Source organism: Colwellia sp. MB02u-10 (assembly GCF_014077185.1).
Taxonomy (GTDB): Bacteria; Pseudomonadota; Gammaproteobacteria; order Enterobacterales; family Alteromonadaceae; genus Cognaticolwellia.
On sequence record NZ_JACGVK010000074.1, the window covers coordinates 1 to 115343 of the forward strand.

Sequence of the window (115343 nt, forward strand, 5' to 3'; positions counted from 1 at the left end):
ATATTTATTCAAATTAATATACATAACTTAATATTAACATTCAACACGTTAATTTTACTTTTTGAATATAGCGATGTAGAAAGACAGATTAAATCCCGCTTTATACATAAAAGCGGGATATGAAGCTAAGCTGTATTTATATAACGGATACTGTAAGGGCTAAGGCACCAAAAATAGTGTCAACGGTATTATCTAATGAAGAGGCAATAGCAATTATTAGTGAATTAAAACACCCACATCACTTTATCTTTAGTTTGCTATATGGAAGCGGGTTAAGAAAACAGAGCTATTAAGATTACGGGTCAAGGATATTGATTTTTCTGGAAACTCTATTTATGTTTTTCGTGGTAAAGGTTCGAAAGATAGAATGACACTTTTACCCAGCTCACTTATCGAACCATTAAAGGATTAAATGAGTAGAGTCCAGCATATTCACTTGAAAGACTCGGCCGAGGGGCAAGGGAAAACAAGTCTACCTGCGGGGCTAGCCCGTAAATACCTTTATACGATTACAGAGTTTATATGGCAATATATATTTCCCTCTACTATTAGATGCCAACAGCCAACTGACGGTTATTTTTGTAGGCACCATTTACACTGGACAGCGTTAAGTAAGGCTTTAAGGCGTGCAGTTAAAAAAACGAAAGTCCATAAGCATGTTACTGCACATACTTTTAGGCATAGCTTTGCTACTTAACTCTTATTAAATGGTGCGGACATTCGAACTGTACAGAAATTGTTAGGCCATAATGATGTTAAAATAACTCAAATTTACATACATGTTATAGGTCAGCATTCTTCAGGGATTTTAAGTCCGATAGATAGAAATAAACATTAGAAAATGTATGGCAATATTTTTAGCTGGAATGTCAGTAATGCGCAGAAAGTGATCGTTAAAAATGCAAAAGTGTATGACATTGATGGGCGGCTAAGCGGAATATATATTGTGATAAATCTTAGTTAGCTGACCTAAGAAACTAGCGATAGCTAGCTTACGTTTAACGCATGAAATTGTGAGTTTACAGCTTTAGTTGATTTTGCCTATTTGGTGTTTCCATCTTTCTTTAGATAGTGCTAACTTTACTCAGCTTCCACACCTAGCTTCATATCTTGCTTTGTTTATTTGTTTTCAACGGTGAAAAAGTACTGCGGTGTAACTGCCAGCACAGTAGATAAATCAAACTATAAAGCACCATTCCTCCAGTAAGTACGCCATGCCATGTGCCATACTGCCAGCAGGCAATTAAGTAAAATCCCCCTAGGCTACCGCCAACATAATAGTGTACAAGGTATAACGCAGTGGCAGTGGCTTTCGCGACACTCGCTTTTTGACTTACCCATGCATAAGCAAGTGAATGTGTGAAAAAAGCGCCAGAACTAATAAGCAATAAACCCATAAGCATTGCGGGTAATGAGTCATAAGCTGCAACCCACATGCCTATCGCACTGATTGTTGTTCCTAATACTATGCCACTAATCGGGCTGTAAATTTGGCTCCAACGGCCACTTAACTTTGCGGTAATTGTACCGGTGAGATAACACAAGAAAATCATCGAGGTTAAGCTGATTGACAGTGAATAGGGTGGTGCGACAAGACGAAATCCCATTACCGTGTAAAGGTTAACAAACAATGAGAAATTTAGTCCACCAATCATCATGGCCAACCATAATTTACGCTCTTTCAAGTGACCAATAACATGACGACTATGAACGCGAAACTGCCCCTTTGTTGGGATGAAATTTTGCTGCTCGGGTAACAGTCGGTTAACGAGTAACGCACCGAATAAACTGAAAATAGCCATACCTATTACCGCGAGTTCCCATCCCCAATATTCAGTGATAAACCCACCATATAAACGCCCAAAAATGCCCCCTAATGAATTAGCACTAATATAGCCACCGATCGCAAGTATTAAGGCTGTTGGGGTAAATTCTTCAGCCATATATGCCACGGCAACTGCTATAAAACCAGCAAGAGAGATGCCCATCACCGCGCGTGTTAGCGTTAACGTTAGCAGTGAATCCGCTAGCAACATGGCTATACCCGTAAATGGTAATAAAAAAAGACTCAGTATCATTACCTTACGATGGCCAATCATTTCTGAACCGATGGCCCATGGCACAAGCGTAAGCGCTAACGTTAACGTACATGCCGCCAGTAACCAGTTAATTTCAATTGCACTGGCGCTAAAGGTTTTAGCCATCAAGGGCAACATAGGTTGGAACATATACAAGTTGCAAAATACGATGAAAGACCCTAATGCTAACGCAAAGCTTGCTCGGCGGTAAGCGGGTGTTTTTATTTCAATCATGGTGATTAGACCCAGACAGTGATATTTAATAATGATCACTATTAAAAAAATAATTAAACATTAGTAATATTGTAAAGATAATAAATGTGTATTGATAACAATAACTTTTATAACCAAGCTTATCGTTATCAAAATTAACAAGCTCTCTTCAGGGTTAGCACATCAGTCAAGGTCGAGGCGGACTCTTAATAATTACCGCTAGAGGGCGCCTGGTTAGATTTATGATGCACTAAAGGTGATTTTCACCTGGTCTTCGCTGCCGCTTTCTTTGCGGTGAAAGCCAACTTAATCGCAAAAATTGTGAACGCCGAGGTGATGGGTGAGAAGATGAAATGCTGACTTCAGGCCTAGTGTTTGTTTTGATGTTCGCGCTTACAGCAACTACTGTTGCAAATTATTACTCACTATATAGGCGTTATGTATGCAGAAGTACATGATATTTCGAGGGATTTGAGCAATAATATATTTGTGGTGATGTTATCGTTGGCATTAATTTTTAGGATGTATTATTTGTCTTAATAATGCCATGTGCTCAATAAAAAATAAATAACGGCTATTATGTTAAGTTTTCTCTAACCCCTTATCGGCTAATACTTGCTGCAACCGATTATTGGCTTCTTCAGTGAAAAGTAAGGAGGTTGACACTTCTTTAATATATTCATCATCAATGGCGCTATGCGCGAGTCTTAGCTCAAGTTGGCTAATAATTTTTGCTTCATAAACATAACAGGCTAGGGGCATTTTATGATGCAATGTTGGTAATAATGCTGCGCGTTTAACTTTTGCTTGTAAGGCTAATGCGTCTAATATTGAATCAGGGAAATTCCAATGTTTAGCAATAAAATAAGTCAGTTTCTTTGATTCTTTAGCCATCAAGTTTTTAAATAAAGTAGAGTTTGGCTGACAATCTGGATGAACAATAGCAAACGCATCGGTGAGCAACTGATAAATGACAAGGTCGCCTAAATTACAAATTAAACCGATAAAGTAAGCTTGAGCTGCACTAGCTTTTATGGACGATTTAGCCACCAGTGCTTTTGCTGTTATGCCGGTAGATAAGCTATGTTGCCATATTTTCTGACCATATTGTCTAAAGTAGATAGTTGAATTTGGTACTAGTTTATTAACAAAGCCGTTAATAACGCCTTCTGATAAACCATTGGCGCCTAACAGCAAAAAAGCAGATTTAAGATCCGTGATCTCTTTATTGTTACGATTATAATAAACTGAATTAGCTAGCTCGATAACCTTTGCGGCAATGGCAGGCTCTTGCTGAATTAATTGGATTAAAGCTTCAGTATCAAATTCTTGGTTATTTATCTGCTCAATAATTTTTGTTAAAGATAAGGGTAATATAGGTAAAACATCTAAAATCAATTTTGGATTTTTCAATAAACTTTGTATTTTTGATGATATAAGTTGCGATAGTTCATGGTCATTTGGTGACTCTACCCGGTTAGATTCGCCTAATAGATAATCATAAAAATTTTGTTGATATTCATCTTCAAATGAGTAAAACATGAGTCCATCGTGGTTTGTATTATTGTTTATATTAGGGTTTATATTACGGTTTGTATCAGCCTGTTGATTTTCAACTTCTTTTTCTGAATCAACACCTTGCCTGCTTTCTTCGAAATAATATATATTAGGGGTGCTACTTTCAGGTTTTTGAAATAATTGACTTAATAGTTTGTTGAACATAGCTATAAAAAACACTTAAAGGGTTAAAAGGATGTCAGTATTGAAAAAGGCCACTAAGATAACATCCAAGTTTTGACCAAGATTTTTTATTATTGTAATTTTATTTCTCTTGATAATAACTTAATTTTGTATACAAAATTAGTTTTATTTACGCTTTAATAAACAAATGTTTGAGTCAGATAAATATAAAATTTAGCATAAGTTGATGCGGTAATTAATAGCTGACTTAATAAGTGAATTAAGCTGATTAAAAATTAGCCATTATAGAAGTTGAAATATCAACTCAAAGCGGGCTTTAATCATATCATCACCAATGACAAAAATTTGCTTGGCCCAGCTGTTTTTTTTGCGCTAGTGCTCAATGTTAATGTTGGTAAAGCCACTGAGCCGACGCTATTGTTTAGTGGCAGCGTGTGCGAGTGATTATTAGTGCCGTTATTAGTGCTGCTAATATTAACGTGACCAGTGTTATTTTTAGCAGGTTAGTTAACCGGCGAAAATATTAACTTTAGCCCGAGGTTAGCCGCAAATTATTATTTTAATTACTCTGAGCAAGCTATAACAATATTATTGCTACTATCTTGGACATTATCGGGGTATTTTTCTTGTCGCTTATTTTTACCTGTGTAAAATACCGCTATTATTTCTTTCTTGTTTATTGTGTAAAACTTATCTATGTTCGAATTAAAATATCAAACACCTAAAGCTTGGGCCGATGCAGTGCTGAATGACTTCGACACCTTTTTAACTGATCATGCCGCAGCAGAAAAAAAAGCCTCAGGTATGGCCATGTCGATGATCTCTCATTATCCAGATCGAAAATCAGTAGTGAAAGCGATGGCGGACTTAGCTATTGAAGAACTTATTCACTTTAAACAGGTACTAAAATTAATTTATGCCCGTGGCGGACAATTAGGTGCGGATGAAAAAGACCCTTACATTAACCAAATTAGAAAGGTTTTTCGTAACGGCAGCGATGTATTTTTTATGGACCGATTAATAGTGGGCGGCGTAATTGAAGCCCGTGGTCATGAACGATTTTTTTTGATTGCACAAGCGCTACCAGAAGGCAAAGACAAAGAGTTTTATCAAACTATCGCTAAATCAGAAGAAAAGCATAAAAATTTATTTATTGAATTAGCTTACGAATATTTTCCTAAAGCAGACGTTGATCAGCGTTTAGCCGAAGTTTTAGACATTGAAGCTGACATTTGTGCGGCGCTACCTTTTCGTGCAGCCTTGCATTAATGTGCAATGTGCAATGTGTATTTAGGTCATAGCCTTGAAACTTATTTTTTTCTTCAAGTACAAAAGTACAAAAGTACAAAAGCACGTAAGCTTTTAAGGTAATAAGCACCATGACTAACAACAGCGCTGCGCAACAACAGCATAAAACATGCGCTAAATATTTAGCCCATTATGCTGAGCCAGAAGCACTATTGCTGGCGTCGTTTCCAGAACAGGGCAACTATCAGCACGTGCTTGTTATTCCAGCGTTTGAAGAGTCTGCGCAATTTATTGACCGATTTATTGCCTCGACACTGGTTGAGCAACAGTGTTTGTTAATCGTCGTGATTAATCAGCCCGACAGCGATTTTGGCCGTCAGCACCAACAAGCGCAAAGTGACTTAGCGCAAAGTATTACTGAACGGGGTGAACTGATTTGGCAGCAAGGTAATTTAAGTTTAATTGACCTGTGCCATTCGAGTCGCCATCAAAAGGTTAATGCGTCAATCTTAATGGTTAATCGTTACAGCCAACCCATTCCTGGGGATCAAGGTGTAGGGTTAGCAAGAAAAATTGGCGCAGACTTAGCGATAAAATTATTCACTCAAGGTCATATTAATGCTTCTTGGGTACATTCAACAGACGCTGACGCCTATCTGCCTGATAATTACTTTACCGCTCATGCTGCTAATAATGTAGCGCTTAAGCATGCCGTTGCTACTTGTTGTAATTTTTATCATCACAGTGAACACCAAGCCATTCATCAAGCCAATTTACGCTACGAAAACGCTTTACGCTATTACGTTGCTGGTTTGCACTATGCGCAATCACCTTATGCTTATTTTACTATTGGCAGTATTTTATCTTTTGATATGCTGGCCTACTGTCAGGCGCGAGGGTTTCCTAAACGCAATGCCGGTGAAGACTTTTATCTGTTAAACAAGTTGGCTAAATTGGGTGAGGTGGCTTACTTAGCTGAAGTAACGATAAAATTAGAAGCTAGGCCTTCACAGCGTGTGCCTTTTGGTACTGGGCCAGCAGTGCAAAATATCATGCAACTTGTTGAACAAGGGCAAGATTATCAATACTATAATCCAGCCGTTTTTGTGCATTTAAAAGCCTGTTTACAGGCATTTGAATGCCTATGGCAATATCGACAACAACCTGAGCTATGGCTAGCTTTTTCACCTGAAAAGAGCCAGCAGGCTTTAACCAACATAGGTTTACTGAATTTTGTGGCTAAGCAACAAGAGAACAAGCAAGCACAATTTAACAAACAACTGACGGTATGGTTTGATAGTTTTAAAACCTTGAAGTTTATTCACGCGCTACGCGATTTAGGTTTAGAGAATATAGCCCTAGAACAAGCAATAGCTGATGCACCATTTAGTATTAGTTAGTTACCTCAGCTTTTTTACTATAAATGGGGTCAAAATATAAATGGTCTATCAATGGGGTAAGTATCAATCGGGTCAGAGTCGTTAATATGTTCAATTTAAAAAAATAAGCAAGTGTAAGCTAATATTTATTCCCTTGAGTTAAATGAAATCAGTGTTGCCGCGAAAAAATAAAGCGCTTCAAAAAAGATAAAGCTCAGCATTAACGGCTTTATAGCGCAGCATGAAGCCAGCGTAAACTGACTTTTTATCGCGTTAATCAAACTGATAGTTATTTGAGTGTTATTTGATAGTTATTGGCTAGTGATTATTGCCTTATTTTTAGTAAAGCTAGCTATGAAAGATAATTATTGACGCTATTAACGACATAAAATAGGCAATCAGAACGTGCAATATGGCTTTGATTTGACGCCATGAACATTTTAAAACTGGTTGCACAGAGCAATTTATTATCAACCATTTTAAAGTACTGCTCGATCACGTTTACGCCTTGGTCGTTTAACATTTCAAGGTTTTCTAAACCCTGATCATCAAGCCAGCCTAATAGCAGTCCTTCACAGCATCCACCGTAGTTAAATTGTTCAATATTTTGTCGCAAGGTTACGCCACTATAGCCTTCGTCACGTTTGCTAAAGGATAGTTTTCGCTCTGCTTTAATGACTAAGCGCAAAGGTTTGTAAAGAATTTGCACGGCCTTATCTTGTGGTAAAGTACAATGACCATCGCTAAGGGTAAATTTTTTGATACCATTATAAGCAACATCATGTGCTTGGTCATCACCGCCACCACCACACTCAATCGTAACTACCGGGCAGGAAAAATTCAGCTCCATCATAGCGCCAATGCTAATATCAGATAAAATTAAGGTATCGCAAAAATAAGAGGTAATTGATAACACATTGGGATTAATCAACGTACTGACCGCAAAGGCAGGGCCATTACCTGAAGTATTATGTAAATCAATAATGGCTGTAGGGTTAACCTCGCGTATGGCATTTTCTATTAATGTCGCTCGTTGAATATAGCCGTCAATATTTTTATTTTTTCCATCAATACCGCCTCGAATGCTTTTTTCGTTAAAACAGCGATTTAAATCAATGCCTTCGGGCAGGTATCTGTGATGAAATAAATGCTGATAAGTAGCGGCTTCAACAGATGAAATAATGATGCGAATATTCGTTTTAGGTCGAGGTAATCTATTTCCTTTGGTAAGCCATCTATGTATGGCAATAAGGCCTGAGGGTTCATTACCCTGTAATAATGTTGAAATAACTCGCCATTCATTATTGTTTTCGCCATGGATATCTATAACGGTAAGACCAATTAACGATAACAAAAACTGCTGATGATCGGCATGTAATGTAAGACTAGATGGGTTAACTAAATAGCTTATTTCGTTAAAATCGACATCCATAAATCATCTCCGAAATGCGACCTATAATCGCGCATGTTTGTTGAGTCAGTTGCTGTTAATGATAAAGGTAAACTCGACTATTATTTGGCCACTACTTGACCTTTGTTCGAGAGTGAAAGCACAACTGAGCTAAAAAATAGTGATATATCAAAAGCAAATTTATGCTTATTTGCTGTCTCTATTTACACATTTGGCTAGCATGCCACAAGGCCATATTGTCGTTTGTTGACTAAGGTCAAATAAGCGGCTTTTTTTTGCTCTATTCTTTGCCCAATGACAGTTTTTTTGATTTCAATACTATTTTTCAGGGTTTTACTACTGCACTTACTACTGCACTTACTACGGCATCTACTGCTGCATTTAGTGTCCACATAATTTAATGAGAGTTTATTTTACTTGGTATTCGTTAAATAATTAATTATGCTAATGTTTCAATAAGAAGGAACGACAAGTATGCAAACTGTGGTTGCCAATGTTTTGGCTCAAATTGAATCTGTCGTTATTGGCAAGCCTCATCAAGTGAAATTAGCCTTGGCGTGTTTGTTTGCTAAAGGCCATATTTTAATTGAAGACTTACCCGGTATGGGCAAAACTACCTTAGCTAACACCTTAGCCTTAACTTTAGGTCTGTCATATCAACGTATTCAATTTACGTCAGATTTGATGCCAGCCGACGTTATTGGTATTGCTATTTTTGATGAAGCGACAAAGTTATTTCAATTACATCCGGGCGCGATATTTAATCAAGTGGTTTTAGCTGACGAAGTGAACCGCGCCAGTCCTAAAACCCAAAGCGCTTTGCTAGAGGCTATGGAGGAAGGGCGAGTGAGTGTTGATGGTGTAACCCATTTATTACCTGAGCCATTTTTTGTTATAGCGACACAAAACCCCATGTCACATGCCGGCACTTATCCGTTGCCAGAGTCGCAATTAGACCGTTTTATGATGCGAATTTCTTTAGGATTTCCTAATATAGATGCCGAACGTAAAATTTTACAATCACTAACATCACACCGCGATATTATAGCTATTAAGCCTTTTCTTGGTGTTGAGCAATTACGAGAAATACAACAGCATATTGCGACTATTTGTGTTGCACCTGCTATTGTAGATTATGTGATTGCACTATGTAGAGTGAGCCGACAAAGTGAGTCGCAAGCTAAGGCGTTATCGCCGCGTGCAGGAAAATCATTGCTGGCAGCCGCAAAGTCATGGGCTTTTATTCAAAATCGTGATTATGTTATACCTGAAGATATTCAAGCGGTATTCTCCCCAGTATGTGAACATAGACTAGCGCCACAACAACATCATATGTTTGAGCAAGCGGATGAGATTTCTCAGCAAATATTGTCGCAGGTTGATCCGACGAATCCGTTGCTTTAAGACTGTATTTTAAATTACAGCGTTTAATAATACAGTTAAGTTATGAGGTTAAGTCATAACTTAAGTGACGAAGTTAAGTGACGAAGTTAAGTGATTGCCATCGAGTGAAAAGGAGCTTTAGTTGTTTAGCAAAGGAAAAAACACCGTGTTCTCTTCGATAAGCTCAGGGTCGATAATCGCCAGCTTGAAAAGCCTACTGCATAAGTACTTTAATGCTTGGCTAATTCGTCGAATTCCGCAAGCCAGTCGACAACAAATCAATCATCGTAATATTTTTATTATTCCCACACGTTTTGGTGCGGGTTTGTTAATGTTTATGCTGTTGCTGTTTTTACTGGGCACCAATTATCAGAATAATGTCATTATATTGATCAGCTATTTATTAGTCAGTTTTTTCATTGTGGTTTTGCACCATAGTTTTTTTAATCTTTCTGGCTTACAGTTTCAAGCGACAAATTCATTACAAGGTTTTGTTGATTCAACGCTGTATTTTCCACTGGTGATCACCAGTAAAAAAGTGCGCTTTACTATTAGCTTTTCTTTTGATCAAGCAAAGGTAAAGACCGAACAAGTAGTTAATCACAGCGTGGAGGAAAATAAACCAAGCAAGCGTAAACCAAGCAATAGTGCGCTTAGCAAAACAACATTGGCACAACTCGAGATAGGTGAAAACAACATTCGGATACCTTATCGGGTTTGTCAACGAGGTCAATACCCACTAGGTCGCGTGTTAATTATCAGCGAATTTGGCTTTGGGTTATTTAAAACTTGGACCCGATTAGACTTTGCTCAGCAAGTTACCGCTTATCCAAAGCCTGTCGCCAATGCTTGGACCGATAAGCAACAAAATCGGGCGATTGAAGTGGCAGAAAATAACCTTGAAAGTTACCAAGACAGTTTTCAACCGGGCCAAGATGAATTTCACCAATTGCAACATTATCAACTGGGTGAACCCCTGAGTCGTGTGGCATGGAAGCATGTGGCACAAGGACAAGGTTGGTTAACAAAACAATATCAACAAGCCTTATCTGGCAAGTTGCAGTTAGACTTTGCTCGCCTGCCAAACGGCACACTTGAACAGCGTTTAAGTTGGTTAAGTTATGCGATTAAAGACTGTAGTACTAAGCAAATTGCCTTTTCATTGAAACTCCCCAACCAAGTGGTTGAGTATGACCATAGTGCACAACATACCTTAAAATGCTTAACCGCATTGGCACGTTATTGAGTGCATGATGACAAAAATAATTAAACCCAGAGTTGAACAAGGGCCTAAGCACAGTCTTAAACAAAAGCTTACACCTAGCAAAACTAAAAATTCTAGCGAAAATAGTGCTCTACAGCTTACGAGTCAAATGTATTTTTGTTTATTAATTTTTCAGCTGCTTAACCTTGCAACCTTAGTTATACAGTTGCACTTGCTATATTTGTTGTTTGCCACTTTTGCCTTGGCGCTGCAGTTTATTGTGCATTTAAATATTGCCCGCAAAGGCGCTCTGGCACCAAAGCTGAGCCCATCGATAAAAAGCTATATAACACCTAAAATATTACCGTCTTGGTTGATTTTACTATTAGCTATTTCAGGTAGTGTGGCTATCGCGGTTGCGGGGCAAACATTAGGGCTTTTGCTGAGCATGATGCATTTATTATGCTTCGCTTATAGTTTAAAGATGTTTGAAATACCGAGGCGAAAAGATTTATATCAACTGGTGGTATTAGGCATTTTTGTTGCCACCTCTTCATTAATTTTTATTCAATCTATCTATTTTTCATTGGCTGTCATTGTTTTGGTTTTTGGCAATTTAATGATTTTACTTAACTTATTTGCACCAACAATGGCGGTATTGGCACAAGCTAAATTAGTCGCTAAACTCGGCTTATATTCAGTGCCTTTAGCGGTGGCGTTATTTGTCGGGTTTCCCAAGTTAAGTCCGTTTTGGCAAGTGCCAAGTGTTGAATCAGCAAAAGTTGGGCTGTCTGATAGCGTAAAAATTGGCGATATTGCGCAATTAGCTTTGTCGGATGAATTGGCGTTTCGGGTCAGTTTTCAAAACAGTAACCCTAAACATGCTCAGCTGTATTGGCGGGCGATGGTATTAGATGATTTTGACGGAATAACTTGGCGACAAATCCGTCGAGACGAAACTCAAAATAGTCAAAGTAGTCAAAGTGCTCAAAGTAGTTATGGTTCAGCTACCTTGGAGCATGCAAACAGTTCAGCCGATATTGAATTACGTGGTACAGGATTAAGCTATCAGGTGATTGCTGAGCCTAGCTTTCAATCTTGGTTATTTGCACTCGACTTCGCCACTAGTGAGCAAGGCAATATTGGCCAGCGTGATGACTTTGCCTTGTTTTATCGCGGTATTATTAGCCAAACATTAAGTTATCAAGTCACCAGTTATCCAGAGGCCAAAATGTCAGCGACATTGTCTGATGCTAGCCGTGCTTTAAATTTGCTATTAAGCACTGACAATAACCCTAAATTGCTCGCTAAAGGCCAACAATTGCGTCAGCAGTATCCTGATGACCGCCAGTTAATTAATCAGGTGTTAACTGAGTTTAATGAAGAAAACTATTATTACACCTTGCAGCCGCCTCGGCTGAATAACCATAGTTTAGACCAGTTTTATTTCGACACTCGGGCGGGATTTTGTGAGCATTATGCCAGTAGCTTTACTTATTTAATGCGTGCTGCCGGTATACCTGCTCGCATGGTGGTTGGTTACTTAGGCGGCGAGTTCAATCTCAGTGGAAATTATTTAAGTGTTTATCAGCGCAATGCCCATGCTTGGTCTGAGGTCTGGTTACCCAGCAGCGGTTGGCAGCGCATTGACCCAACGGCAGCGGTTGATCCAGAACGTGTTGAAAGGGGATTTTCGACTAGCTTAATGCAGGAGTATGATGATTTATCTTCCGAACTTTTTTCGCTGCAAGCGTTACGTGCCATGTGGTGGTATAAGCAAGTTAAAATGCAAATTGACGCCATTGACTACCAATGGACACGTTGGGTTATTGGTTATACGGGCCAAAAGCAATCGCGTGTTATGGCGCAGCTGTTAGCGAGTTTAAAGCAGGGTAAAAATATTTTATATTTTTTGCTGATATTAGCTGGCGCCGCCTTGCTGTTTTATGGCTATAAAGTTGTCAAGGGCAAGGCGAAAGGGAAAGCTGAGGATAAAATTAAAGCCCTGTATTTAAAAACCCTAAAATTAATGGCGCAGCATCAATTGGTAAAAGCAAGGTCGATGACCGCGCAACAGTTTGCTGATGTTATTGCGACAGCTCGACCTGAGTTGTCAGCGAACTTTTGTGCTATATCAAACGGCTTTGCACAACTAAGCTATCAAAATTTTGCTGATGATATTAACCAACAAGAGCGTGATAAGCAGTTAATAAAACTACAACTTAGCTATCGGCAACTGCGTTGGCAATTATGGCTAGCCAAGCTGAGCATTGGCTAGTATTCATCGGCTAATGTTAACGGCTAATGTTAGGGGTAATCTTAAAAGGCAATAGCTAATTTTAATGCTGTTTTGATTTTAACCAAACCACTATGCCAACAATAACAAAGAAAAATAGGCTGAAAAATAATATCACCATGACCTGACGTTTTTGTCTACTGGTTAAATCTAAGCGTTCAACCTTTATAACCTTCGCACTTAAAAAAGTTTGATAATCTGTCTCAGCTAACCAGTTAACAATATTTAGCCCCATTTGGGCATTACTGTATTGATTAATATAAACATTGGTTAAAAAGTCTGCATCGGTAAAAACAATCATTCGGGTATCAGAACGAGGCGCTTGCACTTTATTTGGGCTAGCAGTTATCTCTTTATGCTCTTCAAGTACCACATAAGAAATGGGCACTGGACCAGGAGTGTCTATGCCTTGATCATATTGAATCGCTAAATTTCTGTCAGTTTCTGCCCAACTTTTTTCTGTTGATGCCGTTGCGGCAATAACCGCTAACTTAATGCTTGGGCGACGTTGGGCTAACATCTCAATGGAGCGTGGCCTAACATAAAAGGTATAATCTAAACCTTGGGTAATGGCTTTATGCTTTTGGTAGTTTTTGGTGGCAGGACTGCCGACATCGTCACCGACATGGTTGGTTAAATCAACCACAATGTCGGATTTAACCTTAAGTCCCCACTGATTAATAATGCTATTTAATGACGGATTTTGCTGTAGTTGTTCAGCGGTTAGTGGCTTATCAGGCGTGGTAACTATGGTATGTTCAACCAGAAATAAGGCATCACCACCCGCGGTTAAATAATCAATGATTAACTTATCTTCCTGTGTTGTAAGTTCAGTGCGAGCACCGGCAATAACCAGTACATCGCAATCAGCAGGGATCGACTGAGTTATACCTAACATCAGTGGTTTACTGTTAATATTGTTATCAGCCAATAACTGTTTAAAGGTCGATAAACCGACATTGTCGGTGTTTGCCAGTGAATATTCACCGTGACCAGTGAGAAAGTAAACCTGTCTTGGCGGGCTACTAGCGCGAGCAATGGCATTAGTGAGTTTTTCTTCTGTCAGTACGTCATCGCTAAAATCAACATCTTTTCGGCCATTAATTGACTGCACAATAACTTTACGTTCGGCGCCACTGACTACATTGCCAAACTTAGCGGCGAATGAAATATTCTCTATCGGGTCAATTATTTGCGTGCTGATCAGGCCAGCAGAAAGCCTTTCATACTCCTTAAATAAATCTTGTAAATATTTTGGTGGCAAACCGACATAAAACGCGGTTAATTCAACTTTTTCTTTCAGTGTGCTAATAAACTCGATAGTGTTTTTAGTTAAGGTGTGTTGTTGACTTGCCGTGACATCCCATCGCGTGGTTATGCTATTGGCCGCATAATGACTGGTAGCCAAAAAACCTATACTCACGATGATCATAGTAAAAATAAGGCAGACTTTTTTTCCTTGTGGGCCAATAAAACGGGGCTTAGTTTTGCCTTGATGAGTGGCAGCTGAATTAGTGACATTGAATGCCGCCTTTATCGCCTTAGCGTCAGTCTGATTAAGCTGACTGTTAAGCTTGAGCAAAACTAAAAATGCTATGCCGCCGCCTAATGTAAGGCCACTAGCAAGGCTTAATGACAGCAAAGAAAATTGCGCATCGATATAAAATAACGCTAAACCTAATATAAATAGCAAGAGCGCTGCGCCAATTAAAGCAGGTAATAACTTTTTAAGCAGTAAAGTTTTATTGTTTTTAATCATCATTTATTGCCACAACCTATGGTTGATGCTCAAGCCAGTTAATACCAAGCAGAGCACAATACCGGCTAAGTAATAGATAACATCGCTGGCTGTGATAATACCCATAGCGAAATTTTCAAGATGGCTACGCGTGCTGAGTTGGATCAGAAAGCTTTCTGCAAAGCCGGTGAAATACTTGGTAAAGCTGATTGAAAAATACAGTGAGAATAGGATCAGGTATGAGGTCATCGCGGCAATAATTTGATTTCGTGTCCACGACGAAGTCAGTAAACCTATGGCGATGAAAAGTGCGCCTTCTAACCAAATACCGACATAACCCGATAAAATACTGTAAGGGTCGGGATTGCCATAATACTCAACAATAAAATAATAAATGCTAGTGATGCTAATTAACAGTGAGTAAAAAATTAGCATACTAAAGTATTTACCTAACACTATCATACTCGGTGTTAAGGGGGCGGTGAGCAAAAACTCCATGGTGCCATTAGCTTTTTCTTCAGCAAATAACTTCATGGTTAATAAAGGGATGATGAAAATAAACATAAACTCCATCACTTGAAAGATATCTCGTAATGACACTTCTCTATTTTGCTCTATCAGCATAAAAAAAAGTACATTAAATAACAACAAACAAGCAATGAGAATAATGTAGGCCACAGGGCTGCTGAAGTAGCTATGTAGCTCTTTTTTGGTCAGTGCGATAATTTTATTCATCAGTAATTACTTACATTTTGGTTTGGTGTTTGTACGGGTGTTTGGATGGTTTTTTTTGATGATACAGGTGCTGACTCTTGGTGATGGTTAAAAAATATTTGCTCTAAGGTTAATGCTTGAACTTGGCTATTTTCATCTTTGGCGCTGTCGATGTTAGCTTGCTGATTTGTGCCTTTTAGCAAGGTTTGTAATGACTGATCAATAATAAGTTGCCCAGATTTAATCATTAAAATACGTTGGGCTATTTTTTCAATTTCAGGCAAGGTATGTGTGCTCAGTAACACGGTTCTTTGTTCTTTTTGGTTGTTAATAAGTGCTAACACTTGTTGAACTTGCATAGGGTCAAGGCCACTGGTGGGTTCATCTAAAATAAGTAACTTAGGCTCATGAATAATCGCTTGAGCAATACCCACTCTTTGTTTATAGCCTTTAGATAAGGTTGAAATAGTTTTGTGTTTAACCTGCTCTAATTGGCAGTCTTCTAATACTTTAGCGAGCTGAACGGCTTGTTTTTTCGCGGCAACGCCTTTTATGTCGGCCGCAAACTTTACATACTGCAACACGGTCATATTGGTATACAAAGGGGGATTTTCGGGTAGGTAACCAATTTTTTGCCGGATAGTTAAGGAGTGTTTAGTAATGTCGTCGCCATCAATGAAAATTCTGCCAGAAGAAGGTGCAAGAAAAGCGGTTATCATGCGCATTAAGGTCGTTTTACCCGCGCCATTTTTACCTAAAAATCCAACAATATCGCCTTGGTTAATTTCAAAGCTAACATTATCTACCGCCTGCAGTGCGCCAAAGTTTTTACTGATATGCTCAACTGTTAAAATACTCACTCAATAGCCTTATATAATTACGCTTAATAAATCTGACTTCATTATTATTGAATCATAAATATTATTGTCAACACAAATTATCTATGACATTGTTCATGTCTGCTAGTTTTTATGCTTAGGTCAATATAAGCGGCAGCCGCTAGTTTGAAGCTATTTTATAACTGAGCGTTTTTTACAAAATTATAGTGATGTAAAACAGCAAGAATACTCATCGTTAGACTTAGCCACTAGTAAAATAGCATTAATATAGCCCTGTCAAAAAACGCGATTAACCAATAAAAAACACTAAAGCAGTGTAGCACGAACAAATTGTTTTAGTGTTTTATAAACAACACCTTGCTACTATTTACTAGATATAAGTATCAAGATGTTTTTACATGATTTTGGCGGTACATTTACTTGGCAATATTATCCATAAAAAATGATTTTTTCATATTATCCAATTTTAGTCATTGTTGTTATAGACAGTTAACTATTATTTCTTTTTGGGGTGCTAAATAAGGAAAATAGCTAGTTTTAGCTGCAAGCGAGCATTGGTAATAGTGGCAAATTTTTGTTATTAATATATAAAATAAATCAGAGGAAAGTTTCCCCTGATTAAATGCTTAGGTGAATTTAATTATGAAGATAGTATATTCCAACGAAAGCCTTTTACTGGTTAGCAATGTTAAAAACCTTATTGAAGCACAAGGAATAAGTACCTTTATTAAAAATGAATTTTCTCAGGGCGCTATAGGAGAAATATCCGTTTTCGACTCTTGGCCTGAAGTTTGGGTTACAGATGATGCCGACTTGGAACGTGCGACAGAAATATTAGTCTCATCACAGAGTGACATGGATGGCGAAGACTGGACCTGCACAAACTGCTCAGAGAAAAATGCCCCGTCTTTTGAAATATGTTGGAATTGCGCGTCTGAAAACTCATAACTACACGCTATGAGATAGATCACACATCTAGAGTTCAACTTATAGCAAAGGTTAATTACCAAGAACTAATAGACATTCTTTTAATAAACCCCGTTGCAATAAGTGTTGCATTTACCGCTAGCACAGTGAGTCAAACTCGTTTGATAAAGGTCACAAAAATCGTAGTGCAAAGCATTAGCTTTATATTATTAACTTATTTTTTATTTTTCAGTAGATGAATCTATATAGTGCTATGTGGCAAGCAAATAAACTAAAGGTCGTTGTTTAATGTTTAAAAAAGTGTTGTTATTATTTATAGTCATTAGTTTAACCAGTTGTAAGAGCATACCCAACCTCAGTTCAATTCGTAGTGCTGAAAGCTTAATTAAACAAATAAATGCTAACGATACTGATCTTATTACCATTGCTCATCAAGCGGTTGAAACTAATCGACTTATTCAGCAAGATGTCAATAATATCAAAGTGTTACTTAAAGAGTTAAGTCAGCATGTAGGTGATTTGTGGGGCGAAGCTAAACCTCAAATACCGAGCAATAAAAAACTGGTTAAATATACTAACGACTACCAAGCGCGTGCCATTGTTGACTTTGAAAAAGGCAGTATTTTAATTGAAACTTTAGCGGCTCAGTCTCAGGCTAAAACCTTGCACAATTTACAGCGTGCCATTGTGACTACTTTATTAGCCACATCAGATCCTCGAAAAACTGATATATTTTCAAGCGAAGCACCACAACTCTCTGGCAGACCTTATTTGTACCAACAGGTGGTTGATCGCGACAATAAGCCTATTCAATATCAATGGCGTGCTAATCGATTTTCTAAGTATTTAACAGAATTTAATTTACAAAAATACAACAAAAATCAAAAACAAATTTATGCTGTTAGCATTAAAATGGTTGAAAAACATCAACACTTACGTGAACAAAAATACAGTAAGTATGTACTGGCGGCGGCTAATCGTTATCAAATATCACCAGAGTTGATCTACGGCATCATTGAAACCGAAAGTAGTTTTAACCCATTTGCTGTAAGTACCGCTAATGCCTATGGTTTGATGCAAGTTGTGCCTAGTACCGCTGGCGCCGATGTTTTTCAACGTATTAAAAAGAAAAAGGGTATGCCAAGCAAGCAGCAACTCTTTGATCCTGCTTTTAATATTGATATTGGCTCAGCCTATTTACATATTCTTAATAACAATTATTTAAAAGATGTTAGTAATGACACCAGTCGTCATTACGCCATTATTTCAGCTTACAATGGCGGCAGCGGCAATGTATTAAAAACCTTTCATGGTAATCGTAAAACCGCGATGAAAGTACTCAATAATAAATCGCCTAAAGTTGTTTATTATCTGCTCACTAAAAAGCACCCCAAGGTAGAGTCTCGTCGTTATTTAGAGAAGGTAACTAAAGCTGAAAAAACGTATTTGTAAATAGCGCTGTTGTACAACACGGTTATTAGCTGATGAAAGTTACTGTTTAGAGGGTTAGAGAGAAAATGGTATGTTAGCCAAAAATTATTTTACGGGTAATAATTTAGCGTTAGGTGTTTTTTTGTAGGTCGGACTTTAGTCCGTCAACCGTAAAGCGAGCGATTACTGTCATGGGCTAAAAAAATTTACAGCTGTATATTACTTTTGTCACTCGGTATTTATGCTGATAACCGTTAAATTTCATTTAACTTGATGGACTGAAGTCCAACCTACATGGTGCCTGCAAGTGACTATGTAGCGTTAAGCGTTTTTTGTAGGTCGGACTTTAGTCCGTCAACCGTAAAGCGAGCGATTACTGTCATCGGCCAAAAGATTTACAGCGGTATATGACTTTTGTTGCTCGGTATTTGTGCTGATAACCGTTAAATTTCATTTAACTTGATGGACTGAAGTCCAACCTACATAGTGCCTGCAAGTGACTATGTAGCGTTAGGCGTTTTTTGTAGATCGGACTTTAGTCCGTCAACCGTAAAGCGAGCGATTACTGTCATGGGCTAAAAAAATTTACAGCTGTGTATTACTTTTGTTGCTCGGTATTTGTGCTGATAACCGTTAAATTTCATTTAACTTGATGGACTGAAGTCCAACCTACATAGTGCCTGCAAGTGACTATGTAGCGTTAGGCGTTTTTTTGTAGATCGGTCTTTAGTCCGTCAACCGTAAAGCGAGCGATTACTGTCATCGGCCAAAAAAATTTACAGCTGTGTATTACTTTTGTTGCTCGGTATTTGTGCTGATAACCGTTAAATTTCATTTAACTTGATGAACTGAAGTCCAACCTACATAGTGCCTGCGAGTGACTATATAGTGTTAGGTTTTTTTTGTAGGTCGGACTTTAGTCCGTCAACCGTAAAGCGAGCGATTACTGTCATGGGCTAAAAAAATTTACAGCGGTATATTACTTTTGTTGCTCGGTATCTGTGCTGATAACCGTTAAATTTCATTTAACTTGATGGACTGAGGTCTAACCTACATGGTGCCTGCGAGTGACTATATAGCGTTAGGCTTTTTTTGTAGGTCGGACTTTAGTCCGTCAACTGTAAAGCCAGTGATTACTGCCATTGGCCAAATATGAAATAGCCAAATATTTATCACCGGTTATTATTACCAGTTTAGTAAGACGTATGTGAACAGGATATATTTTGGCAGGGGATTTTTATAGGGAACTTTGTTTCTGTGTGGATATCAGTATTAACACAAGCTATGGTTCGTTATAATGCTAGCTCAATAAGTTAGAGTCCCCACATCCTTTTATTTCAGTAATTTTAGGTGGGAATCAAGACTAAAAAACACATACGGGCAGGGCATAGAATTGACAATTAACTGGCATGATTTAATCGAAAAAGCATGGAATGATCGAAAAGTTTTACATGAATCGGATGAATTTGATTGTTGGCGTGTTTTTCATGGTTACGCTGAAGGCGCAAAAGGTGTTGTTATTGAAAAATTCGGTACTATGGCTGTGGTTGAATATAAAGAGGATATTCGTGACGATCTTGATGCGATTAAAGATGCACTGCTACAGCACTTCCCCTTCACGCTAATTCTTGCCAAAGGTGATCAATTACTTGGATTACGGTTGAAGGAAAGAATGTTTGCGCTGCATGGTGATTTTTCCGACGCTCCAGAATTTGTTAAAGAATATGGTGTTTATTACAGTTTACTTCCGGATGCGATGCATAACTGCGGTTTGTATCTTGACGCGCGTCCAGTGCGCAAATGGTTAGCTGATCATAGTGAAGGTCGTCGTGTTCTCAACTTATTTTCATTTACTGGTAGTCTCGGTATTGCTGCTTTAAAAGGTGGTGCAAAAGCCGCTATTCATTTGGATAAATCGAAAGACTTGTTACCCCGTATCGAAAAAAGCTACGAAAAAAATGGCCTTGACCTTGGCACGCGCAGCTTTATACAAGGTGATATCTATAAGCATTTACCTAAAGCAATAAAGCGTGGCCAGACCTTCGACGGTATTATTTTAGATCCGCCACCAAAAGTGTATAAGTCACCTCATTCAGAGCATCAACCTAAAGGGCAAGACTTTGCAAGATTGGTCAGTCTATGCTCAAAGCTTTTAAACCCAGGAGGTTGGTTGATTTGTATGTTTCATCGCTTTGATGCAACGTGGGATCAGTCAGATGCCGAAATTATTACCGCATCGACTCATACCTTGAAAATGATTGATCGGTTTACCAGTGAGTGTGACTTTCCTGATGAGAATGTCGATCGAAAGCTCAGAGTGACAGTATTTGAAAAGATTTAAGTTATGTCTCGCTAGCGCATAGATCAAGAAATTGTGGCCAAATAAACGATTTTATTTTTTAGCTACACTGCAAAAATAGATTATAACGGCTGTTGATAAATTATGTGTATAACAAGGAAAATCAGTTTAATGGGTTTTCCGCTTATTTTATTATGAATCATCAATGGGATGGTGGTACTAAGGCGTTTCTCTTGAGTTTGGCAAAAAATTGTAGAATCATGTCGCTATAAAGCTAGCCCAATAATATTTCAAGCCCGCGGTATATATCATCTCCGGAAAAATTAATGAGATCATCTATCAATTAACTAATACATATAGTTAATCGAAAAACCTCAAGCCCTCTACTAAAATTAATATACCAATTGAGAGCACCTCGTTGGCAGCGTTGTAACTGATAATTGCTATGTAAACGCTATAATTTAATGTCATTTATAAAGGCTGCGTAGTGCAAAGTCAGATAGCCTGTTTAACCGTACATCTAACATTTCATTTTCAACTTTCTTATTAGGTTTTTCAGCTTTTGACTCAAGCTTATTTAACGTTTCATCCCCTGGTGGTTTTAGCCGCCCAAAGATAATGCTTATAGTTGAAGTGACAGACCAGCAGGTTGTGATTAATCGCTGCTAACAAACCAAGTAATTTTTTTAATTTTTGGCTAGCTCATGTCTACATTCTAGCCAACTATGACAAGCCTGTATTTAGGTATTATATTGTTATAAGAGCAGATTGAAGTATTACTTCGTATAACATAATTATTATTTTTACGTGAGTTAACGACATGATGAGAAAAATAAACGACATATACGCTTTAAAAAATCATTGATGATATAGCTCTTCATACACAGGGAAAATGGCCAAATATAAGGCATTTATTTAATAACTAGTTGTTCTAATTATTAAATAAATAACGCAGTAGTTGGTTGTCTTAACCAGTAAAAATGATCAGACAATTAATGAGATTGGTATTATTAGTTGTGTTGTGGCTAATTTTTTCTGCGGGATAGCTGCATTTTCTACCGCTGGAATTGCTGATGCACCAATATCTGGTAAGGCTCAGTTAGTTGGAGGCCTATAGATAGTTATTGGTTCGATGTTGTTTTTTGGCGCCATAGTAGCAACGGTTACTAGCTATTTTATGAGACCAATGCAGCGGCCCTATAAACAGATAATTAATAGCATAGAATACAACCTCGAACAGTTAAATGACTTGACGTTTGACGAGCTCGATTTATTAAAAGATACAGTCGACACACTCATTGTTCATGTTAAACAGCTAAAGGAAAAACAGTCAAAAAATTAATCAACATCTAATGTAACACTTCAGTCGAGATCCTATGTCGGCTGATAATTTTTAATGTTATATTTTTACATCGCTCTTACCCTAGCAGGAAATATTATCCAAATACTTAATAATAAAGCTAATTTCAATCCTAAACATGAGACGCACAAAGAAATTTTACTTAAATTTTTAGCGCTGGTGTTAATTCTTTTAACCTATTTTTCATATATGAGTTGGAAGTACGATGCTGCTACTGGCTTTGGTGTTTCAGTGCTGACTTGGAGTTTTTTCGTCTTATGCACACCTATTGCTGATGGTGGCTTTATTTTAGCTTTTCCTATTCGATTATTATTTAACATTAAGATGGCTTATACACAAATAGTGCTTTGGTTTGTTGCTGTAGGCATCAATGTTTACATGTTTTTTCAGCACTCAAATATTTATGATTTGGCATTTGTTACTAAATTATTAAAACATATTTTATCTGAGCCTTATCCATATTGGAGTATTTTACTCATTAGTGCTTTAGGCACATTTTTATCAATATTTTTTGGTGATGAAATGATGGATGTCGCTGCACATAAAGACAGATCCATAGCGCACAGTTATGGCTTTAAATATCGAACATTGATGGTGTTAGGCTTATGTATTTTAACCGTGACTGCTTATTATTACTTACTCAATAGTTTAAATGTGGTTTCACCTTAATGAAATCAAACTAGAACATTTATTAGCTGAATTAGGCAGAACTTGAGCTTACAAATTTAATAATGAATTATTACTAAAACTGAGAACTGAGAACTGAGTGCGTCGTAAAGAGGTTAAGGATTGAAAATCTTAATGTATTCTTAGGGTTGAACAGCCGAAGTACGGATGCGAAGAGAACAAGGTGGATTTAAATAGCGTATTAAATTTAGTACTAAGCATACTGAAATGGTTAGTTGCTATATTGCTTATTATAGTTATTGGCTTTGCCGTTTTTATTTGGCTGAGTGACATGGTCTAATCCATTAGACCATGTCATCTGATGGCGTCGCAGCATTCACCTTAAGCTGCGGGAAATAAGCGTCAGTACAGCAGATAGCTGAAAGGGGTGGCTAGCTTTAATCTATCACCTGCTCATATCGAAGCGTGTTGGTATATTAAGGTTTGTTTACTAGGTCAATAAGAGTGATTTTATTTATCTGATGAAAAGCTTTATGTTAGCTTTTCTCACATACTGTTACAAAAATACATGTCTTTATTACATGTTGTTACAAAGTGCTATGGGTATTTTTTATCCCGTGGTAATCTCGCCATATTATTTTTTGTTATGCCCCGTGCGTGATCTCACATCAGTAGTGATGATGTAGCGCGCAATAACTTAATCAACAGGACTTCGACAATGCGTTTTAGCTCAAAGCTATCAACCACGATTATCATTTTATTAAGCACCTTGCTCTTGGCCTGTTCTGATGGCGCTGACAATGGAGAGCCGTCAATACCTACGCCAGTACCAACGACGCCCGTATCAACAACACAAACACTATCAGGGGGGGCAGTTAAAGGGCCACTGGCGAATGCGATTGTCACAGTTTATGCCTTTGATAGCGCGCAGGCCGGTTTTAAAGGGGCAGTCATCGCGAGCGGCACAACAGATGCCAGTGCCGCTATTACCGGGCTGGCTTTGCCGACGCCATTAACGCCACCGTATATCATGGAATTTACTAGTACGGCGGGTATCACCATCGACATCACTACGGGTGTTTTCCCCTTTATAAATACGCTCAGCTCTGTTATCACCCAGGGCTTACTCGACTCGGGTGAGCCCGTCTATGCGACACCGCTAACCACCCTTGCCCTGAGTGTTGCAATTAATCAGTCGACGAATGAGGCAACGGCGGCAGAGTTTTTGGTGACACTATTAGCCGCCGCAGAGCAGGTGGCTAAGACCTTTGGTTTTGGTATGCCGCAGCGTGTTGATATTTTTGTGACTCCCCCTTTAGTGAATAACGCAAGCGATACCCTCGAAGCGCTAAGCGACACCCTTGCTTATCGCACCGCCATCGAAGCTTTTGCGGCCGTCACCTTTGAGATGGAGCAAGATGTCAGCACGACAAGTGATGTCAGCGACATTATCACTGAACTGGCAAAAGACTTAAGTGACGGGGTGATAGACGCCCGTGTCAACGGTGTCTCTTCTGAGGTGTATAACACCGCCACTTTGACCCAGTTAAGCCAGGACCCAACGGGTTTAACCATACCTAATACGACGCTTACTGTGGCCGAGGTGGCCAGCATGTTAGTCGATGAAACCAACATAACGGGCACAACGACTTCAACCGCTGAGCTAAGTAATGGCGCTATTACGGTCACCATCGAACCGGTCACCAGCATTATTGCACGCTGGGGTGAGTTCAATTGGAATGACGGCAGTACCTGGCAATAAGACATAAAAAATAAACAAGACCTACGTATCTAACAAACAGGCACATAGAGAGCAGAAAACACCATGAATAACAAAATAATAAAAATAAAAACCAAGACGAGCCTTTACTTGATGCCCATTATGCCAGCGCTTGCACTGATAACGGTATTGGCTAGCCCGGCGCACGCAGCCGACCCCGTGCCAAACACATTGAGTGCCGGTAGCCCAGCGGTGGCGGAAGAGCTGAATGCTAATTTTGAGCATGTGATTGAGTCAATCAACGGTATGGCATTAACACCTGGGCCACAAGGAAATACCGGTGCACAAGGTGCTCAGGGAACAAACGGTAATACCGGTGCACAAGGTGCTCAGGGAACAAACGGTAATACCGGTGTCCAGGGAGGCCAAGGTATTCAGGGGGCTATAGGGAATACTGGCGCACAAGGCGCAAAAGGCAGTAATGGCGCGACCGGACAGAACGGTGCAGATGGAGCCGGTTTGAAGCCAGGAACAGAACCCGGTCAAATGCAATATTGGAATGGCAATACATGGAGCATAATAGATGCACCGAATGCGGATATAACGGGTGCGCAAATGCTGACCAATACTGATGGTGTATTTAGCTGGAAAGCCATCGAATCCACCATAACCTACGCCATCGGCGACGTGGGGCCAGCAGGAGGATGGGTATTGAGCATTACAGACCAAGGTTTACACGGAATAGAGATATCGCCAGTCGATCTGAACGACCAGGAATTGGTATCATGGGGTTGCCGCACCGATAGTTCGGTTCATCATTACGGGGGTAATAGTATGGACGGCCAGCAAGCTACTGCACAGCTACTCGCCCACAGATGTTCAGATGGATATGAGGCTAGTAGTTCATTATTTATCCCCGCACTATTGGCAGACAACTACGCGCTAAATGGTTTTAACGACTGGTATTTACCCTCACGCGATGAATTAGCTATATTAACTGACAACTATGACGTGGATTTGATAGCAAAATACGACATGCCCGGGGAAGCACAATATTGGACCTCGAATACGTCTGGCCCCACTTCAGCTTGGAATTTATCCATGAACGCCACCCCCGATGGGGCACCTGGTATCCAATCCCTTGACAAAACTGTGCCATCCAGAGTACGTGCTATTCGAAAGTTTTAGCGAAATAAATATGAAATGTTATTTCGTGTTCAATGTATAGAGCATGCTCTATAAACATCAATTGTAATCCAACGGCAGACCATCGCTGCCAACGTTTTACATAGCGTCCCAAAGAACAAGCCACCTTACTTAAGCTGGCTTTTTTCACACTTAGTTGCTCATAAAACTGCCGGTAATGCAAAGCGTGTTTTTCTAGTGTTTTTGCTGTCACGGTTAAGTGTTTACCAGTAAAATAATAACCGATAAAATCCCAGCCCTGACTGATTTTTCCCATAAAAGTTTTATACAATGCTTGCGCGATTTTTAATTGATTAAAGTGCTGATTGACTCTTCTCACCGGCTGGCGTAAATGCCAATGAGTTGTGGCTAACACTATGATGTCATCCATAAATCGGTGATAAAAATAACGGCTATCACCTGCCATTTGACTAATAAAAACATCGCTAGGAAAGTTAATTAAAAAGACAATTGCACTGGCAGGCTTTGCTAAGTAATCTAGAGGTTTCTAGGATTACTTAGCTAAAAAATGTTTATATCAGCACTTAATAAGTTGCTTAAAAGACAGAGAATAGTTGGCCTTTGCTCTTTTTTCGCTCATTCTTCGTTAATTTTAGTGAACTTTATTGTTGTTTAATAAAACCTTAGTTTTCAATAAATTCATCTGGTCATAAAAATAGGTTATTTTTACATGATAAAAGTTGGTGTAATAGGATACGGATATTCAGCTAAAACATTTCATATTCCCCTGATAGAAACATCTGAATATATGGAGTTAGTCGCGATAAATAGTTCTCAAAAAGAATTAGTAAGGGAGCAACATCCTAATATTGCCATTTTTGATACGGCACAAGCGTTAATAACGAGTGGAAACCTTGAATTAATTGTCATCACAGCGCCAAATAATGTGCATTATTCATTGGCAAAATTGTGCTTAGAACATGGCATTAATGTCGTTATAGAAAAACCTATGGTTACCACCAGTGTAGAAGCGCAGGAGCTAGTAGACTTAGCTAAAGAGCAGGGGTTATTACTGTCTGTTTTTCATAACAGGCGGTGGGATGGGGATTTTTTAACGGTTAAAAAGCTTTTAAAAAACAACCAACTTGGATATGTTCGATACTTTGAATCTCATTATGATCGTTTTCGACCAATCGTTAGGCAAAGGTGGAGAGAACAAGCAGGAAAGGGCTCTGGAATATGGTTTGATCTAGGCTCGCATTTAGTGGATCAAGCAATCAATATTTTTGGTCTGCCTGAGGCATTAACGGCAAGATGTTTACCATTAAGAGCAAACTCTCAAACTACGGACTATTTTCACGTGCAACTTCATTATGAAAATATTGAGGTTGTTCTCCATGCAAGTTCATTTTCAGCGGCTCCCAATATGCGCTTTCGTATTGAAGGAACAAAAGGAAGTTTCATTAAATATGGTTTTGACCCGCAAGAAGAGCAACTAAAAAAGGGTATAAGCCCAAAAAATTCCTTGTATGGTGTCGAAAATGAGGAAAATTATGGTCGTTTATACTCTGAGTTTTCGAGTACAGCGATAGAAACTGAGCAGGGCTGCTACAAGCAATACTACTTAGAAATTGCTCAAGCTATAAAGTTAGGTGGTTGTAATCCAGTTAATCCAGCTGATGCAGTAGAGGTTTTAAAGATACTTGAATTAGCGGAAATAAGCAGTGAGAGTGGTAAAAAAATGATGTTATCTACAGGTAAAAACTATGATCGACTGAAATAGGACAAATAAAATTTGTTTTTTGCGGCTGTGTCGCTTATTTTAGCCAACTATATTTTCCCGCTGAAATAGCTGTAAGGTTTAAAATGAATATTCTTTGTCCAAATTGTCAAAATGCACTTATTTCAAAAAGTGATGTAAACAAGTTATTACCCCTTAAACGGTTTGGACTCTCTGAGGTAAAGTGTAAAAGCTGCGGTAGCCTTTGTGTTTCAACAGGAAAATCCAAAAGCATCTGGTTTGCTATTTTTTTAGCGACATTAATATTTTTAATGCTTACGGGTAAGCAACTGGTAGAATTTAGCGGCTATGACTCAGACGTTCGTATTGTTGTACTGCTTGTGGTTTATTTCTTCGTAAATTGGCTTTTTTCTTATATCTGGCCAAAAGTTATCTCTGTAGAGTTAAAAAACGGGCACTGAGTAACACTAAGCTTACTAAGTTTTTGTTCCATGTAGGTTGGACTTCAGTCCATCAGGTTTTAAAAAAACAGCGCTCAGTTTTAAGTTTTGAGCTGTCAGATTTAAAGAAAAATAGCTTTCAGTTTATTTTTCTATTTGGCTTTATCCGACTACGTTTTGTATTCGCGGTAAGCTTGACGGACTAAAGTCCGACCTACAAAAAAATCACTAAACGTTTGTCCCATGTAGGTTGGACTTCAGTCCATCAGATTTTAAAAAAAACAGCGCTCAGTTTGAAGTTTTGAGCTGTCAGATTTAAAGAAAAATAGCTTTCAGTTTATTTTTCTGTTTGGCTTTATCCCACTACGTTTTGTATTCGCGGTAAGCTTGACGGACTAAAGTCCGACCTACAAAAAAATCACTAAACGTTTGTCCCATGTAGGTTGGACTTCAGTCCATCAGGTTAAATGAAATTTAACGGTTATTGGCATAAATGCTGATAAAAAAATATGTCGCTGCAGATGTCGGTTGACCTATTATGTTAATTGGCTGCTAAACGTTTGTCGCATGTAGGTTGGACTTCAGTCCATCAGGTTAAATGAAATTTAACGGTTATTGGTATAAATGCTGATAAAAAATATGCCGCTGCAGATGTCGGTTGACCTATTATGTTCATTGGCTGCTAAACGTTTGTCGGACTGAAGTCCGACCTACAAAACCGATAAAAGATCTACAAAAAAATGATAAAAAAATGCTTAAAGGCAAAATTATCACCGGTAAAAGCAATCTTGGTTCAATACTCATTTTTCTAACCTTTTGTAATTAGACTTCATAACCTAATAATCGTTGTTGTTAAAGTAGGTTATTCGCCGATCTGCATATATACCCGTTCCACCTTAAGAAGCAGGTTTGTGCAAGTCGACAAAGGTTTAGCCAGAAGACGTGGATTACTTCAGGAAATCATGATTTTTGCCTATAGACTAGCCAAAACTGTTCAAAACCTCCCCGATATTTTTGTTAAGAGAATAACCACTATTATTTTATCGCGCCTTGATCTTATTTCCTCGCTTAACGCTGCAACTACACCTTAAAATGGCCTGGGTATCACACTGATCTTAAATAATATCTTTGCTTTAACTTCAAATGAAGCGAAAGATGTTTAGTTTATCTAATATGCTTTTTATTCAATGATTTTCAATACCTATGAGACAACAACCGCTAGTGTTATCGTGCGTGATGTGGTTAAATTTAACTATAAAAACCCTGGCTAAAAAGGCGCGCACTTGTTCTATCTTTATCCCGCTAACAAAATGGAAAATTTGTTAGTGCTGCTTGATAAAATTCAGCAACTCTCCCCACTTCCTGTTTTCGCTCAAGACACTGTTATTGTGCAAAATGCCGGTATGCAACATTGGCTGAATATGTCACTGGCCGAGCAGCGAGGCATTAGCATGAATATGCGTTATGCCTTACCATCACAATTTTTGTGGAATTTAATTAGAAATTTAGCCAGCGATGAAGACGTGCCTGAGCAATCGCCTTATTCACGAGAAGTACTTGCTTGGCGCATCGATACTTTATTAGCCTCAAATGAAGTCATTGATGATGTCTCGTTTCAAATAGCCAGTGATTATTGGCAGGCTAAAGCCAATAACTCTGAAAATGTTAACAATACGGTTAATCGCTCTATTGCTAATAATAGTGCGGCTAATAAAAACGCCGCTGGTCAAAGTTACAGTGATGCTGAGCAGTTAAAACGTTATCAGTTGGCTTGTCAGTTAGCTGATTTATATGAGCAATATTTAATATTTCGTCCTGAATGGATCCACGCTTGGCACCAAGGTGAATTTAACGCTTTTGATCAACAAGCGAGTGAGCATTCAACAATATCAGATGATAATCAACAAGATATTGAAAGTAATGCTATTTGGCAAGGCAAGCTTTGGCATTTATTGGTGCGCGAACAACCTTATAATCCTCGTGAACTGGTCGCACTGGCGATAAAAAACTTAAATAACCTTGACCGATTAACAGCACAAGCGTTACCGCATCGCTTATCATTTTTTGGCATTAATGCCATGGCGCCACTTTGGCTTGAGTTTATTAATGCCTTAAGTGAAAAAATTGATGTGCATTTTTTCCATTTAAACCCTTGTTATGCTTATTGGGGCGATGTGGTGACAGAAAAAAATGCCATTGAAGCTTGGCTCAAAGGCACAGACTTTTCGGCGGAACAAGTCAATGAGGTGAGTGATGAAAGTATCGATAAGCAAAGTCTTAATGCTGATTTAGCCGATATAAACCAGCCAGTAGGTAATCCTCTCTTAGCCAACTTGGGCCAGCAAGGCCGAGAATTTATGGCGCTTTTATATCAGTACAGCACAATCAATATTGAGGTTTTTGAATCAGCCGTTGCAGACTTAAATAGCGCTGAGCAAGCCAACCCCAGCCCTGAAGCCATTGCACAAATTATGTCACAAGCCAATGTTTTAGCGAGTGTTCAGCAAGACATTTTATCTTTGTCAGATGCTCGCCATCAAGAGCCGCAAAGCCCTGAACAAGCGCCAAAAGTTGATGGCTCAATTTTGATCACCAGTGCTCACAGTGCTTTGCGTGAAGTGCAGGGTCTACATGACTGGTTATTACATCAATTTAATCAAGACAAAAGCTTAACGCCAAAAGACGTATTAGTAATGTGCCCACAAGTTGAGCAATATGCGCCTTATGTTAATGCCGTTTTTACGCGAGGTTGGCAAGATGTTGCTGACGAAGTGCCACCGCTACCTTGTTCGATTGCTGATCGCATTAGTAAAGACGCCGAGCCGTTAGTAGCCGCGTTTGCCCAGTTATTAACCTTGCCCGATAGCCGCTTTCAAGTGTCAAGTTTAATTGCTTTATTACGCTTGCCGGCGATGCAATCTCGTTTTGGCATTAACCTTGACGACATCGAAAAAATTACCCATTGGCTTGAACTTTCTTGTGTGCATTGGGGTTTAGATAAAGCCCATAAACAACAAGTGTTAACGCAAAGCCAAGCGGGTGACGTGAGGGAAGAGCATCATAAGCAAGAAAATGAACCAGTGGCTTCAGATCTCAACAGCGCCAGTAACAGTTTTACTTGGCAACAAGGTTTAAGCCGTTTAATGCGCGGTTTTGCTTTTGCAGATCATAGTGTGATTTACCAAAATCAGCTGCTATTGCCCACCATCGAAGGCAGCGACAGTGAGCTACTGGGCAAACTCATGTTGATTATTGAGCAATTACAACTAACCGCTATTAGCATGTCAAAAGCACGCACAGCCGTGCAATGGCAGCAATTTTTGTTTGATCTATTGCAACAACTTTTTGATGACGAAAGCGATAATGGTTTGAATATTATTCGCACCGCTATTGAGTCGTTAGTGGAATATTGTCAGCATGGCGCTTACGACAGCGCAATTAGTTTGGCGGTTATTCGTGACTTTTTAAATAGCCACTTCAGTCAGCCCGATCCGGGTCGACAGTTTATGATTGGGCAAGTTACCTTTTGTTCTATGCTGCCTATGCGCAGTATTCCCTTTAAAATCATTGCGGTATTAGGCTTGAACGATGGCGAATTTCCACGTCAACGCCAACCACTCAGTTTTGATTTAATGACCACCACACCCGCGCAACTGGGTGACAGATCGCGCCGTGGTGACGACCGATATTTATTTTTAGAGGCGATAATTTCTGCCCGCCAAGCTTTGTATTTAAGCTATCAAGGTAAAAATATTAAGAACAATAAAGACCGTCAACCGTCGTTGGTATTAAAAGAGCTGATGGAATATCTTGCTCGCGGTTATGGTTGGCAGTTACTCGGTTTAAACGCCGAAGCGGCAACTAATGTAGAGGGCCAAGTTAGACAATTACCTATGCAGGCGTTTAGCGAGAAAAATTACCTAGGTGCATTTGCCAGCTTTGATGCCAACTGGTTACACTTGCGCCAAGCAAAAGTTGAACTTGGCAATGGAACTACCCATGCATCAGAACATAGTGTTGAAGATATTTCGACAAATGTTTCAGCAAATGTTTCGACAAATAGCACAGAGCATAACCTAGAAGGAAGCGTAGAAAATAACACCACAACAGCTGTTGATACCAACACAGCCGGCAATCCTGAAAATTTATCAGCTAATGATGTTATTCGCTTTTATCAGCATCCTGGGCGTTATTACGCTCAACGAGCACTTTATTTGTATTTAGACAACACCAATACATTGATTAATGACGTAGAGCCTTTTGTACCTAACCGACTCGATAGCTACTTGCTAAGACAAGACTTGCTGAGCTATTACCTAGCACCAGCGCAAAGTAAACAAAGCTGTGATGAAATATTACTTAGCGCTAAGCTGTCAGGAAACTTGCCCGACTTACCCAGTACTGATGAGCTAATACAAGGTTGGCAAAAAGACAGCGAAGATTTCAGCCAATTCATTATCACTGAATTAGCGAAAAATGAAGGCTTAACCCTTGAGCCCATAGATTGTAGCGTCACGCTGAATTTAGCTGATGCTTTAAGCAATAAAGTACTTTTTGATGACAGCCTATATTCAAGCAATGAACTAGCTAGCTTAAAAACTGTGTTACCTAAAAGCTTAACCCTTGATAGTAAATTGACTATTGTTGATAACAAGGCGGTGTTTTATCGCAGCAGTAGTGCAAAAGCGAAAGACTTATTCACCTTGTATTTACAACAACTTATTGTTCAAGTTGCACAAGTTGAGGCTTTACAAAGCAAGTCAGCACCAGCGAAACCCCCATTATATGCCAATGTGGCCGCTACACATGGTTATTATTTTGACACCAAAAGCCAAAAGCCAAGCCAATTCTACTTTAGTGATATTAACGATGCCAAAGGGCAATTATTATGCTTAATCGTAACGTTTTATTTAGGCCAGCAGCAACCACTATTACTTAATGGTGATATTGCAGAGAAAATACGCAAGAGCAAAGTCTTTGAACAAACACAGTTTGAGCAGTTTTGGTCTGACAGTAATAGCTTTCAAGCCTTTGGTGATGATGCCTATGTACAATATTTTTGGCCACAATGTCCTGATTATCAAAAAATTTCACCCAGATTACTTGCTTTGTATCAGCCAATGTTCGATGCCCTGCAGTCAGTAAAGGTAGCAGCAAAAGGGCAGGGAGCTAAAAAATGAAAAATTTAAACGCCAATACTATTGAGCTGCAAGGCAAACATTTAATTGAAGCCAGTGCCGGTACAGGTAAAACGCATAATATCACCCGAATATTTTTACGCTTATTGTTAGAGCGAGAATTACCGATTGAACAGATTTTGGTGATGACTTTCACCAAAGACGCGACAGAAGAAATTCGTGGTCGTATTGATGATTTTATTCGAGAAAGCCTACACAGCTGGGATAGGTTAATTGTTCAGGATGCTTACTTTAAAACCTTGAACCAAAATCTGGTCAATAAAAATATTGGTAGTCGAGAAGTCAAAGCGCGCTTAAGCCAGGCCTTATTGTATATCGACGAAGCCGCTATTTTTACCATTCATGGTTTTTGTAAGCGTGTGCTGAACCAATATGCTTTTGCCAGCGGTATTAGCTTTAATGCCCAAATGGAAACTAACACCCAAGATATTACCTTAGAAGCCTGCCAAGACTGGTATCGCGTATTGGCATTAGGGGCCGAAAATAACGGCCAAGCCTTTAAGTTGGTCAGCGAATTTTGGCCAGAGCCAGCTACTTTTATTAATCAGTTTTCTAAAGCGTTAGCGACACAAAACGTATTGAACGTGCAAGACCCAGAAAATATTAGCGTTGAATTTAAAGGCTTAGTTGAGCAAGCCATTGCTAGTTTAGATGCCAATATAACCATGTTAACCACCTCGCTAATTGAGGTTAAAAAGGGCGTAGAACAAGAAAAACGCCAACAAGAGTTAACGCTATTACTCAATTGGTTAGCAGAGCTATCGGCTGATGTAGCAGGTAAGCATGGTAAAATGCCTGATGCTTTTATTGATGGTCGACGTTACGGCCGCTCGAAAGTGAAAAGCGAATTAATGGAAATTTTTACCGCGGTCAATAGGGTTAAAAAACAACATCCTGATTTAGCAAAACAGATTAGTCGCGCACAAGCCTTGTTGGTGGTGAGAAAGGGCATTTATCATATCCGGGCAGAAATCACCCGAAAAAAACTGCAAGCGAATGTGATGGGCTTTGACGATTTAATTAGCACCTTAAATGATTGTTTGACGGATAAATCAGGGCAAGCGCCTGACCAGCTGCTAGCCAATAGTATATTTGCTCAATTTCCTGTCGCGCTTGTTGATGAGTTTCAAGATACCGACCCGCAACAGTTCTCGATATTAAAAGCGATTTATTATCATCAGCCCAGTGCGGCACTTTACATGATAGGCGATCCAAAACAAGCCATTTATGGTTTTCGTGGTGGCGATATTTTTGCCTACCTTTCAGCGCGAAACGACTGCGACCATCAATGGTTAATGGATACCAATTGGCGCTCAAGTGCTGCCATGATCACCGGCTATAATCGTTTGTTTTACGGTAATAAATTATCTGATGATGCGGTTGATGTTTTTGGTTATCAAATTCCTTATTTACCGGTTAAAGCCTCAGCCAAAGCGCACGAAAAAGTGTTTCCAGATAGCGAATTTAATGCCCTACAGTTTATTCACTTTAATGTTGAAGCTGATATTAAAAGCAAAGACGGTAAAGAAAAAGCCGTTAAACAAGGCTATCGCACGCAAATGTCGGCTTGGTGTGCCAATGAAATTGTCAGGCTCTTAGCTTGCCCTGAACTTAACATGGCGAGTGGCGATGTTGCTTTATTGGTCCGCGATGGTGCTGAAGCGGCTGATATCAAATTTGCCTTAAACCAATGTGGTTTAGCTAGCGTGTTTATGAGTAATCGCGCCAACTTATTGCAAAGTGATGAAACCAAACATTTACTGCAATTATTAAAAGGTATTTTGTTTTTAGAGAATGACCGTTTATATACCGCCGCATTAGCCAGCCCATTAATGGGCTTTAATCGTGAAAAGTTATTGCAACTACAGCACGACGAACAACAATGGCAAGCATTAAAAATTAGCTTTGAAAAACTGCGTAATGAATGGCAGTTTAAAGGCTTTATCAGTATGGCATTGCAGTTAATGCATCAACATTTTCATATTGAGATTAGTGCTGCAGACAACAGCGCTGACGATAAGCATAATGCGGATAGAATATTAACCAATTTATTGCACTTGTTTGAATTGTTACAAGGGGCAAGTCAACGACATCGTCAACCGCAAGAGCTGTTATTTTGGTTTGAACAACAAAGTCAGATAGACAACCCAGAAGTTGAAGCTGAGCTACGTTTAGAAAGTGACGAAAACCTGATCCGTATTATTACGCAACATGGCTCTAAGGGTATGGAATATCCGGTGGTATTTGTGCCGTTTGCCACACGTCATAAAGACCCGCTTAAGTTCGGTAATCGTCAGGTCAGTTTTATTGAATTTCATGATGAAAACGGCGTGTTACAACAGAGCCTAGACGGTAACGACGATGCGAAAACCCGCATGGCGTCAGAAGCTTATGCTGAAGCTATTCGGCTGTTATATGTAGCGGTTACTCGCGCGGAAAAACGCTGTTATATTCTCAGCACGGCTTTCGACCATTATGAAAATTCTCCCTTAGGTAAAACATTAAAATGGTCGGCAGATACTGATATGGCAACCAGCTTGCAGCAATTAGCGCAAGATAATCCTGATGAAATAGCACTTGCAGTCTTAGACAACTATTTAGCCGAAGACAGCTTATCACAAGAAACCTTATCAAAAGAAACGCTATCAAATGAAACCTTAGCTAAGCAAATTTCAGTCACTGGCAATACCAATATCAATACCCAAAGCACTAATGATGAAATCAATGCCAAGGTTATCGTTGAAAACCAAGCTCAAGTAGCGCGTTTTAATGGCAAAATTGAGCGTGATTGGTGGTTAAGTTCATTCTCCGCTTTGAGTAAAAATTTACGCCATAATGGTGTTTCTTCGCCTGATCGAGATAATCAAGAAACCGAACTTGCTGATCAAGGCGATAATACCTACAACGCACTATCAAGTGATATTAACGAGTTACGTTTTACCTTAACCAAAGGTGCACAAACCGGTAATCTACTGCATGATATTTTAGAACAAACCGACTTTTCAGCCCCTGATTGGCAAAAAAGCTGCCATTGGCCACTGGTAAAATATGGCGCTATGGATGGTGTAATAGAAAATGCTTCAGATAGCACTTTAAATAGTTCAGGAGAGAGTTCAACCGAGAGTGCCGAAAATACACCGCAAAGCCATGGCCAAACACAGTTAATAAAATGGTTAGAAGAGGTATTAAACACGCCACTTAACGTTAATAACTCTTGCTCTTTAGCTCAGCTTGAGTGGCAAGATACCTTACGAGAAACCGAGTTTTATTACCCCATGCGCTCGGCAAGTAGTAGCTTATTAACAAAACTGCTGACCGAGCATAGAAATAGTAATGCCAGTAGCAAAATAGCTAAAAATCATCGAGTGCATCTGCCTTCTTATCATCAACTTAAAGGTATGATGCATGGTTTTATCGATTTGATTTTTCAGGCCGATGGTAAATATTATGTCTGTGATTATAAGTCTAGCCATTTAGGCGATCACTATAGTGATTATAACGATCTGGCTATGCGTCATAATATCGAAAAAAATCATTACGACTTACAATATCTTATTTATGCTTTGGCATTACACCGTCATCTAAAATATGCCTTGGCTGATTATGATCCCGAACAGCATTTTGGCGGTATTTATTATTTGTATTTACGTGGTATGAGCAACCAAACTCAGCATCAAGATTGTGGTGTTTATTATCGCCAAATTACCCTCGCAGAATTAGATCAACTTGATGATATTTTTGCTGGAGAAACCACTAATGCCTGAAGTCATGATTAACCATAAAGCAAAAAGTGAAAATATTTATGCATCGTTTCAACATGCGTCAAGTCAACTTGATGGTTTGGTTGCCGTGGATTATTTTTTCGCTAAAGAAATCAGCCAGTGTCTGGGTTTTTACCTGACTAATAACTTAGCGGATAAACCGACTAACGACATGCCAAGTGATGAACAACTGTTATCAAATCAACAACAATGGTTTCATTTGTTAATCGTTTTAAGCGCGAGTCTGCGAGACGGTCATAGTTGTTTACCCTTAGCACAAGTCGCAGGTAAACGACTCTTTAGTGATGGCACAAGTCAAAGTGCTGGTGTGAACGAAAACCCGATAAACAACTTAGTGGTTACAACAGATACTAAGGGCTTTATATTTGCAGACCTTAAAACCCTAACGGCGCTAATGGAAAAACTGCCTTTAGCAAACTTGGAGCAAAAAATAGAAGCTGAGCAGCAACCGATAGTGTTAAGTCATGAACGACTTTATTTACGGCGCTATTATCAATTTGAGCAAGAGCTAAAACAGCTAGTGCGAGAGCGACGAAACAGTAGAGAGAGGCAAGTTGAATCAGCGGAGAATGCCCATCAAGCAAAATGTGAACTTGATACCATCAAAAGCATTGTCAGCACTTTGTTTCCTGACTTGGCCGCACAGAATGAGTTACCAAGTAGCGCAATTGACTGGCAAGGTGTTGCCGTAGCCAATGCAATGAATAAAGACTTTGCCATTATTGCCGGTGGTCCGGGTACAGGCAAAACTTATACCGTGACTAAACTGCTTGCTGCCTTGGTAATGTTAGCCATAGCGGATAGCGAAGCCTCAAGTCAAGGTAGCCAAAACTTAACGGATGAAAGCTCAAATAATGAAAGCTCAAGCGAAATAAGCGCAAATAGCGCAAGTTTTACGGCCCCACGAATCGCCTTAGTAGCGCCAACCGGTAAAGCAGCACAACGCTTGTCAGAATCAATCACCAATGCGGTTCAAGGCTTTCGTGGTAGTATTGATGACAAAGTATTAGACCTTATTCCAGAGCAAGCACAGACCCTACATAGATTATTAGGCGTTATTCCTGATCAGGTCAATTTTCGCCATCATCAAGAAAATAAACTCGCGATAGATATTTTACTGATTGATGAAGTCTCTATGGTCGATTTACCTATGATGACGCGAATTTTTCGCGCCTTACCCGCCACAACTAAAGTCATTTTATTGGGTGATGCTGATCAATTACCTTCAGTGGCGGTTGGCAGTGTTTTAGCTGATTTTGCAGCGCGTCCACACTTAGGTTACAGCGCTTTAAATCATCAATATTTAGCCCAAGTAACCGGTTATCAAACGCTGACAAAAGACAGCAGCGCATTAGCGGCAGATGAGCAATATAGCGCCGGAGATTGCGTCACCTTTTTAATGAAAAGTCGTCGCTTTGATGGCGAAGGTGGCATAGGTAAAATCGCCAATTATGTTATTAAAGGCCAATATCAAGAAAGTTGGCAGTTATTGCAACCCAGCGAGCCACTGAGTAACGACAAGCAACTCACCTTATTATCGGGCACTATTGAAACTTGGCTGACACCCTTGGTTGAGCAGTATTACCTAGGCCTTTGTCAATGCGATAAAGTTGAAGAGGCCTTTGCTTTATTGGCCAAATTTAGAATTTTATCGTCAACTCGTAAGGGCCCACAAGGGGTCGAAAGCCTAAATGCTTTAGTAATTGATATATTGCGTAATAAAGGGGTAATTCCTTTTAATCGCTTTGAATCAAGTAATACCTTATACGCCAGCCAACCGATAATGATCAGTGAAAATGACTATCGCTTGGGTGTATACAATGGCGATATTGGCTTGCTATGGCGTAATAGCCAGGGACATTTAATGGCCGTATTTGAGAATACACAGGGTGGTTATGACTGGATAATGCCGTCGCGTTTGCCTAAATTTGAAACGGTTTATGCGATGACTATCCATAAAACTCAAGGTAGTGAGTTTGAACATGTCGCTATGGTGCTGCCCGAGCAAAAAGACAATAGATTATTGTCGCGTGAATTATTATATACTGGCATTACTCGAGCTAAGCTGCAGTTAAGTATTGCTAGCAGTCAGAGCGTTTGGCAAAGTGGCGTAAGTCAGCAAGTTAAACGCCATTCTGGCTTGGCAATAAACTAGCTTTATCACCCTAGTTGTTCATCTTTATTGAAATTATAGAAGTAAGTTAAGAAATGAAATTAAAAGACATTGAAAAACCTGTTTACCGTAAACACCTCAATATTATTATTGTCAGCTTTATTGCCAGTTTGCTTATTTTAGCTTTGGCTTATGGACAAGCTTTGATCATGCTATTTGCTGATGTTGGCAATATAAGCCCAGAGCCCGCAGTTAAAGCGGCAGGTGAGTTGACAAAGGATGGCGTCGCATCAGAAAGTAATTTTAGGTATAATTTTATTGGGGTATTATTCGCATTATTAACCTGTGTTTTTGCTTTGCATCGTCTACGAGCTAGTGCATTTTTTAGTGAAGTGTATTATGTTTGGCAAATTAAGCAGCAACAAAACGCGATATATCGTAAACTGAAAAAAATAAAAGCCGCCGCTGCCAATGACAATGTTAATGCACTGATTATTTTAAATTTTTATTATGCCAGTTTAAAGCAAGTTTATTTATTAGATGACAATACCTTAACCATGTCTAAACTTGATAAAGATATTAGTGAATTGAATACGCGAATAGAAAATAAAAATTTAACACTCTCTACCGATCAGTTTAATAAATCACTGTTGGCAGATTATTAAAATACCCATGTGAGTGATATGTCATGAGAGGTTAGCTTATAGCTTAGGTCGCAATATCCTAGTCCAAGCTGTAGTCTTTTACCTAAATAAGGTCGTAGCATAATTTATAGTAAGGGTTTTAATGTCAGTGCGGTAAATTGTACGAACTAATTAAATGATCACGCACTATGACACTCAATATGAACAAGGCTCATTTTTGATCTTAAGGTTACACCTGAGCTTGTTATTGAATAAAAACACAGGAAAATATACCCCGAATGAAGAAGTTAAAAAATGAAGCTGAATTATTGAAAAAAGCCATTGTTATTGGTGAAGGTTATGCGAAAAATCGTGGCTATAAAGGCTTTTCAACCACTAACGCCGCAAAGGACAAAATTGAAAGCTTATATCGATTATTGGTCAATGATAAACTTATTCAACCTCTGCCAAAAGATGCTGAAGACTTGGCCAGCATGAAACATAAGTTATCGTTATGGATTGCCAAACAGTTACCCGCAGATCATCCGTTACTGAAATAACAAAGTATTTGCCTCTGGCGCTAACTTAGCTGGCATCATATTTAGGTTAGATTAGTAGCTTTGATATGAATGCAGTGTTCATTTCAGAGTTTTATAGTACATTTTTTAGAGTACTTTTTAGAGTACTTTTTAGAGTACTTTTTAGAGTACATCCTTGATAGTCATAGAGAAGCAAACAAGTTATATGAATCGTAAAAAGAAAATTAACCAAGCCTTAAAATCAAAAGTTAAGAAAATGAATGCTAAGCTGCAAAACTCAAGCAAGCCTAAGTATGTTTCTAAGGCCGACCGTGTCGCTGTTGCAGAAAAAGAAGCTGAAACTCATTTAGCTGATTGCACAGAAAACTCGCCTGAAAGTGTTGGTGATAGTGCTGCTAATAGTGTTACTGATAGTGGCTCGTAATAAGCTGTAAATTATTAACATGTGCACAAAATTAGCAAGGTTAAACCGACTAAATACCGACTTACAAAAATCACCCAAGGCGATACCATCACCCGTAGGTACTATGTAGGTTGGACTTTAGTCCATCAAGTTAAATGAAATTTAACCGTATTGGCATAGATACCGAGCGATAAAACAATACACAACTGTAGATTTTTGCTGGTACATCAGATTCATCACTCGCTTAACGATTGACGGACTAAAGTCCGACCTACAAAAAATCACCCAACGCTAAATGATCACTAAACGTGACATTATCACCCGTAGGCCTTATGTAGGTTGGACTTTAGTCCATCAAGTTAAATGAAATTTAACCGTATTGGCATAGATACCAAGCGATAAAACAATACACGGCTGCAAATTTTTTTGGTCCATCAGATTAATCACTCGCTTAACGATTGACGGACTAAAGTCCGACCTACAAAAAATTACCCAACGCTAAATGATCACTAAACGTGACATTATCACCCGTAGGCCTTATGTAGGTTGGACTTTAGTCCATCAAGTTAAATGAGATTTAACCCTGTTGACATAGATACCAAGCGATAAAACAATACACGGCTGCAAATTTTTTTGGTCCATCAGATTAATCACTCGCTTAACGATTGACGGACTGAAGTCCGACCTACAAAAAATTACCCAACGCTAAATGATTACTAAACGTGACATTATCACCCGTAGGCCTTATGTAGGTTGGACTTTAGTCCATCAAGTTAAATGAAATTTAACCCTGTTGGCATAGATACCAAGCGATAAAACAATACACAACTGTAGATTTTTGTTGGTCCATCAGATTAACCACTCGCTTAACGATTGACGGACTGAAGTCCGACCTACAAAAAATCACCCAACGCTAAATGATCACTAAACGTGACATTATCACCCGTAGGCCTTATGTAGGTTGGACTTTAGTCCATCAAGTTAAATGAGATTTAACCCTGTTGACATAGATACCGAGCGATAAAACAATACACCGCTGCAGAATTTTTTTGGTCCATCAGATTAATCACTCGCTTAACGATTGACGGACTAAAGTCCTACCTACAAAAAATTACCCAACGCTAAATGATCACTAAACGTGACATTATCACCCGTAGGCCTTATGTAGGCTGGACTTTAGTCCATCAAGTTAAATGAAATTTAACCGTATTGGCATAGATACCAAGCGATAAAACAATACACGGCTGCAAATTTTTTTGGTCCATCAGATTAATCACTCGTTTAACAGTTAACGGACTGAAATCCAATCGACAAAAAATTAGCCAGCACTTTACCACTTTTTACGTGCTACAAATGGCTTGTGCTGTTCAGCTTTATGGGTTTGATTATAAATTTTTCGATGAACATTTTTACCCATTAAAATTCTAATTTGATAATAAGATTCACGAAATAATGCCCAACCTTTGCTACCTTGCCAACTCTTGTTATAAAGCTTTTTATTGGCTGCGATCGCGTCAGGTGACTGTTGCATTAAAGCAAGGGCGAAGGCTTGTGCATCGTCTAGAGGGGTTGCTGTGATTTCAGTAACTAAATTTAAGGCCAGCGCCTGTTGGCCGGTAAACGCTTCTGCCGTCATAGCGAGCTTTTTTGCTTGATCAATCGCGAGGAGGTCGCGCAATGCTATTGTGCCGCCCATATCAGGTATTAAGCCCCATTTACCTTCTAGGATCGATAATGAGCTGTCTGGTGTCGCAAACCTAAAATCTGCTCCTAAGGCTATTTGTAAGCCGCCGCCCCAGCATCGGCCATGAATAGCGCAAATAACGGGTACGGGAATTTTCTGCCAACCGGTAGACACCACTTGCGCTAAGTTAGCCTGCCAAGGTAAGACCTTAAATAGCAGTTTGATCATGCTCATTGGCGATTTCATAATAGATTTAACATCTAAGCCAGAGCAAAAGTCGTCGCCATTACCAGATAAAATAACCACACGAATGTCACGGTTTTTACCCAGTGTTTTGATGGTCTGTCGAATGGCGATAAACATTGGCATATCTAAAGCATTAAGCTTATCCGCACGATTAAGTTTAACGTGGGCAATATTATGGGTGATCTCTACACTTACGCGTTGCTCAGTCATGGCTGTCCTAGCTCAATAGCCTATTAGGCTATAAATATTATGCTAACGTTATTTGATGGTATGACCAGTACCATAGCGAAAGCGTTTATTAATGTCTACATTGAGTTAGCTTTGTCTAGGCTGAAAACTTGTAAAAGTAGAGAATTTATCGCACATTGTTAGCTGGGATGGTTAGCTGAGATGGCTAGCCGATAGGGTTAGCATATATTTTTAGCAACTAATTGTTGTGGCAATATTATACAAAGCGTTGCAGCGATATGACATTAAACATTACGGCGAAATCACATGAAAAATAAATTATTGTTATCAACTGTTTTAACCTTAGCAAGCGTGCCGCTATTTATGCATGGTGCTGCGCAAGCTCACCAAGAGCCGGTTTTTGCTATCGCTATACACGGCGGCGCAGGCACAATAAATAAAAGTAAAATGACCACAGAAAAGCGTAACGCCTATGAAACTAAGTTAAAACAAGCGCGTGATGCCGGTTATGCTCTGTTAGCCGATGGAGAGTCTAGTCAAGCGGCTGTTATTGCCGCTATTCAAATATTAGAAAATTCGCCATTGTTTAATGCCGGTAAGGGCGCAGTTTACACTTTTGATGGCGAGCATGAACTTGATGCCTCGATAATGAACGGTAAAACCTTAAATGCCGGCGCTGTATCAGGAGTGAAAACCATCAAAAGCCCAATAGCGTTAGCTGAAGCCGTGATGGAAAAGTCGGTTCATGTCATGCTCAGTGGCGAAGGGGCGGAAGTTTTTGCGAAACAACAAGGCTTAGCAAGTGTTGAAAATAGCTATTTTGATACCGAGGCAAGATACCAGTCGTTATTAAAAGCTAAAAAGCAGTTAGTAGAGCAAGAAAAAGCGCTGAAAAACTTTCAAGCTGCTCATCAAACACTGGGTAATGAATATAAATTTGGCACAGTTGGCGCGGTTGCACTGGATAAATCAGGTACATTAACAGCAGGGACTAGCACAGGCGGCATGACCGCGAAACGTTTTGGCCGTATTGGTGACGCACCCATTATTGGTGCGGGTACATACGCGAATAATGACAGCTGTGCTGTTTCAGCAACAGGTCACGGTGAATATTTTATTCGCTATCATGTCGCCGCAGATATCTGTGCGCGTATGCAGTATCAGGGCATTAGTCTTGAGAAAGCCGCTGACGTAGTGATAAATGATATTTTAGTTAAAGCGGGCGGCTCAGGTGGTATTATCGCGATTGATACGGCGGGTAATATTACCATGCCATTTAATAGCACAGGTATGTATCGCGCGAGTAAATCGTCAAATGGTGCAGAATTTATTGGGATATTTAAAGATGATTAAAAAATTGATGACTTTGAATACGAGACTTATTTTAAAAATCAGATTGGTTTCAAAAAATAGATTGGTTTCAAAAAAAATGTTCGTTGCAAAAAATAGCGTGACTTCGACAGCTTCAATTACCTCAAGGCGTTTTATTAATTGGCCTCACATAAGCCACTTGAAAACCTTGCTAGGCTTATCGATTGCTATGGTACTTGTTGGCTGTTCAGATGACGTGGGTAAAGTTAGCTTGGGATTATTTACCACAAAAGACGTGGTTATCAACGCTAAGCAAGACCCGATTGTCACTGGGGTAACCTGTCATATTAGTCATGTTGAAGCTGATTTAGATTTTTCTGATCCATCAGATATGAGTATTGCTTGTCGACAAACGGGTGAAATATCCGCGAAAGCTTTAGCAAAAATTGATCGCTCAAAAAATGGGGAAGTAGTCTTTAAAGAGTCAAAAAGTATTTTATTTAAAAGCTTAAAAGTCAGACGTATTTATGATGCTGAAAATAAAACTCTTATTTACCTGTCTTATTCAACGAAAGAGTCGTCTGGTAGTCATCACCATTCATTATCAACCGTGCCTTTATACAATACTAAAGCTTGGCAATGGGCCTTGGCTCAAGAGCTGAATAATTAGGTGTTTAAGGCCTTTAACTGATGAAAGTGAAGCATTAACCTGTGGGCTATAACCCATGTTAACTTTTGATTTTATTTGTAGTGTTGTTAACTTGATAACCGATAAAATCAAAGAGTAAAGATTTAAAAAGTAGTATAAATTATGTTAGCAAAATTGTTTAGTCCGAAAGAAATTATTGATGAAAATACCCAGAATTGGATATTTGATACCTTTGCATGGGCCATTGAAAATTTTGAAATTAATGTGCTTAAAAATGATAGTCGTTTAATACTACCGACCAATGAGTTTTATCCTGGCACAGTTAGCAGTATTGATGAAATGGCTCAAGCTATGTTTATCAACACCAAAAACTATGCGGGCATGCAAAAGTGGCCGATACAACTTTCATCAGCCATACCAGCATCAAATACCGCTATTGAAGATTTGAGTTTAGGGCCAATTATTCGAGGCGATCATGCTGAGGTTGCCATAAGCAATGGTAATGGAGCCTTAATACTGGGATTTACGCCAAACCAAGTGAATCAACCACAAGACTTAATTGCCGCTATTAGCCAAACACTGGCCAGTATTTTGGTGATTTCAAACAAGGTTATGCCGCCAGGAGGTAAAGAATATTTACCACAAGCGACAGATCTTGTCGCTTGTTTTATGGGCTTTGGTGTTATTTTTGCCAATACAGCCTATCAATTTAAAGGTGGTTGTGGCGCTTGTAATAATGCCAGTTTAAACCGTCAAGCGGCATTAACCGAACCTGAAACTTTATATGCATTAGCCCTTTTCTGCGTCTTAAAAAAAGAGCCAATGAAAAATGTTAAAGGCCATCTAAAGTCACATTTGAAAAAAGATTTTGTTAACGCTTATAAAAGCATTGAACAATCACTTTTAAGCACGACACAACCGGCCTTATTAGCTTTTGTAAGTGAATAATTTACAAAAGCTAAAAAGCTAAAAAACTAAAAAGGTGAAAAGTTTTGACTCTATAGCACGACCGGGCTGTTAGGTTATGAAGTCAACGGTTTAGGGGGAGAGAGAAAGTTAGTACTTTAGTCAAAATTGCTTTTATGGGTGTTTATCTAACGTATAGCTATTTTTTACCTTTTGTAGGTCGGACTTTAGTCCGTCAACAGTTAAGCCGGCAATTAACGCGATAGGTTAACAAACCTCTGCAACTAGGTGTGATTTTTGTTGTTTAGAATTTTGCCAAAGATAGTTAAATTTCATTTAACTTGATGGGCTGAAGTCCAACCTACATAGAGCCTACGGGTGATTATATAGCGTTGGTAATTGTTTTGTAGGTCGGACTTTAGTCCGTCAACGGTTAAGCCGGCAATTAACTCGATGGGTTAACAAATATCTGCAACTAGGTGTGATTTGTGTCGTTTAGTATTTTGCCAAAGATAGTTAAATTTCATTTAACTTGATGGGCTGAAGTCCAACCTACAAAGGCCCAGATAAAACTTACGGGTAATTGCGTAGCGTTTGGTGATTTTTTGTAGGTCGGACTTTAGTCCGTCAACGGTTAAGCCGGCAATTAACGCGATGGGTTAACAAACCTCTGCAACTAGGTGTGACTTTTGTTGTTTAGAATTTTGCCAAAGATAGTTTAATTGCATTTAACTTGATGGACTAAAGTCCAACCTACAAAGGCCCAGATAAAACTTACGGGTAATTGCGTAGCGTTTGGCGGTTATTTTGTAGGTCGGACTTTAGTCCGTCAAGCGTTTAGCCAGCGGTTAATCTGATAGGTTAACTCAGATCTGCCGCGGGTATTTTTATTTGGCTATGTGTTAAGCACAGTTTGCTAAGCACAGTTAAATTTCATTTAACTTGATAGACTGAAGTCCAACCTACATCGAGCCTACGGGTGATCAGATAACGTTGGGCAATTGTTTTGTAGGTCCAACTTCACTCCGCCAACCGTTAAGCGGGAAATTTTCAAGTAGAGCGGGTATATACTTATTCATTTGCCATTGCTTACCTGTTAATATAGCTTTTTTGTTATCTGTTTTGAGTCTGTCTTGTCTACTGCAATCACCGCAACTTCCACTGCTACTAAAAAAGCTAATAAAAACGTTACCGTAAAATCCCTTTTCAACCTTTTAGAACAGGTTAAATTATCTGATAAAACGCGCATTAAAAAGCGCTTATTGGGTGTTAAAAGTATTACTGACCAGAGTAAGCAAGAAAAAAGCTTACAGCAAATAGCGGCATTGATTGAACAATCGATAGAAAATAAACAACTTCGTCTCGCTAACGTACCTAAATTTAGTTACCCGGAAGCTTTACCGGTTTCACAAAATGTTGATGTTATTGCTAAAGCTATTGATGAAAATCAAGTGGTTATTATTGCGGGCGAAACTGGCTCAGGTAAAACCACCCAAATTCCTAAGATATGTTTGCAGCTTGGCCGTGGTATTGACGGTATTATTGGTCATACTCAACCCCGACGTATCGCTGCTAGAACGGTAGCAAACCGTATTGCAGAAGAACTCAACACCAAATTAGGTGACGCCGTTGGCTATAAAGTACGCTTTAATGACCAAGTGGGCAAGCAAAGCTATATCAAGTTAATGACCGACGGTATTTTGTTGGCAGAGATGCAAAAAGACCGTTTGTTACGCCAATACGACACCTTGATCATTGATGAAGCGCATGAACGTAGTTTAAACATTGATTTTATTCTGGGTTATTTACGCCAAATTCTCCCTAAACGTCCTGATCTAAAAATCATCATTACTTCGGCAACCATTGACCCTGAAAAGTTTGCCCAACATTTTGCCAGTGCTACTGGTGTTCCTGCCCCCATTATTGAAGTATCGGGTCGAACTTTTCCGGTTGAAATGCGTTATCGGCCACTGAACGAGGCAAGTGATGAAAGCAATGATGATGGCGATGTTATTTCAGGCATTCTTAATGCGGTTGATGAGTTAGGCGCCGATGACAGTGGCGATATATTAGTATTTCTCAATGGTGAACGAGAAATTCGAGATACCGCACGCTCATTAGAAAAAGCAAACTTACGCCACACTAATGTGCTGCCGTTATATTCTCGTTTAACCGTTGCCGAACAAAATTTAATATTTAAACCCCATACTGGCCGTAATATAGTGTTAGCCACCAACGTTGCTGAAACCAGTTTAACTGTGCCGGGTATTAAATATGTTATTGATCCAGGCACCGCAAGAATTTCTCGTTATAGTTACCGCACCAAAGTGCAACGCTTGCCGATAGAGGCTATTTCTCAAGCCAGTGCTAACCAGCGTGCTGGTCGTTGTGGCCGTGTATCGTCAGGGGTCTGTATTCGTCTTTATTCAGAAGAAGACTTTTTAAACCGCCCTGAATTTACCGACCCTGAAATACTTCGCACTAATTTAGCGACCGTTATATTGCAAATGTTGTCCTTAGATCTAGGCGAAATTGCTGACTTTCCATTTGTTCAACCACCAGATAATCGCAATATTACTGATGGGGTGAAGTTATTAGAAGAGCTGGCCGCGATAGACGCGAAGTCAAATAAAGTGACCTTAACGCCAATAGGGCGCTCGTTAGCAAAATTTCCTATTGATCCACGTTTAGCTAAAATGATTTTAACCGCGGCAGACTTAGGCTGTATTGAACAAATATTTATTATTGTCAGTGCCTTAAGTATTCAAGACCCGCGTGAACGTCCACACGAAAAGCAACAAGCAGCAGATGAAAAACATAGCCGTTTTAAGAACAAAGAATCTGATTTTGTTGGTTTATTAAAACTGTGGAGTTATGTTGAAGAACAACAAAAGCAACTAACCAACAATCAATTTCGTCGCATGTGTCAAAAAGAATTCTTGTCCTATGTGCGTATTCGAGAGTGGCAAGACATCTACAGTCAGCTAACGCATTCGTTACGCGAGTTAAAAATTCCGATGAGCCGCATCGAAGTAGACTTATCGGAAGAAGCTGAAAAAAGCGCTACTAATCCAAATGTAGATATTGTGCATCAAGCGATATTGTCAGGCTTACTCAGTCATTTAGGTCAACAAGATGAAAACCGAGAATATAAAGGCGCACGTGGTAGTACCTTCTTTATTTTCCCAGGCTCTGCCTTAGCTAAAAAATCGCCCAAATGGTTAATGGCGGCAGAGCTAGTTGAAACCAGCCGTTTATTTGCCCGTATGGCCGCAAAAATTGACCCTTTGTGGATTGAACCCCTTGCTCAACATTTAGTTAAACGTAGCTACAGTGAACCTCATTGGGAGAAAAAACAGGGCGCTGTGATGGGCTTTGAGCAAGTATCACTCTACGGCCTAATTATTGTTGCTAAGCGTAGTGTGCACTTTAATCAAATTGAACCTGATACCTGTCGTGAAATTTTTATCCGCGAGGCGTTAGTTAACGGTGAAAGCACGATTAAAGAGGTGTTTTTAAAAGATAATCGTCAATTAGTGAATGAAATTGAAGCATTAGAGCAAAAAGCTCGACGCAGAGATTTTTTGATTGAAGAGCAACAGTTAGTTGATTTTTATACCGAAAAACTACCAGAGAACGTTAATTGTCAACGCAGCTTTTTAGCATGGTGGAAAAAGCAAAAACAAGCCGACGCCAAACTATTAAACTTTACCAAAGCCTTTTTGTTAAAAGAAAGTGCGGTTAAGTTATCGGCCACTGAATACCCTGAAACCTGGCAGCAAGGCAGTTTAACCTTACCGCTGAGTTATCATTTTAACCCGGGCGATGTCGACGACGGTATCAGTGTTTTGATACCGCTAGGGATATTAAATCAAGTGGAAAATATTGGTTTTGATTGGTTGATCCCCGCTTTACGGCTTGAACTTATTACGGCATTAATTCGAGCTTTACCTAAAGCATTAAGGCGTAATTTCGTGCCTGCGCCTAATTACGCCGAAGCTTGTTTAGCGGCAATAACTAACGCTGATGTCGCATTAACTACCGCCATTGAAAAACAGTTGTTAAGAATGACCGGTGCTCGTCTACCTGAAGACGCTTGGCAAGGTTTAGCGCTAGTACCGCATTTATCGATGAATTTTAAAATTGTTAATGAACATGGCAAATTGATCCAACAAGGTCGCAAGCTCGACGAATTAAAAGACAGTTTACAAGGTAAGGTGCAAGCGTCGATTAAAAAGGTCGCGGACAAAGGTATTGAACGCAGTAATATCGACCAGTGGGACTTTAAAAGCTTGCCAAAAAGCTATGAAAAGAAAGTCGCTAATATCACCATAAAAGCCTTTCCAGCTTTGGTGGATAAAAATAAGTCTGTTGCTATCGAGTTATTTGAACATGAAAGTTTAGCTGAACAAGCCATGCTTGACGGGGTCAGTCGACTTGTTTTACTGAGCATACCGTCGCCAATAAAATATTTGCAGGAAAAGTTACCCAATAAAGCTAAATTAGGGCTGTATTTTAATCCCTTTGGTTCGATAACTGATTTGTTAGATGACTGCATCCTTGCTGGCTGTCAATTTTTAGTTAACGAATACGGCGACTTACCTCGTGCTCAAGCAGAGTTTGAAGCCTGCAAAGAACATGTTCGTGCAGAAATTGCAGATTGTGTCTTAAGTGCGGCGATTAAAGTCGAGCGAGTATTAAGTCTGGCACATGATGTACGCAAAAAAATGAAAGGCAAAATGTCGTTAAATGTTGTGCAATCTCATGGTGATATTAAAAGCCAATTAGAGGCCCTAGTTTTTAAGGGCTTTATCACTAAAGCGGGATACCAACGTTTGGATGATATTGCCCGTTATTTAAGCGCTATGTTACGACGATTAGAAAAGTTGCAAATTGACCCTAATCAAGACCGTTTGAAAATGTTAGAGCTTGAAAAAGTACAAAAATCATTAGATACAGTCATTGCTCAACAACCTAAGGGTCAACCAATAAGTAAAGCTTTAATACAAGGCTATTGGATGATAGAAGAGTTGCGGGTATCACTTTTTGCACAAAATTTAAAAACACCTTTTCCAATTTCAGCTAAAAGAATATTGAACTACATCAAAGAACATGCATAATTTTAGTACAATAATTTGACAGTTATCGTTACCATGAGTATAAATGAAAGTGTACTAACGATAAAAACACAATGGAGTAGTGATGGCTAATTACGATGATAAACGGAACTTTTATCGCATGATGTTAAACAGTGAAGTAACCTTGACCATTATTGACGATGAAGCTAATAGCAAGGCTTTAGTCACATGTCGTGATTTAAGTGCAACGGGTATAGCGATTGAGATGCAGCACCCATTAGAAATAAATACAGCGGTGCGTATCAGTGTTCAGTCGGTCAACAATGCTGTGCTACCCTTAAATGCTACAGGCAAAGTAGTGAGAGTGACGGAAGATAGCGCAAACTGTTATTTGATTGGCGTTAATATTACTGAGATTGATTAAGTCAGCGGAAATAAGTAGCTAGAAAAAGTCTAGCTGCTCTTATTAAGCTACTAATATTTAGCCACTAATAACTAGTGGCTAAATATGGCTTTATATAGCCAAGTTACTCAACTTGGCAGACTAAACCTTTAAGATAATAACCTTCAGGGTAGTTTGACGATACCGGATGATCCGCGGCTTGGTGCAATCGATCAACAAAGTAAGCATTTCTTTTCGCGTCTAATGCCCCATCAGCAACCACTTTTTGAAATAAACTTGATTCCATTAAACCAGAGCAAGAAAAAGTTAACAAAATACCATTAGGGTTAAGCAACTGCATTGCTAACATATTGATATCTTTGTAGCCACGACATGCACCCGTCAGTTGAGCCTTTGATTCAACAAACTTAGGTGGGTCGAGAATTATCATGTCAAAGGTACGTTTTTCTTCACGGTATTGACGCAATAATTTAAAAACATCCGCTTTAACGAATGAGATATTTTTATCTTCTAACTGATTAAGCTCAACGTTTTTCTTGGCTAAGTCTAATGCTGACTCAGACACATCAACATTAATGACTTCTTTAGCGCCGCCCGCTGCACAATGTAGCGCAAAAGTACCGGTATAAGAGAAACAGTTTAATACACTCTTATCACGGGCATATTTACCTGCAGCAAGACGAGATTCACGTTGATCTAAATAAAAACCCGTTTTATGGCCTTTAGCCACATCAACATGAATTTTAATACCGTATTCTTCAATAATACACTCTGTTGATGCTTGTGGTTCAGTTAACCAACCTGTTACTGGCTCTAAACCTTCTTTTTTGCGCACATCAACATCTGAACGCTCATAAATATGGCAACCCGGATAAAGTTCTTTAAGGCATTCAACTAAGGTATAGCGGTGCAAGTCTGCTCCGGCGCTCAGTAATTGGCAAACAATTAAGTTGTCGTATTTATCTATGGTGATACCGGGCAGGCCATCAGACTCGCCAGCAATAAGTCGATAGCCGGTTAAACCGTCTCTTTCGATAAACCAGTCGCGTCTTTTTTGCGCACTTAACAATTTATTACGAAAAAAACTGCTATCAATTTCTTCATCAATATCAAAACTCCAAACCCGAATTCTAATTTGAGATTCTGGAGAATATGCGCCTTTAGCGAGCCAGTTGCCTTTGTTGTCATAGACATCAACCGTGTCACCAAGTAATGGGTTACCTTTGATTTTGTTAATTGCTTGAGAAAAAATCCAAGGATGTTTTCGGCGTAATGATTTCTCACGAGCAACTTTTAAATAAATTCTTGCTGACATAGGCCTATACTTATAATTACAATAATAATGGCGCGAGTGTAGTCAATGCATGGCGAGGGTGCAATGGTCAATTTTAACTATTTTTCATTTCAAAACTTTGATGGGAATGAAAGTTAACAATAACAATAACAATGGCAATAAGCTTAATTTAAGGTGAAAAATAATGGATGTAAGTTACATGGCACATGTCAGTGGCAAGGTTCAAGGCGTTTATTTTCGAGTTTCTAGCCAACAGATTGCGATTGAGCATAGTTTAAGTGGTTACGCGCGTAATTTAACTAATGGCGATGTAGAAGTGCTACTGTGCGGTGAAGAGAAAAATATTGATAAAATGCTAAAGTGGTTAGCAAAAGGTCCTCCAGAAGCACAAGTGGTGAAGGTTGACGTTAAGCAAGTACCATTTCAGGAACATAATTTTTTTTCGATTAGCTGAACTTCTACCTTTATCACGTTGGTATTTAAGGTTAATTAAGGCAAACTAGTTATTATAATAAACCGTGGATAAAAGGAAATAAATTGCGTTATATAGCCATTAATGATCAACAGCAGTTAAGTCTAGATGAAACTGACAAGCCAGCAATAGGTGACGATGAATGCTTAATCAAAGTCAGGGCTATTGGTGTTAATCGCGCAGATATTTTGCAAAAAAAAGGCCAGTATCCACCTCCGCCTGGTGAATCAAGCATACTCGGCATTGAAGCTTGTGGTGAACTTGTGGCTATTGGCGGGCTACAAACTAGTTGGAATGTTGGCGATAAGGTTTTTGCTATTGTGCCTGGTGGCGCCTACTCAGAATACGTTAAAGTCAAAACCGATCACTTAATAAAACTGCCTGAAAACTTAAGCTATGTCCAAGGTGCGGCAATAGCCGAAGTTTATTTAACCGCTTATCAATGTTTATTTTCCATCGCTAACTTACAGCCAAATGCTAAGGTACTTATTCATGCCGGCGCTAGTGGTGTAGGCACGGCGGCTATTCAACTAGCTAAACAGCTTAATTGCTCAGTAACCGTTACTGTCGGTCATGAAGACAAAGTAGCAGCTTGTAAAGCATTGGGCGCGGATGAAGCGATAAATTATCACGAAACTGACTTTGTGACTTGGGCAGTACAACAAAAACACAGCTATGACGTTATTATCGATGTGGTTGCCGGCGAGTATCTTAACAAAAACATTAAGGTATGTGCGCTAGATGGTCATATTGTTATCTTGTCCATGCTAGGTGGCCGTTTTGCGGAAAATATTGATGTCGCTAAAATGCTTGCTAAGCGAGTCAACCTTCATGCCACCACATTACGTAGCCGAAGTAATGAATATAAAACCCAGTTAATTAAAGCATTTACGCAAGACTTTTATCATTGCCTTGAAATAGGCTCAATCAGCCCGGTTATTTACCAACAATATAGCTGGCATGAGGCAGAAGTAGCCCATCAGGTTATGTTGAATAATGAAAACATTGGCAAACTAATACTCACTGTAGATTAGTGCTATTAGCATTAGTTTTCGACGGTCAGTTCAGTGCTTAAACTGCGTACTTTAATATTAACCCCCGTGGTAACTAGGTTTTTAAAAAAGTCATAAATTTGGCAAGATGAAAGTTGTTTACAGATAATTTCATACTTTAAAATGGCCGGTTTGTGACTTTGCAGTGCCGCCTGATTCAGCCAATAAAGTGCTTTGTTGAGGTTTTTTTCTACGTATTGTCCATTAATATACATTTGTGCAAGGTTCACTTGTCCTTGTGCAAAGTTGTAGTTTGCAGAGGTAGTAAATAACTCAAATGCTTGTTTTAAATTGGTTTCTCTGAACCGCTGGTTAAGGAAAGCCTCACCCGTTAAATTCTCTCGTCGACCTTGAATAAAAATATTACTACGATATTTTCTTGGCTCAGGCCCTACGCGCTGTCCTAAAAGTTTGTCGTTAATAGGTCGTATCGCTTGATAAATAGCACCGGAAGCCAATTTTTGTTGAATTTCTTGATGTTTATAATCAAAGTGCTTAGCTTCGAAGTAGTCTTTATAAGTTAACTGGCCATAATAAATACTGTTAATGGTCGCGTGTTAGTTGGGATAATAAAAACTGCCATAAACTAAGGTAATAATGTCACCCGTTATATCAACTACTTTGGCAATACGATATTTTTCATTGGGTCTTAGGTTATGGCTTACTATACGAAAATCAAACAAATAAATATCATTGATTTTTGGTGTTGCTACTATTTGGTGGGTTTGTTGTTGATCACGACTGGTTTGATAAATAACATAATAGCTATAATAGGCCAGAAAAAATAATACGGGAATTAATAATGATTTTTTTGAAGCTATAAAGTGCTTAAATGTCGGTATAAAAGCCGATAGCTTGAGTCGCTGAACTTGCCCGTTGTTACTATTTTCAACCCTACTTACTTTAAACATTATATGTCCCTATAAAGATGAATTAGCCTGGAAAAACTCTATTAGCAAACCATCATGAATTCTAACATGTTCAATGGCAATATTATTAACATCTTGGAAATGCTGGTTAAATAAACAATAGAGTCAAGACAGTAAGTACTAGGTAGCGTAAACCCAGCACTTTGGATTAGCGTGGTCTAATCCAATCAGCCATAACAGAACAACCATTATTTTCAAATAGAGCCTTGATTTGATTTCCTCACTTAGCGTTGGATGATTTTTTCTGTCGGTTTTTTGTAGGTCGGACTTTAGTCCGTCAACTGTTAAGCAGGCTATTCACAAGATCGGACCAACAAACATTTGCAGCATGTTTTTTTTCGCTCGGCATTATAACAAACACGATTAAATTTCATTTAACCTGATGGACTAAAGTCCATCCTACATTGCATCGACATAAAGCGTACGGGTGATAATGTAGCGTTAGGTACTTGTTTTGTCGGTGTTTCGTAGGACGGACTTTAGTCTGTCAACTGTTAAGCTGGATATTAACGAGATGGGACCAACAAATATTTGCAGCAGGTATTATTTTTTGGTCGCTCGTATTGATGCTCAAGGAAGTTAAATTTCACTTTACGTGATGGAAAAAAGTCCAACTTACATCTTTAGTTAACGATCTCAACCAACATATTGAAAGCGTTTAAGCTGCTTTCCATCTCTTTCAATAATTTCATCAAACATAGCAAGTGGCCTAACCCAAATCGCTCTTTCACCGTATTCAGGTTGATAAACCACCATGGTTTCTTCAGTTTCACTGTGCGTTGCTAGGTGTAGTACTTGGTAAAAATTACCTTTAAAGTGTTGATAACGTCCGGCTTTTAGCATGAATAATCTCATTGTTTCTAGTTTGTTAGTTTTGTCGACCATTGTTGTGAAATTTTACTGTCACTGGCTTTGGCTTCTAACCATTTACTGCCTTCACTGGTTAACTCTTTTTTCCAAAACGGAGCTTTGGTTTTTAAAAAATCGATAAGAAATTCGCAAGCAGCAAAGGCTGCTTTTCGATGTGGACTTGTGACACCAATAAAGACAATTTGTTCGCCAAGGGTTAAATCGCCAACGCGATGAATAATCGTCACCTTATTAAGTGGCCAGTGTTCGCGCGCTTCAGCCTCTATTTCACCCAATACCTTCTCTGTCATGCCAGGGTAGTGCTCTAGCGATAATCCTTGCACTCCAAGCCCTTCATTAAAGTCTCGGACTTTACCAACAAAAGTGACTACCGCGCCGTCTTGGTTGTCATCTGCGAGTTTTTGATACTCATCTGCAACAATAAAATCATTCTGTTGTACGTTGATCATATTAGCCTCCGGTAACAGGAGGGAAAAAAGCGACTTCATCACCGGCATTGACACTATGTGACCAATCGGTGATCTGCTGATTAACCGCAACAAGTAAGCTATCAGCCGACATAACCTTGGCCCATAAATCATCCGTGTTAGCGAGTTGTTGTCGAATTAGCTCTGTTGTCATATTTTCACTGGCCGATATTTGCAAGCTATCGGTGGATAATTGTTCGCGTAGGCGAGCAAAAAACAAAACTTTTATCATGATTAGATCCTTTCTTGGGTCGCAGGGTTATGAAGATAGCTGCCTGATTTTCCACCTTGTTTTTCACATAAATGGATATTGGTAATAATCATGTCTTTTTGTACCGCTTTACACATATCGTAAATCGTCAGAGCGGCGGTTGAAGCGGCGGTTAATGCTTCCATTTCTACTCCTGTTTTACCCGAAAGCTTACAAAGCGCAGTGATCTTTACCCGGTTTTGCTTTGGCTCTGCGATTATGTCGACTGCTATTTTTGTCAGCATAAGCGGGTGACAAAGCGGAATAAGTTCACTGGTTTTTTTTGCCGCCATAATGCCAGCAATTCTGGCGGTCGCAAATACGTCACCTTTATGATGTTTTCCTTCGACAATCATTGCGAGGGTTTGCGCAGACATTTCAATGTAGGCTTGAGCAATGGCAGTACGTTCAGTAACAATCTTTTCAGTTACATCAACCATATGGGCATCACCATTAGCATTGATATGAGTAAATTCGTCGCTCATCAAAAAATATTCTCTTAATTATTAGCTATTCAGCTTTATGTAAATTCACCGTTTATAGTACCTTATCTGAAGGTTTATTTAGTGATTTATATTAAGAAAAGTGATTTGATATTAGTATCAAGTGATTAATAAAGTATTTATTAAAAATTGCAGTGAGCGAGTTAAATTTAAGTTATCAGTAGGATGATTTTGATCTAGCTGTATTTAGGTGCTATTAGATTTAGGTCGTATTTGAATTTTTAATCGTTGTTACATTAAAATAACGTCGAATTTAGATAAACTAGAAAGGTATATAAAATAGATATATTAGAGGTGTATATAAAATTGGTTGCGGGAGCAGGATTTGAACCTACGACCTTCGGGTTATGAGCCCGACGAGCTACCAGACTGCTCCATCCCGCGTCCGAATGGTTTAAGTAAATACTTAAACAAGCCAAGTTGTTTTAATTCAAACTTAAGAATTGGTTGCGGGAGCAGGATTTGAACCTACGACCTTCGGGTTATGAGCCCGACGAGCTACCAGACTGCTCCATCCCGCGTCCGAATGGCTTAATACATTAGCCAAGACAGCTTGTTTTAATTCTAGCTTAAGAATGCTTTAAAGTGGCGGTTGACTGCTTGCCTTAAAGCGAGGCGTATAATAAGGATACATCATCTTATTTGCAACATGTTTTATGCTTTTTTTAGCGATTAATTTCATTTATTTATTACTTGTTGTTTTTTTACGCGCGAATGACTCGTATTTCAGACGATTAGTTGAAATTAGGCTGAATTTAAAATAAACAGCGCTTAACTTGTCAGATATTGTTAGATAGTTTGCGCTAATTTGTAAAAGACCTATAAGTAGCACGTGTCTTTGTTTATAATCGCGGCATAAATTAGATTGGGAAACCTATATGCAGCAATTTTTAGCATTAACCTCACCAGGTATAGAAATATTACTGGCGCAAGAACTTAAAGATTTGAAAGCCGAACAAGTTGTTCAAAAGCCTGAGGGCGTTTATTTCACTTCAACGATTGAACATGCGTATCACATTTGTTTGCGCTGTCGCTTATCCACTCGCATACTGCTGAAATTGGCTGAAGGTGACGCCAACAATAAAGATGAGCTTTATGCGGTAGCAAAGTCCATCACTTGGTCGGAAATGTTCTCTGTTGATAATACCTTTGCGATTGATTTCGTCGGCACAAGCGATGAAATCAGAAACAGTCAATTTGGTGCCTTAACGGTTAAAGATGCGGTTGTTGACCATTTTCGCGATTTAAACCAAGAACGTCCTTCGGTTGATAAGTCAGCGCCACAGGTAAGTTTTCAAGCACGTTTGTTAAAGCAAAAAGTTGTTATTTATTTAGACTTCTCTGGCCGTAGCTTATTTAAAAGGGGCTATCGAGAGCATTCGGGTGCTGCGCCATTAAAAGAACATTTAGCGGCCGCTATCATTACTCGTTCTGGTTGGTTAGAAGATACCTCTAAGCCTTTAGTTGACCCTATGTGTGGTTCTGGAACTATAGTGATAGAAGCGGTATTAATGGCAGCGGGTTATGCACCTGGCATTGATAGAGCGCAATGGGGCTTTGATTTTTGGTTAGGGCATCAACCTGCTGCCTGGAAATCAGCAAGGTCTGCTGCCATTGAACAATCACATGTTGGTTTAACGCAGCTTAAAACTAAAGTATTTGGTCTTGACCTTGATAGCCGAGTATTACAAACCGCCCAGCAAAATGCTAAAAATGCCGGCATACAAAGATTTATTGAATTCTCGTGTAAAAATGCTAATGACATAAAAAATGCCTTTGGTCCTAAAGGGACTATCTTATTTAACCCACCCTACGGTGAACGAATAGGTGAATTACCTGAACTGGTAGAAAGCTTTGCTTTGTTAGGGCAGAAGTTTAAATCTCATTTTGTTAACTGGCGAGTGGCTGTGTTAACCGCCAATGCTGAATTGTTAGCCATGATGAAAATGGTGACTTTAAAACGTTATAAGTTTAAAAATGGCCCATTAGATTGTCAATTTGCACTTTATAATTTAGATGATAAGCAAGTATCAAGCAGCAATGTTGATACTGAATTTGATGGTAAAGACTCAGACTTTGGTAATCGCTTATTAAAGAATAAGAAAAACTTGAAAGGCTGGCTTAAGCAAGAAGGCATAGAATGTTATCGCTTATATGATGCCGATATTCCTGAGTATAATGTAGCGGTTGATGTTTATGGCGATCACTTGGTTATTCATGAGTATACAGCGCCCGCCATTATTGAACCTGAGAAAGTGGCGAAAAGATTACAAGAAGTCGTTTATTTTGCCCCTAAGGTACTTGGCGTTCCTACCGATAAAGTTATTATTAAAACGCGGGCAAAACAAAAGGGCAAAGATCAGTACCAACGGGTTGAACAAACCAAAAAATCTATGGTGGTGCATGAATATGGCGCGAAATTAAAAGTAAACCTTTGGGATTATTTAGATACTGGGCTGTTTCTTGATCACCGTAAAACTCGCCAAATTGTGGCGAAAAAATCAGCGGGTAAATCATTATTGAATTTGTTTGCCTATACAGGTTCGGTTTCTTTGCAAGCGGCATTGCATGGCGCGGATACGGTAACCACGGTTGATATGTCGAAAACTTATTTAAGTTGGGCACAAGATAATTTTGTACTGAATAATCTCAGTGGTCATAAATATGACTTTATTCAAGCGGATTGTTTGCAATGGTTGAAGAAAAACGAGCAAAAATTTGATCTGGTGTTTATTGACCCACCCACTTTCTCTAATTCAAAGCGCATGGGAGAAAGTTTTGACGTGCAACGTGATCACATCAGTTTAATTACTGATGGAGTAAAATCACTTGCTGCGGGTGGTGAGTTAATTTTTACCAATAATAAGCGTAATTTTAAAATGGATTTTGACGCTATTTCTGCCTTAAATTTACAGGTGCAAGAAATAAGCGAGAAAACACGAGATAAAGACTTTCAACGCAACAAGCATATTCATAACAGTTGGTTGATTACACGTAAGGTGTAAGGTGAGTTAATATGTCGGTAAAATTTAATCTTTATGGCAGCGAAGGCTGTCATTTATGTGAAGAGGCTTTGGCATTATGCCTAGCCGTGATGCCAGCAGCAGATATTTGCGTGGTCGATATACTCGATGATGATAAGCTAGTTACGCTGTATCGTGTTCACATTCCTGTTTTAGAGCATCTTTCGAGCCAAGAAAAATTATTTTGGCCATTTGAACAAGCACAAGTTTTGGAGTTATTGTAGTTTATGGAATTAATTCGTATTTCCCAAGGTGAATTAGCCTTCGGCGAAGACAAAGTCTTAGATAAAGCGGATCTGAGTGTACAAACGGGCGAACGAATTTGTTTAGTCGGTAGAAATGGTGCTGGAAAATCAACCTTAATGAAGGTATTAATGGGTTTTCAAACCTTAGATGATGGCCAAGTGCTTAAATCTAGCACTATGCAAGTCGCGATGTTAGAGCAAGATCCTCCAGAAACTTCAGATATCAGTGTTTTTGATTATATTGCACAAGGTGTAAAGGAAAATTCGGATTTAATTAAGCGTTATCATGCGATTATTCATGATGTTACTGAAGACCCATCAGACAAAAACCTTAATAAATTAGCCAATATTCAAGATCAACTTGAAGTGGCAAACGCTTGGCAAGATGAACAACGTATCGAGCAAGTGATGACAACCCTAGCGCTGAACCCGGATGATAAAATTTGTGATCTTTCAGGTGGTTGGTTACGTAAGGTCGCGTTAGCTAAGGCCTTAGTGACAGCACCTGATATTTTATTGCTTGACGAACCGACTAACCATTTAGATATTAAAAGTGTTTTGTGGTTAGAGTCATTTTTAAAAGACTTTGCTGGCACGATACTTTTTATTAGTCATGATAGAGCATTTATTCGTGGCGTATCGACACGTATTATCGACCTTGATCGTGGTGTTTTGAAAAGCTACCCAGGCAACTATGATCTGTACATAGAGCAAAAAGCGCATGACTTGCAGGTTGAATCACAACAAAACTCGCTATTTGATAAGAAGCTAGCAGAAGAAGAAGTCTGGATAAGACAAGGTGTAAAAGCCCGTCGTACCCGCAATGAAGGCCGAGTAAGAGCACTTGAGAAACTTAGAGGCGAACGCCAAGCTCGTCGCGAGGTTCGCAATCAAAGTACGATGAATATCACCCAAGGCGACCGTTCAGGTAAGCTGGTATTTGAAGCGGAAGACATAACTATCGCTTTTGATGATAAAGTTATTATCAAAAATTTAGATTTATTGATCACCCGTAATGACCGCATCGCCTTTATTGGTGCTAACGGTACGGGTAAGTCGACCTTGATTAAAATGATTATGGGCAATCTTGAAGCTACCAGCGGTAAAATGCGCTCAGGTGTTAATTTAGATATTGCTTATTTTGATCAACATCGTGAAGCCTTAGATCTTAATCAAACCGTGCAAGAAATTGTGGGTGAAGGTAAGCAAGACGTTGTGGTAAACGGTAAACCACGACATGTATTAGGTTACCTACAAGACTTCCTTTTTAGTCCTAAGCGTGCACGAACACCGGTTAGAGCCTTATCGGGTGGTGAAAAAAATCGCTTGTTACTTGCTCGGTTATTTTTACGCCCCAGTAACCTATTGATTTTGGATGAGCCAACCAATGATTTGGATATTGAAACTTTAGAGCTATTGGAAGAAGTCGTTGCAAATTACGCAGGAACGGTTATTTTAGTTAGCCATGATCGCGACTTTGTTAATAACTGTGTCAACAGTTGCTTGTATTTTGATGGTACCGGACACGTTTCACAAATCGTTGGTGGCTATGATGATGTTGATGATTACTTAGCTTATAAAGAGAAGCAACGTGAATCAGCGACTAAAGCCGTTGTTAAAGTTGCTGTGGCTGAAAAATCCGATAGCAAGGTTAATACTCCAGTTAAGAAAAAACGCTCATTTAAAGAGAAAACCGAGTTAGAAAACTTACCTGGGATTATTGATGAACTTGAAACATCAATTGCTGACATGCAGGAAAAAGTTAATCACGCTGATTTTTTTAGTCAAAGCCAAGAGCAAAGTAATAATATATTGAACCAGTTAGCTATAAATGAGTCAAAACTCGAAGTTGCCTACGCTAGATGGCAAGAATTAGATGATTAATAACAAAAGTGAGTTTAGTAGTTACATGAACAAATTTGTAAAATCAATTTTAGCATTAGGTATCACTAGTGCATTAGGACTATCCGCGGTTAATGCTGCAACTTACCAAGTTATTGATAAAGGTAATGTTTCCTCATTAAAATATACTTATTCACAACAGGAAAATAATAACGGTGAAGCTGCTATTTCTGGCACTGATATCTATAACTTTCCCGTGCAGTTTCAATACTTTGATGAAGAAGACTATGACTTTATTGTTCTTTTAGCTGAGCAAAGTCATGAAGGTGTACACGACTTAGTTAATATTGAAGATGAATTGGCTTTACGCGCAGGTAATCCAACGGCTAATGATCTTTCATGGGTGATAAGGTTTTTAAGTTCAAGAGCTGGTAATAGCCTTTATCAAGAAGTTGGTGATGTTTTTGCCATGACTAACTTTAATGGTCAAACAGAATTATTTAATGTATTTGATGAAAATATTCCAAATACAGATATTCTTACCCGTTCGACAAAAGAATTTATTAGTGGCATTACTAATGAAGGCTGGGTATATGGCAATGCCTCAGCGCCTTACTTGCCGCTTGATTTTACTAAAAGTGATGATGAAGAAGTAACACACTGGTTACGTGCATTTACCACTCGTGGTTTTTTCTCGTCTGACGGTGGTGCCAGTATCATTGAAGTCATTCCTCCTAGTGAGACAGATTTACCTGCAGATCAACGTTTTGGTGGTGAATCAGCCATATTAGATATTAGTGAGTCTCACTTTGCGGTTGGTTATGCTAGTACGAGTATTGATCAAGATGCGATTGACTTTATCAACGATGAAACCGGTGGCTGTGCTGATCCAGACGTACTTGATGATTTACCGTTTAAAGTCTGTGTGCAGCAGATTATTGCTGAGATTTATAATACTGAAGCAATAAAATGGTCTATTGATGAACAAGGTATCATTAGCTCAGAAATATTAGGACAGTTAGTTACTCCTCATGTTGATGATGTGCGTGAATATGTTAACTATGCTCAAGCGATTAATAATCAAGGTGTAGCGGTTGGTTATGCTCATGGCTGGGTTAATGAAAATGTAACTGAACCCAGTGCAACAGAACGCCGCAGCTTATATGCAGTAGTATATAAAGACGGTGAAGTTACCGACTTTACTGAGGACCACGGCAAGTATTTTGATTCGCGTACCTATGACATTAACGATGCCGGTATAGCAGTAGGGCATGTTAATGCTTTCATTAATGGTAACCAAAGAACTAAGTTTTATCATGTGGATACCAATGCTGAAACGATGGAAATGATTTTACCAACAGATTTTTTCAACGGTAGTTCGAGTACAGCTCGCGCTATTAATGAAAGTGGTAAAATAGTAGGCGAAGGTGAGGTTGAAACGCATAACGACAACACTAGCACCCCGAGAAGAACACATGGTTTTTTATATGATATTACCAGTGAAACTTTTACCGATCTTAACGACTTTTTAGCTTGTGGTAGTGATTATACGATTATTGAAGCACGTGACATTAATGATGCCAATGAAGTTTCAGCAACCGCATTGATCAGAGTTCCTCGTCGTGATTCAAAAGGTGAATTAATGCTAGATGAGCAAGGCGAACAGCTACTTGAAGATGTAGTTCGTGCAGTAACCTTGCAGCCTATAGCGGGTGAGCTTGAAGATTGTAGTGCCGTTGAAGAGAAAGTAGAACGTCAAGGTGCAGGTTTTGGTTTAAGTAGTATTTTATTGTTAACGTTTGCCGGTTTAGCGCGCAGATTGACATGGAAGAGAAAGCTTAAGCAATAAATAAGCTAAGGCTTTTTAAAAACCCGGTAACATATTTTGTTACCGGGTTTTTTAGTTCTGAAGATTAAAAAAAATTGCCCAAGATTGCATGACCATTCATAGGCTCTATTTAGATTGAATACAGGTTCAATGTAGGTTGGACTTTAGTCCATCAAGTTAAATGAAATTTAACCGTCCTTGGTATAAATGCTGAGCGAAAAAAAATATATGGCTGCAGATTTTTACTGGCTAATTAGATTGAGCATCAGCTAAACAGTTGACGGATTGAAGTCCGACCTACAAAACCATTGCTCAAGATTGCATGATCATTCGTAGGCCCTATTTAGGTTAAATGCAGGTTCAATGTAGGTTGGACTTTAGTCCATCAAGTTAAATGAAATTTAACCGTCCTTGGTATAAATGCTGAGCGAAAAAAAATATATGGCTGCAGATTTTTACTGGCTCATTAGATTGATTACCTGCTAAACGGTTGACGGACTGAAGTCCGACCTACAAAACCATTGCCCAAGATTGAATGATCATTCGTAGGCCCTATTTAGGTTAAATGCAGGTACTATGTAGGTTGGACTTTAGTCCATCAAGTTAAATGAAATTTAACCGTCCTTGGTATAAATTCTGAGCGAAAAAATATATGGCTGCAGATTTTACTAGCTCATTAGATTGAGCATCAGCTAAACAGTTGACGGATTGAAGTCCGACCTACAAAACCATTGCTCAAGATTGCATGATCATTCGTAGGCCCTATTTAGGTTAAATGTAGGTTGGACTTTAGTCCATCAAGTTAAATGAAATTTAACCGTCCTTGGTATAAATGCTGAGCGAAAAAATATATGGCTGCAGATTTTACTAGCTCATTAGATTGAGCATCAGCTAAACAGTTGACGGACTGAAGTCCGACCTACAAAACCAGTGCCCAAGATTGAATGATCATTCGTAGGCTCTATTTAGGCCCTATTTAGGTTAAATACAGGTTAAATGTAGGTTGGACTTTAGTTCATCAAGTTAAATTTTTATATTAAATATTTAAAGTCCCCTAAGATCGTGTATATAGCAAAGTATATTATTACTTCACACTCAATGCTTTTTCACCGCGAGCAATACCGACACAGCCAGATCTAACTGATTCGATGATTTCTGTTTCATTAGCGAGTGTGGAGATAAAGGCATTTATTTTTTCTGCATTACCCGTCAGTTGAACGGTGTAAACTTGCTTACCAATATCAATGATAGAGCCTCTAAAGATATCAGTTATACGTTTTACTTCACTGCGTGACTTTTCGTTCATTGCCAAGACTTTAATCAGTAGTAATTCACGTTCGACATAACTTCGCTCGGTTAAGTCAGTTACTTTAATAACATCGATAAGTTTATTGACTTGTTTAACTATTTGCTCAAGTATTTTGTCATTACCTTTGGTGACAATAGTGATACGAGATAAGCTATCATCATCAGTGGGGGCAACGGTTAAACTTTCAATATTAAATGCTCGTTGAGAAAACAACCCGACAATACGTGAAAGTGATCCTGCTTCGTTCTCTAATAATACGGCTAAGATTCTGCGCATTAGCTTTTCACTCCTTTTTTGATCCACATTTCATCAATAGCACCAGTACGTATTTGCATCGGATAGACATGCTCATTTTCATCAACGAGCACATCAACAAAAACCAGTCGGTTTTTAATCGCAAAAGCCTCTTGAATTTTTTCGTCTAATTCATCAAGCTTATTAATTTGCATGCCTACATGACCATAGGACTCAGCCAATTTAACAAAATCGGGTAAGGATTCCATATACGAAGAGGAATGACGTCCACCATAGACCATATCTTGCCATTGACGCACCATGCCTAAAGATCGGTTGTTCAATGAAATAATGACCACAGATAAATTATACTGCAAACAAGTTGATAGCTCTTGTATGTTCATTTGTATTGAACCGTCTCCGGTAATACAGATAACATGGCTATCAGGAAAGGCTAATTTTACGCCCATTGCAGCAGGTAAGCCAAAGCCCATAGTGCCTAGACCACCTGAATTTATCCACTGACGTGGCTTAGCATACGGATAATATTGCGCGGCAAACATTTGGTGCTGTCCAACATCAGAACATACGTAGGCATCACCTTGTGTTGCTTTATACATGGATTCAATAACACGCTGTGGTTTTATTACGCCATCAGTTTGTTCGTAGCTAAAACTTTTAACTGCTCGCCATTGTGCAATTTGTTGCCACCATGTTTGGTTTTCTTCTTTGTTAACACTAAATTGCTTTTCTTCCAGTTCAACAAGCAACTGTTTAATCACAATATCAAGTAAGCCAACAACAGGGATATGAGCATTAATAGTTTTAGATATCGAGGTGGGATCAATATCGACATGCACAATGGTGGCATCTGGGCAAAATTTCTTCACATTGTTAGTAACACGGTCATCAAACCTTGCCCCTAAAGCCAGAATAACATCAGCATTTGCCATGGCTCTATTAGCTTCTAAGCTACCATGCATACCTAACATACCAATAAAGTTTTCATGTAAACCTGATATAGCACCCAATCCCATTAAGGTATTGGTCACAGGAGCGTTAAGTTTTTCAACTAATTCAGTCAATAATTCTGCTGCATTCGCTATGATTACGCCGCCGCCAGCATAAACCACAAGACGTTTTGCTTGGCTTATTGCCTGTACCGCTTTCTTAATTTGACGATGATGGCCTTTCACATTTGGATTGTACGAGCGCATGTTCACTTCTGCGCTGAATTTAAACTCTGCAGTGTGTTGTGGCATTAAAATATCTTTAGGTAGCTCGATAACCACAGGACCTGGTCGACCGGTACTGGCAATATAAAATGCTTTTGCAATAGTGTTAGGTATGTCGACAACACTTCTACAGTTGAAGCTATGCTTTACTATTGGGCGAGAGCAACCAACAATATCGGTTTCTTGAAAGGCATCGTCTCCAATCAGTCCGGTAGGCACTTGGCCTGAAAGTACCACCATAGGAATAGAGTCCATATACGCGGTTGCAATGCCGGTAATACAATTAGTAGCACCTGGCCCTGATGTAGCCAATACAAAGCCTACTTCACCGGTAGCGCGGGCAAAACCGTCTGCCATGTGAGTCGCGGCCTGTTCATGGCGAACAAGAATGTGCTCAACATCATCTTGTCGAAAGAGTGCATCATAAATATCTAATACAGTACCTCCGGGATAGCCAAATAAATATTTTACCTTAAGTGCTGCTAGGGTTTTCACCACTAGTTCGGCACCTGAGAATTGCTCTTTTGTCATATGTAATTCCTATAATAAAAAAATCTGTTGTTAATAATATCAATTGAAATAAATAGCGATAAAAAAACCCCCGTTCTTTTCAGAGCGAGGGTTTATTGTTGTTATTTTTTTACTTTATTTTTACACACAATATCGCCCGCACCTTGGTTTTGAGACCAAGACGAGAATGAGGAGAGATAGCAGCGTATTAACTAAGTTCATGTTAAAAATTATTTGTGTAAAAAGTAATGACTACAGTTTTAAGGGGTTTGTCTAGATGTGTCAATGTAAAGTTCATAATTTCTGATAAATATTTACCCCTTGTACTACTTAAAAATAAATTTTTGTCATTAATTTGCTATTAATCTGGCCATATAATTAGGTTTGCGTTACTTAATCGCTGTTTTTTTCAAGGTTACTTATATCAATTTCACTAATTTCATAATTATTTTTCCTCGTTTAAACAAGCTACTAGCGCGTTATTTATTTAATAATTAGAACAACTAGTTATTAAATAAACGCCTTATGTTTGGCTGTTTTTCCTGGATGTAAAGTAGATCAACTAATTAATAAAACTAGTATCAACAGTTAGGTTGAGTTATTAAAATACTATTATTTTTTATCTATACTTTATTGTTAAATTAATAATTTTATTGGTAAGTGATCTGTTATTAGTGATTATTTTTTATTATTATATAAGTAGGGTAGTGTAATTACATTTTTCAGCAGCGGACTAACATTTTTATGATAGGCTGCTATCTTAAGTTTTAAATACATCAAAGTTATTTGGAAGGATTTATGTTAAAAAATAAACTAATCATAATGTTAGCACTTGTTGGTGCAATGGCTGGCTGTGTATCAAACCAGCAAGCTAGAGTTGACTTTGATCGCAATAGTGAGATTACTACAACGGATTATAAAACATTTGCCTGGCTGAACGAGAGCAAGATTTTAGCGGAGTCTGTTGATGCTAACCCGGTGATGAAAGTCAGAATTGATAATGCCATTGAACAAGCTTTCATCGCTAAAGGCTATCAGCTAGTTAATGATGCAGAGCAGGCGGATTTCACCATTTCATATACCATGGGTAGTCGAGATAAAGTGAAAGTTGATTCTTTACCCGTGATGTATCGCACCAGCTTTATGTGGGGCAATCGTTTTTACGGCGGCATGGGTACTGATACGCGCGTGCGAAATATTACTGAAGGAAAATTGGCAATAGATGTATATGATGTCAAAAGTCACCAACCGGTATGGCACGGATGGGCAGTTAAGCGCATTAAGTCGTCTGAACAAGACAACCCAAGTAAAGCCATTAAAATGGTTGTTGAACAGCTTGTTGCTCAGTTTTAGTCAACTTTATTTAGCCTTTAGCAACGAATAACCTCTTTAAAAAGCGCAGATAATCTGCGCTTTTTTATTTTAAAAATTTTAATACTCTGTAGGTGTTACTTATATTGTACAGGGGTATAGGCAAGCTCGATACGATTACCGCTAGGCTCCAAAATCATCTTATGTATACTTGGGCCTTTACCGTTGAGCTCAGGGGGAAATTCTATGATTATGCTCAATATCGACTTACATCGCTAATGCAATACCTTTAGTATTTCTTCATTTGAACATCCGTGTATATATAATATAAGTTAAGTGACCACAAAGACAATCTCTTCAAAATACATTTTTGTTACTTAACCTATTGAAAAAATTAGGTAAGATAATAATTAAACTACCCGTGCTTTGAGGTTATTAAATCAGTAATGGCTTTTGCTGTTTCTAAGGGTTGCTCCATAGGAAAACAGTGATGTTGGCCAAATTTTTGCCATTGAATATTTTTATTGATTTTTGCTGCTCTTTTTACTGCTTTTGGAATAAAAAAATAACTTTTATTAGCCATTAATATATCTACGGGTATCTTTATGTTGTATATCGCTCGCCAGAGTCCTTTTGGATAAGAGCCAAAAATTGACGCTTCCCAACTTGGCTGACAACTGAGCGTCACTGAGTCTTGATGACTAACATGAGTGGAAAACTCGCAATAATCGCTTATTACTTGGGGATGCCAAGCTTTATAAAAAGATTTGCCAGCAATATTTTCTTTCATATTAGCCAAGCTTGGCCATATTGCTGTGCGATTAGCGACTGACTTGACTAATGAGCTTTTCCGCCATGCGCCAGTTGCCCGCATGAGTTGCTGCGCTATAATCATTTCAGTTTGAAATAACACGGGATCGAGTAAAATAATTTCGCTGAATAAATCTGGATATTTAACGGCGGCTAGTAGTGTTATAACACCGCCCATTGAATGTCCAATACCCATCAAAGGACCATTTTCTTTAACATTGGCCTGAAGATAAATTGCATCAGCGAGGGTATTGGCCATTTTTTGCCAGTTGGGCATTCGCGTTGTTGGCTGTGTTGAATAGCCATGGCCGGGTACATCGGTTAACCAAATTGACCAGTCTTTGGGTAATTGTGATGCCATGGCTGCTAAAGTCATGGCTGAAAAGCCAGTGCCGTGTAACAAGTGAATACGTTTAGCGTCTTTAGCACCCGCGCGATAATAACCATTTACTGTCATTGCGCTGTTAGATTTTTGTTGCCATTGTTGAGTATTTTCAAGTAGTAAACTGTTAGATGAAAGCATTGTTTCAAAAGATGAGCATTCAGACATTAATATTGTTAACTATAAAGGAGAATTATAAATAACATAGCAACATACTGATCGGATGTGAATGTATTTTGCCTAAGTATTACACTTTTGATGATATTAAGCAGGGTATAAGCCTTGGTGTTAAATAAGTGTGAGCTAGGGTGAAAATCATCCTTTAAGTGGACAAGTTCGAATATATTTCCCTTTCATCGCAGAATATATATTCTTTAGGTGGGCTCTGGTTAATTCTATTGATATAATATTCTTAATTATATTATTTAAACTTAAATTTTTTAGGGGTTCTGTGGATGTCGGAAGTAGAAAACCGTCCAACAAATTTTATTCGTCAAATTATTGATGCCGATCTTGCTAGTGGCAAGCATAGCCAAGTACAAACTCGTTTTCCACCTGAGCCAAATGGTTATTTACATATAGGTCATGCGAAATCAATTTGTTTAAACTTTGGTATTGCTCAAGATTACCAAGGTTTATGTAACTTGCGTTTTGATGACACTAACCCTGAAAAAGAAGATATTGATTATGTAAATTCTATTCAAGCAGACGTTAAATGGTTAGGTTTTGAATGGGCGGGTGATATCCATTATTCTTCAGATTATTTTGATCGTTTACATGGTTATGCCGTTGAGCTTATCGAAAAAGGTTTAGCCTACGTTTGTTTTTTAAATGCTGAAGAAACACGTGAATATCGTGGCACGTTAAAGCAAGCCGGAAAAAACAGCCCTTATCGTGCAACTTCAGTTGAAGAGAATCTAGCCTTGTTTGAAAAAATGAAAGCAGGTGATTTCAAAGAAGGACAGTGTGCGCTGCGTGCTAAAATCGATATGGCGTCAAGCTTCATGTGTATGCGTGATCCCATTATTTATCGGGTTAAGTTTGCTCATCATCATCAAACCGGTGATAAGTGGTGCATTTATCCCATGTATGATTTTACTCATTGTATTTCAGACGCCATTGAAGGCGTTACGCATTCAATATGTACGCTAGAATTTCAAGACAATCGTCGTTTGTATGATTGGGTTATCGACAATATTTCAATTGAAACTACCCCTCGTCAATATGAGTTTTCACGTTTAAATCTCGAATATACCGTGATGAGTAAACGTAAGCTGAACAACCTTGTAGAAGAGAAGTTAGTCAATGGTTGGGATGATCCTCGTATGCCGACCATCGCTGGCTTTCGTCGTAAAGGTTTTACGCCTGGCTCGTTACGTGAATTTGCGAAGCGCATTGGCGTAACGAAAATGGATAACACGGTTGAAATGAGCGTTTTAGAGGCTTGTATTCGTGAAGACTTAAATGACAACGCCCCACGTGCTATGGCAGTGCTTGACCCGATTAAGTTAGTTATTGAAAACTATCCTGCTGACACAGTTGAAAACCTTAATGTTAAAAACCATCCTAGCGATGAGAGCTTTGGTTCACGTATTGTGCCATTTGCTAAAGAGCTTTACATTGAAGCGGAAGATTTTCGTGAAGAAGCTAATAAAAAATATAAACGTTTAGTGCTAGACAAAGCAGTACGTTTACGTGGTGCTTATGTAGTAACCGCCACGCGTTGCGATAAAGATGAAGACGGCAAGGTAACGACAGTTTATTGCCAATATGATACCGAAACTTTAGGTAAAAACCCCACTGACGGCACTAAGCCTAAAGGTGTTATTCATTGGGTTGCGGTAGCGCAAAGTCTTGATGCAGAAATTCGTTTGTACGAGCGTTTGTTTTCTGTACCAAATCCAGGTGCAGCAGAAGACTTTCACAGTGTAATGAACCCCGATTCCTTAACTATTATCACTAACGCAAAAGTAGAGCCACATTTGGCAACGGCGATGCCTGAGCAAGCATTTCAGTTCGAGCGCCAAGGTTACTTCTGTTTAGACAATAAGATATCAGCACAGGATGCAGAACAAGGTAAGTTAGTATTTAACCGTACGGTAGGTTTACGTGATACCTGGGCAAAAATTTCTGACTAGTGATTAGTTACTATATCGCTATTAATAAATAGCTTTGCTCCAGAACCGAGTTGTTAGGTTATAAAGTATATTATTAAAGGTCGGTTTTTGTAGCTCGGACTTTAGTCCGTCAACCGTTTAGCCATTGGTTAACGTGATGGGTTAACTCAGATTTGCCGCGGTTATTTGTTTATCGGCATTTGTGGCGAGCACAGTTAAATTGCATTTAACTTGATGGACTAAAGTCCAACTTACAAAGGCCCAAATAAAATTTATGGGTGATTGCGTAGCGTTTGTTGATTTTTTGTAGGTCGGACTTTAGTCAGTCAACCGTTTAGCCATTGTTTAACGTGATGGGTTAACTCAGATTTGCCGCGGTTATTTGTTTATCAGCATTTGCGCCGAGCACGGTTAAATTGCATTTAACCTGATGGACTAAAGTCCACCCTACAAATGCCAACATAAACCTTACGGGTGATTGTGTAGCGTTTGTCGATTGTTTTGTAGGTCGGACTTTAGTCCGTCAACCGTTTAGCCAGTAGTTAACGTGATGGGTTAACTCAGATCTGCTGCGGGTATTTGTTTATCGGCATTTGTTAGGAGCACGGTTAAATTGCATTTAACTTGATGGACTGAAGTCCAACTTACAAAGGCCCAAATAAAATTTATGGGTGATCGCTTAGCGTTTGGCGATTTTTTGTAGGTCGGACTTTAGTCCGTCAAACGTTTAGCCAGTGGTTAATCTGATGGGTTAACTCAGATCTTCCGCGGGTATTTTTTATTTGGATATGTGCCGAGCACGGTTAAATTTGATTTAACGTGATGGACTGAAATTCAACTTACATGGAGCTTAGTAAATTAAGTCATAAAAAATAAAAAAGCTCATAAGGTATTCCTTATGAGCTTTTTTTAAATTAACTGTTATTTTTTAACTGAAAAATTAAACTATTTTCTAACTTCTAACTTCTAACTTCTAACTTAAAGCTTAGTAGCCAGTTTCATTGCACTAATAAATTGCGTTAATTCTTTAAGCATATTATCGTTATCATCAATATTTTTTTCAATGATTTTAACAACGGCAGAGCCACTAATCGCGCCTCTTGCACCTGTTGCTAAGGCGGCTTTTACTTGTTCAGGTTTTGATATACCAAAGCCCATAACCGCTGGTGCCGCTTGGTATTTATCCAAGATATGAATAAGTTTATGACCAGTCATTTCTGCTTCGGTTTCTGTGCCTGTAACACCGACTCGACTCAAAACATAAGTATAACCAGCGCCATATTGTGCAACTTTTTCTAAGGTTGCTTCGCTAGCATTAGGTGGCGCGATAAAAATAGGGGCAACACCATTGGCTATGGCGGCTTGTCTAAAAGGCTCACTTTCACGTATCGGTAAATCGGCGATAAGTACTGAATCAACACCTGCAGTGGCTACATCACGATAAAAATTGTTGATGCCGCGGGCAAAGACTAAGTTGCCATAAAGTAACAAGCCAATCGGTATGTCAGGTGCATAGGCACGAACCTTGGCTAAAATATCTAAACAAACATCAGTATTAGTATTGGCTTTTAATGACCGTAGTGCTGCCATTTGAATAACAATACCGTCAGCACTGGGATCCGAAAACGGCATGCCCAGTTCTAAAGCATCAGCGCCGGCGTCAATCAGTGTTTTAATCACAGCAAAAGATTGCTCAGCATTGGGGTCGCCGATGATGACAAAAGGGATAAAAGCCCCTTCATTTTTTTTGGCTAATTTTGCAAAGGTTTGGTCATAACGACTGCCAATTTCAGTTGCTTGCTTCATTATGCTTCTCCTCTGTGCTTTACCGTACTTTTTTCGGCAGTCTCAGGCGATATAATCGCGTTTACATGGGCTAAATCTTTATCACCTCGACCTGATAAGTTAAGCAAAATGATGGTTTCTTCGGTCGCTTGCTCGGCTAATTTTAAGGCGTAGGCTAAGGCATGAGAAGGCTCTAATGCGGGAATGATACCTTCACTACGTGCGAGTAATTGAAATGCTTCTAACGCTTCATCGTCGTTTATGGCAACATATTGTGCACGACCAGAATCTTTCAATTGTGCATGTTGTGGACCAACAGCAGGGTAGTCAAGGCCAGCTGATACAGAGTAAGACTCTTCAATTTGCCCAACTTTGTCTTGCATAATATAGGTATAGTTACCATGTAGCATACCTTTAGTGCCAGCCACCAAAGTTGCACCATGGAGCGAAGTATCAGTACCCTTGCCGCCAGCTTCAACGCCAATAAGTTTGACACCTTCATCACCGATGAAGTCTTGAAACATACCAATAGCATTTGAGCCACCGCCTACACAGGCAATAACGTAATCGGGTAAACGACCTTCTTCAGCCAGTAATTGCTGTTTGGCCTCTTCACCAATCATTTTTTGAAATTCACGCACAATAGTCGGGAACGGATGAGGGCCCGCAGCAGTACCTAATAAGTAGTGTGCATTTTCATAATTAGCTGACCAGTCGCGTAAGGCTTCATTCACCGCATCTTTAAGTGTGCCGCTGCCCGCTGTTACGGGTATAACTTCAGCACCCATTAATTGCATGCGAAATACATTGGGTTGTTGACGCTGACAATCTACAGCGCCCATGTAAACTCTACATTTTAAGCCTAATAATGAGCAAGCTATAGCGGTAGCAACACCATGCTGTCCAGCGCCTGTTTCAGCAATTATTTCAGTTTTACCCATGCGTTTTGCTAATAAAGCTTGTCCTAAAACTTGATTAGTTTTATGGGCACCACCATGGAGTAAATCTTCACGTTTTAAGTACATTTTAACTAATGGGTTTTTAACAATATTACGGCACAAGCTCAGTGGTGTTGGGCGACCGGCATAACTTGTGAGTAGTTTATTGAACTCTTGTAAAAAAGCTTCATCAGTTTGTGACTCAATAAATGCTTGTTCAAGCTCTTCTAAAGCGGGTACCAGTAATTCACCGACAAACATACCACCAAACTCACCAAAGTAGGCGGGTAAGGTTTTTTTAACCTGATTTTCAGTTGTTGCTTTTAACATGTTAATAATTCCGTATTTTGGCGAAAACTTGTTGAAGTTTATCGCGACATTTAATGCCTGGGCTTGATTCAACACCTGAGTTGATATCTAAGCCAAATAATTCTTGATTGGTCATTTGCTGACAAGCTTGGGTGATATTATCGAGTGCTAATCCACCGGCTAAAAAGCAACGAGATAAGTCTTGCTCACTATCAGCTAACGCTTGCCAATTAAAAGTCTGTCCACTACCGGCACTTTTACCGTCAAGCACAATATGGTCAACATTTTTTGCTAGTGTTGGCACCGCTTGCTCGACAGCTAATGCTTTAAATATTTGACAATTAGTGGCCAGTTTTTCCCGCAAGTTATCGATGTATTCTTGGCTTTCTTGGCCATGTAACTGCACGGCACTCAGTTGTAAGTCATGGGCTAATTCAAGCACCTTTTCCTGAGGATGATTAACAAAAACGCCAACATACTTCATGCTTGGATTTTGGTTAATAATCGCTTTTGCTTGAGTTTTATCGATACATCGAGGTGATTTTTCAGCAAAAATAAGGCCACCAAATTCTGCACCCGCATCAATAGCAAAACTCGCATGCTCTGGGCGGGTTAAGCCACAGACTTTATTGTGACCAAATATCAATTGTCGACAAGCTAGGTCAATATCGTCTTCAGCCATGACAGAACTACCGACTAAAAAGCCATCAACGGCAGGCGCAAGTTCTCTTACTTGTGCGTTGTGGTAAATGCCGGACTCAGAAATAACGATACGATCATCCGGTAGTGTAGGTGCTAAGTCAAAGGTACGTGAAATATCGGTAGAAAGATCACGTAAATTACGATTATTAATACCAATAAGTTTTGCGTTTAAGGTAATGGCGCGCTGACATTCTTCTTCATCAGACACTTCTGTTAAAATGGCTAAATTTAATGACCGAGCAACCGCTGCTAGTTCATTATATTCTTCATCATTTAGTACGCTTAACATCAATAATATGGCGTCAGCACCATAGTGTCTTGCCAAATAAACCTGGTAGGTGTCGAAGAAAAAATCTTTATTCAGTACTGGGCAGCTAACCAAGTCACTGACTGTTTTCAGATAACTAAAGTCGCCTTGAAAATATTTATGTTCGGTCAGTACTGAAATCGCGGCGGCATACTTATCATAAATAACGCCAATTTCCCCAGCATTAAAATCTGCTCTAATTATTCCTTTTGACGGAGAAGCTTTTTTACATTCTAAAATAAAGCCTGCGTACGGTTTCTCTGCTGTGCGTGTTAATGCTTGATACATGTCTTTTTTTGATGGCGTTAAGTCATCAATAAAGCTGGCTAAAGGCAGGTCTTTTTTCAGTTGTGCTATCTCAATACGTCGATTAGCGACGATTTGCTCAAGAATGTTACTCATTATGCTGCTGCTCCGGAATTTGATAGTCGAACTAAATCTGCTAAGGTTTTTGTTGCGGCGCCAGAGGCAAGTACTTGCGCAGCATGTTGCGCCGCTAATAATAAGGTATCTGCTTGGCCATTTAATTGCTCACGATGTAAATAAAGTAGCGCCGCGCAGTTAATGACCACTGCACTATTGTGAGCTTCTTGGCCTTTACCGGCCAATATGGCTTGAATAATATCGGCGTTTTCTTGTGGTGTTCCGCCTTTAATATCAGCCAAGGTATAATTTTTCAGACCAAAGTCTGTGGGTGAGATTTCTTTTTCAACTAACTCACCGTGATTTATCTCAGTAACCTGTGTTTTTCCGTGTAAGGCTATTTCATCTAAGCCGCTACCGTGAACTACCCATGCGCGCTTAACACCTGTGAGTAATAAGGCTTGAGCTATCGGGTTAATTAGCTCAGGGATATAAACACCGAGTAACATAATATCCGGTTTTGCAGGGTTGACTAATGGGCCTAAAATATTAAACAGTGTTCTAATCGCCATGGCTTTACGAACAGGAGCGGCATGTTTAAAGCCACTATGGTAAGCCGGTGCATATAAAAAGCATATGTTGGCTTGTGCCAAACATTGACTTGCCACTTCAGGTGACATGGTTAAGTTAACACCTAAGGCTTCGAGTAAATCAGCAGAGCCCGACATACTCGAAACACTTCGATTACCATGTTTGGCCATTTTCAAACCACAAGCCGCTGCTAAAATAGCTGCTGTGGTGGAGATGTTAATGGTATTTGCACCGTCACCACCAGTACCCACACAATCAGCAACGCTGTTGGTTTGGCTTGGAAAAGCGGTAGCATTTGCGCGAATAGCGATAGCAGCGCCGGCAATTTCAGCCGGTGTTTCACCTTTTATTTTTAAGGCAGTCAGTATCGCGGCTAATCGTTCAGGGGCAACATGGCCGTTGATCACCTGTTCAAATACATTTTGGCTTTGCTGTTGCGTTAATGAATGACCGTCGACTAAGGTATTAAGTGCACTATGAGTCATGTCATCGTCACTTACTGCCTGAGCATTTTGTAAAGCTGTGCTACTAAGTTCAGTGGTTTTCATGAGTATTCCCCTGTGCTTTATAAAGGTTTTTATTCGCTAAAGCTGATAAATGACGTAGGCTTTGTGCTAATAAATTGGTGCCAAATGTGGTAAGTATCGATTCAGGATGAAACTGAAAGCCAATGGCGGCATCAGTGCTATGTTCAATGGCCATAGGTAAAATAACTTCTTCATTGTTGTGCAGTAAACTCACCTGTGCGGTCATAGTTAATTGTTTAGGCATAACACTCGCAACCAGCGAATGATAACGCGCTACAGGTAAAGGGCTAGCAATATTGTTGAAAGCGCCTAATTGGTTGTGGATGATGTTTGATGATTTACCATGCACTACTTCAGGTGCGCGCGCTATCACGCCGCCATAATGTTGAATTAATGCCTGATGTCCCAAGCAAATACCCAGTATAGGGAATGTTCCCGCGCAAAGTGTTAGTAACGCCATTAAACAACCGGCATGTGTTGGATCGCCTGGCCCAGGTGACAGTACAAGAATAACACCTGCGCTGTTGCTTTGCTGTTTCTCTTGCAGCTTTTTAAAAATAAAGTCAGCACTTAAGGTATTGCGATAAATGGTGTGCTGATAGCCCAAACAACGAAATTCATCCACTAGGTTATAGGTGAACGAGTCAAGATTATCTAACATGACTATCTCTGGCAGAGCGTCTGTTACAACATCAGATGATTTCATGATTTAACCTCCGGCTGTAATGTTTCGCTATTTACTATCGTTGCAGGCCTTTTTTGATGAGAAATTATCAATACTTTACCTTCTGCCTCTTTAATAGCGCTAATCACCGCTTGCGCTTTTTGTCGGGTTTCGTTGGTTTCTGATTGCGGATCAGAATCAAAAACTACGCCGGCACCGGCTTGAATTTGTGCGCGCTTATTTTTTACAAATGCTGAGCGAATAACAATGCAGGTATCCATATCACCTTCACCCGTTAAATAACCCACGGCTCCGCCATAACTACCACGGCGCTTGCCTTCAACTTCACGTATCAATGAGGTTGCTTTTACTTTGGGTGCGCCTGATAAGGTGCCCATATTCATACAAGCTTGATAAGCATGCAGCGCGTCTAATTCATCTTCTAACGTACCGCAGACACGAGAAACCAAATGCATGACATGGGAATACCGATCAACCTTTAATAATTCAGCTACGTGACGAGTGCCAGGTTGGCTAACGCGTGCAATGTCATTACGGGCTAAATCAACCAACATAATGTGCTCGGCTAATTCTTTTTTGTCTAACCGTAAGTCTAATTCGATACGGCTATCCAAGTCGGGTGATAAGCTGCCATCAGGATTAAACCCTCGTGGACGGGTACCGGCAATAGGATAAATTTCTACTTGTCTGTTACTTTGCTGATATTTAAGCGCTGACTCTGGAGAAGCACCAAAAATACAAAATTCACTATCTTGCAAATAAAACATGTAAGGACTTGGATTACTCTGTTTTAAAGCTTTATAAGCATTAAGGTTATTTGAGCAAGTCAGGCTAAAGGTGCGAGAGGGAACTACCTGAAAAATATCACCGGCTAAAATGTTCTCTTTTAAGTCATCCACTATCTGGCAAAAAGCGTCATCGTCGATGTCACATTTTAGTGTATTATCCTGACTTGCACTGACTGTGGAATTAATGTCTGGAGATTTAAGCTCAAATGTCGCTGTTATATCAGTACATAAACTGGCTTTTATTTGTTTGATTCTAGCTAATGCCGCTGTTTTGGCGGTTTCATAACCTGTGCCGGTAAATTGGTTAGTAATCACTTCACTTGAGCGTTTTTCATGATCAATAATAATCAGCGTTTCTGCTAGGTAATAAACAAAGTCAGGACAGGAGTTTTCGCTATCCTCAACTTCGGGCAACGACTCACTTATGGCCATCATATCGAATGCAAAGGCGCCACCAAGAAATACGGCGAACGGGTGTTTGTTAATGTTTTTCAGTTGATTAAACAAGCGCAAACTTTGAAATGGGTTAACAGCCAGTAGGCGTGAACGTTCATCGAGTTGATCAGTTACTTGTGCAAAGCTTGCGGTGAAAGCCTGATTGTCACCGGTAATTGATGCGACTGATACTAAGGCTTGTTTAGCAAAGGTAAGCGCATTTTCACCGTTTTTACTTAAAGCAGTAAAGCTGACTATATGACCATTACAAACAATTTTAACCGCGGTATCGGTGAGCAGTAAACTTTTCAATTGATGCTTTTTATCAATTTCCGCTGACTCTAGTAACAGGGTGTTTTCTTTGTCAGCGCAAAGCGTGTGAAAGACCGCAAGTGGGTCACTTTGATAACTTAAGGTATCAGTAATAGTGACTACAGCACCAGATTCTTGATTGTTGTGTGCCGCTTTTAACGGTATTTCTTTAGTATTTGTTTTGGTGTTTTGTTCGGTTGTTTTTTCGGTGTTACTTTCTTGGGTATTGCTCATGGGTATTCCTACAAATAATCTATTTAAAAAAGGTCATCCAGCGTAAATAGGCAGAAGCCACCATAAGAACCAACGTTTACCTTTAATGCGCAACATAGTTATTCTCTTGTTATGTTAATTAATTCAAAATTTAAAAACAAAAAACCCGCAATAGGGTGCGGGTTTTCGAAGTTTTTACGTACAAGTAAACATCACAACCCAGTTATCTAGAGTTATGCCACCACCAAATCAAAGAAATAGTTTTTTTTACTTGTATCATTATCTGTTTTATCTCAGTAAAATCGTTGTTATTCACTTGCCTAATTAGCGACTTGCACTTGTTTTAAGCAGTTTTAAGTCCCTATAGAAGAACCGATTCACGTAATGATGTCAACTACTGATTCTACAAATGAGAAAGATTTTTCAAACTTGCGCGTTGATCTGCACAGCCACACTAATTGCTCTGATGGCGCATTAACGCCAAAAGAGCTAATAGAACGGGCAGTTAACTTTCAAATTGACGTATTAGCCATCACTGATCACGATACAGTTAAAGGTCTTGATAGTGCAAAACAAACTATTATAGACAAAAATATTCCATTAACTTTGATTGATGGCATTGAAATATCGACGCAATGGCAGGGTTTTGAAATTCATATTGTTGGTTTAAATATTAATACTGAGCACGAGACATTGCAGGCGTTAATTTCAGCACAACAGCAACGTCGAGAAGCGCGCGCTATTTCGATGGGTGAAAAATTAACCAAGTGCGGTTTTAACGACGTTTACAGCCAAGCTAAAGCATTAGCGGGTGAAGGCTCTATTACCCGAGCACATTTTGCTAAAGTACTTTTGCATCGCGGTATTATTAGTAAAATGCAGGCAGCCTTTGATAAATATATTGGTAAAGGTCAGCGCGCTTATGTTAATCCAAATTGGTGTAGTATTGAAGAAGCCGTAGCAGTTATTCATGCTGCTGGTGGTGTTGCTGTGATGGCGCATCCGATCAGGTACGACTTAACCGCTAAATGGTTACGGCGCTTAATTGTTCATTTTAAAGCGGCACAAGGTGATGGTTTAGAGGTGGTTTTGCCGCAAATGAACAACGAACAGCGTAAAATAATGTTAAGCTATTGTGCAGAATATGATTTACATGCTTCGATGGGATCTGACTTTCATCAACCAAGTCGCTGGAGTGACTTAGGACGAAATTTAGTGATGCCTGAGCAAGCCAAACCTATTTGGCAACTTTGGCAAACACAAGCAATGAGTTAATGTTCTATTTTAGTGGTTGGTAGTTAATCACTTAATTTAACGCCACCTTTCATGATAAACCTGTTATTTAGTTGGAGCTCATTATGAGTCAGTTTTTTTATGTTCACCCTGATAACCCGCAAGGTCGTTTAATGAAACAAGCGGCGGCCATTATTCGCCAAGGTGGTGTCATTGTTTATCCAACCGACTCTGGTTACGCTTTAGGTTGCCATATCGGTGATAAAAAAGCCTTAGAGCGAGTCTGTAATATTAGAGATATTAATAAAGATCATAATTTCACCTTAATGTGCAGCGACTTATCAGAATTGTCAGAATATACTCGTGTTGAAAACAGTGTTTTTCGTTTGCTGAAAAATAACACCCCGGGGCCTTATACCTTTATTTTTAAAGGCTCCAAGGAAGTCCCTAAACGGTTATTAAATCCAAAGCGTAAAACTATTGGTATTCGCGTACCTGACAATAATATTGCCCAAGCATTATTAGCTGAATTAGGTGAGCCAATCATGTCGACTACCTTGATCATGCCCGGTGATGCAACCGCAGAATTTGATCCTGAGCATATCCGCGATATTTTAGAACACCAAGTTGACTTGATTATGAATGGTGGGCATTTGGGCGAAAAGCCAACCACTGTGATTGATTTTTCTAATGATGAAGTTGAAATCATTCGTTTTGGTGAAGGCGATCCAACACCGTTTCAATAAAACGGCTTAGCATAATTAACGATTAGCCATGATCTTTTGAATATGAGCCTTTACGTGCTGATCTATGAAACAAAAATTTTTAATGTTGAAAGCTACTGATGCCCGATAGTACAGATAAATTATCTAATAAGATTACCCAAGGTAATAGTCCAGCGTCTGGTGTTATGTTGCAGCAAGTATTACCCTTTGCCTTGTTACGCGGTGAGGCCATCATTGAAAAACCACAAGACTTATTTATTCCCCCTGACGCTTTAGAAATTATTCTAGAGTTGTTCGAAGGGCCGCTCGATCTTTTACTGTATTTAATTCGCAAACAAAAATTTGATATTCTAGATCTACCTATTTTCCCTATTACCACGCAATATATGGCTTATGTCGATTTAATGAAAGATATTAAGTTGGAACTAGCCGCTGAATATTTGCTTATGGCAGCGATTTTAGCCGAAATTAAATCACGCTTATTATTACCCAAACAAGCTGTGACAGAAGATGAGGGTGATCCAAGAGCAGAATTGGTTAGAAAATTACAAGCATATGAAGTGATCAAAAAAGCGGCTGAAAACCTTGATGAATTACCGCGAGTTGACCGAGACAACTTTGTTGCCAATGTCGAATTAGCCGAAAATTTTGTCCCTGAAATACTGAATAGCCAAGTGGATTTAGCTGAGTTAGTAACGGCCCTGCAAGGTGTCATAAAACGCACCCAAGCTTATGAACATCATCATATTCATAAAGAGTCATTATCGACTAGAGAGCGCATGGCAGATATTTTGGCGACGCTTACACAGACTAAGAATGAGCAAGTTTATCGAAATTTTAGCGACTTATTTACCGTAAAAGAGGGCAAGCAAGGCGTTGTTGTAACCTTTTTAGCTATTCTTGAACTCATCAAAGAGTCGTTGATTGAGTGTGTTCAAACGCAAGTTTATGGCGAGATACGCGTTTGTCTTCCTCGGCATGCTCAGAGCTAGCAGAACTTATAACAGAATTTATAATAGAACTTATAAAAGAATTAAGGGCGAGATTAGCCGTAATGATAACCGATAAAATACGCCACAAAGACATCGACGATGCCAAGCTACAACGCTTGGTTGAAGCTGCATTATTTATTGCCGATAAGCCGTTGTCAGTGCAATTACTTAAACGTGATTTTTTAATTGAATATCGTATTAGTAATCTTCGTATTCGTGATATAATCATCGTTATTCAGGCCCAATATAAAGGCCGTGGTGTTGAGCTTAATAAAGTAGCCTCTGGCTATCGTTTTCAAACACCCACAGAGCTTAGTGATGATTTAGCGCATTTATATAAAGAAAGAGCACCGAAATACTCACGTGCTATTTTAGAAACATTAGCGTTAATTGCTTATAAACAACCGATAACTCGTGGTGAAATAGAAGACATTCGCGGTGTTGGTGTTAGTAGTCAAATCATTAAGACATTAACGGAAAGAAATTGGATTAAAACGGTAGGTCATAAGGAAGTGCCAGGTCGACCTGTATTGTATGCAAGTACGCAAGAATTTCTTGATTATTTTTCGCTAACATCACTCGACCAATTGCCAGAGCTAATGCCGATGACAGATTTTACTAGTTAAGGTGTTTAACACTTAGCTATAATCACCATTACAATAACTAAACACCGGGGTTATCTACCCTAAACTTAAAGAGACAGAGACGTAATAGTAGCCGGTTTTATACCCTGTTATCTGTGAAGTTACTGACGTAAGAGAGTTAAGACCTATGTCTGAAAAATTACAAAAAGTATTAGCACGAGCAGGTGCTGGTTCACGTCGTGAAATGGAAACCTACATTAGCGCTGGTCGTGTGAGTGTTGAAGGTAAAACCGCTTATTTAGGCGATCGTGTTGAAGGCAATGAACTTATTCGAGTTGATGGCCATCAAATTAAGCTTAAGGCATTAGAAGAAGACTTTTGCCGGGTACTGATGTACAACAAACCAGAAGGTGAAATGTGTACCCGCAAAGATCCTGAAGGTCGCCCAACAGTGTTTGACCGTTTACCTAAGTTAGATGGTAGTCGTTGGGTTGCGGTAGGTCGTTTGGATATTAACACCTCAGGTATGTTACTTTTTACCACTGATGGTGAGCTTGCTAATCGTTTAATGCATCCTTCAAAACAGGTTGAACGTGAATATGCCGTGCGTATATTTGGTGACGTTAATGAAGCTATGTTACAAACCTTGCGCCATGGCGTTAAACTAGAAGATGGCACAGCGAAGTTTCAAAAAATTACTTACCGAGGTGGTGAAGGTCGTAACCATTGGTTCCATGTTGTGCTATCTGAAGGACGTAACCGTGAAGTTCGTCGTTTGTGGGAAAGCCAAGATGTACAAGTAAGTCGCTTGATCCGTGTTCGCTACGGTGACATGGAAATGAAGCGTCAGTTACCTTTAGGTGGTTGGACAGAATTAAACTTAAAAGATGTTAACTACTACAGAACACTGGTTGATTTAGCGCCTGAAATACAAAGTAAAGTTAAGGTTGACGAAAAAGCCATGGATAACGCGAAAAGTCGCAGAATTCGTCGCTCAGTGAAAAAACATCAACACCGCAGCAAACAAGCCACTAGACGTAAACGTTAAAAATCGTACTATGCTAGTGCTGAAAGTTAGTGCTGAAAAAAATGACAAGTTCAATTAACTCTCGAACTTGTCATTTTTATTTGTGCTGAGCCATTAAATATCATCTTAGCAATCGTTAGAAAACAATGAGAAAATAGGCTATGGTACGCTTAAGACCAAGTTGATTAATTATCTGCTTATTTTTAATGGTTAAAATGAAAAGCTACCGCGTTATAAAATTTATAAGGTGCATAACTACTGACTAAATTTTAGGCCTCGTATTTATCTATTTTTCCTGATGAGCAAGCTGATGATTTAATGAGTTAAACTTAATGAGTCAAATTGGTATAATGCAACTTCCCATTACCCGCTGTTAACGTTTCAATGTAACAACAAGCGATTTTCTTAGTATTTGGTTTATATAGGATATTACGTGCAAGCAACTCTTGAAAGAATTTATGTCGAAGACTCCGAGCAATTACATCTAGTTTGTCAACGCTATTCCCAAGCAAGTGTACTGGCTATCGATACTGAGTTTGTGCGTACACGAACGCTCTATCCAAAATTAGGGCTGATTCAAATAAACGACGGTAAAACCTTAGCCTTAATTGACCCAGTCGCTTTGCCAGACTTATCGCCTTTTTGGCAATTACTTGAAAATCCGAATGTGCAAAAAGTGCTGCATGCTTGCTCCGAAGATCTTGAAGTTTTTCTTACCGCTGGTAACTGTCAGCCTTTAAACTTAATTGACAGCCAAATTATAATGTCATTTTTAGGTCATGGTATATCAATGGGCTATGCCGCTATGATCGCGCATTACACGGGTATAGAAGTAGACAAGTCTGAGTCTAGAGCCGATTGGATGAAAAGGCCGCTAACACAAAAGCAACTGAGTTACGCGGCGGCTGATGTTGAGCACTTGTTTGATATTCTGCCTAGATTAATGGCAGATATTGAACAGTCGGGTTGGCTGGCGGCAGTAAAAGAAGAAAGTGATGTCATGGTTGAACGTAAGTTTAAAGCTATTGATGAAAGCCAGTTGTATCTCAATGTTAAAATGGCTTGGCGTTTAAACCCACCGCAACTTTATCGACTGCAGCAATTAACCATTTGGCGCTATCAACAAGCTAAACTAAAAGATCGCCCCATTGGCTTTATTGCTAAAGATCATACCTTATTAGCCTTAGCGCAAATTAACCCCAGTAATGTCGGTGCTATGTCGAGCATTGAAGGTGTTGAATTACTTGATATTCGCCATAAAGGTAATGCCATGCTGACGGTATTAAAACGTGTAGCTGAAGCACAAGATATTAAATTACCTAAGCAAATAACTCGTCTTGACGAATATCCTGGATATAAACAGAACTTTAAAAAAGTTAAAAATTATATTAACGAATTAAGTACACAAACCAACTTATTGACAGAGAACTTAGCGTCTAAAAAACAAATAAATCAATTTCTTTCTTGGCATTTTAAGCTCAATGATGTAGAGAACAATCCCAACATGGTTGATATTATGCGCGGTTGGCGTAAGCCCTTGTTAGGTGATAAATTGCTAGCATTTGTTGAGAATGACTTTCAATAACTTAAGTATCAGTTAGGTATAAATTGCGCTTAACTGCTGCTTGAATTACGCTGAGTAGAACATCATATAACAAGTAAAGACGCTGTCGTCTTGTGATGATAACTTTACTCAAAGGTTGCTAAGATAAAGCTAAGTTAGCAACCTTTTCTAACCCATTTTTAATCATAGGTCTCCATTATGCTATGTAGTGTTTATAAAAGTTCCAAAAAAGTACAAACCTATCTCTTTATTAATAAACGAGATGATTTTTCTGATGTGCCTGAAGCCTTAATGAAAATGTTTGGTAAGCCCGTGATGGTTACTGTGCTTAACCTTGCAACAAAAGTGAAACTGGGCTTTTCTGACCTTGATAAAGTAAAAGTCAGTTTAGCCAAACAAGGTTATTACTTGCAACTAACGCCGCAGGAAGAAGATATGTTAAAAGCGCACAAGGTTAATATGCAAGGTAGTGATGATAGCCAAGGAGAACAATCATAATGCACTCTATCAACGCCATAAAATCAGTAAAAATATTATTACTTTCACTTTGTTTAGCCTTATGTTCACAAACTAGCTTTGCTGCTGACAAAGCACCGACAACGGCAGAGACTAAAGCCAGCTTTGAGCAATATATTGTTAAGCTTAAGCAAGAGGCGCTAGCTAAGGGCTTTGAGCAAGCATTAATTGATGAAGCTTTTGCTAATGTTGTGTTTCATCAACGTGCAGTAAAAGCCGATCGCAATCAGCCAGAAACAGTTGAAACACTTGATACTTATTTACCAAAACGCTTACCCGATTGGAAAATAAAGCGTGCTAGAGCAAAATATAAAGAACACGAAGTGCTGCTAAAAAAAGTAGCGGCAGAATACGGTGTGCAACCGCGTTTTATCGTCGCGCTTTGGGGTCTAGAAACTAACTTTGGCAAAATAATGGGTAACTATAATGTTATTTCTGCGTTATCAACTTTAGCTTATGAAGGACGCCGCGAAGTTTTCTTTAAAAAGCAGCTTTGGGCCGCGTTACAAATATTAAAAGAGGGCCATATTGATAGTGTCAACATGAAAGGCTCTTGGGCCGGTGCTATGGGGCAAAATCAGTTTATACCCACTTCTTTTGTCGGCTATGCCGTTGATGGTGATGGCGATGGCAAAAAAGATATTTGGGCTAACCAAGCTGATGTTTTTGCTTCAATGGCAAATTATTTGAAAAAACAAGGTTGGAGTGATCAACTTACTTGGGGCCGCCAAGTTAAACTACCCAGTGATTTTGATACCTCGTTAGCTATTCCTAAAAATACTGGCGGTCGTAAAAACTGGTTAAAAGCTTGGGCTAACAGTGAAAAAACCTTGGCACAGTGGCAAGCTTTAGGCATTCGACGCAGCGACGGTACTAACTTACCTGTAGTGGATATTAAAGCCGCCTTAGTTTTTCCTGATGACGAAAAAGGCCGTGCTTATTTGGCTTACAACAACTATAAAAGCTTGATGCATTGGAATTTATCTTATTACTTTGTCAGTTCAGTTGGACATTTATCAGATCAGATTAAATATCCACCTATTCAATAAAAAGTATTAAAAAGAAAGTATTAGATAGCACGTATTAAAAAATAATAGAAAGTAATAAACAGCGATAATTAGCCCTATGAGTAAAAAAAGTAACCGTTCGATAATAAAATCAAAAAAAATGCCGGTCGAACGTTTTTGGGAAACCAAATCATTAGATGAAATGAGCAGACCCGAATGGGAGTCATTATGTGACGGTTGTGCTAAGTGCTGTTTACATAAATTTATTGACGATGAAAGCACCACAGACGAAATGGATCTGATGCCGACAACGCATATTACTGAAAGCGAGCAAATGAGTTACTCGAGCATTGCTTGTCATTTACTTAATGATAAAAGTTGTCAATGTTCTAAGTACGAGCAACGTACTGAGCTTGTGCCAGATTGTGTGCAGTTAACCCAAGATAACTTAGATGATGTATTCTTTATGCCAACAAGTTGTACTTATCGTCGCTTAAAAGAGGGCAGAGGTATGCCGTCTTGGCACCCGCTGTTACACAAGGGTAAAAAATCAGCTATGCATCAGGCGGGCATGTCAGTTCGTGGCAAAATTGTTAAAGATAACGACGTTCAATTAGAAGATTTTGAAGACTACATTGTTCTATGGCCGCTACACGATATAGATTAAATCGGATCATACCTGGCTATTTATATTTTGCTGATTAGGTTAATAGCCAGCTAAACAGTTGACGGACTAAAGTTAGACCTACAAAAGATCACAAAAAAATTCAACGCGTCATGATCACACTCAGGCATGATGTAGGTTGGACTTTAGTCCAACAGGTTAAATGAAATTTGACCTTTTTTTGGTTTAAACGCCGAAGACAAAAATAATACTTGCTGCAGATAGCTGTGATCCCATGACGTTAACCACCCGCTTAACGGTTGACGGACTAAAGTCCGACCTACAAAAAATTACAAAAAAATCGCTGAACATTATGTTACGCGCTGTTGTAGAAGCTAATAAAGATCGAAATAAAAAAACTATATAAGCCTACTTGTGCCGTGAGCATAAATGGGCTTTTGTGAATAAAGATAGAAAAAAATTTGGCCGTAAGTCTTATTTATTAAAAAATTCCAAATAAAGTTAAAGCCTACCTTACCTTTTCTCAGTTTAAATATAAGAGTCCACGTGTGAATGCGTGGAGCATTAGGAAACGCTCTCTTATACAGATCGATAACTTTCGAGTAGTTATCGTCATATTGAGTTAGCGGTCAGAGATTAATACTCATAGCGCCTAGCTAAGCGGAAAATAATGGTTGGCTAAAATCGCGAAGCGATGGCCAACTGTTATTTTTCCGTTTAAGTAACTTATACTTTTTCTCCATTATAGGCGTTCAGAATTAGATCTGTCATCCCTCGCGATTTCAGTGCTTGCTTATCCTCTACATCAGCTCCAGAACGATCTACAATGGCAATTGCTATTAGAAACAATTCAGTAAATTGTTCCTCGTTATTAAGCTTTGTTATTATAGGATTGCAGTACCTTTCACTTTTCTTTTGGCTATTAAGCGGAGGAAAGTCATCTTCAGAAGCGATCAGTGGAACTAGCATAAGTAAATAGAACCTAATTTTTTTATACTTTTTATCTATGACACCAGAACTAAATAATGAATCTAATCTATAAAACGCTAATCCTGACATATAATATGGCGAAAATTGATGGTCCGCTTCAAATAATTTAGACCCAGAATTACCCATAGTTTTAACAAGGGTCCCTAAGTAAGTTGTAACCATATGCGGATTCTTACTAAACATTGAAGAGAATGACTTTATCTGGTTTGCGATTGTAATTATCTTTCTCTTAATAATGTTTCTATCAGTATTATATTCCTTTGCTCGCCTTTCGTAATAAAGCTTTCCTTCTCCATTAATAGAAGCATAATAATGTTGTAAGTTTTTTTGGAAGTCAGACATAGCAGCTAACTGTTCTTTTTTTATCGCAGTCTGATTATTTGTTGAAACAGTAATTTGCGATTTTATGTCTTCATTACTAGTTACAATCAACCTCAAAGGAATATTTATTTCGTCAATTCCATCATTATTTCTATTTTCATACAATACATTACTAGTCTGGCATCCATTTACAATTTGATAATCAGATACAGTCATGGAGTTGGCTGATGTTTTAATTGAGTCTGCAACAATTGTTACACCATTGTTTAAAACACTGAATAACTCTGGGGACCTGTTATTTAGTGTTTCATTGATATTACTATTAACTAAATTGGCAACACCTTGGAAGTCTCTAACGTTATCATCAAATATACTTTGTAAATTCCCATTATCGTCAATAAGGAGTTTTCTTAGTTCTGAAAACGGTAGGACACCGTAAAATGATTGATCTATGCCTTCAATTTCAGGCAGTGTAACTTTATTAGCAAAAGTAAATTTCGATGTTATTGGATTTTTAGTCTTTCTATATAGTTTTCCAAGATCATTTGCCCCTATAACATTCACTTCTACTTTTTCAAATAAATTATAACTTTCTAACTCTGTTTTTGACGAACTGACTACAGCTGAAATATTCTGGTCTTCATTTACAACACCTGTAGTAATGTAAAATGTTTTACAAATAGGGTTATCTTTAAAGTCGGATGCATTATCAAGAATATACTCAGAAAGCTCTGAGTATTTTTTTATATCATCATTACGAGCTAATTTAGGTTCCTCAGAGAAAAAGTCACTTACACCAAAGTAAAAACCATGCATTTCTTTGGTATCAAAGCTTGAAGACGTTTTAGTTTGAATAAATAAATATGTTACATCAAGAAAACCATTAGATTCTAATAAGCTATCAACTTCGTCAGTGTCTTCAACTAAATGACCATTTACAATAATAGCTAAACCATCTATTCCTGTATCGGCACCAGCGCCCACCGTAATCGTTTTGGCATCAAATGTTTTGTTGTATTCATTTGATAAAATAGAATAATTACAAAACAATTCAAAATCACTTGCTTCATCACTCGATTCCATTTCTTGGGCTTGCAAAAAGTCCTGCAATAATTTTTTTGTTATTCTATCCATTTGATTTCCCAACTCTCCATTAACATTAAAATCTAACAATTATTATGTATACGTCTCAGTAATATACGCATAATAAGTAACATTTAATTAACATTAATATCCCATACTTTCAAAGCATTAGAAACTAGTAATGCTAAATTACATGTATATTAGGGCATGTTACTAAGACCTATCAGTAATACACAATGAGCAAAAAACAAATAAAACACATTAAATTCAGATAGTTAATTGGATTTATTTAGTGTTTTTATAATAAATAGTGTATTACTAAAACGTCTTAGTAATACACCTCGAAAAATCATACTAACTTCCATATAAAAGGGCATTACATCGTTTACGCTAGTAGTTAATTCATTAGAAAATATATGGCAATATTTTTAGCTGGAATGTCAAAAATGCGCACTTTGAAGTCATGTCAAAGCCATTATATGAACGGCCGTTTTGGTAGCTTAGTTTTCTATCAGCCTGACAAGAACTTTCATCAAAAAAACACATTTTTCAATCTATAGGGAACGTTGGCTAAAATACTCATTTTCTCCCTAAACCTTTAAGCAGTTAACTTTATAACCTAATAGCGTGTTGTTCAACAGAGCCAAATAAGTAAACCCGGTTTGCCATGAAAAAATTCACCTAACACAAGATAACAACAAAGTTTGTGAACATATCGGTCAAATCTAATGCGCATAAAAAGTGCTAACTTGTCGTGCTAATCAGGAGTTAAGCGTCGGTATACTTGCACATAATTAACCGCTTGGCTGGACGTTGTACACCAGGTTTTAGTGAATAAGTTATATGCCATACCAATGCCGGTTACTAACTGTAATCGTCCGTTTGCAGCCATGTTATTTAATTCAATCGGTTTAACAAAGGCATGCCAGCTGTGGGTGCCAATGGGTAAATATCGCATAATATATTCAGCACCAACAATGGCGACCAAGTAAGATTTAATCGTGCGATTGAGCGTTGCCATGATGACACAGCCATTTACTTTACATAATTGACTACATTGCTTCAGTAAGTCTTGCTGATTGGGGATATGTTCAATGACTTCAGCATTAATCACCACATCGTAGCGATTTTCATCGTTTGTACTGGTGTGTTGAGCATGCTCGTGACGATACTCAATATCAAGTTGAGATGTTAAAGCATGACGTTTTGCGACTTCAACACTCATTTCGCTAACATCGATGCCCACCACGGTAGCGCCTGCTTTTGCCAAAGGCTCACAAACTAAACCACCACCACAGCCCACGTCTAAAATATGTAAGCCTTGCAGAGGATTTGGTTCGTTGGGATCGCGATGATAAAATGTGCAAATTTGCGCTATAAAATAAGCTACTCGCACCCGATTAAATTCAAGTGCGGTTTTGTACTGGCCGTTTGGATCCCACCAACTTTCAGCTAATTTATCAAATTTGGCGATTTCTTTAGGACTATAATTACCGGTAGAAGTGCGTTCAGTGCTATCATTTTGGACGGGATTAAGCTTACTTTTGTCTAGCATGGTAATTTTATCCTTTTTATCTAATGTTAATTAACACAAGGCATATTCATGGAAAATCAATTCAATGTATTAGGCACGCGTTTAGAGTTATGTTGTAGTAATACGGGCTTCACCCGAAAAGGGTTCTGTTATGTACCCGAAAATGATTTTGGTAACCATAGTGTCTGTGCGGTTATGACCGACGAATTTCTACAATTCTCTAAGGCACAAGGTAATGATTTAATCACGCCTAATCATATGTATAACTTTGCCGGCTTAAAAGCGGGTGACAAATGGTGTTTGTGCGCTGTTCGCTGGTATCAAGCGATTGCAGACAAGGTTGCACCACCGATTATACTTGCGTCAACTAACCAAAAAGCGCTAAAAGTTGTCTCATTAGAGGTTTTAAAAGCTCATGAGTATGCTGAGTAATCCTCTATACTCTTGCTAATATAAGTGTTTAGTACTTATGCTCAATATTCTCCTCTTTTGCTGTTTGACACTACTATTGAGTGAATGATCCCGCGTTTAGCATTTTAGTTATTTTCAGACCTAAACAAGGACGTTTTCACCTATTTAATAGGTGAGGTAAAGCCTACCGGTTTTAACGTTAATACTGAACATGACACTTCACTTAATATTGACTCAGCCGTGTTGCCAATAAAAAGTCCAGCAATACCGGTACGACATACCGTGCCCATGACGAGCAAATCAATGTTTTGCTCGGCGATGTATTTAGGAATTTCTTCTTGAGCAGTCCCCTCAATCAATTCTGTTATGGGCAAGTCGCCATCAACAAAGTGATTGTTGATAAAGTCATCAAAACGTTTTTGTCTATCCAATTGCTGCTTCATGATTAATTCAAGACGATCAACTGCAGAGTTATGGCCCCAGCTTTTTAAATAATCTTCATCAGGTAATTGCCAAGCATGTATAACATGTAATTCTGCTTTTTCTGACACCGCTAAATGGGCGGCCCATGTTAAAATGGTATTGTTAAGTGCGAGTCCTTCTTCGCTTGGCGCATAAACATCTATAGCCGCCACTATGCGCTTAATGGGCTCATCTGCTTTTGTACCAACCGCTAGTAGCGGACAAGGGCATTTCCTCATGAGGTGAATGGTGGTACTACCAAAAAACCTTCTACGACTTTGCTCACCCGTTCTGGCCGCTAATATCACCAGATCATAGTTTTCTTGCTGTACTTTTTTAATCACGGCGATAAAAGGTACGCCGATTGCATTTTGTGCGTCGACAGCAATAGCAGGGTGATAAAACTTTTTAATATTCTTTTTTAAAACTCGCTGCTGATCTTTTTGTAAATTGTCCATTAACTCCTTCGAGGGCAATAGGCTGACCAATACGAGCTGATCTTTAGGAAGTTCTTCTACCACACTAAAAAAGGTGATGTGTGAGTGATGACTTTTTGCTAATTTCATTGCTTGTGAAACAACTGCAGCTTGAATTGAGTTTGCCGGGGTTACGAGTAATAACTTATTTAAAGAAACCATTGTTTTCTCCTATCATGATCAAATTCAGTAACACTGTGATTAAGTTGTCGTTATATCTTCGGTGCTTATGCTCTTTTTCAACTTGCTGAAATCTCCAGATTGAACTGGAGTCGGTATATATGCTCACGCTTAATATATGGGTGAGACCCAATTCTCAGGTTTTAAGGTGATGACTGAAGAATTAATCGCTTGAAGTACCGATTCAGAGGTATTGCCAATTAAAAATCCAGGAATACCAGAACGGCCAATAGTGCCCATAACGACAACATCGATACCCTTGTCATTAACAAAAGCAGGAATAATAGTTTTTGGATCACCTTTGGCTAATATTTGCTCAAACTTGCACTGGGTATACTCGTTCACCAAGATATTAAGGCTCTCTTGGTATTCGCGTTCTTCATGTTTTAATAAGGTTTCAATTTTAGCGGGAGACACTCTGGTGAATGCGCCATGTTTGAGAGCTTCTTCACCATATAACGACCAGCATGACAAGATGGTTAATTTGGCATCTTTATACTGACTTAATGATGAGGCGATATCGATTATCATGCGATTTTGGGCGCGACCTTCTGCATGTTGTTCCATTGATAGGTCGACGGCAGCTAATACCTTTTTAACTGTATCCTGCTGCGTTTCTTTAATTAACCAAACCGGTTTGGGGCATTTGCGCATGATATGAAAGTCATTGCTGTCAAAGCTCTTTTCACTTTTATTTGCCACTTTGATCAGTAAATCAGCTTTGTTTAAAATAACGGCTTTAACGATTTCGATAAAGTTTTTACCTTTGGCGACACTGACTGAAATATCTACACCAGTGCTTTGTAATTGCTGTGCTAAATCAGTTAATTGGTCGAGTCGCTGGGCGATAATAAATTCGGTTAGCTCTGCAGGACCGACAATATCGGCATAACTACTGAGGATAGTTGCATGCGGTTCAACTACGTCAAATAAAGTTATTTTTGCTCCGGTTTTACTGGCCAGTTCAATGCCTCGTAATACGGCGATATCCAGTTCAGGCTTCGTTTGCTCATTAACTTTTATGATTATATGTTTAAAACGTTTCATAGGGTTATCTCCTGCTGTTGACTAGACAAATTGGCTTAAGTTAAAAAGGTATAGAGTAGAGCAGCTAGCATAAAAATCATGACAGTGCCTGGCGTATCAAGCGTTAATTGTTTGCTTAAACGCCTTGATACGCTTAGTGACCATAAGTGTAAATGACCCAGCATCATGTCGATATTTAGAGCAATTCTGGCGTTTAAATTAGCAAATTTTTGCCAAATTTTAGCGCTTAAACTTGCTAATGCTTGATAGACAATTAACAGATCGCCGGCCGGAGGCACGGGTAATTTAGCGCGTAGCTTTTTGGTGGCAAAAATGATCAATAAACCGGTAAACGCTGGCCAAACAGCAGACCAACTTAGCGTTGAAACGATTGTTTGAAACTGCTTGAATTCAAACGGCGGCGTGTAAAAATAGCTTAAACACATCAAGGCTGAAAGTGCTGTTGGTAAGATAATTCGCCAATTGGGTTTAGCGCTCGATGCCTTTAATATCGCCTGCTCTCTCATCAGTTCGATAAACCTGCCCATCAGCAATGTGGTACCTATAGCTGACATAACCAGTAACGTGGAGAACAATGGCCAGCTTGAAGTGGCATCTTTAAGTGCTGCTTTGGCTAAGGCACCACTGCTTAGTGGCAAGCCGATTAATGATAACGCTGGAACTAATACCAGTAGCCACAAAAACGGAGTGAGCTTATGGCCGGGTTTTAATGTTGAACTGAGCCCAACACAAAAAAACAAGCTTGCCTTGGCAAAACCATGATGCATAGCAAAAAGTACTATAGCGGGCAACAATAATGCCCAGCTGTCAGGGGTCGCTAAAGCAAAACCAATACTGGCGACTATAATGCCGAGCTGACTAACCGTTGAGTAAGCTAATACGGTTTTAGCATTGTCTTGCAATGCGCCATAAATGGCAGCCAAGAAAGTGGCGCCAAATCCAAGCACCATCATGGGTTGGGCCAAGACATTGATGCTTGCATCACCTAAGGGCAGAAAACGTATCCAACCTAACAAACCTACTTTCACCATAACCGCACTGAGCAGGGCACTAGCGGGTATAGGTGCCACGGGGTGCGCTTTAGGCAACCAGACATGCAAAGTGGCCAAACCGGCTTTAACGCCAAAACCGATAATCAATAATGTTGAAACCCAAACAACAGGTAATTCGTTTGTGCCAAATTCAGCGTAATAAGTTCTCCCCACTAAGCCAAGAAATAACACTATTTCTGAAAATATCACCCACCGGATATAAGTTGTTGCCGCTGACTTTGCTTCGTCACTTTCTGAATGCAGGATCAGCGGGTAAGCAGAGAAACTCATCAGTGCAAAAAAAGCAATAAAGGATGAAATTTCTTGCGATAACACCACGCCAAGGTTGCCTATCATGGTTAGGATAAAGAACAGGTAAAAACGGTTTTGTTTGTTATCGTTAGCCATATAAGTTTGGGCATAAAGCGTGGCAATAAACCAAATGGCTGAAGTTAATAATAAAAATGACTGCTCGACCCTATCTTCATTAACCACAAGTAGCGCCGCTAATAATGCGGGTAATGGGGCAAGCGGGATCAAACGAATGACTTTAGCGCGTAAAGTTTTAAACGCCATAGCGAACAATAATAAAGTGGGTAAAATCAATATCCAAAGGTGACCCGTACTGTATTTAAGTGCTATACCTGAAATATCCGGAAAAATGGCTTGGTACTCCCGCGAGGCAATCAACGCAGACCAAGTGAGTGGGCTATAAGCACTTGAGGCAAATAAGCCAACAGCTAAGGCGAAAAAAGCGGTAATTAAAGGTGGTAGCAGTAGCATCCAATGTGTTTCTAAACGCAACTTAGCTACTTCTTTGGGCCATGGCTGATCTTGCTCTTTGAACCAAATGGCATGAATGATAGGTAAAAAATAGCAGGCATTTAATAGGCTACTAATGGCCAGTACGCCGAGTACCCAATAGGCCTGTGCTTCTAATGCACCCACACCTAAATACCATTTAGACACAAAGCCGGCGATAGGAGGCACACCAATCATGCCAAATGCAGCTATGGTGAACGCGGCCATCGTAAGGGGCATACGTTTACCTGCACCATTCATTTGGCTGATTTTATGAATTCCTAACGTTTCTGCAAGATTACCTGCACAGAAAAACAGCGTGATTTTCATTAAACCCTGATGTACTAAGTGCACTAGGCCACCAATCGTGGCTATTGGCCCTGCAATAGCAGTACCGAGCGCAATATAAGAGACCTGACTTACGGTTGAATAGGCTAAGCGTCTTTTAAGATCGTCCTGACTCAAAGCCTTAACTGAGCCGTAGATGATGGTGAAGCCAGCAATAACGGCCAGTAAAACGGTTAGTCCTAAATCACTGGCAAATTCGACACCATAAATATCATAAACAACGCGCACGATACCAAACGCCCCGGCTTTGACAACGGCAACGGCATGCAACAAGGCACTTACCGGTGCCGGTGCGGCCATTGAAATAGGTAACCAACCATGTAAAGGGAACAAAGCTGCTTTGACACCTAGCCCAGCTATGAGTAAAACAAAAATGATCTGTAAATGGCTGTGGTTTAAGCCGGGCAACTCAGCCAACAAACCTGCTGAGGTAAAGTCGAGTGGTCCAGCTAGCACTTTTAGCCAGACCACACCAGTTAACAGCAATACGCCACCTATCATGGTATAGATAAGATAGGTGCGGGCAGCTTTAATCGATGCCGCGTTGCCTTTGTGGGCAATTAGCGGGTAGGTAACGAGTGTCAGTAATTCATAAAAAATTAAAAATGTAACTAAATTTCCAGCAAGCGCTAAGCCTATTGTGGCACCAACACATAAGCTAAAAAAGGCAAAAAATCGACTTCGATTAGCACTATTTTTAAAATAGCCGATGGCATAAATAGTGGTAAACAACCATAACAGACCTGACAAGCTGACAAATAAAAGTGACAGGGCATCGCCGTGAAGAACAAAGTCAATATTAGGTAACAGTGGTAGGCGCGTTTCAAAGTCTAAGCCATTGACAACACCTGACAACAACATGGCGATTAGGCCAAGTGTCATCAGTGCGCCACCAATATTTAGGCTTCGACGCTGCAAGACTCTATGCTCAGGTGTCGCCATAACGGCCAAACCAACTAAAAGAGGACAAAGGACAATGAACGCAGGTAACAGTGTGCTCATGTTCATATACCATTTACCTCAGTTACTGTATTACTGATATTAAGAATAAACTCTGCATTTAAACCTAAGGCTAAGGTGATCAGCGCAAGTATTAGGGCGACTGTTGTCATAACGCTTGATACGGGCACTGACACTGACGATACTGGCGCTGTCGATTTTTCTGTGGGCGACTCAACAACAGCAGGGTCTGTAGAAAAGGCTAAACTCAATACTTTGAATAAATACATAGCCCCTAAGAGTCCGCCTGTAATTACGACGATCACCCACCACCACTGACCACTTTCGATAGCCGTGGTGAGTAATAACCATTTGGCGATAAAGCCAGCACTCGGCGGTAAACCAATAAGGCTGATGCCCGCGATAGCAAAGACTAAAACATTAAGTGGCTCGCGCACCGCAATACCCTTGAGTTGAGCAATCTCGCCATTACCTTGCGCTAAGATCAAATTGCCAGCCGCTAGAAACATTGCCGCTTTTGCGCACGCATGTGCAACGATGAAATAGACTGCTGCCTGTGATGCAGAGCCAGTAAACGAGCTAACCCCCATTGAGTATTCACTTAACGGAAACAATAAAAATATGTAGCCAAGTTGGGCAACCGTAGAATAAGCAATAAGCAGCTTTAATTGTGTGGCACGAAATGCGCACCATGAGCCATAAATAATGCCTGCACCACCCAAAGCACCTAACACTTGAGAGGCACCCAAGGTGGTGGTTTCGCCTAATACGTCAAACCAAAATTTTATTAAGATATACAACGAAGCTTTAACTACTAGCGCAGAAAGTATCGCGCTAACCGGTGTTGGGGCATTTGCATGTGCGGGTGGTAACCAAAAATGCAGTGGAAACAAAGCTATCTTGAGCAGAAGTCCAATAGTGATTAAGATCATCGCGACCTTATCAGGAAAACTATGGCTGGCTGTTTCAGCCATTTGCATTAAATCTAGCGTGCCATGACTACGATAGAGAATAGCAATGGCGAACAAGTAAAAAAGTGAACCTAATAGACCGACTAACAAATACCTTAATGCGGCTTGTAAGGCGGCGCGATTACCTTGCAGGGCAACCAAGGCAGCGGCAGAGAGTCCGATAATCTCTAGACAGACATAAATGTTAAAAGCATCTGCTGACATAAACAGGGCATTAAGCCCTGAGATTAAGAACCACCACAAGGGCCAAAAACGTAAGCTTTTTTCGCTAGCGTTATATTTATCTGAAAAATATGAGGCGCTATACAGAGTTATTAATAGTGTAAGCAAGCCCGTTAGTGCGAGCATCAAGATTGAAAAACCATCAACAATGAGATCTATGCCAAGAGGGGCTCCCCAACCACCAATGACATAACGCTCACTTTGATCAGTTTGTTCATCTAAAAACAGCAGCGTTGTTAACACAACGAGTAAAAATTGCGTTAGTGAAAAAGATATATTTATCAGGCCTTGTAGCCGATTTCGGCCGATAAGGAACGCTATTATTGCTGCCAGTAATGGCAAAAATACTATGGCTGGCAAGAGCAGCGATGAGCTTAGGTCATTCATCACTTGCTTTGCTCTCGGTTAGACTGATCCATGTGATGAATTCGCACCATTAGATTAAGGGCGAGTGCGGTGCCTGCTACGGCGATGACAATGCCGGTCAATACCAGAGCATGAGGCAATGGGTCAACCACCAATGGGTTGCGTTTAGCTAAGGCAATCAAGAACATAAAGATACCCACGCCCATGACATTGAGTGCCAGTATTTTTCGCATCACATGGCTAGCCACCACCACACCAAAAAAGCCAATAGCAAAAAGTGCTAAGCCAGCCATAGAGTAAAGCAATGCAGAGGTCATTTTATAGTCCGGTGTTTATGGTCGGTAACTGATATATTTTCACTAGCAATAAAGCTGCTATAAAGTGAGGCTAATGCAAGGATTATTGAGACCGTAGCGCAGGTTTCTATTAACAGTATCAGCAAGCCAGAAAATGCTAGGGGATAAGTGAGTAAGCTGCCTTCAAACCAAATAAGGGCTGTGCCGATAGTGATAAATACCACTAAACTAAGCACTAACAAAACACGCGCCATAAAAGATGTGTAGTTAACCTGATAAGTATCACTTTGAAACAGCAGCACGCTAGCACCTGCCAACAAAGCGCCAGCTTGGAATGCACCACCAGGCTGATGTGCACCCGCCCAAAGCAAATAGCCGGCAAAAATGACCACTGCGGGTGCAATCCAACGCTGCAGTGTCGATAGCACCAAATTTTTTTTACTTACTAGGATGCGTTTAAAGAATGGATCATGGTGATCACGCGTGGGTAAAATAGCCAGAACAACCACCAGTAGCACGGCGATTTCAAGCAAGGTGTCGTAGGCACGAAAATTGAGTAACACAGCGGTAACTGGGTTAGTAACACCACTAAGCTCGATATTCTGAGTAATTAAAGGGGCTAGGCCAGTGTTATGTCCCTTATCGCTAAGTACTATTGTTATCGTTACGGCTAATAAGAGTCCGGCAACCAATATTGAGGCAATTAAGCTTAATGCACTTTTATCGACTGCGGGGCCGTCATATTTAATATCTAATTTGTTAAACATGCTCTCTAGTATCCTTTTGGCTTTTCTTAGCGTTAGTCACATTTGGCTCAATTGCTTTTGTGGGGTGAGGCCTAATGCGATTCCATGCAGCTAGCAATAAAGCGCCGGTGATGCCTGCACCAATAGCGGCTTCGGCAATAGCGACGTCAAAGGCCCCAAGCTGTCCCCAAGCAATAGCAGCTAAAAGGCCCAAACAAACAAAAAATACGATACAGCGAAAAAGCGAGAGAGAAAAAATACTCATCCAGCCAAGGGTAAGCATACTGAAGATTAACAGAGCATCAAAAATCATCACTAGGTTCATAATTCACTCTCAACTGAAGGTGGTGCTGGTGTTTTTAAGGATTGCTCGTTAATCACTTGAGAGGCGATTAAATAGCTGCAAGCGGCACTAGAGAATATAACCAAGCCCCAAACAAGCACTAACTTTAAGCCATCAGTAAGTGAAGACAGTTGTGGTAATAACCCAATTACCATTAATCCAAGACCTAAATTGTCAGCCTTGGTTAATGCATGTAGGCGACTGAGTACATCGGGGAATCGTATTAAACCAACCGTGCCAGCAAAGAAAAAAAACAACCCTGCTAAGCAAAATACCACACTAAAAATATCAGCTAAATTCATTGAGATTTACCTCTAAGTTGGGTAAAAGTTACAATTGTTATCGACGTTAACAACGCAAGTACCAAGGCGACATCAAGCAGATAAGGCTGATCTTGAATAACCGACAGAAGTGCTAATATAGCAACACCTATAGTGCCCACTAATTGCGTTGTCAAAATACAATCTGCGTAACTTGGTGCGCGCAATACAAACAGCAAACTTAACAGCAGTAAAATAGCTAACACTATGCTGGTAATTACTAATAGGGTTACCATCACTTTTCACCATCAATAAGCGGTTGAACGCTAGTGCCTAAAAGCTGTTTAATACGTATTTGGCAATCGTCTATTTCGGCCTGATTGAAGGTGTTCATATCTAGCACATGAATGGTGAGCTCTTGAGCATTTTGTCTAGCGCTTACGGTACCGGGCAATAAACTTAGCACCTGCATAAAGGTAAATACTTGCGAGTCGTTGGCTAAATCTGTGTGATATTTTATAAAACCAGGCGAAAGCTTTAGCTTAGGGCTAAGTGCCAATTTAGCGATAGACCATCCGCCTCGCAAAGATTGAACATAGAAATAATATAAAAATGATAGAATACTGAATGGTTTTTTTAGCCACTGATGTCGTTTTTGTTGTTGTGGCGCTAAATAGAGGCTAAGCACGCTAGCCATGGTAATAAAAACAATACCTAGGCCCAGAGAATTTTGCTGCCAACGGGTAAGTAAGCCCCAAAATAGGCTAAATAAAGCGAACCGAATAAAGAATCTCCAGCTCAATACTGAGCGAAAGCTGAACGCAGATGGTGAACTCGACAATTCATTATTTTGCTTGATAATTTTCATTTTCTTCCCTAAATATCTAAGTCAATATTCACTTTATAAAAAGTTACGTTCAAGTTTATAATAGGTTGATATAAAGTTAATGTAGCGTTTATTTCAGATACATTGATAAAAATGCAGTTTCGGTCACAGCAGAGAAAATAAAAAGTCGAATTAAACGACATATTAAGTCGAATTTATCGATAACAATATTTCAACTTAAATTAATGCAGCAGGGAGGCTTTAAATAACAGCGATGAAATTAAGGCTCTGTTGTCGCTAATTATTGTCGCCTCAGATGAAATTAACTGGCTTAGATATTCCCATTTGGCTCATCATATTTTAAAAGACAGTGGTTAGTAAAATAGCTTTCAGCTATCAGCTTTCAGTTAAAAGTAACAACTGTGAGTTTGTTTTTTCTGTTAGGTTTTTTTTGCATTAAGTTATGCGTTCGCTTGCCCAATGTAGGTTGGACTTTAGTCCATCAGGTTAAATGAAATTTAACTGGTTTTGGTGTAAATGGTGAGCGAAAAAATAATAGCGCACAGCAGATTTTTTTGACCCCCTAGTGTTAATCATCCGCTGAACGGTTGACCAATGTAGGTTGGACTTTAGTCCATCAGGTTAAATGAAATTTAACTGGTTTTGGTATAAATGGTGAGCGAAAAAAATAATAGCGCGCTGCAGATTTTTTTGATCCCTAGTGTTAATCATTAAGCTACACGATTGTCGGACTGAAGTCCGACCTACAAAGGGCCAAAAAATGCCAATAAAAAAGAGTTTTTATTGAGATAAAATAAGTAGGGGGGGATGGTGATTACAATTATAATTCAATTAAGCACATGATTGGATGTGCATAATATTTGAACAATGTTACTTGATTAGTCAATATGTACTCCAACTTGAAGTAGCACAGCTATTAGCAAAGCTTAATCACGGAAGATGCAGGTTCTTGCTGTTTTACAAATAGCTAATACGGCAGGGTGGCTGACTTTACGCTCGGCCGAAATCGCATAAAATCTATGTTTTACATCATCAGTTTGGCCAATAACTTGCACACCAAAGTTCTGACAGACCTCATCGGCTATTGCTGTTGGCATAAAGAAAACACCAAGACCTCGTTGGCCGAATGACTTTAATAAAGCACTGTCATCAAACTGGCCAACAACATTAGGAAATATTTTTTGCTTATGTATCCACTGATCAAATAACTGCCTGATGCCAAATTGTGTTGTGGGTAATAACATTGGCGCGTGGTGCAGAGATTTTGGAAAGTTTGGTGCTAAGTTTTCTTTCAATTCAGGAACGCCAAAAAACGTCAAGCCAGATTCGCCAAGGTAATGATTAAAAACACTAGTTCCCAAGGTATTGTTAGTCGGAGCATCACTGATAACCATGTCTAATTTGTGCATAGATAGGTCAGCCAATAGACCTAAAACAGGACCTTCTGTGCTGATTAAGTTAAGACCGCCAGGTATCAGCAATGCCGGTTCAATAATTTTACAGACAATAGTTTTAGGAAGCGAACTGGCGACACCGACCATAAACTCAGTCTGGTTACATGAAGCAGAACTTCGCATTACACCACCGAGCTCATGGCCTAATTTGAAAATTTCATCAGCGTATTTCAGCGCGGTTCTACCCGGCTCTGTTAACACCAAATTTCTCCCCTGTTTTTCAAACAAGGCGCAGCCCATGCGAGCCTCTAATAGCGAGAGTTGGCCACTAATGGTATGAGGTGTTATATGTAAGCGTTTACTTGCCTTAGCTATACTGCCTTCATGTGCTACAGCCCAGAAGTAACGCAAATGTTTATAGTTAATAAGCTCAGACAAAAGTAAAACACCTCAAGGCTTTTAATAGTGAAAATTGCAATGTAACAGCGCGATGACAAAGATATTGTCAATTTAACAATAATTTATACTAAGGCTTTTATATTGCAACGTTTTAATTTTTATCACCGCCATATTTTCTTAACAAAATATGGCGGTTACTAAGACCTTAAATGATATAAAACGAACTATTAGAAAATATATATTAAATAGTTTGCGTTAATTTCTCCTTTAAAAGTCCTAGTATGACGCTAACTTTTTCTCAACATAAAGCATTATTTATGGCTTATGTTGACGATTCGATTCAGTACACCTAAGGTTTTTTCTCCGCCATTATAGTGCTCAAAAAGACGGTGAAAATGCTAGCTAAAATCATTTCATTGTAGCAATAATCACGAATCTACTGGTGCTAGGTCTTTTAAATAACGTTGACCATTTTCAACATAGTGCATAGCCGATTTAGTGAACATTTCTTGGGTTGACTCATCAAGCACTTTAATGACTTTAGCCGGCGAGCCTAAAACGAGATGCCCGTCCGGCACTTGCATGTTCTCAGTAACCAAGCTGTTAGCGCCAATTAAGCAATTTTTGCCAATGTTAGCCCCATTGAGTACCACCGCATTCATGCCCACTAGGGTATTATCTCCTATGGTACAACCATGCAACATCACTTTGTGGCCCACAGTAACATTGCGCCCTACGGTCATTGGGAATTGAGCGTCAACATGTAAAATTGAACCGTCTTGAATATTGGTATTCTCACCAATGTTAATGCTGGCAACATCAGCACGAATAACCACGTTAAACCAAATGCTAGTATTTTCGCCTAGGGTAACGTCGCCTATTAGTGTGGCATTGGGGGCTATAAAATTACTCTTATTTAACTTGGGTACTAAGTCAGCTAATCGATAAATCATCTGTTTTTCCTTTTTTCGAATTTATGCCTTTATATTAATCTATTCCCGTTAGAGAGCAAATTAGACTTTTAAGTGATAGTTATAATGCTTAAGTTATACTAAAAATAACCCATCTTGATGTATGAAGATTAAGCAATTAATGGTAAAACATTACAAGTAGTTAGTAATAATAATAATTTTAACGTCCAGTCGGATGAGATACTTAGCAAATAAACTCAACACATAAGAACATGTACTGAGTTTATTATTAGGTGTTCTATGTCTAAATAAAGGTGATATATGATTATTGGTATACCGAAAGAAACATTGTCAGGTGAAAACCGAGTCGCTAGTGCGCCAACCGCGGTAGTGTCATTACTCAAGCTTGGTTTTGAGGTGAAAATACAAAAAGGTTGTGGTACTAAAGCAAGCTTTACGGATCAAGAATTTGTTGATGCCGGTGCCAGTGTTACGGTTAAGAAAGATGTTTGGCAGTCTGATATTATCTTTAAAGTAAACCCTCCTACGCTTGACGAAATTGCTGCAATGAAGGAGGGGGCTTATCTCGTTGGTTTTATTGCTCCTGCACAAAATGAGGATATTTTAGCGGCGTTAAAAGATAAAAAAATTACCACCTTAGCCATGGAGATGGTGCCAAGAATGACCCGCAGTCAATCAATGGATGCGTTAAGTTCGATGGCCAATATTGCTGGTTATCGTGCCGTTATTGAAGCAACACATCAGTTTGGCCGTTTTTTAACCGGGCAAATAACTGCTGCTGGTAAAATGCCACCCGCTAAAGTCATGATTATTGGTGCCGGTGTCGCCGGTTTAGCTGCCATAGGTACAGCAAGCAGCTTAGGGGCGATTGTGCGAGCATTCGACACCCGACCTGAAGTTAAAGAACAAATAGAAAGCATGGGTGCTGAATTTCTTGAGCTTGATTACGAAGAGCCGGAAGACACAGGCTCTGGTGATGGTTACGCAAAAGAGATGAGCAAAGCTTTTATTGATGCAGAAATGGCCTTGTTTGCTGAGCAAGCAAAAGATGTTGATATCATTATTACCACCGCTATGATCCCAGGCAAACCCGCGCCTAAGCTTATTACAACCGCAATGGTTGAATCGATGAAAACGGGCAGTATTATTGTTGATTTAGCGGCAGCTGGCGGCGGTAATTGTGAATTAACCCAAGCAGGTAAAGTCGTTAATGAAAAAGGTGTGAAAATAATTGGTTACACCGATCTGGTTTCTCGCTTACCGAATCAGGCATCACAGTTATATGCGAATAATTTAGTCAGCTTAGCAAAACTCTTGTGCAAAGAAAAAGACGGTACGCTTAATATTAATTTTGACGATGTCGTTATTCGCAATATGACCGTTGTTAAAGCAAATGAAATTACTTTTCCACCGCCGGCTATTCAGGTCAGTGCTGCGCCTGTTAAACCTAAAGCTGAAGTAGTTAAAGCGCCTGAGGTTAAAGTTAAAGAACCGGTGAGCCCAGTTAAAAAATATAGCCTGATGGCTGCTGGTGCTTTACTTTTTGCTTGGGTTGCCAGTGTTGCTCCTGCAGATTTTCTTTCTCATTTTACCGTCTTTGTTTTGGCCTGTGTTATTGGTTACAACGTGGTGTGGAATGTTAGTCATTCGCTGCATACACCCCTGATGAGTGTAACCAATGCCATCTCTGGCATTATCATTGTTGGCGCAATTCTACAGGTGGGCAATAGTAATCCACTAATACAAGTGCTCGCCGGTGTCGCAATACTTATTGCCACTATCAACATTGTTGGTGGCTTTGTTGTCACTAAACGTATGTTAAAAATGTTTAGAAAATAAGGGACACTTTAATGGAATTTTCTCAAGGTTTAATCAGTGCAGCTTACATTATTGCTGCGTTATTGTTCATTTTTAGCTTGGCAGGACTCAGTAAACAACAAACGGCTGAAACAGGTAATTGGTATGGTATTGTCGGTATGGCCATCGCGCTTATTGCGACTATTGCCGATCCTCGTGTCGACAATGTTTGGATTATTTTAGTGACTATGGTGATTGGCGCTATCATTGGCCTGCGGCTAGCGAAAAAAGTTGAAATGACCCAAATGCCAGAGTTAGTGGCAATACTGCACAGTTTTGTTGGTTTAGCGGCGGTATTAGTTGGCTTTAATAGCTATTTTGAAATGGACCATTCGGTAATGACTACCTTTAGTGACAGTAAGCAAATGGAGGATAATATTCATTTAGTGGAAGTGTTTCTTGGGGTATTTATTGGCTCGGTCACCTTTACCGGTTCAATTGTCGCGTTTGCCAAGTTGCGAGGTATTATTAACTCGGCCGCACTCATGTTACCTCAGCGACATAAGTTAAATTTAGTGGCGGGCATCATAGCCATTATTTTGCTAGTGACTTTTGTTCAACAAGGTGGTGGTGATAACACATTATATCTGTTGACCTTTATTGCCTTAGTTTTTGGTTGGCATTTAGTCGCCTCCATTGGTGGTGCAGATATGCCAGTGGTGGTGTCTATGCTCAATTCTTACTCAGGCTGGGCAGCGGCAGCGGCAGGTTTCATGCTTAATAATGATTTGTTAATTGTTACCGGCGCATTAGTGGGTTCATCAGGGGCTATTCTTTCTTACATTATGTGTAAAGCCATGAACCGCTCTTTTATCAGTGTTATCGCTGGGGGTTTTGGTACCAATGTCGTTATAGACACAGAGACTGATTATGGCGACCACATTGAAATTAACGCAGAATCGGTAGCCGATATGTTGAATGGTGCAAAGTCGGTTATTATTACGCCAGGTTACGGTATGGCAGTTGCGCAAGCACAATATCCGGTTTATGAAATGACTCAAGCTTTAAAAGCTAAAGGTATTGATGTGCGCTTTGCTATTCACCCGGTGGCAGGACGCTTACCTGGGCATATGAATGTGTTATTAGCCGAAGCTAAAGTGCCTTACGATATTGTGCTTAGCATGGATGAAATTAATGATGACTTTGCTAAAACTGATGTGGTTTTAGTCATAGGTGCAAACGATACGGTAAACCCAGCAGCGGCTGAAGATCCCACTAGCCCGATTGCGGGCATGCCGGTACTAGAAGTTTGGCACGCGAAAAATGTTATTGTTTTTAAGCGCTCAATGAACACAGGTTATGCTGGCGTACAAAATCCATTGTTTTTTAAAGACAACACTCAAATGTTGTTTGGCGATGCAAAAGACTCGGTTGAACAAATATTTAAGGCTTTGTAATTTGCTAGATTAAAGCGTCAATAAACAAGTGATGTTAAAAATGCCGATAAGCGATTGTCGGCATTTTTTATGGATACTACCCAGTTCCAACAACATAAAATATTCACTGTACGGTAAATCAACATAGGTGTAGACACCCCCAAAAAACATCGAAAATAAAAGGCTACATGAAAGCTTGATAATGTCTATGATTCGGTAATATCGAGCTAATCAATAAAGAATTACATGAGGCGTTAGCTTGTGAACAATATCAACTATCCTGATAGCAATTATGGTTTGAAATAGCTTATCAAAAAAATGAATCAATACCTTTCTAAAAGTCAGTACATTAGTAATCTAATCACAGGTAAAAATCTAATGCACAAATGGTAACGTTATTTTGACTATCTTGGTAAGTGGATCACGCACTAGTGGTAGGTTTTAACGGAATATACAATAATTATACACTTTCCTAGAAGTAAAAAAAAAGCCTGCATAAGCAGACTTTATTAAAAGTTAATAGCGTTATTCCATATTGTCTAGAACTTCATCAGTTGATGTTTTGACGATTACTGAGGTTACAATTGTACGTTCACCAATTGATGTTAAGTCTAGTTTAAATTCAAAGTTAACACCTCGGGCGAAACTTGGGTTGCTAGTTTTAATCTCATTTAGTGAACTGTCGTAATGAATAAATGTGTCATTTACATTTACAAGCGTATCACCGTTAGATAATGTCAGCTCAATTTTAGTATTGTCTGCTACTTCACCAGTGTGCTCAATTAAGCCATAGTAAAAGCCATTTCCAGTATCTTCGCTGTAAAAAGTTAAGTCCATGTCGCCACTTGATTGATCGTTAGTTGCATCAGACAATGAGCGAAAATCAATATTCCAGTCTCTTGGGTTGCCGTCTACCGCTAATACATCAGTTGTATTGATTGGTTGTATGATAACTATTTCTGGTAGTGCGTAAGAGCCAGAAGATGATCTTACAGAAACAAAGCCGCTTTCATTCAGAGTGCCGACAAATGATACACCTGTTGTTAATTGGCTACCCGTTACATAGATAGTGCCATCAGCCATCACATCAATAGTTTTTAGTACATAATCACTGTCTTGGCTAAAGAAAACTTTAATGTCACCTGTTTTAACATTGATACGCTCAAGTACAACATCATCAGAAGCATAGTAATCCATTCTAACCATATTATTTTCAAGAAATTGATATGTATTAGAACTTTCAGCAAATTCGCCAGAGCGATAAATATATTCACCAAAAGTTGTTAAAGAATCCGCAACACCTATCTTATACGTCTTTTCATTAGCAAGTTCAGGGGGAATATTGTATTGACCACCAGCAAAAGAATTAAGGTTATATTTAGTAAAGTTGGAGAAAGTTTTATTGTCCCAATCAATGCTTAATAAATTAAAATTACTGTCTTGATAATAAACATCACCATCTACAATAACTTGCTCTAAAGGTAAGTCATTGATGCATGTAGTGCCACCAAAACCACTCGCACTTTTATTGGTGAATTCTACTTTTGCTTTAATACTTGGTAAGCCATCGCTTCCTGTAATAATTTGGTAAGCAGAGCAAGTAGCGGTATTATTAAAATCATATAAATACGTGTTACCATCAAAACTATGAATAATTTTATCACTAAGCATCACACGACCAGTGTTTAATTGATCGGCCATTAGCGAGTTCATATCATAGCGAGCTTGTGTCTCAGTGCTAACAGCAAAGATATCATCAGATGCAGTATTGTAATCATTGTTAGCAGCATAGAGGATAAACTTACCATCTGCAGTGATTGTCCAACCAGCTACTATGTCAGTAATTTCCGTAGCAGTAATTGTTTCAGCATCGGCTGATGGTTTAGAGATTACGTGAACAGTATCATCATCATCTAAAAATAATTGACCGTCCTTGCCCTCTGTAGCACCTACATTCAAATATTTTGATTCAAACCCATCATCACGACCAAAAATAGCATCAATACCTCTAATACCTAACGTATTTTCTAAAGAAAATAACCGACCCGTTTGATTATGAAATAAATATGGGGTTGCATTAGGAGACCCTGGTTCTTCTACATGAAAATAGATAATTTTATAGTTAGCTGTGATTTCATCAATATGTACAATATTAAGTGAGCCACGTTCATTGTCATCACCATTACTGTCTTGAACAGTGATAACTTCGATTGTACCGTCTTTTAATATTTTATAAGCTGTGTTTGTATCAAATACAGCAGAGTTTGTATTGGAAGTAGTAGATGCTGCTGATGTGTTTTGAGCAGGAGTATCACCAGTGATAAAAAAGCCTTGAGCGTTACTTAAATCAAGAGAGTAAATTGCTGTAGTTGTATCAATTGGTGGTGTTACAACCGAAATAGCAGGTGATGAATTTTCACCGCCGCCACCACAAGCCGTCAATGAGCTGATAATCGCTACGCTTAGAAGTGTTTTTAAAATTGCTTTAATTTGCATAAATACGCCTTTATTTTTAAGTTAAGAGTTAATTACATTATGGATACGTGTTTCCATCCTTAGTTGTAATTGTACCGATAACTAAAGTTACTGCAGAAAATTAGGGTTGTCATAAGCGGTTGATTTTCAGCTATAAGCAGCTCCATTTTTTCATTTACCTTAATTGTTGTGAGTGATAGCGAAGCAACTGAATAGTCACGTTATAGACCATAGTTCTCACCAACGGCGCATTATTGATCAACAGATAATTACAAGTAAAGAAAAAGTGATTATATAAGAAAATAATCATCTCAATTTAAGTTTACAAGGTACTTACAGCTTTAATTTTACTTGATATGTCTTGCTATATAGTCAATTTTATATTTAATTAATCTTGACAATGTAAGGTGGATATCTACCAAGGTTATAACTACGATATCCACAGATATTGTGGATAAAATTTGTCATAGGATGCTAAGTAACTGTGCTATCTCAATCCACAATATGAAATTATCAAAGTTAAATTTAATATATAGTAACTTCTTTTGTTCAGGCCGCTTACGACTACTTTATGTCATATCAATAAATTACATGGGATAAAAATACGCCGACTAAGAGAGTTTTGAAGCGGTTAAACAATACCTACAGTATATTGAACAAGGTGGGTTTACTTAATGTTTTCCTTCAAATCAGAGCCAAAAAATGCCCTTTGTGAAGTGTCCAACTTTATGAGGTTACTTCATACCAAGGCCCGCCATCTGACATAAATACTTGTGGAAATGAATAAACTGACTTTCTGTGAAGGTTATGAATAAAAACTATATTCTGAAAAAATTCGAATTGTGCTGGGCGATGATTGATATTTTCAAGAACAGCCATTGACTTAATCCTACTTTAATAATGTGTCTATAGAAATCAAGTAAAGTAGTAATGGGTATGATTAAAATTCTTACCGTATCTAAAAACTGACCTTAGCTACAAGGTTACTAGTCATAAACTACTTTTTACGATACGAGTGGCCATTGGCATTTTTTTTAGTCGCTATGCTAGTGATAAAGTTATATATATCGTAGACAATTTTGTTAAGCTACTGAAGATAAAGTTATTACTCAGTGCATTTTTAGTCAATCAATCGCTTCAGTTGTCTTATCGATTAATGATTAACCTGCGTTGATGCTTTGGTACTCAATTTTTAAGCGATAGCTAATAGTTATCTTACTAGCGTTATCGAATAACAATATTTTATCTACATAATAAAAAGTTTTCTTCCAACAACAAACAATTAATAGCAAATTTAATATAGCTAAACATAAGCAGAGTGAATAATTTTCGCCTATCCAAGCTGCGCTATTACTAACCATAGAACCTTCGGAGAATAATGTGGTAGAACCAAGTGTAATTGCACCCAGTGTCATTGAATTATGGGTAGGCACTATTAACGGTTATTTATGGGGCAGTATTTTAATTTATCTGCTGAGTGCTTGCGGGATCTGGTTTACTTTTCGTTTGAAAGGGCTACAAATCACGCGGTTTTTTCACATGTTTACTATTTTAAAAACCAGTCGTAAAAGCTCTAGCCAAGGTATTTCTTCTTTTCAAGCACTGTGCACATCGTTGGCGGCGCGGGTGGGTACGGGCAACTTAATGGGCGTAGCCGTGGCTATTTCACTGGGTGGTGCCGGTGCTGTTTTTTGGATGTGGTTGATTGCTTTAGTCGGTATGGCAACAGCATTCGCTGAAAGTGCTTTAGGGCAGCTCTATAAAGAACGCGACAGCTTGGGTAATTTTCGTGGTGGCCCCGCGTATTATATGAGTAAAGGTTTAAAGAATAAAAAATTAGCTATTACCTTTTCACTTTGTTTGTTTTTTGGTTATGGTTTTGTCTTTAGTGCTGTGCAGGCGAATTCTATTACCAGTGCATTTAATGGCTCGTACGGTTTTAATCCACTTTACACCGGTATCGTTATTACGATTGCCGCAGGTTTTATTATTTTTGGCGGACTAAAAAATATTGCTCGTTTTGCTGAGCTCACGGTGCCTTTTATGGGTTTACTTTATTTACTGGTTTGCTGTACTGTTATTGGCTTGAATATCGAAAAAGTGCCGATGATTATTAGTGATATTTTCGCATCCGCCTTAGGTTTAAAAGAAGCCGGTAGTGGTCTGGTGGGGGCGGCGATAGTGCAAGGGGTTAAACGTGGTTTGTATTCTAATGAAGCGGGTATGGGTAGCGCGCCCAATGCTGCCGCTGCTGCAGAGCCTTTTCCTCCGCATCCTGTTTCACAAGGTTATATTCAAATGTTGGCGGTGTTTTTTGACACGATTGTCATATGTTCATGTACGGCAATTTTGATCTTACTTTTTAAAGATACTGGCAGCCAAGCACAAGGCATTCAATTAACGCAACAAGCTCTTAGCCATCAAGTAGGGGCTTGGGGCAGCGACTTTATTACTATCGCTATATTGCTGTTTGCCTTTACCTCGATAGTGGCAAATTTCGCCTATGCCGATAATAATTTAAAGTATTTAAATATGGATAACTTCCTCGGACGATGGTTTTTACGTATTGGTTTTCTGTTGATGTTGGTCTTTGGCTCTGTAGCGACCTTACCTGAAGTGATTGCTTTAGCCGACTTATCGACAGGACTAATGACCATTTTTAATGTTACGGCGTTATTTATGCTTTCTAAAGTGGTGGTGCAAATAACCAAAGATTATCACCGCCAACAAGATAAAGGCCTATTACCGACTTACCAGCCTGATGAAGAGGAGCAACAACGCTTTAATTTAACCCAAGGCATTTGGAATAAAAAGTAGCCGATAAAATTGGTATTGATTTAATACAAGCAAGTGCTAATAAAGCTGCTATACTGCGCGACTTAATATTTTGGCGTACTGCTTTAAGGCAGGTGCGTTTTTACGATAATACAGAAATGGTGATGTGATGAGTGTGGATGCAATAGGTTTATCGGCTAATTTACTAAAAGCGGTAAAAGCATGCGGTTATAAAAATTTAACGCCGATTCAACAACAAGCTATTCCTGTTATTCGTACCGGTGTTGATGTTTTAGCCAGTGCTCAAACAGGGACCGGGAAAACAGCGGCTTTTACTTTGCCTATTCTTGATAGTTTAGCGAAAAAAGTGAAGCCTAATGTTGATGGATTTGACACCACAACGACTGTTAAGGCACTCATTTTAACGCCAACACGTGAGTTAGCGGCACAAATTTCAAAAAATGTAAAAACCTATGGTGAGTTTTTACCTTTGCGCTCGGGTGTCGTTTTTGGTGGTGTTAATATGCCACCACAAACTAAAATGCTTAAAACGGGTGTCGATGTGTTAGTGGCAACACCAGGACGTTTAATTGAGCATCTTGAACAACGCAACTTAGATTTGTCTCAAGTGCAGTTTCTTGTGCTTGATGAAGCAGACCGTATGCTTGATATGGGTTTTTATAACGACATAGAACGTATTGTGGCAATGATCAAGGCAAAACATCAAACCTTGATGTTTTCTGCGACATTTTCAAATAAAGTTAAAACGTTAGCAAAGAAAATTCTGAAAACACCAAGAACCATTGAAGTAGCACGTCAAAACTCTACCTCAGGTAAAGTAAAGCAATCGGTTTATTGGGTTTCTGAAACCCGTAAAGCTGAGCTATTGTCGGAGCTTATTGGGGTTAATAATTGGCAGCAAGTGTTAGTTTTTGCTGGTACGAAAGAAAGTGCGAATATTTTAGCGAATGAGCTCAAACTTGACGGTATAAAAACTGCTTTATGTCATGGTGATAAAACTCAAGGTGCGCGTAATAAAGCACTAGAGCAATTTGTTGATGGCAGTGTTCGGGTTTTAGTCGCTACTGATGTTGCTGCGCGTGGCCTTGATATTGCTAATTTACCCTATGTGGTTAACTATCATTTACCTTTCTTGCCTGAAGATTATGTACATCGTATTGGTCGCACAGGCCGAGCAGGTAAATCAGGTACAGCTATATCATTAGTTAGCCCTAAAGATGAGCAGTTTCTTGATAATATTGAAGCCTTAATTGAGCGTAAATTTGAGCGTATTGTCGTACCGGGTTATGAATTAGACCGACCTTTACCTGCACATTATGACGCCAAAGAAGACGCGCCATTAAAGAAAAGCCGTTATAAAGCTACACAAGATAAGAATCAATTACTGGCGCGTAAAAAGGCTGAAGCCACACCAGCAGCTAAGCGCAGAGCAAAAGAGAAAACTAAAACTCAAAAAAATGCTCCAGTAAGTAAAACAGCAAATAAAAGACGTAAATAGTCTTTTTAAATGCTTTGCTCATAACGCAGGTTAGTATTTATGCAGTTTGATAACACTGATATTGACGTACCTTTTAACTATCGACATCACTGCTGGTTTTGTGCTGAACCAGCAGGGCATTCTTTCACTTTTCCTCATTCAGAGCATTTAGTTTTTGACTGCTCGCATGATCCATTGACTTTACCTAGTTGTGCAGAATGCGCGCGTGCGGCCAACCAAGCCGAAGTACGCAGCATTTGGCAAGTTGAAAAAAGTGTCAAAGTTTATCTAATTGAAAAGTATCGTAAAGACCTCGCCATTGGACTTAATTGGACACAAGACGAATTAGCCAATGCTGGCTTTGAAGAGGGTAGCTTTGCAGGCTTTCAAAAAAGCGCTTGGTTTATGTATGAAGTAGCAAGAGACAGAGTGAATTTTCAGGGCTGGCCGTTAGTGCTTAATGGCATTGAAATGGTTAATGAAGAGCTAGAGCGAGAGTTTTGCTTTGACGGAGTGAGTTATCCGGGTATCGATCAGGCAATGGAACATTATAGTGTTAATTTTGCACTTGATTTGGCGTTCTTACGCCGAGTAATAGCAAAGGTTGGCCCAAAAAGTTTTGCCAAAGCTGTGAGGTTTTGCCGCTTATATGTGGGTGCAACACCCAATGAAAAGTCACTTGCGTTACGTGAATTTAGTTAATAGCTTTATTACTATTATTACTCAGGTAGTACTGAGTTTATAGTGAGTATCAGTTAAACCCTCAACCTCAATCTTTCCACTTTAAGCTGAACGATTAAAATACTTAGGTTAGCCTTTGGAAGCGAGATTAAACTTTTGTGGCATATTCATTTTTTGTGAATATAGCGCCTGGTCCGCACGTAGAAAGAAACTGGTTACATCGTCAACTGTGTTCATAAAAGCTAAGCCTAGACTACTAGTTACATTGTACTTTGCTAATAATATATCTTGCGACATTGTGTGGTAAATTCTTTGCTCGATGACGGTTAAC

The 115343-nt window shown here is 39.1% G+C and carries 89 protein-coding genes and 2 tRNA genes (1 of these 91 running past the window's edge); 48 read left to right on the forward strand and 43 right to left on the reverse strand.

Translation table 11 applies throughout. From position 1 onward, the window contains the following. The first annotated feature begins 736 nt into the window (after window positions 1-736). Complete coding sequence (locus tag H4J59_RS19770) at window positions 737-838, forward strand: hypothetical protein (protein WP_404851997.1); 102 nt, start codon at window positions 737-739, stop codon at window positions 836-838. A 265-nt stretch (window positions 839-1103) separates the two neighbouring features. On the opposite strand, the gene H4J59_RS02425 is transcribed toward H4J59_RS19770, so the two are convergent. Continuing rightward, on the reverse strand, window positions 1104-2312 hold the full coding sequence (locus tag H4J59_RS02425; protein ID WP_182236511.1) for an MFS transporter: 1209 nt from the start codon (window positions 2310-2312) through the stop codon (window positions 1104-1106). 561 nt (window positions 2313-2873) lie between these two features. Further along, on the reverse strand, window positions 2874-4013 hold the full coding sequence (locus H4J59_RS02430; RefSeq protein WP_182236512.1) for an HDOD domain-containing protein: 1140 nt from the start codon (window positions 4011-4013) through the stop codon (window positions 2874-2876). Between the two features lie 675 nt (window positions 4014-4688). On the opposite strand from H4J59_RS02430, the gene H4J59_RS02435 reads away from it, so the two are divergent. Then, window positions 4689-5261, forward strand: a complete 573-nt coding sequence (locus H4J59_RS02435; RefSeq protein WP_182184731.1) for a tRNA-(ms[2]io[6]A)-hydroxylase — start codon at window positions 4689-4691, stop codon at window positions 5259-5261. Between the two features lie 110 nt (window positions 5262-5371). After that, complete coding sequence (locus H4J59_RS02440; protein WP_182236513.1) at window positions 5372-6640, forward strand: hypothetical protein; 1269 nt, start codon at window positions 5372-5374, stop codon at window positions 6638-6640. Between the two features lie 331 nt (window positions 6641-6971). Here H4J59_RS02440 and H4J59_RS02445 read toward each other — a convergent pair whose 3' ends face one another. Further along, complete coding sequence (locus H4J59_RS02445; protein ID WP_182236514.1) at window positions 6972-8051, reverse strand: succinylglutamate desuccinylase/aspartoacylase family protein; 1080 nt, start codon at window positions 8049-8051, stop codon at window positions 6972-6974. A 453-nt stretch (window positions 8052-8504) separates the two neighbouring features. Between H4J59_RS02445 and H4J59_RS02450 the strand changes: the two genes are divergently transcribed. The 3 genes from H4J59_RS02450 to H4J59_RS02460 all read left to right on the forward strand — a co-directional run bounded on the left by H4J59_RS02450 (window position 8505) and on the right by H4J59_RS02460 (window position 12895). Beyond that, entirely contained in the window at window positions 8505-9434 is a 930-nt protein-coding gene (locus H4J59_RS02450) for a MoxR family ATPase (protein ID WP_182236515.1), read from the forward strand. A gap of 121 nt (window positions 9435-9555) precedes the next feature. Continuing rightward, window positions 9556-10659 (forward strand): DUF58 domain-containing protein, encoded by a 1104-nt coding sequence (locus H4J59_RS02455; RefSeq protein WP_182236516.1) that lies wholly within the window; start codon window positions 9556-9558, stop codon window positions 10657-10659. 4 nt (window positions 10660-10663) lie between these two features. Next, window positions 10664-12895 carry a DUF3488 and transglutaminase-like domain-containing protein gene (locus H4J59_RS02460; protein ID WP_182236517.1) on the forward strand — a complete coding sequence of 744 codons (2232 nt, stop codon included), beginning with the start codon at window positions 10664-10666 and terminating at the stop codon, window positions 12893-12895. Window positions 12896-12956: 61 nt separating this feature from the next. Here H4J59_RS02460 and H4J59_RS02465 read toward each other — a convergent pair whose 3' ends face one another. Genes H4J59_RS02465 through H4J59_RS02475 form a run of 3 tightly spaced genes read right to left on the reverse strand, consistent with a single transcriptional unit; the run spans window position 12957 to window position 16219 of the window. After that, on the reverse strand, window positions 12957-14675 hold the full coding sequence (locus H4J59_RS02465; protein ID WP_259369361.1) for a GldG family protein: 1719 nt from the start codon (window positions 14673-14675) through the stop codon (window positions 12957-12959). After that, window positions 14676-15386 carry an ABC transporter permease gene (locus H4J59_RS02470; protein WP_182236518.1) on the reverse strand — a complete coding sequence of 237 codons (711 nt, stop codon included), beginning with the start codon at window positions 15384-15386 and terminating at the stop codon, window positions 14676-14678. Then, on the reverse strand, window positions 15386-16219 hold the full coding sequence (locus tag H4J59_RS02475; RefSeq protein WP_182236658.1) for an ABC transporter ATP-binding protein: 834 nt from the start codon (window positions 16217-16219) through the stop codon (window positions 15386-15388). Before H4J59_RS02475 ends, H4J59_RS02470 begins: the two co-directional genes overlap by 1 nt. Before the next feature lie 627 nt (window positions 16220-16846). On the opposite strand from H4J59_RS02475, the gene H4J59_RS02480 reads away from it, so the two are divergent. The 6 genes from H4J59_RS02480 (at window position 16847) to H4J59_RS19605 (ending at window position 25756) form a co-directional block, all read left to right on the forward strand. Beyond that, complete coding sequence (locus tag H4J59_RS02480) at window positions 16847-17152, forward strand: DUF2007 domain-containing protein (protein ID WP_182236520.1); 306 nt, start codon at window positions 16847-16849, stop codon at window positions 17150-17152. A 267-nt stretch (window positions 17153-17419) separates the two neighbouring features. Then, complete coding sequence (locus H4J59_RS02485; protein WP_182236522.1) at window positions 17420-18583, forward strand: murein transglycosylase domain-containing protein; 1164 nt, start codon at window positions 17420-17422, stop codon at window positions 18581-18583. A gap of 1372 nt (window positions 18584-19955) precedes the next feature. Then, window positions 19956-20903 (forward strand): class I SAM-dependent methyltransferase, encoded by a 948-nt coding sequence (locus H4J59_RS02490; RefSeq protein WP_182236524.1) that lies wholly within the window; start codon window positions 19956-19958, stop codon window positions 20901-20903. 1354 nt (window positions 20904-22257) lie between these two features. After that, on the forward strand, window positions 22258-22890 hold the full coding sequence (locus H4J59_RS02495) for a hypothetical protein (RefSeq protein WP_220469700.1): 633 nt from the start codon (window positions 22258-22260) through the stop codon (window positions 22888-22890). 676 nt (window positions 22891-23566) lie between these two features. After that, complete coding sequence (locus tag H4J59_RS02500; RefSeq protein ID WP_182236526.1) at window positions 23567-24610, forward strand: hypothetical protein; 1044 nt, start codon at window positions 23567-23569, stop codon at window positions 24608-24610. Window positions 24611-24673: 63 nt separating this feature from the next. Then, window positions 24674-25756: a DUF1566 domain-containing protein gene (locus H4J59_RS19605; protein WP_182236528.1), complete on the forward strand. Its 1083-nt coding sequence runs from the start codon at window positions 24674-24676 to the stop codon at window positions 25754-25756. Here the strand turns inward: H4J59_RS19605 and H4J59_RS02510 are convergent. Then, entirely contained in the window at window positions 25740-26129 is a 390-nt protein-coding gene (locus H4J59_RS02510; RefSeq protein ID WP_182236530.1) for a hypothetical protein, read from the reverse strand. The genes H4J59_RS19605 and H4J59_RS02510 overlap by 17 nt on opposite strands. 315 nt (window positions 26130-26444) lie before the next feature. Here H4J59_RS02510 and H4J59_RS02515 point away from each other — a divergent pair, with 315 nt between their 5' ends. The 8 genes from H4J59_RS02515 to H4J59_RS02550 all read left to right on the forward strand — a co-directional run bounded on the left by H4J59_RS02515 (window position 26445) and on the right by H4J59_RS02550 (window position 40574). Further along, on the forward strand, window positions 26445-27497 hold the full coding sequence (locus tag H4J59_RS02515; protein WP_182236532.1) for an oxidoreductase: 1053 nt from the start codon (window positions 26445-26447) through the stop codon (window positions 27495-27497). 83 nt (window positions 27498-27580) lie between these two features. Next, a complete protein-coding gene (locus H4J59_RS02520; protein WP_182236534.1) occupies window positions 27581-27916 on the forward strand; it encodes a hypothetical protein in 336 nt (111 codons plus the stop codon). Window positions 27917-29178: 1262 nt separating this feature from the next. Then, entirely contained in the window at window positions 29179-33075 is a 3897-nt protein-coding gene (locus H4J59_RS02525; protein ID WP_182236536.1) for an exodeoxyribonuclease V subunit gamma, read from the forward strand. Then, complete coding sequence (gene recB, locus H4J59_RS02530; RefSeq protein ID WP_182236538.1) at window positions 33072-36857, forward strand: exodeoxyribonuclease V subunit beta; 3786 nt, start codon at window positions 33072-33074, stop codon at window positions 36855-36857. The genes H4J59_RS02525 and recB overlap by 4 nt, the downstream gene beginning before the upstream one ends. Then, window positions 36850-39030 carry an exodeoxyribonuclease V subunit alpha gene (gene recD / locus H4J59_RS02535; RefSeq protein ID WP_259369362.1) on the forward strand — a complete coding sequence of 727 codons (2181 nt, stop codon included), beginning with the start codon at window positions 36850-36852 and terminating at the stop codon, window positions 39028-39030. The genes recB and recD overlap by 8 nt, the downstream gene beginning before the upstream one ends. A gap of 53 nt (window positions 39031-39083) precedes the next feature. Then, the gene (locus H4J59_RS02540; RefSeq protein WP_182236540.1) at window positions 39084-39653 is read left to right on the forward strand and encodes a DUF3087 family protein; all 570 of its coding nucleotides are present in this window, start codon (window positions 39084-39086) and stop codon (window positions 39651-39653) included. A 257-nt stretch (window positions 39654-39910) separates the two neighbouring features. Further along, the gene (locus H4J59_RS02545; RefSeq protein ID WP_182135519.1) at window positions 39911-40171 is read left to right on the forward strand and encodes a DUF5062 family protein; all 261 of its coding nucleotides are present in this window, start codon (window positions 39911-39913) and stop codon (window positions 40169-40171) included. Window positions 40172-40355: 184 nt separating this feature from the next. Then, window positions 40356-40574 carry a DUF2986 domain-containing protein gene (locus H4J59_RS02550; protein ID WP_182236541.1) on the forward strand — a complete coding sequence of 73 codons (219 nt, stop codon included), beginning with the start codon at window positions 40356-40358 and terminating at the stop codon, window positions 40572-40574. A gap of 1309 nt (window positions 40575-41883) precedes the next feature. Here H4J59_RS02550 and H4J59_RS02555 read toward each other — a convergent pair. Further along, window positions 41884-42693, reverse strand: a complete 810-nt coding sequence (locus H4J59_RS02555) for a crotonase/enoyl-CoA hydratase family protein (protein WP_182236543.1) — start codon at window positions 42691-42693, stop codon at window positions 41884-41886. Between the two features lie 285 nt (window positions 42694-42978). On the opposite strand from H4J59_RS02555, the gene H4J59_RS02560 reads away from it, so the two are divergent. The 5 genes from H4J59_RS02560 (at window position 42979) to H4J59_RS02580 (ending at window position 51040) form a co-directional block, all read left to right on the forward strand. After that, window positions 42979-44025: an isoaspartyl peptidase/L-asparaginase family protein gene (locus H4J59_RS02560; protein WP_182236545.1), complete on the forward strand. Its 1047-nt coding sequence runs from the start codon at window positions 42979-42981 to the stop codon at window positions 44023-44025. Window positions 44026-44212: 187 nt separating this feature from the next. Next, the gene (locus tag H4J59_RS02565) at window positions 44213-44653 is read left to right on the forward strand and encodes a CreA family protein (RefSeq protein WP_182236663.1); all 441 of its coding nucleotides are present in this window, start codon (window positions 44213-44215) and stop codon (window positions 44651-44653) included. Window positions 44654-44794: 141 nt separating this feature from the next. Further along, complete coding sequence (locus H4J59_RS02570; protein WP_182236547.1) at window positions 44795-45580, forward strand: hypothetical protein; 786 nt, start codon at window positions 44795-44797, stop codon at window positions 45578-45580. Window positions 45581-46671: 1091 nt separating this feature from the next. Next, complete coding sequence (gene hrpA, locus H4J59_RS02575) at window positions 46672-50658, forward strand: ATP-dependent RNA helicase HrpA (protein ID WP_220469701.1); 3987 nt, start codon at window positions 46672-46674, stop codon at window positions 50656-50658. Window positions 50659-50740: 82 nt separating this feature from the next. After that, on the forward strand, window positions 50741-51040 hold the full coding sequence (locus tag H4J59_RS02580) for a PilZ domain-containing protein (protein ID WP_182135524.1): 300 nt from the start codon (window positions 50741-50743) through the stop codon (window positions 51038-51040). A gap of 103 nt (window positions 51041-51143) precedes the next feature. Here H4J59_RS02580 and H4J59_RS02585 read toward each other — a convergent pair whose 3' ends face one another. After that, window positions 51144-52334, reverse strand: coding sequence for a class I SAM-dependent methyltransferase (locus H4J59_RS02585; protein WP_182135525.1), 1191 nt, complete (start codon window positions 52332-52334; stop codon window positions 51144-51146). A gap of 163 nt (window positions 52335-52497) precedes the next feature. Between H4J59_RS02585 and H4J59_RS02590 the strand changes: the two genes are divergently transcribed. Together H4J59_RS02590 and H4J59_RS02595 are read left to right on the forward strand one after the other, a co-directional pair. Further along, the gene (locus tag H4J59_RS02590) at window positions 52498-52767 is read left to right on the forward strand and encodes an acylphosphatase (protein ID WP_182236549.1); all 270 of its coding nucleotides are present in this window, start codon (window positions 52498-52500) and stop codon (window positions 52765-52767) included. A gap of 83 nt (window positions 52768-52850) precedes the next feature. Further along, window positions 52851-53819: an NAD(P)H-quinone oxidoreductase gene (locus tag H4J59_RS02595; protein ID WP_182236551.1), complete on the forward strand. Its 969-nt coding sequence runs from the start codon at window positions 52851-52853 to the stop codon at window positions 53817-53819. A gap of 11 nt (window positions 53820-53830) precedes the next feature. Here H4J59_RS02595 and H4J59_RS02600 read toward each other — a convergent pair whose 3' ends face one another. The 8 genes from H4J59_RS02600 to H4J59_RS02635 all read right to left on the reverse strand — a co-directional run bounded on the left by H4J59_RS02600 (window position 53831) and on the right by H4J59_RS02635 (window position 57377). After that, on the reverse strand, window positions 53831-54295 hold the full coding sequence (locus H4J59_RS02600) for a tetratricopeptide repeat protein (RefSeq protein ID WP_182236553.1): 465 nt from the start codon (window positions 54293-54295) through the stop codon (window positions 53831-53833). A gap of 99 nt (window positions 54296-54394) precedes the next feature. Then, window positions 54395-54748 carry a hypothetical protein gene (locus H4J59_RS02605; protein WP_182236555.1) on the reverse strand — a complete coding sequence of 118 codons (354 nt, stop codon included), beginning with the start codon at window positions 54746-54748 and terminating at the stop codon, window positions 54395-54397. Window positions 54749-55402: 654 nt separating this feature from the next. Beyond that, window positions 55403-55609 (reverse strand): DUF1653 domain-containing protein, encoded by a 207-nt coding sequence (locus tag H4J59_RS02610; RefSeq protein ID WP_182191942.1) that lies wholly within the window; start codon window positions 55607-55609, stop codon window positions 55403-55405. A gap of 17 nt (window positions 55610-55626) precedes the next feature. Continuing rightward, window positions 55627-56085: a molybdopterin synthase catalytic subunit MoaE gene (gene moaE, locus H4J59_RS02615; protein ID WP_182236557.1), complete on the reverse strand. Its 459-nt coding sequence runs from the start codon at window positions 56083-56085 to the stop codon at window positions 55627-55629. A 1-nt stretch (window position 56086) separates the two neighbouring features. Further along, entirely contained in the window at window positions 56087-56335 is a 249-nt protein-coding gene (gene moaD, locus H4J59_RS02620; protein WP_182184759.1) for a molybdopterin synthase sulfur carrier subunit, read from the reverse strand. Between the two features lie 2 nt (window positions 56336-56337). After that, a complete protein-coding gene (gene moaC / locus H4J59_RS02625) occupies window positions 56338-56838 on the reverse strand; it encodes a cyclic pyranopterin monophosphate synthase MoaC (RefSeq protein WP_182236559.1) in 501 nt (166 codons plus the stop codon). Between the two features lie 325 nt (window positions 56839-57163). Continuing rightward, window positions 57164-57240, reverse strand: a tRNA-Met gene (locus H4J59_RS02630). 60 nt (window positions 57241-57300) lie between these two features. Beyond that, window positions 57301-57377 (reverse strand) — tRNA-Met (locus tag H4J59_RS02635). A gap of 357 nt (window positions 57378-57734) precedes the next feature. Here H4J59_RS02635 and rlmKL point away from each other — a divergent pair. From rlmKL to H4J59_RS02655, 4 genes are read left to right on the forward strand one after another with little or no spacing between them, the layout of a single operon-like run. After that, window positions 57735-59861: a bifunctional 23S rRNA (guanine(2069)-N(7))-methyltransferase RlmK/23S rRNA (guanine(2445)-N(2))-methyltransferase RlmL gene (rlmKL, locus tag H4J59_RS02640; RefSeq protein WP_182194008.1), complete on the forward strand. Its 2127-nt coding sequence runs from the start codon at window positions 57735-57737 to the stop codon at window positions 59859-59861. Between the two features lie 11 nt (window positions 59862-59872). Then, the gene (locus H4J59_RS02645; RefSeq protein ID WP_182236560.1) at window positions 59873-60103 is read left to right on the forward strand and encodes a glutaredoxin family protein; all 231 of its coding nucleotides are present in this window, start codon (window positions 59873-59875) and stop codon (window positions 60101-60103) included. Between the two features lie 3 nt (window positions 60104-60106). Further along, window positions 60107-62008: an ATP-binding cassette domain-containing protein gene (locus H4J59_RS02650; RefSeq protein WP_182236562.1), complete on the forward strand. Its 1902-nt coding sequence runs from the start codon at window positions 60107-60109 to the stop codon at window positions 62006-62008. A gap of 25 nt (window positions 62009-62033) precedes the next feature. Then, window positions 62034-63815: a DUF3466 family protein gene (locus tag H4J59_RS02655; RefSeq protein WP_182236564.1), complete on the forward strand. Its 1782-nt coding sequence runs from the start codon at window positions 62034-62036 to the stop codon at window positions 63813-63815. 1063 nt (window positions 63816-64878) lie between these two features. Here the strand turns inward: H4J59_RS02655 and ilvN are convergent. Together ilvN and H4J59_RS02665 are read right to left on the reverse strand one after the other, a co-directional pair. Beyond that, window positions 64879-65379 carry an acetolactate synthase small subunit gene (gene ilvN / locus H4J59_RS02660; protein WP_182231667.1) on the reverse strand — a complete coding sequence of 167 codons (501 nt, stop codon included), beginning with the start codon at window positions 65377-65379 and terminating at the stop codon, window positions 64879-64881. After that, window positions 65379-67103 carry an acetolactate synthase 3 large subunit gene (locus H4J59_RS02665; RefSeq protein WP_182236566.1) on the reverse strand — a complete coding sequence of 575 codons (1725 nt, stop codon included), beginning with the start codon at window positions 67101-67103 and terminating at the stop codon, window positions 65379-65381. The genes ilvN and H4J59_RS02665 overlap by 1 nt, the downstream gene beginning before the upstream one ends. 777 nt (window positions 67104-67880) lie before the next feature. Here H4J59_RS02665 and H4J59_RS02670 point away from each other — a divergent pair. Continuing rightward, window positions 67881-68435 (forward strand): DUF4136 domain-containing protein, encoded by a 555-nt coding sequence (locus H4J59_RS02670; RefSeq protein WP_182236568.1) that lies wholly within the window; start codon window positions 67881-67883, stop codon window positions 68433-68435. A 373-nt stretch (window positions 68436-68808) separates the two neighbouring features. Here H4J59_RS02670 and H4J59_RS02675 read toward each other — a convergent pair whose 3' ends face one another. Then, entirely contained in the window at window positions 68809-69753 is a 945-nt protein-coding gene (locus H4J59_RS02675) for an alpha/beta fold hydrolase (RefSeq protein ID WP_182236570.1), read from the reverse strand. Between the two features lie 287 nt (window positions 69754-70040). On the opposite strand from H4J59_RS02675, the gene glnS reads away from it, so the two are divergent. Beyond that, window positions 70041-71723: a glutamine--tRNA ligase gene (gene glnS / locus H4J59_RS02680; protein WP_182236572.1), complete on the forward strand. Its 1683-nt coding sequence runs from the start codon at window positions 70041-70043 to the stop codon at window positions 71721-71723. Window positions 71724-72680: 957 nt separating this feature from the next. On the opposite strand, the gene trpA is transcribed toward glnS, so the two are convergent. The 6 genes from trpA to H4J59_RS02710 are packed head-to-tail and all read right to left on the reverse strand — an operon-like array spanning window position 72681 to window position 79678. Continuing rightward, the gene (gene trpA / locus H4J59_RS02685; protein WP_182236574.1) at window positions 72681-73508 is read right to left on the reverse strand and encodes a tryptophan synthase subunit alpha; all 828 of its coding nucleotides are present in this window, start codon (window positions 73506-73508) and stop codon (window positions 72681-72683) included. Then, window positions 73508-74755, reverse strand: coding sequence for a tryptophan synthase subunit beta (gene trpB / locus H4J59_RS02690; RefSeq protein ID WP_182136360.1), 1248 nt, complete (start codon window positions 74753-74755; stop codon window positions 73508-73510). The genes trpA and trpB overlap by 1 nt, the downstream gene beginning before the upstream one ends. Window position 74756: 1 nt before the next feature. Then, window positions 74757-76145 carry a bifunctional indole-3-glycerol-phosphate synthase TrpC/phosphoribosylanthranilate isomerase TrpF gene (gene trpCF, locus H4J59_RS02695; protein ID WP_182236576.1) on the reverse strand — a complete coding sequence of 463 codons (1389 nt, stop codon included), beginning with the start codon at window positions 76143-76145 and terminating at the stop codon, window positions 74757-74759. After that, on the reverse strand, window positions 76145-77182 hold the full coding sequence (trpD, locus tag H4J59_RS02700) for an anthranilate phosphoribosyltransferase (RefSeq protein WP_182236667.1): 1038 nt from the start codon (window positions 77180-77182) through the stop codon (window positions 76145-76147). The genes trpCF and trpD overlap by 1 nt, the downstream gene beginning before the upstream one ends. A gap of 49 nt (window positions 77183-77231) precedes the next feature. After that, a complete protein-coding gene (locus H4J59_RS02705) occupies window positions 77232-77930 on the reverse strand; it encodes an aminodeoxychorismate/anthranilate synthase component II (protein WP_182236578.1) in 699 nt (232 codons plus the stop codon). Next, complete coding sequence (locus H4J59_RS02710) at window positions 77927-79678, reverse strand: anthranilate synthase component 1 (RefSeq protein ID WP_182236580.1); 1752 nt, start codon at window positions 79676-79678, stop codon at window positions 77927-77929. Before H4J59_RS02710 ends, H4J59_RS02705 begins: the two co-directional genes overlap by 4 nt. Window positions 79679-80041: 363 nt before the next feature. Here H4J59_RS02710 and H4J59_RS02715 point away from each other — a divergent pair, with 363 nt between their 5' ends. The 9 genes from H4J59_RS02715 to H4J59_RS02755 all read left to right on the forward strand — a co-directional run bounded on the left by H4J59_RS02715 (window position 80042) and on the right by H4J59_RS02755 (window position 87972). Continuing rightward, the gene (locus tag H4J59_RS02715; RefSeq protein ID WP_182236582.1) at window positions 80042-80932 is read left to right on the forward strand and encodes an RNase RNM; all 891 of its coding nucleotides are present in this window, start codon (window positions 80042-80044) and stop codon (window positions 80930-80932) included. An 83-nt stretch (window positions 80933-81015) separates the two neighbouring features. Next, window positions 81016-81636, forward strand: coding sequence for an L-threonylcarbamoyladenylate synthase (locus H4J59_RS02720; protein ID WP_182236584.1), 621 nt, complete (start codon window positions 81016-81018; stop codon window positions 81634-81636). 98 nt (window positions 81637-81734) lie between these two features. Further along, window positions 81735-82607: a ScpA family protein gene (locus H4J59_RS02725; RefSeq protein ID WP_182236586.1), complete on the forward strand. Its 873-nt coding sequence runs from the start codon at window positions 81735-81737 to the stop codon at window positions 82605-82607. A 62-nt stretch (window positions 82608-82669) separates the two neighbouring features. Then, window positions 82670-83233 (forward strand): SMC-Scp complex subunit ScpB, encoded by a 564-nt coding sequence (gene scpB, locus H4J59_RS02730; protein WP_182236588.1) that lies wholly within the window; start codon window positions 82670-82672, stop codon window positions 83231-83233. A 145-nt stretch (window positions 83234-83378) separates the two neighbouring features. Next, window positions 83379-84239, forward strand: coding sequence for a 23S rRNA pseudouridine(2605) synthase RluB (gene rluB / locus H4J59_RS02735; protein ID WP_182136367.1), 861 nt, complete (start codon window positions 83379-83381; stop codon window positions 84237-84239). Between the two features lie 412 nt (window positions 84240-84651). Further along, entirely contained in the window at window positions 84652-85803 is a 1152-nt protein-coding gene (gene rnd / locus H4J59_RS02740) for a ribonuclease D (protein WP_310733151.1), read from the forward strand. 177 nt (window positions 85804-85980) lie between these two features. Next, entirely contained in the window at window positions 85981-86280 is a 300-nt protein-coding gene (locus H4J59_RS02745) for a YcgL domain-containing protein (RefSeq protein WP_182136368.1), read from the forward strand. Further along, window positions 86280-87347: a lytic transglycosylase domain-containing protein gene (locus H4J59_RS02750; protein ID WP_182236590.1), complete on the forward strand. Its 1068-nt coding sequence runs from the start codon at window positions 86280-86282 to the stop codon at window positions 87345-87347. The genes H4J59_RS02745 and H4J59_RS02750 overlap by 1 nt, the downstream gene beginning before the upstream one ends. A 76-nt stretch (window positions 87348-87423) precedes the next feature. Next, the gene (locus tag H4J59_RS02755) at window positions 87424-87972 is read left to right on the forward strand and encodes a YcgN family cysteine cluster protein (RefSeq protein ID WP_310733152.1); all 549 of its coding nucleotides are present in this window, start codon (window positions 87424-87426) and stop codon (window positions 87970-87972) included. 684 nt (window positions 87973-88656) lie between these two features. On the opposite strand, the gene H4J59_RS02760 is transcribed toward H4J59_RS02755, so the two are convergent. Together H4J59_RS02760 and ubiG are read right to left on the reverse strand one after the other, a co-directional pair. Continuing rightward, window positions 88657-90375, reverse strand: a complete 1719-nt coding sequence (locus H4J59_RS02760; protein ID WP_182236592.1) for an AIPR family protein — start codon at window positions 90373-90375, stop codon at window positions 88657-88659. Between the two features lie 706 nt (window positions 90376-91081). Continuing rightward, window positions 91082-91879: a bifunctional 2-polyprenyl-6-hydroxyphenol methylase/3-demethylubiquinol 3-O-methyltransferase UbiG gene (gene ubiG / locus H4J59_RS02765; protein ID WP_182236594.1), complete on the reverse strand. Its 798-nt coding sequence runs from the start codon at window positions 91877-91879 to the stop codon at window positions 91082-91084. Between the two features lie 48 nt (window positions 91880-91927). Between ubiG and H4J59_RS02770 the strand changes: the two genes are divergently transcribed. Then, window positions 91928-92290, forward strand: coding sequence for a DUF2237 family protein (locus H4J59_RS02770; RefSeq protein ID WP_182236596.1), 363 nt, complete (start codon window positions 91928-91930; stop codon window positions 92288-92290). 140 nt (window positions 92291-92430) lie between these two features. Here H4J59_RS02770 and H4J59_RS02775 read toward each other — a convergent pair whose 3' ends face one another. The 12 genes from H4J59_RS02775 to H4J59_RS02830 all read right to left on the reverse strand — a co-directional run bounded on the left by H4J59_RS02775 (window position 92431) and on the right by H4J59_RS02830 (window position 104371). Next, the gene (locus H4J59_RS02775; RefSeq protein WP_182236598.1) at window positions 92431-93369 is read right to left on the reverse strand and encodes a universal stress protein; all 939 of its coding nucleotides are present in this window, start codon (window positions 93367-93369) and stop codon (window positions 92431-92433) included. A gap of 129 nt (window positions 93370-93498) precedes the next feature. After that, the gene (locus H4J59_RS02780) at window positions 93499-94434 is read right to left on the reverse strand and encodes a universal stress protein (RefSeq protein WP_182236600.1); all 936 of its coding nucleotides are present in this window, start codon (window positions 94432-94434) and stop codon (window positions 93499-93501) included. A 35-nt stretch (window positions 94435-94469) separates the two neighbouring features. Then, window positions 94470-97616, reverse strand: a complete 3147-nt coding sequence (locus H4J59_RS02785; RefSeq protein WP_259369365.1) for a complex I subunit 5 family protein — start codon at window positions 97614-97616, stop codon at window positions 94470-94472. Between the two features lie 2 nt (window positions 97617-97618). Further along, window positions 97619-99154 (reverse strand): complex I subunit 5 family protein, encoded by a 1536-nt coding sequence (locus tag H4J59_RS02790; protein ID WP_182236604.1) that lies wholly within the window; start codon window positions 99152-99154, stop codon window positions 97619-97621. Next, window positions 99154-99450, reverse strand: a complete 297-nt coding sequence (locus tag H4J59_RS02795; protein ID WP_182236606.1) for a cation:proton antiporter subunit C — start codon at window positions 99448-99450, stop codon at window positions 99154-99156. The genes H4J59_RS02790 and H4J59_RS02795 overlap by 1 nt, the downstream gene beginning before the upstream one ends. Continuing rightward, entirely contained in the window at window positions 99447-100196 is a 750-nt protein-coding gene (locus tag H4J59_RS02800; protein WP_182236608.1) for an MnhB domain-containing protein, read from the reverse strand. The genes H4J59_RS02795 and H4J59_RS02800 overlap by 4 nt, the downstream gene beginning before the upstream one ends. After that, on the reverse strand, window positions 100189-100500 hold the full coding sequence (locus H4J59_RS02805; protein ID WP_182236610.1) for a hydrogenase subunit MbhD domain-containing protein: 312 nt from the start codon (window positions 100498-100500) through the stop codon (window positions 100189-100191). Before H4J59_RS02805 ends, H4J59_RS02800 begins: the two co-directional genes overlap by 8 nt. After that, the gene (locus tag H4J59_RS02810) at window positions 100497-100820 is read right to left on the reverse strand and encodes a monovalent cation/H(+) antiporter subunit G (protein ID WP_182236612.1); all 324 of its coding nucleotides are present in this window, start codon (window positions 100818-100820) and stop codon (window positions 100497-100499) included. Before H4J59_RS02810 ends, H4J59_RS02805 begins: the two co-directional genes overlap by 4 nt. Further along, window positions 100817-101074 (reverse strand): monovalent cation/H+ antiporter complex subunit F, encoded by a 258-nt coding sequence (locus H4J59_RS02815; RefSeq protein ID WP_182236614.1) that lies wholly within the window; start codon window positions 101072-101074, stop codon window positions 100817-100819. Before H4J59_RS02815 ends, H4J59_RS02810 begins: the two co-directional genes overlap by 4 nt. Beyond that, window positions 101074-101646 (reverse strand): Na+/H+ antiporter subunit E, encoded by a 573-nt coding sequence (locus H4J59_RS02820; RefSeq protein ID WP_182236616.1) that lies wholly within the window; start codon window positions 101644-101646, stop codon window positions 101074-101076. Before H4J59_RS02820 ends, H4J59_RS02815 begins: the two co-directional genes overlap by 1 nt. Before the next feature lie 905 nt (window positions 101647-102551). Then, window positions 102552-103457 (reverse strand): transcriptional activator NhaR, encoded by a 906-nt coding sequence (gene nhaR, locus H4J59_RS02825; RefSeq protein ID WP_182136383.1) that lies wholly within the window; start codon window positions 103455-103457, stop codon window positions 102552-102554. A gap of 389 nt (window positions 103458-103846) precedes the next feature. Further along, window positions 103847-104371 (reverse strand): gamma carbonic anhydrase family protein, encoded by a 525-nt coding sequence (locus H4J59_RS02830; protein ID WP_182236618.1) that lies wholly within the window; start codon window positions 104369-104371, stop codon window positions 103847-103849. Window positions 104372-104650: 279 nt separating this feature from the next. Here H4J59_RS02830 and H4J59_RS02835 point away from each other — a divergent pair, with 279 nt between their 5' ends. Further along, window positions 104651-106189: a Re/Si-specific NAD(P)(+) transhydrogenase subunit alpha gene (locus H4J59_RS02835; protein ID WP_182236620.1), complete on the forward strand. Its 1539-nt coding sequence runs from the start codon at window positions 104651-104653 to the stop codon at window positions 106187-106189. Between the two features lie 11 nt (window positions 106190-106200). Beyond that, window positions 106201-107604: a Re/Si-specific NAD(P)(+) transhydrogenase subunit beta gene (gene pntB / locus H4J59_RS02840; RefSeq protein ID WP_182236622.1), complete on the forward strand. Its 1404-nt coding sequence runs from the start codon at window positions 106201-106203 to the stop codon at window positions 107602-107604. 504 nt (window positions 107605-108108) lie between these two features. Here pntB and H4J59_RS02845 read toward each other — a convergent pair. Together H4J59_RS02845 and H4J59_RS02850 are read right to left on the reverse strand one after the other, a co-directional pair. Beyond that, window positions 108109-110079 (reverse strand): hypothetical protein, encoded by a 1971-nt coding sequence (locus H4J59_RS02845; protein WP_182236624.1) that lies wholly within the window; start codon window positions 110077-110079, stop codon window positions 108109-108111. Window positions 110080-110784: 705 nt separating this feature from the next. After that, window positions 110785-110937 carry a hypothetical protein gene (locus H4J59_RS02850; protein ID WP_182236626.1) on the reverse strand — a complete coding sequence of 51 codons (153 nt, stop codon included), beginning with the start codon at window positions 110935-110937 and terminating at the stop codon, window positions 110785-110787. 501 nt (window positions 110938-111438) lie between these two features. Between H4J59_RS02850 and H4J59_RS02855 the strand changes: the two genes are divergently transcribed. From H4J59_RS02855 to H4J59_RS02865, 3 genes are all read left to right on the forward strand, one after another. Next, window positions 111439-112875 carry an alanine/glycine:cation symporter family protein gene (locus tag H4J59_RS02855; protein WP_310650050.1) on the forward strand — a complete coding sequence of 479 codons (1437 nt, stop codon included), beginning with the start codon at window positions 111439-111441 and terminating at the stop codon, window positions 112873-112875. Between the two features lie 127 nt (window positions 112876-113002). Further along, a complete protein-coding gene (locus tag H4J59_RS02860) occupies window positions 113003-114352 on the forward strand; it encodes a DEAD/DEAH box helicase (protein ID WP_182236628.1) in 1350 nt (449 codons plus the stop codon). Window positions 114353-114391: 39 nt separating this feature from the next. Next, window positions 114392-115033: a hypothetical protein gene (locus tag H4J59_RS02865; RefSeq protein ID WP_182236630.1), complete on the forward strand. Its 642-nt coding sequence runs from the start codon at window positions 114392-114394 to the stop codon at window positions 115031-115033. 108 nt (window positions 115034-115141) lie between these two features. Here the strand turns inward: H4J59_RS02865 and H4J59_RS02870 are convergent, their stop codons facing one another. Next, window positions 115142-115343, reverse strand: the final stretch of a protein-coding gene (locus H4J59_RS02870; protein WP_182236632.1) for a GGDEF domain-containing protein. It continues 695 nt past the right edge of the window; the window shows 202 of its 897 coding nt (coding positions 696-897); the start codon falls outside the window, past its right edge; it ends in the stop codon at window positions 115142-115144.

What these genes read in the sequence shown, in the direction of transcription:
- H4J59_RS02425 (WP_182236511.1), bottom strand. Translation starts at nt 2,312, where the DNA reads ATGATTGAAATAAAAACACCCGCTTACCGCCGAGCAAGCTTTGCGTTA.
- H4J59_RS02430 (WP_182236512.1), bottom strand. Translation starts at nt 4,013, where the DNA reads ATGTTCAACAAACTATTAAGTCAATTATTTCAAAAACCTGAAAGTAGC.
- H4J59_RS02435 (WP_182184731.1), top strand. Translation starts at nt 4,689, where the DNA reads ATGTTCGAATTAAAATATCAAACACCTAAAGCTTGGGCCGATGCAGTG.
- H4J59_RS02440 (WP_182236513.1), top strand. Translation starts at nt 5,372, where the DNA reads ATGACTAACAACAGCGCTGCGCAACAACAGCATAAAACATGCGCTAAA.
- H4J59_RS02445 (WP_182236514.1), bottom strand. Translation starts at nt 8,051, where the DNA reads ATGGATGTCGATTTTAACGAAATAAGCTATTTAGTTAACCCATCTAGT.
- H4J59_RS02450 (WP_182236515.1), top strand. Translation starts at nt 8,505, where the DNA reads ATGCAAACTGTGGTTGCCAATGTTTTGGCTCAAATTGAATCTGTCGTT.
- H4J59_RS02460 (WP_182236517.1), top strand. Translation starts at nt 10,664, where the DNA reads ATGATGACAAAAATAATTAAACCCAGAGTTGAACAAGGGCCTAAGCAC.
- H4J59_RS02465 (WP_259369361.1), bottom strand. Translation starts at nt 14,675, where the DNA reads ATGATGATTAAAAACAATAAAACTTTACTGCTTAAAAAGTTATTACCT.
- H4J59_RS02470 (WP_182236518.1), bottom strand. Translation starts at nt 15,386, where the DNA reads ATGAATAAAATTATCGCACTGACCAAAAAAGAGCTACATAGCTACTTC.
- H4J59_RS02480 (WP_182236520.1), top strand. Translation starts at nt 16,847, where the DNA reads ATGAAGATAGTATATTCCAACGAAAGCCTTTTACTGGTTAGCAATGTT.
- H4J59_RS02485 (WP_182236522.1), top strand. Translation starts at nt 17,420, where the DNA reads ATGTTTAAAAAAGTGTTGTTATTATTTATAGTCATTAGTTTAACCAGT.
- H4J59_RS02495 (WP_220469700.1), top strand. Translation starts at nt 22,258, where the DNA reads ATGTTATATTTTTACATCGCTCTTACCCTAGCAGGAAATATTATCCAA.
- H4J59_RS02500 (WP_182236526.1), top strand. Translation starts at nt 23,567, where the DNA reads ATGCGTTTTAGCTCAAAGCTATCAACCACGATTATCATTTTATTAAGC.
- H4J59_RS19605 (WP_182236528.1), top strand. Translation starts at nt 24,674, where the DNA reads ATGAATAACAAAATAATAAAAATAAAAACCAAGACGAGCCTTTACTTG.
- H4J59_RS02515 (WP_182236532.1), top strand. Translation starts at nt 26,445, where the DNA reads ATGATAAAAGTTGGTGTAATAGGATACGGATATTCAGCTAAAACATTT.
- H4J59_RS02520 (WP_182236534.1), top strand. Translation starts at nt 27,581, where the DNA reads ATGAATATTCTTTGTCCAAATTGTCAAAATGCACTTATTTCAAAAAGT.
- recB (WP_182236538.1), top strand. Translation starts at nt 33,072, where the DNA reads ATGAAAAATTTAAACGCCAATACTATTGAGCTGCAAGGCAAACATTTA.
- recD (WP_259369362.1), top strand. Translation starts at nt 36,850, where the DNA reads ATGCCTGAAGTCATGATTAACCATAAAGCAAAAAGTGAAAATATTTAT.
- H4J59_RS02540 (WP_182236540.1), top strand. Translation starts at nt 39,084, where the DNA reads ATGAAATTAAAAGACATTGAAAAACCTGTTTACCGTAAACACCTCAAT.
- H4J59_RS02545 (WP_182135519.1), top strand. Translation starts at nt 39,911, where the DNA reads ATGAAGAAGTTAAAAAATGAAGCTGAATTATTGAAAAAAGCCATTGTT.
- H4J59_RS02550 (WP_182236541.1), top strand. Translation starts at nt 40,356, where the DNA reads ATGAATCGTAAAAAGAAAATTAACCAAGCCTTAAAATCAAAAGTTAAG.
- H4J59_RS02555 (WP_182236543.1), bottom strand. Translation starts at nt 42,693, where the DNA reads ATGACTGAGCAACGCGTAAGTGTAGAGATCACCCATAATATTGCCCAC.
- H4J59_RS02560 (WP_182236545.1), top strand. Translation starts at nt 42,979, where the DNA reads ATGAAAAATAAATTATTGTTATCAACTGTTTTAACCTTAGCAAGCGTG.
- H4J59_RS02565 (WP_182236663.1), top strand. Translation starts at nt 44,213, where the DNA reads ATGGTACTTGTTGGCTGTTCAGATGACGTGGGTAAAGTTAGCTTGGGA.
- H4J59_RS02570 (WP_182236547.1), top strand. Translation starts at nt 44,795, where the DNA reads ATGTTAGCAAAATTGTTTAGTCCGAAAGAAATTATTGATGAAAATACC.
- H4J59_RS02580 (WP_182135524.1), top strand. Translation starts at nt 50,741, where the DNA reads ATGGCTAATTACGATGATAAACGGAACTTTTATCGCATGATGTTAAAC.
- H4J59_RS02585 (WP_182135525.1), bottom strand. Translation starts at nt 52,334, where the DNA reads ATGTCAGCAAGAATTTATTTAAAAGTTGCTCGTGAGAAATCATTACGC.
- H4J59_RS02590 (WP_182236549.1), top strand. Translation starts at nt 52,498, where the DNA reads ATGGATGTAAGTTACATGGCACATGTCAGTGGCAAGGTTCAAGGCGTT.
- H4J59_RS02605 (WP_182236555.1), bottom strand. Translation starts at nt 54,748, where the DNA reads ATGTTTAAAGTAAGTAGGGTTGAAAATAGTAACAACGGGCAAGTTCAG.
- H4J59_RS02610 (WP_182191942.1), bottom strand. Translation starts at nt 55,609, where the DNA reads ATGCTAAAAGCCGGACGTTATCAACACTTTAAAGGTAATTTTTACCAA.
- moaE (WP_182236557.1), bottom strand. Translation starts at nt 56,085, where the DNA reads ATGATCAACGTACAACAGAATGATTTTATTGTTGCAGATGAGTATCAA.
- moaD (WP_182184759.1), bottom strand. Translation starts at nt 56,335, where the DNA reads ATGATAAAAGTTTTGTTTTTTGCTCGCCTACGCGAACAATTATCCACC.
- moaC (WP_182236559.1), bottom strand. Translation starts at nt 56,838, where the DNA reads ATGAGCGACGAATTTACTCATATCAATGCTAATGGTGATGCCCATATG.
- rlmKL (WP_182194008.1), top strand. Translation starts at nt 57,735, where the DNA reads ATGCAGCAATTTTTAGCATTAACCTCACCAGGTATAGAAATATTACTG.
- H4J59_RS02645 (WP_182236560.1), top strand. Translation starts at nt 59,873, where the DNA reads ATGTCGGTAAAATTTAATCTTTATGGCAGCGAAGGCTGTCATTTATGT.
- H4J59_RS02650 (WP_182236562.1), top strand. Translation starts at nt 60,107, where the DNA reads ATGGAATTAATTCGTATTTCCCAAGGTGAATTAGCCTTCGGCGAAGAC.
- H4J59_RS02655 (WP_182236564.1), top strand. Translation starts at nt 62,034, where the DNA reads ATGAACAAATTTGTAAAATCAATTTTAGCATTAGGTATCACTAGTGCA.
- ilvN (WP_182231667.1), bottom strand. Translation starts at nt 65,379, where the DNA reads ATGCGCAGAATCTTAGCCGTATTATTAGAGAACGAAGCAGGATCACTT.
- H4J59_RS02665 (WP_182236566.1), bottom strand. Translation starts at nt 67,103, where the DNA reads ATGACAAAAGAGCAATTCTCAGGTGCCGAACTAGTGGTGAAAACCCTA.
- H4J59_RS02670 (WP_182236568.1), top strand. Translation starts at nt 67,881, where the DNA reads ATGTTAAAAAATAAACTAATCATAATGTTAGCACTTGTTGGTGCAATG.
- H4J59_RS02675 (WP_182236570.1), bottom strand. Translation starts at nt 69,753, where the DNA reads ATGTCTGAATGCTCATCTTTTGAAACAATGCTTTCATCTAACAGTTTA.
- glnS (WP_182236572.1), top strand. Translation starts at nt 70,041, where the DNA reads ATGTCGGAAGTAGAAAACCGTCCAACAAATTTTATTCGTCAAATTATT.
- trpA (WP_182236574.1), bottom strand. Translation starts at nt 73,508, where the DNA reads ATGAAGCAAGCAACTGAAATTGGCAGTCGTTATGACCAAACCTTTGCA.
- trpB (WP_182136360.1), bottom strand. Translation starts at nt 74,755, where the DNA reads ATGTTAAAAGCAACAACTGAAAATCAGGTTAAAAAAACCTTACCCGCC.
- trpCF (WP_182236576.1), bottom strand. Translation starts at nt 76,145, where the DNA reads ATGAGTAACATTCTTGAGCAAATCGTCGCTAATCGACGTATTGAGATA.
- trpD (WP_182236667.1), bottom strand. Translation starts at nt 77,182, where the DNA reads ATGACTCATAGTGCACTTAATACCTTAGTCGACGGTCATTCATTAACG.
- H4J59_RS02705 (WP_182236578.1), bottom strand. Translation starts at nt 77,930, where the DNA reads ATGAAATCATCTGATGTTGTAACAGACGCTCTGCCAGAGATAGTCATG.
- H4J59_RS02710 (WP_182236580.1), bottom strand. Translation starts at nt 79,678, where the DNA reads ATGAGCAATACCCAAGAAAGTAACACCGAAAAAACAACCGAACAAAAC.
- H4J59_RS02715 (WP_182236582.1), top strand. Translation starts at nt 80,042, where the DNA reads ATGATGTCAACTACTGATTCTACAAATGAGAAAGATTTTTCAAACTTG.
- H4J59_RS02720 (WP_182236584.1), top strand. Translation starts at nt 81,016, where the DNA reads ATGAGTCAGTTTTTTTATGTTCACCCTGATAACCCGCAAGGTCGTTTA.
- H4J59_RS02725 (WP_182236586.1), top strand. Translation starts at nt 81,735, where the DNA reads ATGCCCGATAGTACAGATAAATTATCTAATAAGATTACCCAAGGTAAT.
- scpB (WP_182236588.1), top strand. Translation starts at nt 82,670, where the DNA reads ATGATAACCGATAAAATACGCCACAAAGACATCGACGATGCCAAGCTA.
- rluB (WP_182136367.1), top strand. Translation starts at nt 83,379, where the DNA reads ATGTCTGAAAAATTACAAAAAGTATTAGCACGAGCAGGTGCTGGTTCA.
- H4J59_RS02745 (WP_182136368.1), top strand. Translation starts at nt 85,981, where the DNA reads ATGCTATGTAGTGTTTATAAAAGTTCCAAAAAAGTACAAACCTATCTC.
- H4J59_RS02750 (WP_182236590.1), top strand. Translation starts at nt 86,280, where the DNA reads ATGCACTCTATCAACGCCATAAAATCAGTAAAAATATTATTACTTTCA.
- H4J59_RS02755 (WP_310733152.1), top strand. Translation starts at nt 87,424, where the DNA reads ATGAGTAAAAAAAGTAACCGTTCGATAATAAAATCAAAAAAAATGCCG.
- H4J59_RS02760 (WP_182236592.1), bottom strand. Translation starts at nt 90,375, where the DNA reads ATGGATAGAATAACAAAAAAATTATTGCAGGACTTTTTGCAAGCCCAA.
- ubiG (WP_182236594.1), bottom strand. Translation starts at nt 91,879, where the DNA reads ATGCTAGACAAAAGTAAGCTTAATCCCGTCCAAAATGATAGCACTGAA.
- H4J59_RS02770 (WP_182236596.1), top strand. Translation starts at nt 91,928, where the DNA reads ATGGAAAATCAATTCAATGTATTAGGCACGCGTTTAGAGTTATGTTGT.
- H4J59_RS02775 (WP_182236598.1), bottom strand. Translation starts at nt 93,369, where the DNA reads ATGGTTTCTTTAAATAAGTTATTACTCGTAACCCCGGCAAACTCAATT.
- H4J59_RS02780 (WP_182236600.1), bottom strand. Translation starts at nt 94,434, where the DNA reads ATGAAACGTTTTAAACATATAATCATAAAAGTTAATGAGCAAACGAAG.
- H4J59_RS02785 (WP_259369365.1), bottom strand. Translation starts at nt 97,616, where the DNA reads ATGAGCACACTGTTACCTGCGTTCATTGTCCTTTGTCCTCTTTTAGTT.
- H4J59_RS02790 (WP_182236604.1), bottom strand. Translation starts at nt 99,154, where the DNA reads ATGAATGACCTAAGCTCATCGCTGCTCTTGCCAGCCATAGTATTTTTG.
- H4J59_RS02795 (WP_182236606.1), bottom strand. Translation starts at nt 99,450, where the DNA reads ATGACCTCTGCATTGCTTTACTCTATGGCTGGCTTAGCACTTTTTGCT.
- H4J59_RS02800 (WP_182236608.1), bottom strand. Translation starts at nt 100,196, where the DNA reads ATGTTTAACAAATTAGATATTAAATATGACGGCCCCGCAGTCGATAAA.
- H4J59_RS02805 (WP_182236610.1), bottom strand. Translation starts at nt 100,500, where the DNA reads ATGAACCTAGTGATGATTTTTGATGCTCTGTTAATCTTCAGTATGCTT.
- H4J59_RS02810 (WP_182236612.1), bottom strand. Translation starts at nt 100,820, where the DNA reads ATGAATTTAGCTGATATTTTTAGTGTGGTATTTTGCTTAGCAGGGTTG.
- H4J59_RS02815 (WP_182236614.1), bottom strand. Translation starts at nt 101,074, where the DNA reads ATGGTAACCCTATTAGTAATTACCAGCATAGTGTTAGCTATTTTACTG.
- H4J59_RS02820 (WP_182236616.1), bottom strand. Translation starts at nt 101,646, where the DNA reads ATGAAAATTATCAAGCAAAATAATGAATTGTCGAGTTCACCATCTGCG.
- H4J59_RS02830 (WP_182236618.1), bottom strand. Translation starts at nt 104,371, where the DNA reads ATGATTTATCGATTAGCTGACTTAGTACCCAAGTTAAATAAGAGTAAT.
- H4J59_RS02835 (WP_182236620.1), top strand. Translation starts at nt 104,651, where the DNA reads ATGATTATTGGTATACCGAAAGAAACATTGTCAGGTGAAAACCGAGTC.
- pntB (WP_182236622.1), top strand. Translation starts at nt 106,201, where the DNA reads ATGGAATTTTCTCAAGGTTTAATCAGTGCAGCTTACATTATTGCTGCG.
- H4J59_RS02845 (WP_182236624.1), bottom strand. Translation starts at nt 110,079, where the DNA reads ATGCAAATTAAAGCAATTTTAAAAACACTTCTAAGCGTAGCGATTATC.
- H4J59_RS02850 (WP_182236626.1), bottom strand. Translation starts at nt 110,937, where the DNA reads ATGGCTGTTCTTGAAAATATCAATCATCGCCCAGCACAATTCGAATTT.
- H4J59_RS02860 (WP_182236628.1), top strand. Translation starts at nt 113,003, where the DNA reads ATGAGTGTGGATGCAATAGGTTTATCGGCTAATTTACTAAAAGCGGTA.
- H4J59_RS02865 (WP_182236630.1), top strand. Translation starts at nt 114,392, where the DNA reads ATGCAGTTTGATAACACTGATATTGACGTACCTTTTAACTATCGACAT.